The following is a 113192-nucleotide window of genomic DNA, read 5'->3' as shown; positions in this document are numbered from 1 at the left end:
AAAGCCGAGGTGGGGCCGGGGGCGGTTTCGAGAGTGGCGATTTTTCGGACTTTTTCAGCTCGATGTTCGGCGGTCGTGGAGGCAACCCGTTCGGGGGTGCCCGTCAACAACAGCGCAGTGCCGGCAGGCGAGGGCAGGATGTGGAGCTTGAACTGGCGGTATTTCTGGAAGAAACCCTGAGCAAAGAGTCCAAGCAGATCAGCTTCCAGGTACCGCAAACCAATGCCATGGGCCAGCGCACCGGGTTCACCACCAAGACCCTGAACGTGAAGATCCCGGCCGGCGTGACCGATGGCGAGCGCATTCGCCTCAAGGGCCAGGGTGCCCCGGGGGTCGGTGGCGGTGCCAATGGCGATTTGTTCCTGACCATCCGCATGGCCCCGCACCCGCTGTTCGACGTCGAAGGGCACGACCTGATCGTCACCGTGCCGCTAGCACCCTGGGAAGCGGCCCTGGGCACCAAGGTGGCGGTACCTACGCTCGAAGGCAGGATCAACCTGACCATCCGCCCCGACAGCCAGAGCGGGCAGCGCCTGCGGGTGCCAGGCAAGGGCCTGGCCGACAAGCAGGGCCAGCGCGGCAACCTCTATGCACAGCTCAAGGTCGTCATGCCGACCACCTCTGACGAATCTACCCGGGAACTGTGGGCCAAGCTTTCCGAGAAGGCCGCGTTCGACCCGAGGGCACAATGGAGTAAGTGATCATGAGCAGCACCCTGATCGTTCAACTGGACATGCATACCTTGTGTCAGGAAGCCGACCTCACGGCGGACTGTGTGATCGAGATCGTCGAGCACGGCATTGTGGAGCCAACCGGGCGCAGGCCTGAAGACTGGCTGTTCGACGATCAGGCACCGCTGCTGGCAAGGCGCGCGGCCAAGCTGCACCAGGAGCTGGAACTGGAATGGGAAGGCGTGGCGCTGGCCCTGGAATTGCTCCAGGAGGTGCAGCAGCTACGCAACGAGAACAGCATGCTGCGCCAGCGCCTGGGCAGGTTCACGCAGATGTGAGTGTCATCAGGCGCGGGCAAGGCTGGAACGCTGGCCAGTGCAGCCTTGTGTCACCCGGCAAGGCTGCGTGAGGACTGCCTGGGCCCGGTGTCATGGCTGGTCTGGATCGGCCCCTGGGCTCAGCACCCGCTGCATGAAGGTCAGGTCCAGCCAGCGCCCGAATTTCACGCCCACCTGCGGCATCTGCCCGGTAACCACGAAACCCAGGCGCTCGTGCAGGTGCACAGACGCTGCGTTGCCGCTTTCGATGGCCGCGACCATGACGTGCTTGCCGCAGCCTTGGGCGCGCTCGATCAACGCAATCATCAGCGCCGGCCCAAGCCCTTTGCCGCGCTGATCGCTGCGCACATATACCGAATGCTCGACCGTGTGGCGAAACCCCTCGAACGGGCGCCAGTCCCCGAAGGAGGCGTAGCCCAGCACGTCGGCGCCGTCCACGGCCACCAGTATCGGGTAACCCTGTTGCGCACGGGTGTCGAACCAAGCCTGGCGGTTGGCCAGGTCCACCGGTGTCTCGTTCCAGATGGCCGTGGTGTTGCGCACGGCATCGTTGTAGATGTCGAGGATGGCCGGTAGGTCGGCAGGCAGGGCGTCGCGGATTTCGTGACTCATGGCAGCGTCTCGCTAGGTCGAAGCGTGCAGGTTAAATGGTTACCAGCCCGCGTACACCTTCGGCCTGCATGTTTTCGCCCCGGCCACGCTGCACGATCTGGCCACGGGCCATGACCAGGTAGTGATCAGCCAAAGCCTCGGCAAAATCGTAGAACTGCTCGACCAGCAGGATGGCCATGTCGCCGCGCTGCGCCAGCCGCTGGATCACCGCGCCTATTTCCTTGATCACCGAAGGCTGGATACCCTCGGTGGGCTCATCGAGAATCAGCAGGCGCGGACGACTGGCCAATGCCCGGCCGATGGCCAGCTGCTGTTGCTGCCCCCCGGACAAATCCCCGCCACGGCGTTGCTTCATCTGCTCAAGCACAGGGAACAACTCGTAGATGAAGGCAGGCACTTCACGCGCCTCGCGCCCTGGAAAGCGTGACAGGCCCATCAGCAGGTTTTCCTCAACGCTCAGGCGCGGGAAAATTTCGCGGCCCTGTGGCACGTACGCAATGCCGGCCTGCACCCGGTGGTGCGGCTTGAGTGCGGTGATGGGCTTGCCTTCCCATTCCACGCTGCCTTCGCGCACGGGCACCAGGCCCATCAGGCAACGCAGCAACGTGGTCTTGCCCACGCCGTTGCGGCCCAGCAGGCAGGTGACCTCGCCCAGCCTGGCTTCGAAGGAAAGGCCGCGCAGAATATGGCTGCCGCCGTAGTACTGGTGCAGCGTATCGATCTTGAGCATGCAAGGCTCCTGAAGTAACGGGTTGGGCGTCCCCGGCAGCTCACCGGTGTACGCGAGAAGACGTGCGCCTGTTCAACGACCGAGGTACACCTCGACCACACGATCATCGGCCTGCACCTGCTCAAGCGATCCCTCAGCCAGCACCGAGCCCTGGTGCAGCACCGTCACATGGTCGGCGATGCTGCCCACGAACCCCATGTCATGCTCGACCACCATCAGCGAGTGTTTGCCTGCAAGGCCCTTGAACAGCTCGGCGGTAAAGGCGGTTTCGGCGTCGGTCATGCCGGCCACGGGTTCGTCGAGCAACAGCAGTTGAGGTTCCTGGACCAGCAGCATGGCAATTTCCAGAAACTGCTTCTGGCCGTGGGACAGCAGCCCGGCCTGACGCGAGGCCAGCCCGTTCAGCCGCACGGTGGTCAGGACGTCGTCGATCCTGTCGCGTTGCTCGCCGCTCAGGCGCGACCTCAGGCTCGCCCACACCGACTTGTCGGTCTTGAGCGCCAGCTCGAGGTTTTCATACAGGCTCAACGCCTCGAACACCGTGGGTTTCTGGAACTTGCGGCCGATGCCAGCCTGGGCAATCTGGTACTCGCTCATGCGCGTCAGGTCGAGCGTGTCACCAAAGTAGGCACTGCCTGCGCTGGGCCGTGTCTTGCCGGTGATCACGTCCATCATCGTGGTCTTGCCCGCACCGTTTGGCCCGATGATGCAGCGCAGCTCGCCCACGCCGATATACAGCGTCAGCGCATTGAGTGCCTTGAACCCATCGAAGCTGACGCTCACCTCTTCAAGGCTCAGCACGGTGCCATGCCGCGCGTCCAGGCCTGGTACGCGGGCATGGCCCAGGCCTATGGCGTCGCGGCCGATACCCTGCGGGTCGAAGGCAGGTTCGAGCATGAACTCCGGGTGTACCGGGGGCAGGCCTCTCATGACTGGCTCCTTTTGTTCCACAGGCCGACCAGGCCCTTGGGCAAGTACAGGGTCACGAGGATGAACAGCGCGCCGAGGAAAAACAGCCAGAATTCCGGGAAAGCCACCGTGAACCAGCTCTTCATGCCGTTGACCAGCCCCGCGCCCAGCAGCGGGCCGATCAGGGTGCCGCGCCCGCCCAGTGCCACCCAGACAGCAGCCTCGATGGAGTTGGTGGGCGACATTTCGCTGGGGTTGATGATGCCGACCTGAGGCACGTACAGCGCGCCTGCCAGGCCGCACAGCATGGCGCTGAGCACCCATACCAGCAGCTTGAAGCCACGCGGATCGTAGCCGCAGAACATCAACCGGTTCTCGGCATCGCGAACGGCCGTCAACAGGCGCCCGAACTTGCTGCGCGTCAACCGCCAGCACAGGTACAGGCTGGCGACCAGCAGCGCGACGGTGAGCAGGAACAGTACGGCGCGGGTTCCGGGTGCGGCGATGTCGAAGCCCAGCAGGGTGCGAAAGCTGGTGAAGCCGTTGTTCCCGCCAAAACCGGTCTCGTTGCGAAAGAACAGCAACATCCCGGCAAAGGTCAGGGCCTGGGTCATGATCGAGAAGTACACACCCTTGATCCGCGAGCGGAAGGCAAACCAGCCGAACACCAGGGCCAGCATGCCAGGCGCCAGCACCGCCAGGCACAGGGCCCAGGCAAAGTGTTGGGTGCCGGCCCAGTACCAGGGCAGCTCGCTCCAGGACAGGAACGTCATGAAGCCTGGCAGCCCCTCCCCGGCGGCCTGGCGCATCAGGTACATGCCCATGGCGTAGCCGCCCAGGGCAAAGAACAGACCATGGCCGAGCGACAGCAGCCCCGCATAGCCCCAGACCAGGTCAAGGGCTAGGGCCACGATGGCATAGCAGAGGATCTTGCCCACCAGCGTGAGCACATAGGCCGACACATGCAGGGCGTGGTCGGCGGGCAGCAGCGACAACAGCGGCAAGGCGAGCAGCAGCGCCAGGGCGGCGATACCCAGTGCCAGCGACAGGCGAAGGCCGGCTTTATGCGCAGCGGTGACAAGCAGTGGCTGGTTCATCAGTCGATCACCCGTCCCTTGAGGGCAAACAGGCCTTGCGGGCGCTTCTGGATGAACAGGATGACCAGCGCAAGGATGAGGATCTTGCCGAGCACCGCACCGATCTGCGGCTCCAGCAGTTTGTTGGCGATGCCCAGCCCGAACGCCGCCCAGAGGCTTCCGGCCAGTTGGCCGACACCCCCGAGCACCACCACCAGGAATGAATCGATGATGTAGCTTTGCCCCAGGTCCGGCCCCACGTTGCCGACCTGGCTCAAGGCCACGCCGCCCAGGCCGGCGATGCCCGAACCCAGGCCGAAGGCGAGCATGTCCACACGCCCGGTGGACACGCCGCAGCACGCCGCCATGTTGCGGTTCTGGGTTACAGCGCGCACGTTCAGGCCCAGGCGCGTGCGGTTGAGCAGCAGCCAGGTCAGCAGCACCACGGCCAGCGCGAACGCGATGATCACCAGGCGGTTGTAAGGCAGGATCAGGTTGGGCAGAACCTGGATGCCACCCGACAACCAGGCCGGGTTGCTGACCTCGACATTCTGTGCGCCGAACAGCAAACGCACGGCCTGGATCAGAATCAGGCTGATGCCCCAGGTGGCCAGCAGGGTTTCCAGAGGGCGGCCGTACAGGTGGCGGATCACCGTACGTTCCAGCGCCATGCCGACACCGGCACTGACGGCGAACGCCACGGGCAGGGCGATCAGTGGGTAGAACTCCAGGGCACCCGGTGCGTAGCGCTGCACCACTACCTGCACCATGTAGGTGCTGTAGGCGCCGAGCATCAGCATCTCGCCATGCGCCATGTTGATCACACCCAGAAGTCCGAACGTGATCGCTAGCCCCAGCGCCGCCAATAGCAGGATCGACCCCAGCGACAGGCCACTGAAGGCCTGGCCCAGTATTTCACCGACCAGCAGCTTGCGCTTGACCTGGGTCAGGCTGGTTTCGGCGGCGGTACGCACCGTGGGGTCCGTTTCCATCTCGGGTTGCAACAGCGCCTCAAGGCGCGTACGGGCCGTTGGGTCACCGGTTTCCCCTAACAGGCGTACGGCCGCCAGGCGCACCGAAGGGTCGCTGGCGCCGAGCTGCAGGTTGGCCAATGCCAGGCCCAAGGCTGCCCGCACGGTCGCATCCGGTTCGCTGGCGTAGCGCCGGTCGAGCAAGGCGACCTGGGCCGGTTGTGCGCTCTTTTGCAACTGCCTGGCGGCGGCTAGCCGGGTGGCGCTGTCGTCACTGAGTAACCGGTGGCTGGCCAGGGCATTGTCGATCAGCCCGCGCAGGCGGTTGTTCAGGCGCACCTTGCGGCTGTCGTCCTTGGCGATTCGGCCGGCCTGCAGGTTTTCCAGCAGTGCCAGTCGGCCTGGCTCGGGTTGGGCGGCCCAGGTATCGAGTAGGCGCGCCTGCTCGGCGGGCTTGGCGGCGAAGAAAAACTCGCCTTCGCTGGCGTCTACTGCCATGGGCAACAGCAGTAGCAGGGTAAGCAGGAATCTGAGCATGAGGCTCTCCTGTGAATCAGCGCTTACGCGCAGGCGTACCCGAACACCGGGCCGCCCACGGGCGGGCTGCAGCGCAGCCCAGGGCCTCAGTTGCCTTTCACGGCGTAATCAGGGCGCTTGTCATTGCCTGGGATGAAGGGGCTCCAGGGTTGGGCCCGCAGCGGTTGCTCGGTTTCCCACACCACGCTGAACTGCCCATCGTCCTGGATCTCGCCGATCATCACTGGCTTGTGCAGGTGGTGATTGGTTTTGTCCATGGTCAGGGTGTAGCCCGAAGGGGCCTTGAAGGTCTGCCCGGCCAGCGCTTCGCGCACCTTGTCCACATCGGTGGATTTGGCTTTTTCCGCCGCCTGCGCCCACATGTGAATGCCCACATAGGTGGCTTCCATTGGATCGTTAGTCACCGCCTTGTCGGCGCCAGGCAGGCCTTTGGCCTTGGCATAGGCCTTCCAATCAGCGACGAACTTCTGGTTGACCGGGTTATCCACCGACTCGAAGTAGTTCCAGGCGGCCAGATGGCCCACCAACGGCTTGGTGTCGATACCCCGCAGCTCCTCTTCGCCCACCGAGAACGCCACGACCGGCACATCGGTCGCTTTCAAGCCCTGGTTGGCCAGCTCTTTGTAGAAGGGCACATTGGAGTCGCCGTTGACCGTGGAAATTACCGCCGTCTTCGCCCCGGCCGAGAACTTCTTGATGTTGGCGACGATGGTCTGGTAGTCGGCGTGGCCGAACGGCGTGTAGACCTCCTCGATGTCCTTGTCGGCTACGCCCTTGCTGTGCAGGAACGCGCGCAGAATCTTGTTGGTGGTGCGCGGGTAGACGTAGTCGGTGCCCAGCAGGAAGAAGCGCTTGGCGCCGCCGCCGTCCTCGCTCATCAGGTATTCCACCGCCGGAATCGCCTGCTGGTTGGGCGCAGCGCCGGTGTAGAAGACGTTCGGCGACATCTCTTCGCCTTCGTATTGCACCGGGTAGAACAGCAGACCGTTGAGCTCCTCGAATACCGGCAATACCGATTTGCGCGACACCGACGTCCAGCAACCGAACACCACCGCGACCTTGTCCTGGGTCAGCAACTGGCGGCTTTTTTCGGCGAACAGCGGCCAGTTGGACGCCGGGTCCACCACCACCGGCTCCAGCATCTTGCCGTTCACCCCACCTTTGGCGTTGATCTCATCGATGGTCATCAAGGCCATGTCCTTGAGCGACGTCTCGGAGATGGCCATGGTCCCGGACAGCGAATGCAGGATGCCGACCTTGATGGTCTCGGCTGCCTGTAGGCTCCAGCTAAGGCCCATCGCCGCCATCGAGGCGCTGAGGGTGAAGGCCTTGATCAGACTGCGTCGCTTCATGTGCTCTCTCCGCTGAGTTGTTGTGGTGTGGGCAGAAAGGCGATTGCAAAGGCTGTGCCGTGGTGCGCGAGGCTACGGTCTAGAAGGGTTGTGCTTCTATGCGGGGCTTGGATAGGGGCCAGGTTGGTGCTTGCGCGACTGGCCTGCACAGGTTTGGGTCCAGGGCGGTGAACAGCTTTGACACATAAGCAGTACTTGAGTACCGTTCGGCACCGCAGTAGATTCTGCGACCGGGATTGGCGTCCCGTTATACAGAGAGATCGAGCATTGACGCTCCTTGCGACTTTGCTCTGCATGGCTGCACCCGTCATGGGCGGAGCCGTGTGTGGGAGCCTTCGGGCTCACCGGTTCTCTCTGCCGGCACGCCAACCCGCACGGCTCCGTCCACCCATATTGGCGTATGGGCTCGGAGCGTCATAAGGAGAGAGCTGCAAGGAGATGCACCATGCTCAAGAAGATCGTTCCAGATCCACCCCGCACATCTCGTTCCGTGACCGCCAGTGCCGATTTCGGCACCTGCAATCAGGCTCATGATCAATACTGTCGGTTCAGGCTGGAGTCGATAGCGAGGATGCACTTGTGTGCGCCGTTGCCGCGCTGAAAGCGGCTTATGAAACCAATGCCGCAGCACTGGAAAGGGTGGGAGAGCCGCTTCGTAGTTTACTGACCGCGACGGAAAACTCGCTAAAGAAAGGTTTGGCCCTGGCCGAGGCAGTGCTCAAGGGGATGGAGCAAGGCTGAAGCGGCCTGGCTGTTGTGCGCCCATTCGCCAGTTCTGCCTGAGAATGGGCTGCACAGTTTCCTGATCAGTTGCCCGACGACCCACGTACGGCAGTACGCGGCTGGCGCCGGCTCCGCACGAACTGGTAGGTCACCGCCAGGATCACAAACCAGATCGGCGTCACCACCAGCGCCGAGCGGGTGTCGGCCTCCAAGCTCAGAAGCACAAGGATACCGGCGAAGAACGCCAGGCACACGTAGCACATCAAACGCCCGCCAGGCATCTTGTAGATCGACTGCTCGTGCAACGCCGCGCGCTGCTTGCGGTAGCTCAGGTACGACAGCAGGATCAACGTCCAGACGAACATGAACAGCACCGCCGATACCGTGGTGACCAGGGTGAAGGCTTCGATCACGTTCGGGACCAGGTAGATCAGCACCGCGCCGAGCAGCAGGCATAGGCAGGAGAAGTACAGGCCGTTGGCCGGCACAGCGCGGCGGGACAACTTCTCGAACGCTTTCGGTGCATCGCCTTCCTGGGCCAGGCCGAACAGCATGCGGCTGGTGGAGAACACCCCGCTGTTGGCAGACGAGGCCGCCGAGGTGAGCACCACGAAATTGATGATGCTCGCCGCCGCTGGCAGGCCAGCCAGTACGAACAGCTCAACGAACGGGCTTTTGCCCGGGACCACGTCGCGCCATGGAGTCACGGCCATGATCGCGATCAGTGCCAGTACATAGAACACGATGATGCGGATCGGGATCGAGTTGATCGCCCTGGGCAGCGTGCGCTCCGGGTTTTTGGCTTCGGCTGCCGTGGTGCCGACCAGCTCTATACCCACGAAGGCGAAGACCGCGATCTGGAACCCGGCGAAAAAGCCCATCATGCCGTGGGGGAACATGCCGCCGTCATTCCACAGGTTGGCCAGTTGAGCCGTGCGTCCGCTGGGGGAGGTGAAGCCGGTGATGACCATGTACAGGCCGGTGGCCACCAGGCCCAGGATGGCAATGATCTTGATCAGGGCAAACCAGAACTCCATTTCGCCGAACAGCTTGACCGTTACCAGGTTCAGCGAAAGCAGCACGGCCACGCAGGTGAGCGCCGGTATCCACTGAGGCAGGTCGGGAAACCAGAACTGGGTATAAGCCGCAATGGCTACCACGTCGGCGATGCCGGTGACCACCCAGCAGAACCAGTAGGTCCAGCCGGTGAAGTAGCCCGCCCAGGGGCCGAGCAGGTCGGCCGAGAAGTCGATGAACGACTTGTAGTTCAGGTTCGACAGCAGCAGTTCGCCCATTGCGCGCATGACGAAGAACAGCATGAAGCCGATGATCATGTAGACGAAGATGATCGAAGGCCCAGCCAGGCTGATGGTCTTGCCCGAGCCCATGAACAGACCGGTGCCGATGGCACCGCCAATGGCGATGAGCTGGATGTGTCGGTTGGTGAGGTTGCGTTGCAGGTGTTGGTCATCGGGTGGAGTCGGCGCAGTTTGCGTCATAGGCTGCATTCCCTTGTAGAGGTCAGTCGCATTGGCTGACGTAGCCGGCTAGGCTATCACGCACTGCAAAGGTGCGGGCGTGACAGATCGACACGATATCGCGAGTGCAGGGCGCTTTAGAAATGATCGGGTTCAAGCGTCGGCGCTTTAGAGAATAATCCAGCACCTACAGGCAGGGGCCATGAAACGCTCGGCGGGCCTTTCGGCCCGCCTGGGGTTTCACGACAGCCGCCTGCCGGGCCGCTATGCCTGCGTCGCCACCCTTGCCCGCCGCATGATCAGGTTGTCGAGTACCCACATCAGCACCATCGACACCCCCACCAAGGGGAAAACGAGCCCCAATGCCAGCATCACCACCACGGCCGTCTTCCAGCGCGGCAGGTCGTGGCGCAAGGGGGGAACGCCCAGGCCGCCTTCGGGCCGACGTTTCCACCACATCACCAGGCCACTGACCGAACCCAGCAGAATCATCAGGCACACCAGCGCAATGACGATCTGGTTCAGCGGGCCGAACATCTTGCCCTCGTGCAGCATGACCCCAAGTTCCGTGGCGCGGGCCACAGGGCTGTAGTCCTGCCAGCGCACATCGGCCAGCACCTTACCGGTGTACTGGTCCACATGCAGGGTGGCGTCGTTGCGTGGGTCGTCGGCGAATACCGCGATGGTGAATACGCCGTCGGCTGTGGTTGGCCAGGTGATGCTGTAGCCCGGCTCCACCTGCCGCGCAGTGGCGATGTCTTCGACCTGTTGCACGCTCACATACGGTGCGGCCGGTTGGCTGGACATCGTGTGATGCCCGGCATGCTCGGCATGGGCGCCAGATTGAGGCATCGGCGTGTTCTCCATGGCCCAGGGCACGGTCTGGCGGTGAGCATGGTTGAGCTCGCGCGCCTGCTGGTCCGACTTCGGCACATCGTTCCACATCACTACCGGAAAGCGGTTCCACAGGTCGGCATATTGCTTGCCCCAGAACCCGGTCCAGGTCATGCCGCTGAGCAGCATCAACAACAACAGCGCCGAACCCCAGAACCCACTGACCGCATGCAGGTCGCGCCAGAACAGCCGGCCTCGGGCGGCCAGGCGCGGCCACAGCACGCCTGCGCCCAGGCGACCGCGAGGCCACCACAGGTACAGGCCCGAAATCACCAGCACGATGCCCCAGCCTGCGGCCAGTTCCACCAGGCGATCGCCCAGGGTGCCCACCATCAATTCGCCGTGCAGGGCGCGGGCGATGGCTTGCAGATTGCGCTTGCCGTCCTGCTCGCCGAGGATCTTGCCGCTGTACGGGTCGACGAACACGTTCAGCTCGCGGCCCTTTTCGTGCACCACGAACTGCGCACTGCGCTGCGCGTTCAGCGGCGGCAGGTACTGGCCCACATGGCCTTTGGGGTGCGCCTTGCGCACTTCGGCCAGCATCACATCGGCCCCTTGGCGATGATGGCCGGCCTCAACCACCATCAGGTCGCGGTACAGCCATGGATCGAGCTGCGGCTTGAATAGGTATACCAGCCCGGTAAGGGCCAGCAGGATCATGAATGGGGCCACGAACAGCCCTGCATAGAAATGCCAACGCCAGGCCAGGTTGTAGAATGAAACGCGTGTTCCTCTCATGGGAACCTCCAGGTAAACCCGCACAGGGCGCGGTCACTGCCGCGCCCGCGGTGGATGTCAGAAGCTGAAATCGACTTTGGTCCAGACGCTCCGGCCGGGCTCATTGACCGGTTGAGGATCGCTGGCCGGGTAGCCGAAACCGGCATTGCCCGCCAGGTTCAGGTGTTCGGCGTAGGTCTTGTCGAACAGATTGTCGACCCCTGCACTGAGTTTCAGATTTTTGCTCACCTTGTACGCGCCGTTGAGCGAGAACACCCCAAAACCTGCACTGGCGTCATAGTCTTTGCCAACCACATTGCCCTGGTTGCGGGCGATGCGGTTCTGCGCTGCGACCAGCCGCCAGAGCGCGCCTGCGCTCCATGCATCGCGGCTGTAGGTCAGGCCCAGGCGGCTTTCCAAGGGCGGCATCTGGGGCAGCGCCTTGCCATCGCTGCTGTTCTTGCCCCAGGCGTAGGCCAGTGTGGCATCGGCCTTCCAGGTATCGCTCAGCGAGTAGGCCGCACCCACTTCGCCACCCATGATGCGGGCGTCGATGTTCTGCGCCTTCGAAGTCGCCATGCCCATCATGCCAGTGCGGTAGTCGAACAGGATGTAGTCGCGGATCTGCCCGACATAACCCGAAGCCCAGGCTTCCAACCGTTCGCTGCGGTACTGGACACCGAAGTCGAGCTGCGTCGTCTTCTCGGGCTCGATGCCGTCGAAGGCATTGACCGACCCGATGGGCGCTGTTTTAGGCGAAAACAGCTCCCAGTAGTCCGGGAAACGCTGGGCGTGCCCAAGGCCGATGTAGGCCGTTGCCGGCAGGGCTGCCATGTCGTGTTCATAGCGCACGAAGCCGCTGGGCAGCGTGTCGGCGCGGGTGTCGTTGCGGGTCGGGCTGGCCTGGCGCAGATCCCGCGCCGACGCGCGGTCCAGGCGGGCGCCGGTGATGACCCGGTCGTCGCCGCTGAGCGACCAGGTCAGCTCGCCGAACACGCCGTAGTTGTGAAAATCGGCATCCTTGGTCCAGGCCTGGCCTTTGTGCGCATCCACGCCCATGCCGCCGCGCTGGCGATGCGCGTTGGTCTGTGCGTCGATACCGCTGATCAGCTGTACATCGGCCCAGCGCCAGGTCGCCTTGAGGCGTGCACCCATCGTGCGGCGGTCGACATTGCTGACCATCGGCATGCCCATCATGCCGCTGCCAGAGGGTGTGCGCAGGCTGTAGTTGTCCATCACATGGTCGGCATAGTTGTAATAGGCCTGGGCTTCGATCTTGTCGAGCACCTCGCCGAGGTTGGATTTTTCAAAGCGCAGGCCCAGGCTTTCACGCTTGAACTGCGAACCGTCCATGCCCCGACCGGCATAGCGCGCCTCCCCATCACCCTTGCCGGCGGTGAGTTCGAGCAACGTATCGGCATCGGGCGTCCAGCCCAGGGCGACATCGCCGTTCCATTTTTCCCAGCGCGACGGCACTGAATCGCCAGCCCCGTCATGGTAGTCACCGGCACGCGACTGATTGCCGACGAAACGGGCATAGGCCTGACTGTTGCCGACAGCAGCGTCCAGCACCTTGTCGAAGCGGCCGTTGGTGCCGGTGAGCAGGCTGGCATTGACGCGGCTGCCAAGGGTGCCGAATGCCTCGGGGTCACGCTCGAACAAGACGGTGCCTGCCGAACCGCCCGGCCCCCAGATCACGCTCTGCGGGCCCTTGATCACGGTCAGTCGGTCGTAGGTTTCCGGGGCGATGTAGGCGGTTGGGGCATCCATGCGGTTGGGGCAGGCGCCCAGCATCAGCCCACCATTGGTGAGGATGTTCAGCCGCGAGCCGAACATGCCGCGCAGTACCGGGTCGCCGTTGGTGCCGCCGGCACGAATGGCCGAAAAACCGGGAATGGTTTTCAGGTAATCGGCACCGTCACTGGCCGGCACGGGCTGGCGAGGGTCCTTGGGGTTGGTGACCACGGTCAGTGGCGAGCTGGGGGCGATGGCGGTGATGACCGTAGGGCCGAGCTCAGGTGCAGCGGATGAATGGCCAACGTGGCCTGGGTCTGCCGCCAGTGCGACAGGGGTCAGCAACGAGCCACACAGAGCGGCAATGGTCCCGCGCAGGGACAAAAGAGGGGTGCAGCCGGACATAATGATTCCAGTCGATCAGTCGTGAGAAAACGCGAAGCGTTCAGGCTTCGTGCGCTAATGGGTCAAACACTGATCGAAACGGGCGGTGCGCGGCTGCGGGCGCCGGGGAAAACGGCCTGCCTGGCATGCCCGTGGCGCGTGGCAGGCTGAAGATGGACCTGAGGCAGGGCGGCTGCCAGGTTGAGGGGGCTGAGCGCCTGGGGCAATGCAGGGCAGTTGAACAGCAGGCTGCAGTAGCCGCACTTCTCCCACATCACATGAAGCTGGCCGTCCTGGCTCGGGCCGTGATGAGCGTCGCCATGCTGATGAGCAGCCGGCATCGGCATGTCCATTGGCATGGTCATGCCGGCGCCATGGTGATCCATGGGCATCGACTGGGAAACCAGCGGCCCGATGAAAATCATCCACATGGCGAACAGGCTCAGCCATCCGCCACCGGCGCGCCTGCGATCAGGGCGGGTGGTACGGGACTGGCGGTGTGGCGACGAGCGCATCACGCCCTGTCAGCGGCAGTCAGTGCTGATGAGCCTGCGGCTGGCCAGTCGGCGGTGCTTTCTGCACAGCCACTTGCACGGTGATGGGGCCGGCTTTCTCGAAGCGAAGGGTCAGCGGGAAGCGCTGGCCATCGGTCAGCAGGCTGCGATCCTTGGGCTGCATGAGCATCACATGGTAAGCGCTGGGTGCAAACACCAAATCCTTGCCTGCGGGCACTACCACGTTTGGCACTTGCTGCATGCGCATGGCACCGGCCGCGCTCATGGCGTGCTCGTGCAACTGGGTGTCATCGCTGATGGGGGACTCGGCGCTCAGCAGGCGGTCATCGGTGTTGCCATTGTTGTGCACCACGAAATACGCGGCGACGTTGGGGGCATTGGGCGGCAGCTGCAACGACCAGGGATGGGCGATATGCAGGTCGCCCACGGTGTATTCGTGAGCATGGGCGAAAGCGGCGGGCAGCAGGAGGGCGGCCACGGCAAGGGCGTGCTTGAGCATGATGAATGTCCCGATGGAATGAGGTTCAGGCAGGCGGCGTGAGACACTCAGGCAAGCGGGGAGGCACGGGGGTTGAGCGCGGGCCTGAGCTGGCGCGGCGTAGGCGTGGGTGGCGCATCCAGCGACAGTGGGCCGGCAAGACGTGCAGGCGAGGCATGCAGCTGTAACGCTTGTCCGCCCAATGGTAGTGGCGGCGCGGCACCCAGGCAGCACCAGCAGTGCATCGTGCTGGCGCTGTCATCGCTTTGCGGGCCCAGGTCGATCTTGGCCAGGGCCTGCACATCGACCTTGGCCTTGTTGGCCATGCTGGAACAGAACGCCCCCCATAGCAGTTGCTCTGCCGGGCCTTTGGGCGCAGCAGAGGACAACGGCATGGCCAGCAGGTTGAACAGCACCGCTAGGCAGGCTATCCAGGCAATGTGCCGACGTGGGGGCATGGAGAGATCCGGTCAGGAATCGTGGTGACTATTGTACGGCCGAGTATAAGCAAATTTGGCGGGGTGCGGTGACGTGACGCAGGTGGCGTGCCTGGCCGCTGGCTTCGGGATGCCCTGGCACCGCGAAGCCGTTCAGGTTCAGGCCTTGTTACGGCCCATCAGGCCGCGTACGGTTTCCTGCAGGTCGGCCGGCAGTACCACCACCTTGGCGTTATTGCTGCTCGCCAGGTTTTCCATGGCCCCGACGTAACGCTCACCGAGCAGGTACATGGCCGGGACGGTTTCGTTGCCGACCGCGTCCTTGACCAGCGAGATGGCCCGCGCCGAGGCTTCGGCCAGGCTGATCTGCGCCTCGGCATCCAGCCGGGCGGCCTGCAGGCGCGCTTCGGCTTCGAGTACTGCCGCCTGCTTGGCGCCTTCGGCACGGGTGACGTCGGCCTTGCGCTCCCGCTCGGCGGCCGCCTGGCGTTCCATGGCCAGTTGCATGTTCTGGGACGGCTTGATGTCCTGGATTTCCACCGAGCGCACGGTCACGCCCCAGTCCTCGGTCTGCTCGGACATGGCCTCGCGCAGGCGCGCCTTGATTTGCTCGCGGCTGGAAAGGGCTTCGTCCAGGTCCATGGCGCCGACGATGGCGCGCAGGGACGTCATGGTCAGGCTGGTGACGGCAAAGGCGTAGTCCTGCACGCCATAAGACGCCTTCTGCGGGTCAACGACCTTGGCAAAGCACAGGGCGTTGGCGACGATGACGGCGTTGTCGCGGGTGATGATTTCCTGTTCCTGCACATCGAGGATGATGTCCTTGGTCGGCAGGCGATAGGCAACCACGTCCATGTAGGGGATGACGACGTTGAGGCCAGGCTTGAGGGTGGTGTGGTAGCGGCCCAGGCGCTCGACGATCCATTCCTCACCCTGGGGGACGATGCGTACCCCCTTGAACACGGTGATCAGGACGAACAGGGCGATGGCGCCGACGACGATGAGGCTGGTCATGATGGCAAATTCCTTTTTTACGGATTCAGGCCCGGATGACGCGGGCGGTATTTCCTTCGACGGCGATCAGGCGTACCCGCTCGCCGGCCGGGATGGTGGTATCGGCAATGCAGGTCCACTCCTCATTGCCCAGTACGGGCTTCTGGAAGCGCACCCGGCCTTTCTGGAATTCGGACACACCTGTGGTCAGCAAGCCGACCTCGCCGATCACGCTGGCGGCGGTCCAGCGCTCATCCGGCTGCTTACGGCGAAACACCTTGAACCACAGCAGGGTAGTCAGCGATGAAAGCACGACCCAGAGCAACCCTTGCATGTCCAGCTCCAGGCCTGGAAACGCCAGGGAGGCCAAGGCCACCAGCACGGCACCGATACCGAACCAGAGGATGAAGAACGTGGGCAAGACCAGTTCGAGCAACATCAGCGCGATGCCGAACACCAACCAGATCCACCATTGCAGTTCCATATCAGGCACGTCTTCCGAGGGGGGGCGCCCGAGTTTAAGGCAGGACTGCGACACATGGCCACTTGCAGGCGCTCGGAAAATGCCCAAAGGGGTGTAGGAGCTCAACCCCCCCTAGGCGCTATGCAAGGGGGCTTTCGTCACATAGCGAACAAAGCCGCCACCAGTTCCGGCAGGGCATGGAACGTCCGATCGGCAATCGGCAATGTCGGTCGCTTGAGAATGAACACCGGCAGGCCTAGCTCACGCGCTACTTCCAGCTTGGGTTCGGTGGCGACGCTGCCGCTGTTCTTGCTGACCAGAACGTCGATGCGCCGGTCGGTGAACAGCGCACGCTCCTGGTCCAGGTCGAAAGGCCCGCGAGCACCGATCACCTCGCAGCGCGCATTGCCAGGACAGGCCTGCAGGGCGCGCAATGTCCAGAACTGGCCATCCGGGATGGCGTCCAGGTGCTGCAGGGGTTCCCGGCCCAGGGTGAACAGCGGTCGGGCATAGGGCCCAATGCCCTGCATCAGCGCCGGCCAGTCTTCGACTTCGCGCCAGTCATCCCCCGCCTGTGCCTGCCAGGCCGGACGGTGCAGGGCCCAGCAAGGGATCCCGACACGCTGCGCGGCGCTGGCCGCGTTGGCGCTGATACGGGCGGCGTAGGGGTGGGTGGCATCGACCAGCAGCGTGATGCCGTTTTCATAAAGGTACTGGGCCAGCCCAGCGGCCCCCCCGAAGCCGCCCACGCGTACCTGGCACTGCAGGTCGTCGGGCACCCGGCCGACGCCGGCCAGGCTGTAGATGTGGTCCGGGCCCAGCAGGCGTGCGATGGCCAGCGCCTCGGTAATGCCGCCGAGCAGCAGAATGCGCGCCTTCATGGCTGGCCCGCTCGACCGACGATGCCGCCCTGGCGGTCGATGGCGACCACCTCGACGTTCACTTGGGCAGGCACGACGCTGCGGGCGAAGGCCAGGGCATGCTGGCACACGGCATCGCCCAATTGGACACCGGCGCTGTGGGCCAACGCCAGGGCCTGCTGGCTGGTGTTGGCGGCCACGATGGCAGCCTGAAGCGCCGGATCGGCCCCGCCTGCTGCGGCCCAGCCCGCCAATTGCGGCAGGTCGATGCTCGAATGACGGCTGTGCAGGTCCATGTGCCCGGCGGCCAGCTTGCTGATCTTGCCGAAGCCCCCGCACAGGGTCAGGCGTGAAACCGGCACCTTGCGCAGGTGCTTGAGCACCGCCCCAACGAAGTCGCCCATCTCGATCAGGGCGATTTCCGGCAGCCCGTAGACACGGCGCATGGTGTCCTCGCTGGCGTTGCCGGTGCACGCGGCAATGTGGGTGTAGCCGTTGGTGTGCGCCACGTCGATACCTTGATGAATGGAGGCAATGTAGGCTGCGCAGGAGAAGGGGCGCACAATACCGCTGGTGCCCAGGATCGACAGGCCGCCGAGGATGCCCAGGCGTGGGTTCATAGTCTTGAGCGCCAAGGCTTCACCGTCCCGCACGTTGAGGGTGACCTCGAACCCGCCGGTGTAGCCGCATTCGACGGCCAGGCCCTGCAGGTGGTCCGTGATCATACGCCGTGGCACCGGGTTGATGGCCGGCTCGCCCACGGCCAGTACCAGCCCAGGCCGGGTCACAGTGCCCACGCCTGTGCCTGCGACGAAGTGCACACCGGCCTGGGCACGCAGGCGCACCTGGCTGTACAGCAGTGCTCCATGGGTCACGTCCGGGTCGTCGCCAGCGTCCTTGAGCGTGCCTGCTTCGGCGTAATCGTCGACCAGGCGGCAGAACTCCAGGCGCATCTGCACCACCTTGCCCTTGGGCAGGGTGATGCTCACTGCGTCGCTGTCTGCACCGGTGAGCAGCAGACGCGCTGCCGCCAGGCTGGTCGCGGTGGCGCAACTGCCAGTGGTCAGGCCACTGCGCAGCGGGGCGGCCTGTTCGCGGGTTTCTTCACGCATCGGCCGGCTTGACCACGTCGAGCAAGGTGATGGGCAGCGCCTGGCGCCAGGTATCGAACGCACCCAAGGGCTGGGCATGGGCAACATGAATGCGCGTCAGTTCGCCACCGTGCTGCGCCTTGAAGTGGGCCAGGGCCAGTTCGCTTTGCACCGTCACGGCGTTGGCCACCAGCCGACCGCCTGGGCGCAGGCTGGACCAGCAATGCGCCAGTACCCCTGGACGGGTGACCCCGCCACCAATGAACACCGCATGCGGCGGTTCCAACCCTTCCAGTGCCATGGGGGCCTTGCCGCGCACCAGGTGCAGGCCAGGTACGCCCAAGGCATCGCGGTTGTACTCGATCAACCCCTGACGGCCCTCGTCGGCCTCGATGGCCACGGCGCGGCATGCCGGGTGTGCACGCATCCATTCGATGCCGATCGAGCCGCAGCCCGCGCCCACGTCCCAGAGCAGCTGCCCGGGCTCGGGGGCCAGCCGGCCCAGGGTGATGGCGCGCACATCGCGCTTGGTCAGTTGGCCGTCGTGCCGGTAGGCGTCATCGGGCAGGCCTGCCAGGCGGTGCAGGCGAGGCGCTTCGGGCGCTGCCACGCATTCGATGGCCACCAGGTTGAGCGCAGCCGTTTGCCCGTGCTGCCACGTGGATGCCTGCCCGTGCAACTGGCCCTGGGCCTCGCCCCCCAGGTGTTCGAAGACCCATAGGCGGCTGGGGCCGAAGCCCCGTTCGCGCAACAATGCGGCAATGGCCGCCGGGCTATCTCCATCATTGCTCAGTACCAGCAGGCGCAGGCCGCCATGCAGGTGCGCGTTGAGTGCGGCCAGGGGCCTTGCCACCAGCGACACCACCTGCACGTCTTGCAGCGCCCACCCCAGGCGCGCAGCAGCCAGGGCGCACGAGGAGGGCATCGACAGCACCTGCATTTCGTCGGCAGGCACCTGGCGCGCCAGGCTGGCGCCCACCCCATAGAACATCGGGTCGCCACTGGCCAGCACGCACACAGGCGAGCCGCGCAGCGCCAGTACTGGCGCTAGCGAGAAAGGGCTCGGCCAGTGCAGCCGTTCGCCGGTCACGCAACGTGGCAGCAGGGCCAGCTGGCGAGGGCTGCCGAAAATCCGTGTCCCACTGAGCAGCGCTCGGCGAGCCTGTTTGCCCAGACCGCTGAAACCGTCTTCGCCGATGCCTACTACTGTGAGCCAGGGTGCCATTGATACCTCTAGAGTTCGTGCGTGTGCAGCACGCCCAATTGTGCCTTTACCCGAAAGATGCTCGACCACCGGCTTTTCATGCGGGCGGCCAAAGCAGGCATAATACCGCGCCTTCTCCACTCAAGCGCAGTTTCACGGATTGCCGGATACCTCAGCGATGCCACCTCACGCTTCCTACAGTTCGCCTCGCCCCTCGGCTTGTCCGGGGTTGTGGCGTATCGTCAGCGCCCTGGATGGCGGTATTTGCCGGATCAAGCTGCCGGGTGGGGTGTTGCTGGCCCAGCAGGCCGAGGCCGTCGCCAGCGCTGCCGAGCGCTTCGCAGGGGGGGTGATCGAGGCCACCAACCGGGGCAATCTGCAAATCCGTGGCGTCGGCCCTGATCACCAGGGCCTGGTGGCGGCGCTGCTTGCAGCTGGGCTGGGCCCGCGTGAAGCAGCCGGCGACGATGTTCGTAACCTGATGCTCAGCCCACTGGCCGGGCTTGACCCGGCGATGGTGCTGGACGTCAGGCCGCTGGGGGGGCAAATCCTCGACCTGCTCGAGGGCACGCCACGCTTTCACGCGTTATCGGCCAAGTTCGCCCTTCAGCTCGATGCCGGTGAACGCCTGGCCATGCTCGATCACCCGCACGATCTGTGGCTTTCGGTGCTTGAGCTTGAGCAGCAGCCCTGGCTCGCATTCGGCCTGGCCGGCAGCCTTGGGGAGAGTGACGTACTGGGTGCGGTGCCGTTCAGCCAGGGCTTGACCTTGGTACGCGCCATGCTCGAACGCTTTCTGGACCTGGCCACCCCAACCCAGTCGCGCATGCGGCATGTGCTGCAGACCTGCACGGCTGCCGACTTCATCGATGGGCTTGGCGTGGCGTTGCGCCAAGACCCCGCCGTGCTGGGTTGGCGCCGGCCGGTTCGCCCAGTGACGTGGCTTGGGGCACTGGCTCAGCGGCGTGGGGTTGCGCTTGGCGTGGCACCGCCACTGGGGCGGCTCACCCCGGCCATGCTGCGTGAGGCGGCGCGTGTCGCGCGTGAACAGGGCGACAGCAGCCTGCGGTTGACCCCCTGGCAGAGCCTGGTGCTGCCCAACCTGGCGCCCGGCGCCATCGACCAGGCGCAGCGCAGCCTGATGACGGTCGGGCTGCTTTGCCACGCGGCCGAGCCCCTGGCGCGCATCAGCGCTTGCACCGGCGCCAGCGGCTGTGCCAAGGCCTTGAGCGAGACGAAGGCCGACGCCGTAGCGCTGGCTGCATTATTGGGGCCCGGGGCGCCTGCCAGCGTGCATCTTACGGGCTGCCCCCGGTCCTGTGCCTTGGCCCATACCGCCCCGGCCACACTGCTGGCCCGCGCGCCCGGGCACTACGATCTTTATCAGCGTGACCCCCGCCTGCCGGGGTTCGGCGCCCTGCGCGCCACTGACATTACCTTGAATGAAGCAGGCGCCATGCTCGACCTGCCGACGGAGCACCTTGATGATTGACTACATCCGCGATGGTCAGGAGATCTATCGCAATTCCTTCCGGATCATTCGTGAGGAAGCCCGACTTGAGCGGATTCCCGCAGACCTCGAAAAGCTTGCGGTACGCGTGATCCATGCCTGCGGCATGGTCGATGCGATCGATGGCCTGCAATTCTCCGAGGGCGCCGGCCAGGCCGGCCGTCAGGCCCTGCTGCGTGGCGCGCCGATCCTGTGCGATGCGCACATGGTCGCCGAAGGCATCACCCGGGCACGACTGCCAGCGAACAACCCGGTCATCTGCACCTTGCGCGACCCGAGCGTACCGGACTTGGCCAAGGCCGCTGGCAATACCCGCTCCGCCGTTGCCCTGGAGCTGTGGCGCCCCCACCTGGAAGGCAGCGTAGTGGTGATCGGCAACGCGCCGACGGCGTTGTTCTACCTGCTGGAAATGCTCGACGCCGGTGCGCCGCGCCCAGCGCTCATCCTGGGGTTCCCCGTCGGCTTCGTTGGCGCTGCCGAATCCAAGGCCATGCTGGCGGCCGACAGCCGTGGCGTGCCCTTCGTGATCATGCAGGGGCGGCTGGGCGGTAGCGCCATGGCCGCCGCGGCCGTGAACGCCCTGGCCACGGAGGTGGAATGATGGCCCCGCGCGGACGCCTGATCGGCCTTGGCGTAGGGCCGGGCGACCCTGAACTGATCACGCTCAAGGCCCTGCGCCTGCTGCGCGAGTCGCCGGTGGTCGGCTACTTTGTCGCCAAGGGCAAGCGCGGTAACGCATTCGGCATCATCGAAGCGCACCTGCAACCCGAGCAGACGCTACTACCGCTGGTCTATCCGGTGACTACCGAAGCCTTGCCCGCGCCCCTGTCCTACGAGCAGGTGATCAGCGACTTCTACGACGAAGCCAGCGTCCAGGTGGCCGAACACCTGGACGCAGGGCGTGACGTGGCGGTGATCTGCGAGGGTGACCCGTTCTTCTATGGCTCCTACATGTACCTGCACGACCGCCTGGCCCAGCGCTATGAAGCGCAGGTGATTCCTGGCGTGTGCTCCATGCTCGGTGGGGCCTCGGTGCTGGGTGCACCGCTGGTCTATCGCAACCAGAGCCTTTCGGTGCTCTCTGGCGTCTTGCCGGCCGAAGACCTCAAGCGCCGCCTGGCCGACGCCGATGCGGCCGTCATCATGAAACTGGGGCGCAATTTTCCCAAGGTGCGGCAGGTGCTCGGTGAGCTGGGCCTGCACGAGCGTGCGCTGTATGTGGAACGCGCCACCATGGCCAACCAGAAAATCGTACCGCTGGACCAGGTCGACCCGCAGTCCTCGCCTTACTTTTCGCTGATCATCGTGCCGGGGGAAAAATGGCAGGGCTGAACACGCAGGTGGCACCGGCCATCGTCATCCTGGGGCAAGGCAGTCTGACCACCGCCCGTTGCCTTCAACAGATCTACGCCCAAGCCACAATTTACGGCCTGCAAGGGCGCGTCCAGGGGGCAGACCAGGATTACAGCACTTTTGGCGATCTGCTGCGCAGCCTTTACCAGCGTGGTACGCCGATCATCGCCTTGTGCGCCGCGGGGATCGTGATCCGCAGCCTGGCCAGCCTGTTGGGCGAGAAAGGCAGCGAGCCGCCTGTGCTTGCCGTGGCAGAAGACGGCAGTGCCGTGGTGCCCCTGCTCGGTGGCCTCAGTGGCGTCAACCAGATGGCACGCGACATCGCCGCTGCGCTGGGTGTGTCAGCGGCCATCACCACCAGCGGCGAGTTGCGCTTTGGTACGTGCCTGCTCAATCCGCCTCAGGGTTACGCCTTGGCGGATCTGGAACAAGGCAAGCGTTTCGTGTCCGACCTGCTGGCTGGAGAGCCGGTTCGCATCGAGGGTCAAGCACCGTGGCTGGCGCAGGCTCAGTTGCCTGCCAGTGATGCCGCGCAGCGCACCATCCATGTGGGCCATTTGGCGCGCCCCGCCAGCCGAGACGAGCTGTTGATCCACCCCCGCTCCGTCGTGGTCGGTCTCGCCAGCGGCGATCTGCAGACGATTCGTGACGCGCTGCAGCAGGCCGGTATTGCGCAGGCATCGCTGGCCTGCGTGCTGGCCGATGAGCGGGCCATGACGGACACCCGGTTGCATGCCGCCGCGCAGGCGCTGGGTGTCGAATTGCGCTTTGCGGCAAGGCCCGACGATGTGGCTGGCATGGTGGGCGCTGCACTGCCCGAGGCGCGGTTGCAGTGCCAGGGTGAGGTGGTCATCGCCGTGGCACCTGCGCCGGTCGAGGTGACTCAGATTGGCCGTCGCCGTGGACGGCTGGCCGTCATCGGTCTGGGACCCGGTGCAGCGGAGCTGATGGTGCCAGCGGTCAAGGCTGAGCTGGCACGGGCCGAGGATGTGCTCGGCTACGAAACCTACGTACGAATGGCAGGCCCATTCCGGGACGATCAGGTGCTGCACTGCACCGACAACCGTGAGGAGATGCAGCGCGCCCGCCACGCATTCGAACTGGCCGCGCGGGGCCGTTCGGTGGTGGTGGTGTCATCGGGCGACCCAGGTGTATTCGCCATGGCCGCTGCGGTCCTTGAGGCTTTGCACGAGTCCACGAATCCTTACTGGCACGCTGTCGATCTGGAGATACTGCCTGGCGTATCGGCCTCGCTGGCAACGGCTGCACAGGCTGGCGCGCCGCTGGGGCATGACTTCTGTGTCATGTCGCTGTCGGACAATCTCAAACCCTGGTCGATCATCGAAAAACGGCTGGACCTCGCTGCCCAGGCCGATCTGGTGCTGGCCTTCTACAACCCGATTTCCAAAGCACGTCCTCACCAACTGGGGACCGCGCTGGACGTCGTGCGCCGGCACCGTGGTGCTGATACACCTGTAGTCCTTGGCCGTGACATTGGTAGGCCGGGGCAGACTTTGCGCGTCGTCTCTTTGGCCCAACTGGTGCCAGAAATGGTCGATATGCGCACCATGGTGCTGGTGGGCTCATCGACCACGTGCACCTTCAAGCGCCCGGACGGCGGGCAGTGGGTCTACACGCCGCGGTGGTATGGCGCAAAGCCCTGAAGTACGGAAGCTCGATCAGAGGGGAAGCGTTTCGAGGCAGGATGAGCAGCGTCGAGCAGTTAGGTTCACGGCCGAAACCACCTGGTTTCGACCGGACCTAACTGGAGCCTTTGACATGACCACCAACAAAGAGAACCTTGAACTGCAAGTCCTGCCTGACATGAACCTGTTCGTGTTCCCGGACACCATGAGCGAGGTTAACCGTAGCGCGGCCAAGGCCTGCCACGCCCTTGCTACCCAGGGCGCCAATAGACAGCACCACCCGATCCAGGAAACCCAAGCCTGGTTCAACCAGTACGTGTTCCTGATGTCGAAGATGGGTTGGACACCCACGCGCGTTGATGTGCAGCGTATTACCCAGAGCGACAGGCACCTGGAAATCAGCAACCTGGTTGGCAAGGGGCTGCAGGCTGCCTGTGGCGCCTTTACCGGCGACGTGGCATCGGCGCTGGAAGGGTTGGGCAAGACCGTCATTTCCGCACTGGCTGCCAGCACCAAGAATGTCGAATTGCTGGATCGCAAATCCGTGGAGGATGACCGCAACAGCCTGAGCCTGAACAAGTGTGAGCAGACCGGTGCTGGCCAGGTCGCCATGATGGTGAGCGCAGTCCAGACCGATGCCAAGCCTGATAAGAAAGCCAACTACCTGTTGGCCAAATGGGAGAGCAGCGGCACCACCAACTACGCCTGCGGTGCCGTACTGAATCTCGATCAGCGCCAGTACGAGAAAGTACGCGCCGTGGTTGAAACCAAGCTCGACGACAACGCCCTGGAAGTGTTGCTGGCCCTCGAAATCTAACCTGTCGGTCTGACTCACCGGGGCCTTGGCTTCGGTGAGCCTGGAGGGTGCATCAATGGCAAATAACTATAGCGTGTGGCGCAATGGCAACAGTCTGGTGCTCGTCGACAAGACCATCAGCGAGTCTTGCAGGCACGACATGCTCAATATCCAGCTGGCGGCCTACCTGGCCGCGTGTAATGGCGGTGACTCAGGGGCTGATGGAGACAGCTGGCTCAACGAATACATACGTGTGCAGAGCAGTTTCGGCTGCACGCTTGCCACGCTGCGGTCGCAAACCATACCCATGGTGCCGGATGCGGCGTTCAGGCCTTGGGATTTGCTTTGCGACAGTCTTCTCCAGGCTACGCCTCACCGCCTTCGCGAAGCTGTCGCGCAGTTTCTGGCAGCCTGCGCGAGCAGTGAAACACGTGATAACCGGATGGGGGAGCGCTGTGATCTTGGCGAACACCCTGGCGACACTGGCCTGAACTACGCGCATGCCGAGGTTCGGCTGGTGCTGCCTGAGTATTCCATCATCAGCACTCAACTGAACCTGGGAAGTCGAGAGCCTCTTGATCCTGACTGGCTCTGGCAACTGTTCGACCCTCAGACGGTGCAGGCGTGCTGGCAGTTCCAGGGGCAGTACTTGATCGATTCCAGGCGTATGAACCTCATCGGTCCGGGGCTGGCAAAAAAACTTCAGGGCAAGCTGGCCCATCACCGCAGCGAAATCAGCGTGCAGGAGCCCAACCATGACTAACACCGACGCATCATCTATCGCCGGCCAGCTGGTCCACAGCAGCGTGCTGGTCTTTCTGCCAGGCGTATGCCCGCAAGCACGTTCAGACATACTGTTGGCCAACGCCTTTGCGCAGCAGGTGGCATGGGGGGATTCGAAAGACGGTCTCGAACCTGACTGGTTCAGGAATTACTGGCGCAACCTCGCTGCCCTTGGCTTCGATGGCAAGCTGGCGCCAGTAGGGCGGCGGCCCGGGCCTGACCGAGGCAGCCTTGCTGCGCAGGCAGTCGAGCACATCAGCCAGGCGAGCTCTCCACGCCTGGCCGAAGCGGCCAACCAGGCGCTAGAGGCCCTACGTCGAGATGACAAGGCGCTGAGACTGTTCAGCGCACATTCGACCGTGGGCACTCAGGCGCGCGTGCAGTTGTTGCCCTGTGCTCAGCAGTCGAATGGTTTTATCGACATGGTGCTGCTGCACATGGATATCTCGATGAAGACAAGCACCAGCGATTTCCTGTTCATGGGCGCAAGCAACGGGATCAGTGTGAGAGACCTGCGACTGGAAGTGATCCATTTCAATCTGCAAGGGTTCCGTGAGGATTATCGGCGCAGGGCAGAGGCCAGTGTTGCGCGAACGGCCGAGCGTGTCATCAGGGATCTGGTGCTCTAGTTGCGCGGCCAACTGCCGTCAGGGCCCATGCCCTGATCAGCATTGGCCGGCTGTTGGCTGGACCAGTGTTGGATCAACTCTCGCAGTTGGGACAATTCGACGGGCTTGGCCATATGGCCGTCCATGCCGGCTTGCTTGGCGCGGTCCTTGTGCTCGGCGAGGATATGCGCGGTCAGTGCAACGACGGGCGTGCGCACGCGCTGGTTGGCGGCTTCCCATTCGCGCAGGCGCCTGGTTGCCGAGAAACCATCCAGAACCGGCATTTCGCAATCCATGAGTACCAGGTCATAGCGCTTGGCTTTCATCGCTTCAAGGGCTTCTTCGCCGTTGGAGGCAGTATCGGGCTGCAGGCTGAGCTTGCCGAGCATGCTGCGGATGACCTTGGTCGAAATGGTGTTGTCCTCTGCGACCAGCACGCTGAAATCTGGGGGCAGGTCGAGGGCCTGGGGCTGGCCTGGTGCAACAGCCGGCAGCGCCTGCTCGCGGCCGCGTTGAGCCAGTTCTTCGGCCAGCGTGGTCTTGAGCGTGTAGCCAGCGACCGGTTTGGCCAGTATCCGCTTGATCCCGGCATTACGGGCGATGATCTTGCTGGGGGCGTTGCTGATACCGGTCAGCATGACCACCAGGATGTCGTGATTGAGGCTGGGGTCTTCCTTGATCTTGGCGGCCAGTTGCATGCCGGTCATGCCGGGCATGTTCTGGTCCAGGAGCACCGCGTCGAAGTAATCGCGAAGGTGAGCCTTGGTACGCAGCAAAGCCAAGGCTTCCTTGCCTGAAGGCACTGCGCTGACATTCATGCCCCAGGCGCTGCACTGTTGGACCAGTACCTTGCGGCACGTGTCGTTGTCGTCCACCACCAGTACCCGCGCGTCGCGCAGCGGCCCGTCCAGGTCGGCCGGAGGTTGCTCGAGGCAGGCTGGGTCCAGCGGCAAGGTCAGCCACAAGGTATTGCCGGTGCCGGTGCTGCTCTTGATGCCAAACTCCCCATGCATCAGGCCAATCAGCTGCTTGGCGATTACCAGCCCCAGGTGGCCGCCCAGCCGATTGCTGGACAGGAAGTGCCTGCTGTGCAGTTCCGCCTGCAGCAGCGCCTCGCGATCGGCTGCCGGCAAGGGGTCGCCGCTGTCCTGTACCGCGATGCGCAAGCGGGGCACCTCGCCGCGCTGGTCCAGTGCAACGACAAGCAGAATTTCCCCCTGGTCGGTGTTTTTCAGCGCGTTTTCCATCAGGCTCGACAGCGCCTGGCGCAAGCGTGTGGGATCGCCGCTGACCACACGGGGCACCTGGGGCTGGGTGAAGCTGATCAGCTCGATGTTCTGCTGCTCGGCCTTGGCCCGAAAGATGTTCAAGCAGTCTTCGATTAGCGCGTTGAGGTCGAACTGGACATCGTCGAGTTCGATCTGACGGGATTCGAGCTTGGAGATATCGAGTATCTCGTTGATCAACGTGAGCAGCTCGTTGCCCGCGCTGTGAATGGTCTGAACGTAATCGCGCTGTTTGACGGACAACGGCGTGCCCAGCAGCAGTTCGGTCATGCCCAGCACGCCGTTCATGGGGGTACGTATTTCGTGGCTGATCTTGGCCAGAAATTCGGCCTTGGCGTTGATTTCGGCGTCACTGGCTGCCAAGGCGCGGCTGACACTGAAGCGCTCCTCATTGATGCGTCGCAGCCGGTCGCTGACAGCCAGGTTCAATAGCAGCCCGCTCGCCACTGCCAGCCCCAACAGAATGCACAGCAACCAAGGCGTGGGGGTGCGTGTAAGCCCAAGCAGGGCAGGCAGCAGCACCAGCCCGCCAACGTTGAAGATGATCATCGCCAGACCGAACAAACGGGCGGGTGCGTAACCGCGGTACCAATGGTAGCTGCTGACCACCAGCATCGTGACACTGCCCAGTGCCATCAAGGCATAGGTCATGAGATTGAGCGGCAAGGTGTCGATGAACAGCAGCACGATCCCGCTCACCCCCACCAGCAGCATCTCGCCGCTCAACAGCCGGTTAAGGCGCGGCGAGTTGCGCGGTGCGAAGAAGCGCTGGGTGAAGTACAGCCCTGCCAGCCCTGCCAGGACCAGCGTAAGGTACGCCGCTGGCGTCTGGGCGCTGTACCACACATGCCACCATGGGCCGCTGAGGTTCAGCAGGATCAGGCCGCTGAGCAACATCAAGCCATGGTAGAACGCCAGGATCAGGGCAGTGCTCGAGCGGCTGTAGATGAAGCGAATCAGGTTATGCAGGATCAGCATCACCAGGCCACCGAACAGCATGCCGAACAGCAACGGCTGGGTCTGATTGGCGGCGGCGCGCGCAGCGGGCTCAAGGCTGATGGCCGGGCGCAGCTGGTGTTCCGATACCAGGCGCAGGTAGATATCCAGGCTTTGCTTGCTGTTAGGCAATGGCAGCACGTGGTCGCTGCCGCGCAATGTGGGGTTGGCACTGCCGGTTTGGCGGCCGTGATGCAGGTGGCGTATCAGCTTGTCGCCTTGCAGGGCGTATAGGTCCAGACCAGAAAGATCAGGCGCGAAGACGCGCAGCAGTTGTTCCTGCTCACCGGGCTCTAGGCGGTAATGCAGCCACAGGGCCTGGTCGGGGGGCGCCGCATCGAGTTCTGCCAGCTCCAGCGGGCTGAACTGGTTGCGATAACGGTCCGAGCGCACGTCGCTCAGTTGCAGGTTGCCTTGTTCGTCGAGCAGCAGGGCCCAGCCACTGTCATGCTCCGCCATCGCGGGGAACATGCAGATCAGGGTCAGCAAGCTGACGATCAACGCTGAGGCAATCCGGAGCCGGCGCACTACGAAATCCCTTCTTGGCCCATGTGCGGGGTGCTAACTATGCGCGGCGTTTGGAGTTGAAGGCAAGGCCCGCGGGCACGCCAACGAGCCGGTTGCCGTGCGCCCGGCTGCACAGGTCCGGGCGCCTCGACAGTGCAGCGATAAAGCGGTTATTGCTCGCCACGTTCCCGGGCAATGGCCCGGTAGCCGATGTCGGTCCGGTAGAAGCTGCCGTCCCAGGTGATCTGCTCGGCCAGGCGATACGCTTGCTGCTGAGCGGATTCGACGGTCTCACCCATGGCCGTGGCGCACAGCACGCGCCCCCCAGCGGTAACCACGTCACCGTCCTTCAAGGCAGTGCCCGCATGGAATACCTTGCCTTCGATTTTTGCGGCCGCCTCCAGGCCTGAAATGGCTGCGCCCTTGGCGTGGTCACCAGGGTAGCCGCCTGCGGCCAGCACCACACCCAGACTAGGGCGTGGGTCCCACTGCGCCTCGACCTTGTCCAGGGCCTTGGCAAAGGCTGCTTCGATGAGCAGTACCAGGCTCGACTCCAGGCGCAGCATGATCGGCTGGGTTTCCGGGTCGCCGAAGCGGCAGTTGAATTCGATGACCTTGGGGTTGCCCGCCTTGTCGATCATCAGGCCTGCATACAGGAAGCCGGTGTAGACATTGCCTTCTTCAGCCATGCCGCGCACGGTCGGCCAGATCACCTGATCCATGACCCGCTGGTGAACCTGGTCAGTGACTACAGGGGCAGGGGAGTAGGCACCCATGCCGCCCGTGTTCGGGCCGCTGTCCTGGTTGCCGACGCGCTTGTGGTCCTGGCTGGTGGCCATGGGCAGCACGTTGTGGCCGTCGACCATGACGATGAAGCTGGCTTCTTCGCCATCGAGAAATTCCTCGATGACCACGCGCGAACCCGCTTCACCAAAGGCATTGCCCGCGAGCATGTCTCGCACGGCGGCTTCGGCTTCTGCCAAGGTCATGGCGACGATCACGCCCTTGCCAGCGGCCAGGCCATCGGCCTTGATCACGATCGGCGCGCCTTTTTCCTGCAGGTACGCCAGGGCCGGTTCGATCTCGGTGAAGTTCTGGTAGTCGGCCGTCGGGATCTTGTGGCGGGCCAGGAAGTCCTTGGTGAACGCCTTGGAACCTTCCAGTTGGGCAGCGCCCTGGGTCGGGCCGAAGCAGTCCAGGCCACGGCTGCGGAACAGGTCGACCACACCGATGACCAGTGGCGCTTCCGGGCCGACGATGGTCAGGTCGACGTTCTTCTCGGCAAAGTCAGCCAGTTGCTCCAGAGCGCAAACGTCGATGGCGACGTTCTCGCACTTGGCCTCGATGGCGGTGCCAGCGTTGCCTGGAGCCACGAAGACTTTTTCGACGCGTGGGTCCTGGGCGACTTTCCATGCCAGGGCGTGCTCACGGCCGCCGCTGCCGATGATCAAAACTTTCATGTCAAAACCTCTAGATCTGTCGAGCAAAAGGCTGTGCCTCTCGCTGTGCCAGGTCGCACCGCAGCAGTTGCCTGCCTGGGTGCGGCCGATTGCCCTGAATCAGTGGCGGAAGTGGCGCATGCCGGTGAACACCATGGCGATGCCGGCTTCGTCAGCGGCAGCGATTACCTCGGCGTCACGCATCGAGCCGCCGGGCTGAATGACCGCGCTGATGCCGACCTTGGCCGCATTGTCGATGCCATCGCGGAACGGGAAGAATGCGTCCGAGGCCATGACGGCGCCCTGCACCTGCAAGCCGGCATGTTCGGCCTTGATGGCGGCGATACGGGCGGAGTTGACGCGGCTCATCTGGCCCGCGCCAACACCGATGGTCTGGCGCTGCTTGGCATAGACGATGGCATTGGATTTGACGAACTTGGCCACTTTCCAGGCGAACACCAGGTCGTGGATCTCTTGCTCGGTGGGTGCACGCTGGGTGACGATCTTCAGGTCATCGGCGTTGATCATGCCGATGTCACGACTCTGGACCAGCAGCCCGCCGTTGACTCGCTTGAAGTCCCAGCCGGCAGCCCGCTCCGCTGGCCACTCGCCGCATTCGAGCAGGCGCACGTTCTGCTTGGCTGCAACCACCTCGCGCGCAGCCTGGGAGATCGTCGGTGCGATGATCACCTCGACGAACTGGCGCTCGACGATGGCTTTAGCGGTTTCGCCGTCCAGCTCGCGGTTAAAGGCAATAATGCCGCCGAAGGCCGATTCGGTGTCGGTGGCGTAGGCCAGGTCGTAAGCTTTGCGGATACCGCCTTCGTCTTCAGGCACTACGGCCACGCCACACGGGTTGGCATGCTTGACGATGACGCAGGCCGGCTTGACGAAGCTCTTGACGCACTCGAGCGCAGCGTCGGTGTCGGCCACGTTGTTGAAGGACAGCTCTTTGCCCTGCAGCTGCACGGCAGTGGAAATGCTGGCTTCGCCTTTCTTGGCTTCCACGTAGAACGCCGCGCGCTGGTGCGGGTTCTCGCCGTAGCGCATTTCCTGGGCCTTGACGAACTGGGTGTTGAAGGTGCGCGGAAAATCGCCGCGTGCCTCGGTGCTCAGGGTTTCCCTGGCCTGGTCCACGGTGCCCATGTAGTTGGCGATCATGCCGTCGTAGGCGGCGGTGTGTTCGAAGGCCTTGAGCATGAGGTCGAAGCGCTGGGCGTAGGTCAGACCGCCGGCCTTCAGGCCCTCGACGATGCTGGCGTAGTCACTGGCGTTGACCACGATGGCCACGTCCTTGTGGTTCTTGGCAGCCGAGCGGACCATGGTCGGGCCGCCGATATCGATGTTCTCGATGGCGGTCGGCAGGTCGCAGCCAGGCTTGGAGATGGTGGCTTCGAAGGGGTACAGGTTGACCGCCACCAGGTCGATGGGCTTGATCCCGTGCTCGTTCATGATCGCGTCGTCGGTACCGCGACGACCGAGGATGCCGCCATGGATCATCGGGTGCAGGGTCTTGACCCGGCCATCCATCATTTCGGCGAAGCCGGTGTAGTCGGCCACTTCCACCGCGTTGACACCGTTGTCCTTGAGCAGCTTGTAGGTGCCGCCGGTGGACAGTATCTCGACCCCGAGCAGTTGCAGCTCACGGGCAAATTCGAGGATACCGGTCTTGTCGGAGACGCTGATCAGGGCGCGGCGGACTGGCAGGCGGGTAGTCTGGTCGGTCATTTCGGGTTCCAATAACGCGGTGGAGTCAGCAAAAAAGGCGTCTGTGTTGAGACAGGCGCCTTTTTCGATCGGGATTCTGGCTTACAGCAAGTCGTATTGCTTGAGCTTCTTGCGCAGCGTGCCTCGGTTCAACCCGAGCATCTCGCTGGCTTTGGTCTGGTTGCCCTTCACATAGCTCATCACGCTTTCAAGCAGCGGCGCCTCGACTTCGGAGAGCACCAGGTTGTACACGTCCGTGACGGTCGCGCCTTCGAGGTGGGCGAAGTAGTTGTGCAGCGCCTTCTCGACGCTGTCGCGAAGGGTCTGGCCCTCTTCGCTTGGCGTGTTCAGGTGCTGTTTCAGGTTGGCGTTGTCGCTCACGGGCGTTGTTCCACTCACAAATGTTTCGGTCATCATCGTCATGCGGCCACCCCTTGTCCGTCCTCTGTCTCAAGGCTCTGTCGACGTTCACTGAAAAACGCGCGAACGTTGGCGCACTGCGCTTGTGTGTCTTCCAAAGCGTTGAACCGGGAGCGAAACTCCTTGCCGCCGGGTCGTGTCGCCAGGTACCAGCCCACGTGCTTGCGGGCGATTCGCACGCCCATTACATCGCCGTAGAAGGCGTGCAGGGCGGCCAGGTGCTCTAGCAGGATGCGTTCCACCTCGTCCAGCTGCGGCGCTGGCAAATGCTCGCCAGTGCGCAGGTAATGCTCGATCTCGCGAAAGATCCAGGGCCGCCCTTGAGCGGCCCGGCCGATCAGCAGGCCATCCACGCCCGTGGCGTCGAGCACTGCCTTGGCCTTTTCCGGCGAGGTGATGTCGCCGTTGGCGAAGACCGGGATGGACACCGCTTGCTTGATAGCGGCGATGGTGTCGTATTCGGCTTCACCGGTGTACAGGTCGGCGCGTGTGCGGCCATGCACCGCAAGCGCCTGGATGCCAGCCTGTTCAGCGATCTTCGCCACGTTCAGGCCATTCTTGTTGGCCCGGTCCCAGCCGGTGCGGATTTTCAGCGTCACCGGCACGTCCACGGCGCCCACGACGGCGTGCAGAATTTCGCTGACCAAGGCTTCATCTCTCAATAAAGCAGAGCCTGCCGCCTTGTTGCAGACTTTTTTTGCCGGGCAGCCCATGTTGATATCGATAATCTGGGCGCCCGCGGCGACATTGGCCTGTGCAGCCGCCGCCATCATCTGTGCATCGCCCCCGGCGATCTGGACCGAGCGGGGCTCGGGATCGCCTTCGTGAATGCGGCGCAGGCTCGACTTGCGGCTGTTCCACAGGGACAGGTCGCTGGAAACCATTTCCGACACCACCATGCCGGCGCCCATGCGCTGGCAAAGTGTTCGGAACGGCTGGTCCGTGACCCCAGCCATGGGTGCGAGGATCAGGTTATTGCGCAGTGTATAAGGGCCGATGCGTACCGCCGACATAGGTGTTCCCTGTTGTGGGGCCGAATCTTGAGGTTCGAAAAAGGGTTGGCATGATACCCGCTCTGGATGACCGGATAAAGATGGATTTGGATAAAATCTGAACAACTGCGGGTTGCCGCCCCTGCACCTTGGGCTCCGGGTCGTCAGACCCGGACAAGCGGCATCATGGCCGGCGTGCCGGCAGCGTACCGGGTAGGCCGCCTGGGTTTATTCCGGCGAGCGAAAGCTCAGGCTGTAGTTCACCGCTCGCTGTCCTGGGTCGAGAATATCCAGCGCGATGTGGATCGGGGTCTGGCTGGGCATTTCGCCGCGTCCGGCCAGCTCCCCGGACAGGTATTCGGCCGGTTTGAAGCGGCGACTGGCAATCAGTTGGCCGTTGAGGTCCGAGAAGCGCAGTTCGAGCAGTGGAAACGGTTGGGCGAAAGGTGCGCGGTTATAGATGATGGCGTCCACGATCAGCGCCCCTTTGAAGTCCGGGTGGCTGCGCACCACCAGGTTGCTGCTCTTGATCCGGTTCACATCGACGCGAGAGGGGACCTGGCAGCCCACGACCGGGCACACCTGCTCGAACAGTGGGCGATACTGGTCCTGTCGGGACAGCTCGTCGAAATGGAACCACACATACTGCAAGGCTAGCGTGGCGGCAGCGATCAGCGTCAAGCCACCCCATAACAAACGCTTGCCCCAGGCCGGGGCCGGTTTCTCCCAGCCCAGTTGCAGCGGGTCGTCCACCACATCCACCAGGGGTTCCTTGCGCCTTGGGCGTTCGACCTTGTCAGTGACTTCAGGCTCCAGACGCCCCATGGGCAACGGCGCCTCGTCGAGTTCATCGTCGGCGCGCAGGCTAGTTGCCAAAGGTTCGTCGTCGTGCGCGGTGAGGCCGGCAATCGACACATCGTCATCGTCATCGGGGCGCAGCGGCGCTCCCAGTTTCGGCTCATCTTCATTCGTAACGATGCTGCCCAGCGGCGGCTCACCTTCTGCATCGGTGTTCAGGTCAGCGGTGAAGGTCGGCTCGGTACGCGCCTCGCGCCGTGAATCTGCCTGGGGGGCGGACTTGAGCACGGGGGCGGCATCAGCCTGTTCCGGTTCAAACGGCTCGCCGGCTGCAGTGCCGAAGACCTCGTCCAGGTGTTCCTCTGTGTCCTCCTCGTGACGCCGTGCCTGCAGCACGGGCGTCTGGTCGGCCTCACGCACCTGTACAGGCGCGTGGCGGCGTTCCAGGCGCTCCAGTTCCTTGTCCAGATCGAGTTCGTCCAAGGCCTGGGCGGTCTGGGCCCAGGCCTCGTCGTCCGGGGCGATGGGGTGCCCTTGCGCGGGGGTGGGCGCGGCAGGCGACGGCGCTGCCTCGGTTGCCGGCAGCGGGTTCGCCTGAGGGGGGGCGCTGCGGTTCTGTGCCAGCAGCTGCTTGGCGGCATTGAACACTTGCAGGCACTGGCCGCAACGCACCACGCCACGGGCCACGCTCAACTGGTGGTGGGTGACACGAAAGCTGGTCTGGCAATGCGGGCACTGGGTGACGAAACTGTCGGTCATGCGGCGATCCGGAGGCTGTGCTGAGGGCTATTCTAGGTTCGACTGGCGGCGGCGACCACTGATTCGCACCCAGCCATCGCGAACGACGATGGGGTCCAGGTCGAAATCGGCAGCGTAGGCGGCAGCCACTTCTTCACCTTGTTCGGCGAGGATGCCCGACAGCGCCAACAGGCCGCCCGGGCGAACCAGGCCGCTGAGTTGCGGTGCCAGCGCCACCAATGGCCCGGCCAGGATGTTGGCCACCAGCACGTCGGCCTGCATGGCAGGCATGTGCTCGGGCAGGTAGAGCGCGAACAGCTCGTCGGCAATGCCGTTGCGCTGGGCATTGTCGCGAGAGGCCTCGATGGCCTGCACATCGATGTCCGTGCCTACCGCTTCGCGCGCGCCCAGCAGCAGTGCAGCGATGGCCAGAATGCCCGAGCCACAGCCGAAGTCCAGGACCTGGGTGCCTTGCAGTTGCTGACCGTCGAGCCATTCAAGGCACAGCGCCGTGGTGGGGTGCGTGCCCGTGCCGAACGCCAGGCCAGGATCGAGCAACAGGTTCACGGCCTCCTTTTCCGGGGCATCGTGCCAGCTGGGCACGATCCACAGCCGGCGGCCGAAGCGCATCGGCTGGAAGTTGTCCATCCAGCTGCGTTCCCAGTCCTGGTCTTCGATCACTTCGGCCTGGTGCTGAGGCAGCTCGACCCCCGTCAGCAGGCGCAGGTGCGCGAATACCTGCTCGGGGTTGGTGTCGGCCTCGAACAGGGCCAGCAGATGGGTGTGCGACCACAGCGGCGTGGTATTGAGGTCTGGCTCGAAGATGGGTTGATCTTCGGCGTCCATGAAGGTGACCGACACCGCGCCGACTTCCAGCAGCGCGTCTTCGTAGGTTTCGGCTTGTTCCGGGCTGATGGCCAGACGTACTTGCAGCCAGGGCATGGCGTGTACCTTTGATAGATCCAGAAGGGCAGCCCAAGGCTGCGCGGGAGCCTGGCAGTTTACGCGAGTGCGTGGGGTTTGTAGAGACGCCTGCGCCTGCCAGGTGCCGGTGCCTAGACAAAGCACAGGGACAGGGATTCGGCCCGGTAGGCGGGCTTGTCCTCGTCTTTTATCTCCAGTGTGGCGATAGCCTTGAGCAACCATTGGCCGGGGCGCTTTTGCTGCACATCGGCCAGCTCCACATGCAGGCGCACCTGGCTGTCGACCTTCACCGGCTGGATGAAGCGCACGCTGTCCAGGCCGTAGTTGACGACCATTTTCAACCCCTGTGGCAAGACCAGGATGTCTTCGATCAGCGCAGGTATCAGGGACAGGGTCAGAAACCCATGGGCGATGGTGCAGCCGAACACGGTCTGCGCCGCTCGCTGCGGGTCGACGTGGATGAACTGATGATCGCCAGTCGCCTCGGCGAAACGGTCGATACGCTGCTGGTCGATGGTCAGCCAGGCCGAGTGGCCGAGGGACTTGCCGATGTATTGGGTAAGCGCGGTGACCGGCACTAGCGGCATGGTGAGCCTCATGGGTATTAAATGGTACGTGCGTGCAAGATCAACACGCCCGGCCAGGCCGGTCAAGTTGCGCTCGGCGCTGGCAGCGTGCCCATGCTTATAATGAGCCGCACGCCTGAAGGAGAACGTTATGCTGTTGCGGGGTTTGACCTGGCTGGTGCTGTTCCAGCTGTTGGGGACGGCAGTCAATCATCTGTTGGTTCCCGTCTTGCCGGGGCCGATCATTGGCCTTTTGCTACTGCTGGGCTTTCTGATGGTGCGCGGCGAGGTGGGGCCCCCCCTCAATGAAGCTGCCGGCAGCCTGCTGCGCTACTTGCCGCTGTTGTTGGTGCCTCCTGCCGTGGGGGTGATGGTGTATGCCCGCGACATCGCCGCCGACTTCTGGGCCATTGTCGGCGCGCTGCTGATTTCCTGCCTGCTGACGCTGGTGGTAGTGGGCGTGCTGATGCAGAAACTCATTCATCGTCAGGCCCGGCGCGAGGACCAGCCATGATGCTCGACTGGCAAGGCGCAGTGAATGCAGTGGTCCACCACCCGTTGTTCGGCATTGGCGTGACCTTGGGGGCCTATCAGCTGGTGCTGGCCGGGTATGAGAAGACCCGTTGGATCTTCCTGCAGCCGGTGCTGGTGTCGATGGCGCTGGTCATCGGCGTACTGCTGCTATGCGGCATCGACTACGCCGAATACCGCAAGAGCACCGAAATCATGAACATCCTGCTGGGCCCTGCCACCGTGGCCTTGGCGGTGCCGCTGTTCCTGAACCTGCGCCGCATTCGTCAGTTGTTCTGGCCGACCTTGACTACGCTGGTACTCGGAGGCCTGTTCGCCACGGTGTGTTGCCTGTTGCTGGGGTGGTGGTTTGGCGCCGAGCACATGATCCTGATGACCATGGCACCCAAGTCCGTCACCTCGCCCATCGCGATGCTGGTAGCCGAGCAGATCGGTGGGGTGGCGGCGCTAGCTGCGGTCTTCGTGCTGATTACCGGGGTGATCGGGGCCATTTTCGGGCCTGCCTTGTTGAGCCGCTGCGGTGTGCTCAGCCCTGAAGCGCGGGGCATGTCCCTGGGCATCACGGCCCACGCGGTCGGCACCTCGGTGGCCTTGCAGGAAAGTGACGAATGCGGCGCCTTCGCCGCGCTGGCGATGAGCCTGATGGGCGTGGCAACGGCAGTGTTCCTGCCGCTGGCCGTCAGCCTGGTGGCTTGAGGAGTGATGATGATGCTACCGCTGTTTCCCCTCGACACCGTGCTGTTTCCAGGGTGTTTTCTCGACCTGCAGATTTTCGAAGCCCGCTACCTGGACATGATCGGGCGTTGCATGAAACAGGGCGAAGGCTTTGGTGTGGTCTGCATCGTGGAGGGCGAGCAGGTCGGCAAGGCGCCGCCCGTGGTGGCGTCCATTGGCTGCGAAGCCGTGATCCGCGATTTCGTCCAGCAGGAAAACGGCCTTTTGGGCATCCGCGTCGAAGGCGTGCGGCGTTTCGATCTGCAGGCCACCGAAGTGCTCAAGGATCAGCTGCTGGTGGGGCAGGTGCAGTGGCTGCCTGATCTTGAAGACAGCCCCTTGCAGGAATCGGACGACGATTTGCTGGCGCTGCTGCTGGCCTTGGGCGAACACCCGATGGTCGAGGCGCTCGACATGCCCCGGCCCGTGGACGGGCGTCAGGCGCTGGCCAACCAACTGGCCTACCTGCTGCCCTTCACCGAGCAAGACAAGCTGGACTTGCTGGCCCAGGACTCGCCCGAGCAGCGGCTGGGCGAGATCCACAGGTTGCTCGAGCGCATCCAGGGTGAGCTGTTTGCCTAAATAACGCCGGGCGTCAGTACTGGTACCTGAGCAGCGCGTGGGGCAGGGCGTGGGTGGCAAAGAAGGCCAGCAAGGCGATGCAGGCCGGCAACACCAGCCACCAGACCTTCAGGGGCAGGGCCGGCAAGGTCTGCCGGTACTGGGACAACGTCAGGCTGATCGCGCAGACGCAGCAGGCCAGCAGGGCACCGGCCAGGATGTCGGTGGGCCAGTGTGCACCCAGGTACACCCGCGACAGGGCGATGGCCAATGCCGGAATGCAACCCAGCATGATCCAGGTCAGGCGCATGCGCGGTGGCTGGCCGCGGCCGGCGAGCACCGCCAGCACCAGAAAGAACGCAAACGACGCCGAGCTGTGGCCGCTGGGCATGCTGTAGCTGGTCAGCGGGTCGGTCAGCACTTCCGGGCGGGCCCGGGCGAACAGCCACTTGAGCGTGCCGTTGGCGATGGCGGTGCCCATCAGCGCCCCCGCGGCGAAGAAAGCGTGCCGCCACTGACGCACCACCAGCAGCAAACCTGTCAGCAGCCCGCCCAGAAAGAATTGCGTGCGAAAATCCCCGAGCCGCGTCACCACCACCACGGCGCCGTCGATGGCCTGGCTGCGATGCTCCTGGACCAGGGTCATCACCCCGTCGTCGAAGTCGTGCAAGTAAGGCCAACCGAGAAACACCCCGACCAAGGCCAGCAGGCACAGGGCACCAATCAGCCGTGTGCCGTGCCGGCGGTCGCGGATGCTGGTGCTCAGACTAAGGCCGATGATCACCGCCAACGTGCCAAAAATGATGCCGGCCTGGGGCCAGAAGCCTTCGGGCAGGGGCAGGCGCATGGCAGCGCCCGTGGCCCAACCGGGCAGCAGGTAGGCGATCGACCATCCTGCGGCTGCCACCAGGCTAACGGCGATGAACCGCAGCAGGGGCATGTCGAACATGCCTGCGACCATTGGCAGCATGGGCCGCAACGGGCCGATGAAGCGGCCTACGAGCAGGCTGGCGATGCCATAGCGCTTGAAGTAGGTTTCGGCGCTGCCGATCCATTCCGGGTGGTGTCGCAACACCGGCAGGCGGCGAATGTTCTGGTGGAAATGCTTGCCGATCATGTAGGACAGCGCGTCACCCAGTAACCCGCCCAAAAAGCCCAGCAGCAAGGTTTCGCCAAGGCCCAGCACGCCGCTGCCTGCCAGCACTGCTACCGCGAACAGCAGCACCGTGCCGGGGACGATGATGCCGGCGATGGCCAGGCATTCGATGCACGCGACCAGGAAGATCGCGACGCCCAGCCACTGTGGGTTGGCGCCCAGCCAACCGGTCAGGCTGTCGAGCCATTGTTCCATGGTTCAGTTCTCTTGTTCGATGATGGAGAAGTCACGGCCTTCGACCTGGCCGCGCCGCAATGGGTTGCGCGTGCAGAACCGGGCGTACGCGGCATCGACGAAGCGGTACGGCAGGTGCTCGTCACGCCCGTGGGGAATGCCCAGGCGCGCTGCCTGGATCACCCGGGGCACCGGGTTGGCGCAGTCGTCCACATACAGCCGCTGCGGGTCGAAGCGCTGCGCATCCCACTGTGGCACCTTGAGGCCCAGCGCCCGGCACAACAGCGTCTGCCCTGCGCACAGGCGCTCGATGGGGCGCAGGTTGCCGCTGGCGTCGGGGTTGTTCAGGTGCATCTGCGCCAGGCTGTCTGGCCCGGACAAGGCATCCTGCCATGGGTAGGCAGACTTGATGAGCACCGCATTGCCGGGGCCCTGGGCGCTGAAGTTCAGGGAGTCCCCGCCGCGGGCGTAGTACATATAGATGTGCCCACCATCGAGAAACAGCGCCTTGCGCTTTTCGGTGTAGCCCAACGACGCATGGCTACCCTTGTCGGCGAGGTAATAGGCCTCGGTCTCGATGATGCGGGCGGCAAGCCACAGGTTGCCCTGGCGGTGGCGGATGACCTTGCCCAGCAGGGCTTTGGCCAAGGTCTGGGCGTCGCGGTCGAAAAAGCTGTCTGGCAGTGCTGGCATGCAAGGGCTTCGCAGGCTAAAGGCATGAGGGTAACAAGCGCTACCTTAACCGAATCTGAAACCTGCGAATATGCGACGGCGCACGGCAGCGATTTCCACAGAGTTCTGCGTTTTTATGGATAAGCCCGGTTACATCTTTCCTACGGATTACCCACAGCTTTTTTTACCATCCGCCACCCACCGCTGGGCGTACACCTGCGCGACAGTTATAATCAGCCGTTTCCCCACCGCCAAGACACCGAGCCCATGACTGAGTCCGTTCTTGACTACATGACCCGCCTGGGTCGCGCAGCCCGTGAAGCGTCCCGGGTAATCGGCCGTGCCAGTACCGCGCAGAAGAACCGTGCGCTGCACGCTGCCGCCGACGCGCTGGATGCAGGGCGTGACGTGCTGATCGCAGCCAACGAGCAGGACTTGGCCCACGGCCGTGCCACCGGGCTGGAAGCCGCGTTGCTCGACCGCCTGGCCCTGACCCCGGCGCGCATCGATGGCATGATCACCGGCCTGCGCCAGGTGGCCAGCCTGCCTGATCCGGTCGGCGCCATTCGCGACATGAGCTACCGCCCATCGGGCATCCAGGTCGGCAAGATGCGCACGCCGCTGGGCGTCATCGGCATCATTTACGAATCACGCCCGAACGTCACCATCGACGCGGCCAGCCTGTGCCTGAAGTCAGGCAATGCCACCATCCTGCGCGGCGGCTCCGAAGCCATCCACTCCAACCGCGCCATTGCCGCCTGCATCCAGCGCGGCCTGGCGGCGGCAGGCCTGCCCGCGGCCGTGGTCCAGGTGGTGGAAACCACCGACCGCGAGGCGGTGGGCGCGCTGATCAGCATGCCCGAGTTCGTCGATGTCATCGTGCCGCGCGGCGGCCGGGGCCTGATCGAGCGCATCAGCCGCGACGCCCGGGTACCGGTCATCAAGCACCTCGACGGTATCTGCCATGTCTATGTCAGTCAGCATGCCGACCTGGACAAGGCCTGGCGCGTGGCGTTCAACGCCAAGACCTACCGTTACGGCATCTGCGGGGCGATGGAAACACTGCTGGTGGACCAGCAGGTCGCCGAGCGCTTCCTGCCCGAGATGGCGCGCCGCTTCCAGGAAAAGGGCGTTGAGTTGCGCGGTTGCGAGCGTACCTGTGCGCTGATCGACGCGCACGCGGCCAGCGAAGATGACTGGCACACCGAGTACCTCGATGCAGTACTGTCCATCCGTGTGGTGCAAGGCCTGGATCAGGCCATCGAACATATCAACCACTATGGCTCGCACCATACCGACTCGATCATCACCGAGCATCAGGGGCAGGCGCGCCAGTTCATGGCGGAAGTCGACTCGGCCTCCGTCATGCTCAACACCCCGACCTGCTTCGCCGACGGCTTCGAATATGGCCTGGGTGCCGAGATCGGCATTTCCACCGACAAGCTTCACGCCCGTGGCCCGGTCGGCCTCGAAGGCCTGACGTGCGAGAAATACGTGGTGATCGGCGACGGTCAACTGCGCGGCCAGGAGTCCTGCTGAGTTGAATCAGGCCCAGGCAGTGCGCCGCGTCGGCATTCTTGGCGGCACCTTCGACCCGGTTCACATCGGCCACCTGCGCAGTGCGCTGGAAGTCGCCGAGTTCATGGACCTGGACGAGCTGCGCCTGCTGCCCAATGCTCGCCCGCCACACCGAGACACGCCGCAAGTGGCCGCGCACGATCGCCTGGCCATGGTGCAGGGCGCCGTCGCGGGCGTTGCAGGCCTGAGCGTGGACGCACGTGAACTGGCACGGGACAAACCGTCGTACACCATCGATACGCTGGAGTCGATCCGTGCCGAGCTTGCTGCTGACGACCAGTTGTTTTTGGTGCTGGGCTGGGATGCTTTCTGCGGACTGCCCGGTTGGCACCGCTGGGAAGAACTGCTGCAACACTGCCACATCCTGGTGCTGCAACGCCCGGATGCGGACGTAGACCCCCCCGACGAACTGCGCAACCTGCTGGCTGCCCGTTCGCAGAGCGATCCCACCGCCATGTCCGGCCCGGCGGGAAACATTTCGTTCGTCTGGCAGACACCGCTTGCGGTGTCGGCTACACAGATCCGACAGCTGCTGGCCAGCGGCAGGTCGGTGAGGTTCCTGGTGCCGGACGCCGTACTGGCCTACATCGAGGCGCACGAACTGTATCGTGCACCCAACTGACGGTGCCCCTGGCACCTCATCCTACGAGTTGAACGAGTTTTATATGACCAAGCAGAAAATTTACGGCGACGAACTGGTCGCAGTGACCACGGCAGCGCTGGAAGACGTCAAGGCCCAGGATATCCAGGTCATCGACGTGCGTGACAAGCACAGCCTGACCGACTACATGATCATCGCCACCGGTACCTCCAACCGTCAGATCAACGCCATGGCCGAGAAGGTCCGCGAGGCGGTCAAGGCCAAGGGCGCCCAGCCGCTGGGTGAGGAAGGCAAGGGTGACAGCGATTGGGTGCTGCTGGACCTCAACGATGTCATCGTGCACATGATGACCGCGGCTGCACGCCAGTTCTACGACCTCGAACGCCTGTGGCAGGGTGCCGAGCAGAGCCGCGCCGCCGATGGCAAGCACCACAGCCCGGACCATGTCCACGAGTACTCCGACAAGCTCAAAGATCGCGAATAAGGAAAGCGCCGTGCGTCTGCGCCTGATAGCGGTCGGCTCGCGCATGCCGAAGTGGGTCGAGGAGGGCTGGCATGAGTATGTCAAGCGCCTGCCGGCCGAACTGTCGCTCGAGCTGGTGGAAATACCGCTGAACACACGCGGCAAGAATGCCGACGTCGCCCGCCTGATTCGCCAGGAGGGCGACGCCATGCTCAGCAAGGTGCAACCCGGCGAGCGCGTCGTGACCCTTGAGGTTCATGGCAAGCCGTGGAGCACCGAGCAGCTGGCAGGTGAGCTGGACCGCTGGCGCCTGGATGCGCGCACGGTGAATTTGATGGTGGGCGGGCCCGAAGGGCTTGCGCCGCAAGTGTGCGCCCGCGCCGATCAGCGCTGGTCCCTGTCGCCGCTGACCTTGCCGCACCCGCTGGTCAGGATACTCATCGGCGAGCAGGTCTACCGGGCCTGGACGGTGTTGTCCGGCCATCCCTACCACAAATGAGCCTGTAAGCAGCCCGATGTCGCAGCCGATCCGCCTCAAGGACCACGAAAAAGACGCCCGTCTGGTGCGCAACCGCGTCGTGGTCGGCGCCGTGGCGGTCATGCTGCTCATCTGCGTGCTGATTGCGCGGCTGTACTACCTGCAGATCATCCAGTACGACTACCACTCCACGCTGTCGGAGAACAACCGGGTGCACGTGCAGCCGATCCCGCCGACACGCGGGCTGATCTTCGACCGCAACGGGGTAGTGATCGCCGACAACCGGCCCAGCTTCAGCCTGTCCATGACCCGGGAGCGTGCCGGAGACTGGCAGCAGGTACTGGACAGCATCGTCGAGATACTGGAACTCACCCCAGACGACCGCGCGCTGTTCGAAAAGCGCATGCGCCAGGGGCGCAGGCCGTTCGAGCCGGTACCTATCCTGTTCGAACTCAACGAGGAACAGATCGCCCGTGTGGCGGTGAACCAGTTCCGCTTGCCAGGGGTGGAAGTGGTCGCCCAGCTGGTACGTCACTACCCACAGGGGGCGCATTTCGCGCATTCGGTGGGCTACGTCGGCCGTATCAACGAGAAAGAGCTCAAAACCCTGGACCCTGTGAACTACAGCGGCACGCACCACATCGGCAAGACCGGCATCGAGCGGTTCTACGAGGCCACGCTGCACGGCCAGGTCGGCTACGAAGAAGTCGAGACCAACGCCCGCGGCCGTGTGCTCAGGGTGCTCAAGCGTACCGATCCCAAGCCTGGCAAGGACATCGTGCTGAGCCTGGACATCAAGTTGCAGGAAGCGGCCGAGGCCGCCCTGGCCGGGCGCCGTGGCGCGGTGGTTGCGCTTGACCCACGCACCGGTGAAGTGCTCGCCATGGTGAGCCAGCCTAGCTTCGACCCCAACCTGTTCGTCACTGGCATCAGCTTCAAGGCCTATGCCGAACTGCGTGATTCGATCGACAGGCCGCTGTTCAACCGCATCCTGCGCGGCCTCTACCCGCCCGGCTCGACGATCAAGCCCGCCGTGGCGATCGCCGGCCTGGACAGCGGCGCGGTGACCCCAAGCAGCCGTGTGTTCGACCCTGGGTACTACCAGCTGCCCAACTACGATCACAAATACCGTAACTGGAACCGCTCGGGTGACGGCTGGGTGGACCTGGATACCGCCATCATGCGCTCCAACGACACCTACTTCTACGACCTGGCCCACAAGATGGGCATCGACCGGTTGTCCAGCTATATGAACAAGTTCGGCATCGGCCAGCGGGTGTCGCTGGACATGTTCGAAGAGTCCGCAGGGTTGATGCCGTCGCGGGAATGGAAGCGGGCCACGCGCCGGCAGGCCTGGTTCCCGGGCGAAACCCTGATCCTGGGTATCGGCCAGGGCTACATGCAGGCCACGCCGCTGCAGCTTGCGCAGGCGACGGCGCTGATTGCCAACAAGGGTGTGTGGAATCGGCCGCACCTGGCCAAGACCATCGAAGGGGAACCGCCGGTGGACGAAAACCCAATGCCGGACATCGTGCTGCGCGACAAGGCCGATTGGGCGCGCGTGACCCATGGCATGGAGCAGGTGATGCACGGCGCGCGCGGTACTGCCCGCAAGGCCGCCATCGGCGCCCAATACCGCATCGCCGGCAAAAGTGGTACCGCCCAGGTGGTGGCCATCAAGCAGGGCGAGAAGTACGACCGCAACAAACTTCAGGAGCGTCACCGCGACCATGCCTTGTTCGTGGCCTTCGCTCCGGCAGACGACCCCAAGATCGTGGTGTCGGTCATGGTCGAGAACGGTGAGTCGGGTTCTGGGGTGGCTGCGCCAGTGGTGCGCCAGATCATGGATGCCTGGCTGCTGGACGAAAACGGCCGGCTCAAGCCTGAGCTTGCGCCGGCTACCGCTACTCAGGAGTCGCCGCTGTGATGAACAATTTCGATCGCATGCTCTCCAGCGAGGATGTGATGCGTCGGCGCGCCAGCTTCCTGCAGCGCATCCACGTCGATGGTCCTTTGCTGATCATCCTCCTGACCCTGGCCGCAGGCAGCCTGTTCGTGCTGTATTCGGCCAGCGGCAAGAACTGGGACCTGTTGCTCAAGCAGGCCACCTCGTTTGGCATCGGCCTGGTATCGATGTTCGTCATCGCCCAGCTCGAGCCACGGTTCATGGCGCGCTGGGTGCCACTGGCCTACCTCACCGGGGTGTTGCTGCTGGTGGTGGTGGACGTGATGGGCCACAACGCCATGGGTGCGACGCGCTGGATCAACATACCCGGGGTGATTCGCTTCCAGCCCTCCGAGTTCATGAAGATCATCATGCCGGCGACCATCGCCTGGTACCTGTCCAAGCGCACCCTGCCGCCGCACCTCAAGCATGTGGCCATCAGCCTGGTATTGATTGGCGTGCCGTTCATCCTGATCGTGCGCCAGCCGGACCTGGGTACGGCGTTGCTGATCCTGGCCTCCGGTGCCTTCGTCCTGTTCATGGGCGGCCTACGCTGGCGTTGGATTCTCAGCGTGCTGGCGGCCACGGTGCCGGTGGCGGTGGCCATGTGGTTCTTCGTGATGCACGACTACCAGAAGCAGCGGGTGCTGACCTTCCTCGACCCGGAGAGCGACCCGCTGGGTACGGGCTGGAACATCATCCAGTCCAAGGCAGCGATTGGTTCTGGCGGCGTGTTCGGCAAGGGGTGGCTGCTGGGCACCCAGTCGCACCTGGACTTTCTGCCTGAAAGCCACACCGACTTCATCATCGCCGTGCTGGGCGAGGAGTTCGGCCTGGTGGGCATTTGCCTGTTGCTGATCGTCTACCTGCTGCTGATCGGCCGGGGCCTGATGATCACGGCGCAGGCACAGACATTGTTCGGCAAGCTGCTGGCAGGCAGCTTGACCATGACGTTCTTTGTATACGTGTTCGTCAATATCGGGATGGTAAGTGGCCTTTTGCCCGTCGTCGGCGTGCCGTTGCCCTTCATTAGCTATGGCGGAACTTCATTGGTGACGCTGCTGTCAGCGTTTGGCGTTCTGATGTCGATCCACACGCATCGAAAGTGGATCGCACAGGTTTGAATAAGGTGAACAATTACATGCAAGCAGTGCGTAACTGGGCTACCCGTTGTGCGCCGTGGTTTGGTGCGGTGAGCCTGTTTGGCGCTGTACAGCTGGCCGAGGCTGGCGACTACGACAACTCGCCCCAGGTGGCCGAATTCGTTGGCCAGATGAGCCGCGACCATGGTTTTGCCCCAGAACAACTGATGGGCGTGTTCCGTGAAGTGCAGCGCAAGCAGTCGATCCTCGATGCGATTTCGCGGCCCGCCGAACGGGTCAAGCCCTGGAAGGAATATCGCCCCATGTTCCTCACCGACGCGCGCATCGCGCGGGGCGTGGACTTCTGGCGTCAGCACGAGGCCGTGCTGGCGCGGGCCGAGCAGGAATACGGGGTGCCGGCACAATACATCGTGTCGATCATTGGCGTTGAAACCTTTTTCGGGCGCAACACGGGCAACTTCCGGGTGCTTGACGCGTTGTCCACCCTGGGCTTCGATTATCCCCCCCGCGCCGAATTCTTCCGCAAGGAACTGCGTGAGTTCCTGCTGCTGGCCCGTGAAGAACAGCTCGATCCCCTGACTCTCAAGGGCTCCTATGCCGGGGCCATGGGGCTGCCGCAGTTCATGCCCAGCAGCTTTCGCAACTATGCCGTGGACTTCGACGGTGATGGGCACATCAACATCTGGACCAACCCCGATGATGCCATCGGCAGCGTGGCAAGCTACTTCAAGCGCCATGGCTGGATGGCCGGAGAGGAAGTGGTCAGCCGCGCAACCGTGCAGGGCGAGCGCGCCGATCAAGGCCTGACCACCGGTATCGAGCCGGCCAGCACGGTCGGACAGTTGCGTGCCCTTGGCTGGTCGGTTCATGATTCGCTGCGCGATGATCTGCCCGTCACGGCCTTCCGCCTGGAGGGTGAGAACGGCCCCGAGTACTGGGTGGGGCTCAAGAATTTCTACGCGATCACTCGCTACAACCGCAGCGTGATGTATGCCATGGCGGTGCATCAGCTTGCGCAACAGCTGGTCCAAGCACGGGGCGTCAACTAATGCGCGCAATTTTCTCTACCACTTCCTTCAAACTGATCACCTGCGCAGCCATCGGCCTGGCATTGGTCAGTTGCTCCTCCAGCCGCCCGGCGCCCAAGAGTTCCAGCGGTGCGAGCGTGGTGCGCAGCCAGCCCGGCCTGGACATCAACCGTGCCCACAAGGACGGTGCGCCGTGGTGGGATGTGGACGTCAACAAGATCCCCGATGCCACGCCCACCCTGCACACCGGCAACTACAAGGCCAACCCCTACACCGTCCTGGGCAAGACCTACTACCCGATGCAGGATGCGCGCAACTACCGCGCCGAGGGCACGGCGTCGTGGTATGGCACCAAGTTCCATGGCCAGAACACCGCCAACGGCGAGCTGTACGACCTGTACGGCATGAGTGCCGCGCACAAGACACTGCCACTGCCCGCCTATGTGAAGGTGACTAACCTGGCTAACGGTCGCAGCGTTATCCTGCGGGTGAACGATCGCGGCCCGTTCTATTCCGATCGCATCATCGACTTGTCGTACGCGGCGGCGAAGAAGCTGGGCTACGCCGAGATCGGCACTGCCCATGTACGCGTCGAAGGCATCGACCCCCAGCAGTGGTGGGCGCAACGTGGCCAGACGCCACCCATGGTGCTCAAGGAGCCCCAGGTGGCCCAGACCCAGGCGATCCCGGCCAGCTCCGGTCGGGTAGAGCAGTGGACGCCGCCGCCACAGCAGCATGCAGCACCGGTGGTGCCGGTGCAGGTGGGCGGCAACAACGTGCCTGCTGGCACTGGCGGCAGCTTCCTGCAAGTCGGCGCTTTCGCCAACCCGGATGCGGCCGAGCTGCTGCGCGCCAAGCTCAGCAGCATGGTCAGCGCACCGGTGTTCATCAGCTCGGTCGTGCGTAACCAGCAGACATTGCATCGTGTACGCCTGGGGCCGATCAACAGCCAGGGTGAAGTCCAGCAGGCGCAGAACAGCATTCGCCTGGCGAACCTAGGGCAGGCCAAGCTGGTCACAGCTGACTGACCAGGCGTCCCGGCAGGATGACCGACCCCTCGCGCACGGTATGAACAGCCTGCGTGTGGGGTTCACCTACGGGCAAGCACGGTGCAATGTGGCGGTTTTGTCATGAATTGACAGGCTCAGCCATGTACAATGCCGGTTTTGCCCGCAGCGGCACCCTGTCGCACGTTGCCGGGCCAGGCCTCAGGCCAATAACTAGACTGACCGGTGCTGGGCCGTGTGCTTGCCCAGAAAACATCTCCAGACCATTAAGCGATTTTCGAGAGACGGATGAACATCACCAACCTTGCCAAACGACTTTGCTTGCCCGTATTGCTCCTGCTCACTCCGGTAGCCTTCGCGGCCGAGCAGATGACGCCCGCGCCGCCTCAACTGGCAGCCAAGTCCTACGTACTCATGGACGCGTCCAGCGGCAACGTGCTGGTCGAGAACAACGGTGACGAGCGTCTTCCGCCAGCCAGCCTGACCAAGCTGATGACCGCCTACATCGCCACGCTGGACATCCGCCGTGGCCAGATCGGCGAAAACGACCCGGTGACCGTCAGCGAAAACGCCTGGCGCACCGGGGGCTCGCGCATGTTCATCAAGGTGGGCAGCCAGGTGACCGTCAGCGACCTGCTGCACGGCATCATCATCCAATCCGGCAACGATGCGTCCGTCGCCCTGTCCGAGCACATCGCCGGCAGCGAAGACGCGTTCGCCGACATGATGAACAAGACCGCTGCCGACCTGGGCATGACCAACAGTCACTTCATGAACCCCACCGGCCTGCCGAACCCGGAGCATTATTCTTCTGCTCACGACATGGCGATCCTGGCCCGTGCGATCATCAACGTCGATCCGGCTCACTACGCCATCTATTCGCAGAAAGAGTTCTTCTGGAACAACATCAAGCAGCCTAACCGCAACTTGCTGTTGTGGCGTGACAAGACCGTGGACGGCCTGAAGACCGGCCACACCGAAGAGGCTGGCTACTGCATGGTGGCGTCGGCCGTACGTGACGGGCAGCGCCTGATCGCCGTGGTGTTCGGTACCAATAGCGAGCAGTCCCGTGCTGCCGAAACCCAGAAGCTGCTGACCTACGGTTTCCGCTTCTTCGAAACCCAGACCTTCTATCAGAAAGGCACCGAGCTGACCAAGGCGCCGGTCTGGAAAGGCGCCACCAGCGAAGTCAAGGCAGGCCTTGCCGAAGACCTGACCATGACCATGCCCAAGGGCCAGCTTAAGCGCCTGCAGGCTTCGATGACCATGAACCCACAACTGACCGCACCTATTGCCAAGGGTGACGTGATCGGCAAGGTTGAAGTCAAATTGGACGACAAAGTGGTTCATAGCGCCGACCTGATCGCCCTTGATGGCGTCGAGGAAGGTGGTTTCTTCCGCCGTATGTGGGATAGCATCCGTCTATTCTTCTACGGGTTGTTCAACTGACACGTGACCTGCACACCCCCGCGTGATCGCGGGGGTGTTGTTGTTGCCACGGCTTGCGAGGCCGTTTCCGCCATGAGCGAACCAGACGTCAAGTCTCATAAAATCGAATTTCCCTGTGCCGACTACCCGATCAAAGTCATTGGTGACACTGGTGTCGGCTTCAAGGACACCGTGATCGAAGTGCTCAGCAAATACGCCAAGGTCGATCTTTCCACGCTGGCCGAACGCCAGAGCAAGGAAGGCAAGTACACCACCGTGCAACTGCACATCGTGGCCGAAAGCGAAAACCAGCTCCACGACATCAACAGCGCCCTGCGTGCCACCGGCATCGTGAAAATGGTGCTGTGATGCCCGGCTGCCTCGGTGTCCGCGAACTTGGCCTGCAGCCCTATGAGCCGGTGCTCGAGGCCATGCGGCGTTTCACTGAGCAGCGCACTGCCGATACCCAGGATGAAGTCTGGCTGGTCGAACACCCGCCGGTCTTCACGCAAGGGCAGGCTGGCAAGGCCGAGCACCTGCTGGTGCCGGGCGATATTCCCGTGGTGCAGACCGACCGTGGTGGCCAGGTGACCTATCATGGGCCAGGCCAGCTGGTGGCCTACCTGCTGCTGGATGTACGCCGCCTGGGCTTTGGCGTACGCGACCTGGTCAGCCGCATCGAGCGCAGCCTGATCGCTTTGCTCGATGGCTACGCGGTGCAGGCCGCTGCCAAACCCGACGCACCCGGTGTGTATGTGGACGGCGCGAAGATCGCTTCGCTTGGCCTGCGTATCCGCAACGGCCGCTCCTTTCATGGCCTTGCCCTGAACGTGGACATGGACCTGGCGCCCTTTTGCCGAATCAACCCCTGCGGTTATGCGGGGCTGGCGATGACCCAGCTGCGTGACCTGGCAGGCCCGATCGAACTCGACGAGGTCAGGACAAGGCTGCGCGAACAGCTGGTCAAGCACCTCGACTACGCAGAGCAGACGACCCTCACGGGCGGAATCGACTGAATATGACTACTGTGCAAGAAGCCGTGCCGAACCTGATCCCAACCCAGGACGCTACGCCGCGCTCCGCCCCCAAGAAGGTCGAAGCTGGGGTCAAGCTGCGAGGCGCCGACAAGGTCGCGCGCATCCCGGTCAAGATCATCCCCACTGACGAGCTGCCCAAGAAGCCTGACTGGATCCGTGTGCGTATCCCGGTCTCGCCCGAGGTAGACCGCATCAAGCAACTGCTGCGCAAGCACAAGCTGCACAGCGTCTGCGAGGAGGCCTCCTGCCCGAACCTGGGCGAGTGCTTCTCGGGCGGCACCGCCACCTTCATGATCATGGGCGACATCTGCACGCGCCGCTGCCCGTTCTGCGACGTGGGGCATGGCCGTCCCAAGCCGTTGGACGTGGACGAGCCGAAGAACCTTGCGGTGGCCATTGCCGACCTGCGCCTGAAGTACGTGGTCATCACCTCGGTTGACCGTGATGATTTGCGCGATGGCGGCGCCCAGCATTTCGCCGACTGCATCCGCGAAATCCGCGCTTTGTCGCCAGGCGTGCAGCTTGAAACCCTGGTGCCGGATTACCGGGGCCGTATGGACGTCGCGCTGGCGATCACGGCTCAGGAGCCGCCGGATGTGTTCAACCACAACCTCGAAACCGTGCCGCGTCTGTACAAGGCCGCTCGCCCGGGTTCGGACTACGACTGGTCGCTGGACCTGCTGCAGAAGTTCAAGCAGCTGGTACCGCATGTTCCTACCAAGTCTGGCCTGATGCTCGGGTTGGGCGAGACCGACGAAGAAGTGATCGAGGTCATGCACCGCATGCGCGAGCACGACATCGACATGCTCACCCTGGGTCAATACCTGCAGCCATCGCGCAGCCACTTGCCGGTACAGCGTTTCGTGCACCCTGACACCTTCGCCTGGTTCGCCGAGGAAGGCTACCGCATGGGCTTCAAGAACGTCGCTTCCGGCCCGCTGGTGCGCTCGTCCTACCATGCCGACCAGCAAGCGCACGAAGCCAAGATCAAACTCTGATCTGACCGTAAAAAGAGAAATGCCGATGCGCCGCAAGGCCGCGTCGGCATTTTTTTTCTACCAGCCAAGCCGTAAGCTGTTTGTGACAAGCCGTATGGAGTTGCCCGATGAACTGCGTAGAACCTTCTGCCTTGCCACTGCGCAAGGCCATTGAGCCCGATGCCTGCTTTGCCGTGGTTGCCCCGGCAGGCCCGGCGCGTCTGGATGTGCACAAAGCGGCCCAGTGGTTCGCCGAGCGCGGCTACCGCTGCCGGGTCTATCCAGGTGCGACTCAGTCCGAGGGCTACCTGGCAGGCGCCGACGCGCAGCGGCTACAGGATCTGCACGACGCCTTCCGGGACCCGTCCATCGACGCGGTTCTGTGCATGCGTGGCGGCTACGGCAGCATGCGCCTGCTGGACAAGCTCGATTTCGAGCTGTTGCAACACCACCCCAAGCCTTTGATTGGCTACAGCGATATCACCGCCTTGCATGCGGCGCTCTACCGTCACACGAGGATGATCAGCTTCCACGGGGCCATGCTCAACGCCGACCTGCTGGGTGGCAAGCAGGCACCGACCGAATCGTCGCTGGTGGCGCAGTTGAGCGGGCAGGTGGCAGCCGGTGACCCGATCACGCACCCGACGCAGTTCACCTTGCACACGGTCTTCCCCGGCCTTGCCAGTGGCCCGCTGCTGGGTGGGAACCTGTCGATGCTGGGTGCGACCCTTGGGACCTTGGCAGAGCTGGATACCCAGGGCTGCATCCTGTTCATCGAAGACGTGAACGAGCCGTTGTACCGAGTCGATCGCCTGCTGACGCAGTTACGGCTAGCCGGCAAGCTAGAAGGCATCAGGGGTGTGCTGGTAGGGGACTTTGCTGGCATTACCGCGGCGGCGCTGGCACCGCTGCTGCGCGACACGTTCGGCCCACTGGGCGTCCCTGTGCTGGCCGGATGGCGTAGTGGGCACTGTGACCCCAATATCTGCCTGCCGCTTGGAGCGCGCGTGACGCTGGACAGCGAGCGGCAGTGCCTGGTGCTTGAGCAGGCGCTGTTCCAGGCGTGAGCCTGGCGGCAAGGCCACCCAAGAGCACGGTTACCGTTTCTGGAGCGACCCGCTTTGTTGCCAGTAAGCGCGAGCCTGCGGCTACCGTAGGCGCTCCAGGAGCTTGTGCGTCGGATAGCCATCGGCTGGCCAGCCCAGGCCCTGCTGGGCATTACGGATGGCCTTGCGGGTGTTGGCGCCAATGATCCCATCGGCGTTGCCCGCCTCAAAGCCCTTGGCATTGAGCAAATTCTGCAACTCCATGCGCTCGCTACGGCTCAGGGGGGTGTCGTCCTTGGGCCAGCTGCCAGCGATGAAGCCCCAGCCGGTGAAGCGATCGCTCAGCAGGCTGACGGCCAGCGCGTAAGCCGATGAGTTGTTGTATTTAAGGATGGCGCGGAAATTGTCGAGAACCAGGAATGCCGGGCCTCGCGCGCCAGCGGGCAGCAACAGGGCGGCTGGCAGCTCATTGCTACCGGCTGGCAACTGCGTACCAGCAGGCAGTGTCAGGCCCATGGCCAGCCATTCGGCGATCGGCTTGCGCGAGGTCCCGTCAGCTTGCCAATAATCGAAGCCTGCCGGTACCTGCACCTCGAACCCCCAAGATTGGCCACGCTTCCAGCCTGAGCTTTGAAGGTAGTGTGCAGTGGAGGCCAAGGCATCGGGCGTGCTGTTCCAGATATCGCGGCGGCCATCGCCGTCGAAATCCACGGCATGGGTGTTGTAGGTGGTCGGGATGAATTGGGTCTGGCCCATGGCGCCGGCCCAGGAGCCGCGCATCGCATCCGGTTGAATATCACCGTGCTGGATGATCTGCAGGGCGGCAATCAGCTGGTCTTGGGCAAACTGTGGGCGTCGTCCTTCGTAGGCCAGGGTGGCCAGGGAGCGGATCACTGACTTGCTGCCCTGGAACTGGCCGAAGTTGCTTTCCATGCCCCATACCGCGACCAGGATCTGGCGATCAACGCCGTAGCGCTGTTCCAGGCGGGTCAGCAGCTCGGCGTTCTGCTCCAGCAGCCTTTTGCCGTTGCGTACGCGTACGGGGGATAAGGCACCTTCCAGGTATTCCCAGACTGGCCGGGTGAACTCTGGCTGGCTTCGGTCAGCCTTGATCACGTCCATGTCCGGCGTGACGCCGAGAAACGCCTTGTCGAAAATTTCCGGGGCAATGCCCGCTTGTAGGGCCTGCTGGCGGAAACCTGCTTGCCACTGGGCAAAGGTTTGGGACGGCTGGATATCTGGGTTGCTGTCTGGCGCCTTGCCAGGTGCATTCACGACAGGTGCCGGCTGCGCCTGGGCGAGGGGCAATGCATCGGCTGCCGTGGGTTTTTCCGCACAGGCAACGAGCAGGATGAAGCTGGAGGCCGCAACGAGCTGGCGGGTTTCCCAACGAGGAAAAAGACGGTAGAGCATGCACAGGTCCAGGTCTGCAGGTCAGGTGATGACCATATCATGCCTGCGCTACGGATGCCTTCATGCCGCCAAAAAGTAAGAAGCCTCCCAATCTCTCGATTGGAAGGCTTCGCGGCGGTAGCTGCCCTTGCCTTTCTCCGGCCGTTCCTGACGGCAACGGAACAGGGGCTGGGCGACGATGGACTTGGCCTTGTTATGGCCTTGCTTGTTTGGTTTTTTGCTCATGAAGGTGGTTCCTGCGTTGGGACGGTGCGGGCTGCACTGTGCAGGCTTGGCCGTGGGCAGGCCAATTGATTGTTTATATGGTCGTGAGTGTCATCCAGGCCTCATGAGGCGGCTTGCCGGCCATGGCCAACAAGCGCGGGCTCTATAGGCAGGGCTTCGACTATTGGGCAGGCAGCGCTAGGCGCTGGCCGGCCATCAGTAGCACCAGGCGCGCCAGGCCTGTCCAGGGAGAACCTTGCGCCTGGCCCTTGATCTGGGCGTCGATACGCTGGGCGTCCTGCAGCAGCTGCGACCAGCGCTGGGCGGGTAACCGCTGCAGGGCCTTGCTAACCAAGGGGCGGCGTTTGTCCCAGATGGGTGGGCGTGCCTGGCTGAAGGCCTTGTCCAGGGGAACGCCCTGGCTGAACTGCTGGGCCAGGCCCGCCAGTTGCCGCAGTTCACGGGCCAGGGCCCAGAGGATCACCGGGGGCTCCACGCCTTCGCCGCGCAGGCCTTCGAGCATGCGCAAGGCATGGGCGGCTTCACCCTTGAGAATGGCGTCGACCAGCCCGAAGACATCGAAGCGCGCGCTGTCCGCCACCGCGGCCTGGACCGTTTCCAGGGTGATGACGTTGCCCTCGGCCAGCAGCTTGAGCTTTTCGATTTCCTGCGCGGCCGCGAGCAAGTTGCCCTCCACGCGCGCAGCAATCAGGTCCACGGCGTCACGCTGGGCACTCAGGCCTGCCTGTTGCAACCGCTGATTGATCCATTGGGGCAACTGATGCGCGTCCACGGGCCATATCTGGATGAACTGGCAATGATCACCCTCGACCAGTGCCTTGCCCCATTTGGTCTTCTGCGCGCTGGCATCGAGCTTTGGCAAGCTGATCAGCAGCAGCGTGTCTTCGGCAGGGCGGGCGCAGTATTCCAGCAACGCGGCAGCGCCCTTGTCACCCGGCTTGCCCGAGGGCAGGCGCAGTTCCAGCAGGCGTCGCTGGGCGAAAAGCGACAGGCTCGCACCCGCTTGCAGCAGGGTGCCCCAATCGAAGTTGGCATCGGCACTGAATACCTGGCGCTCGTCGAAACCTTGCTGGCGGGCGGCGCTGCGGATGGCGTCGGCCGCTTCCTGGCACAGCAACGGGTCATCGCCGCTGACCACGTAGACGGGCGCGAGTGAGCCTTGCAGGTGTTTGGTGAGTTGAGCGGGGGCGAGTTTCATGGCATCGGGGGCAGGGCGCCAGACAGCGCCCTGCACGGGCTCAGTTGCCCGGCACTTCCAGCGGCGACTGCTGCGGTGTCTCGGCCTGCTGGCGACGCGCGGCTTCCAGCGCATCCGCTTCGGCCTTGGCACGCTCATCGGCCTTGCGCTGCAATTCATCGAGCTGGGCAGGGGTGAGGTTTTGCAGGCGCACGATCATGGCATTGACCAAGTCGCGGCGCATCTCGTCACGGGCGCGTTTGGCATCCTGCTCGGAACCGGTGATGTTCGAGGCGTCACGCACATAGACCTTGCGCACTTCGACCTTGTCGCTGGTCAGCTCCAGGTTGTTCAGGCCCTGGATGCTGTAGTCCAGCTCGGTGGTGAGCTCGAATTCCGCCGTGCGGTTGCCGCTGTTGTAGGTAACGGCGCGCTGGCGCTCCTGTTCGTTGGTCAGCACCAGGCGGTAAGGTGCGCCTGCGTGGACGTTCACGCCGCTGCGCTCGAGCACTTCGCGCAGTTGAATCACGGTCGGGCCGTAAGCGTTGCGCGCGCTGACGTCCATCTCCTTGACGCTCATTTCGCTGGTGCCCGTGCCGCGCAGCTGGAACCCGCAGGCGCTGAGCATGACCGCCAGGCCAACTACCAGCAGATTGCGTTTGATCATGTTGTTGCTCCCTCGTGAGCCTGTTCCGCCCGTGCGCAGAGCTGCGAACGGGCGTTGCCATCAGTTGGCGACGATATTGACCAGTTTGCCCGGCACTACGATGACCTTGCGGATGGCCAGGCCATCGATGAAGCGCAGGACATTCTCGTTGCTGCGCGCGGCGGCTTCGACTTCTTCGCGGCTGGCTGCGGCTGGCATCTCGATCTGGCCACGCAGCTTGCCATTGACTTGCACCACCAGGGTCACGGTGTCCTGTACCAGCGCGGCTTCATCCACTGCAGGCCAGGCGGCATCGATGACGGCCTGGTCATGGCCCAGTTGCTTCCACAGCTCGTGGGAGATGTGCGGCGTGATCGGGGCCAGCAGCAGGGTGACGGCTTCGAGGCCTTCCTGCAGCAGGGCACGGTCCTGCGCGGTGGCCTGTGGCGCTTTTTCCAGCACGTTCATCACGGTCATCACCTGGGCGATGGCGGTGTTGAACTTGTGGTGCTGGCCTACATCGGTACTGGCTTGCTTGATGGCGGCGTGGATGGCGCGGCGGATCACTTTCTGCGCGTCATCCAGGGTTGCCACCTCCAGCTTGCCAGGCAAGCCCTGGGCAACGTGGGCCTGAGCCAGGCGCCAGACGCGGCGCAGGAAGCGGCTGGCGCCCTCCACACCTGAGTCGGACCACTCCAGGCTCATGTCGGGCGGCGAGGCGAACATCATGAACAGGCGGCAGGTATCGGCGCCGTACTGTTCGATCATCGACTGGGGATCGACGCCGTTGTTCTTGGACTTGGACATCTTTTCGGTGCCGCCGATTTCAACCGGCAGGCCATCGGTCTTCAGGCGCGCGCCGACGATCTTGGCCTTGGCATCGCGCTCGACTTCGACATCGGCCGGGTTGAACCAGTCCTTGCCGCCGTTGCTGGCGACGCGGTAGTAGGTTTCGGCCACGACCATGCCCTGGGTCAGCAGGTTCTTGAACGGCTCGTTCGAGGTCACCAAGCCTTCGTCACGCATCAGCTTGTGGAAGAAGCGCGCATACAGAAGGTGCAGGATGGCGTGTTCGATGCCGCCGATGTACTGGTCGACCGGCAGCCAGTGGTTGGCCGCTTTCGGGTCTACCATGCCGCCTTCGTAGTTGGGCGAGGCGTAGCGCGCGAAGTACCACGAGGACTCGACGAAGGTGTCCATGGTGTCGGTTTCGCGCTTGGCCGCAGCGCCGCACTTGGGGCAGCTGCATTCGTAGAATTCGGGCATGCGCGCCAGCGGCGAGCCTGCACCGTCCGGTACCACGTTTTCGGGCAGGGTAACCGGCAACTGGTCTTCCGGCACCGGCACATCGCCGCAAGACGGGCAGTGGATGATCGGAATCGGGCAGCCCCAGTAACGCTGGCGGCTGATGCCCCAGTCGCGCAGGCGGAACTGGGTGCGGGACTTGCCCAGGTCCTTGCGCACCAGCGCCGCTTCGATGGCGTCGAAGGCGCCGGCGAAATCCAGGCCGTCGAATTCGCCGGAATTGATCAGCTGGCCATGCTCGCCATAGGCGGCCTGCCACTGGGCACCGACCTCGTCACCGGCACTGGTACGCACCACGGCCTTGACCGGCAGGTCGTACTTGCGGGCGAACTCGAAATCGCGTTCGTCGTGGGCTGGCACAGCCATGACTGCACCGTCGCCGTAGTGCATCAGCACGTAGTTGGCGACCCATACCGGCAGCTTCTCACCGGTGAGCGGGTGCTCGACCAGCAGGGAAGTGGCCATGCCCTTCTTTTCCTGGGTGGCCATGTCCGCTTCGGCCACGCTGCCGCCCTTGCATTCGTCGATGAAGGCTTGCAGCGCCGGGTTGCCCTGGGCCGCCTGGGTGGCCAGCGGGTGCTCGGCGGCGACTGCCACGTAGGTAGCGCCCATCAGCGTGTCCGGGCGGGTGGTGAAGACTTTCAGCGTGCCGGTGTGGCCAATGCTGGCCTGATCGTACGGGAACTGCACTTCCATGCCGCGGGACTTGCCGATCCAGTTGCGCTGCATGGTCTTGACCTGCTCAGGCCAGCCCGGCAGCTCGTCGAGGCTTTCCAGCAGCTCGTCGGCATAGTCGGTGATGCGGAAGTAGTACATCGGGATTTCGCGCTTTTCAATCAGCGCGCCGGAGCGCCAGCCGCGCCCGTCGATGACCTGTTCGTTGGCCAGCACGGTCTGGTCAGCCGGGTCCCAGTTAACGGTGCCGTTCTTGCGATAGATGATGCCCTTCTCGAACAGGCGGGTGAACAGCCACTGCTCCCAACGGTAGTAGTCGGGCTTGCAGGTGGTGACCTCGCGGGCCCAGTCGATGGCAAGGCCCAGGCTCTTGAGCTGGGTCTTCATGTAGTCGATGTTTTCGTAGGTCCACTTGGCCGGGGCGACGTTGTTCTTCATCGCCGCGTTTTCGGCAGGCATGCCGAAAGCGTCCCAGCCCATTGGCTGCAGGACGTTCTTGCCCAGCATGCGCTGGTAGCGGGCAATCACGTCGCCGATGGTGTAGTTGCGCACGTGGCCCATGTGTAGCTTGCCGCTCGGGTACGGGAACATCGACAGGCAGTAGTACGTGTCCTTGCCTGGCTGTTCGGTAACAGCGAACGATTGTTGCTCGTCCCAGAATGTCTGGGCGGCGGCTTCGATATCACGGGGCGTGTATTGTTCGTGCATGGCTACTTTTGGCTGAGAGAGAGGAGACCTTTCCAGGCAGCGAACCTCGCTGCGTCCGGCACTCCGGTGTCATCGGGAGTGAACGCCGTAGCATACAGCAGCGCCGCGCATCGTGGGAAACGTTCGTTGCGAATGGCCGCTGGTCGCAGCGTCGGGCTGCTTTTCGCAACGACGCTAAGCTCTCGGGTGGGGGAGATAATCGTTATCTTCAATGAGGTGAACGAATGGGAGAGTCGCAGCTACCTGCAGGAAAACCAGAACTCTATGAGCGCCTGATCGATAGGCTCGGGCTTGCCCTGGATACAGCCAGAACGTCCATGCGGCTTCGGGACGAGGCGCCAGCCGAGTTGGAGTTGCGTGGTTTGAGCCGCGCCGAGTTCGAGGTGATCAAAACTTATCTGGATACCTTCCAGAAACGCGCCGACGAGGCTGCAAACCTCAGGCCGCAAGCTGAACCTGCGTCGGCCAGGATCATCTGGCTCAAGGACATCAAGCGCACAGTGCGCACGCCACGCCCACGCAAGGCCTCCCGCCGCTAGGGGTTTGCGCGGCGCCTTTCAAGGGTTTGCACAGTAATCCGACCTTGATCGACGCCGGCCATGTTGTTGGCCGGCGCCGATGCTTTTAGTCTGCACACCTTCGAAGGAGGTGTGCATGCCCATTCGGTATTTCATCAAACAGTGGTTGTTACCCCCAGGCGTGCTGTTTCTCCTGCTGCTTGCAGCCTGGTGGCTGCGCAGGCGTCGCCCCCGGCTGGCCGCTGTGTGCTTTGTGGCAGGGCTAGGCGGGCTGTGGATGACCAGCTTGCCGGTGGCCGTTCAGTACCTGGCAAGAGCCCTGGAGACGGAGCCTGCGCTAGCCGGGCAGGACTGGGCTGGCCTCAAGCAGCGGGCCGATGCCATCGTCGTGCTGGGCGCAGGGCGTGAACGGGGCGACCCTGCCTGGGCGGGTGTCGACCAGCCGACGCCCACGGCCTTGGAGCGGCTGCGCTTTGCCGCTCGCCTGGCCAAGGCGTCCGGGCTACCGGTGCTGACCAGCGGCGGGCTGCACTACGGCACACCACCCAGCGAGGCGCAGCTGATGGCCGACAGCCTGCATGACGACTTCGGCATTGAGGTGAAGTGGTTGGAGCAGGCGAGCCGCACCACCTGGGAAAATGCCCAGCACTCGGCGAGTGTGCTTGAGCCGTTGGGGATACGCCGCGTCGTGGTGGTGACCCAGGCCTGGCACATGCAGCGCTCACGCTGGAGCTTCGAGCAGGCAGGTTTCGAAGTGGTACCCGCGCCAGTCGGCTTCCTCGGCCGTGATCCGGCGCGGCCATTCGGTGGTTGGCTGCCGGAAAGCCGGGCCATGTGGCAGAGCGGGCAGTTGCTCAATGAGGTGGCTGGGCTGGTGGGGTATCGGTTGTTCTACTGAAAGGGCTGAGCAACAGCCCCTTGGAACGTCAACTTCAAAGCCCCGTCACACTGCCCTGGCCACACGCCCGGCCATCAACGCCCAGACCAGCAGCAACCCACAAACGATTGCAAGCGGCCAGGAACGCCATTGCAGATAAGGCGTCAGCTGCTGCATCGGCACCACCTCGCCGTACATCACTGCCTGCTGGAACTGAGGCACTTGGGTCGTGATGCGCCCGAACGGGTCGATCAAGGCCGTCACGCCATTGTTGGTGGCCCGGATCATCCAGCGGCCGGCTTCAAGCGCACGCATCTGGGCCATCTGCAAGTGCTGCAGCGGGCCTATGGAAGTGCCGAACCAGGTGTCGTTGCTGATGGTCAGCAGCAAGTCGCTACGTGCCGCCAGGCCGGCGGCAAACTCGGGGTAGACCACCTCGTAGCAGATATAAGGCGCGATCTGATAACCCTTGGCCTGGAGCAGCGGTTGGTCCTCAGGGCCCCGGGCGAAATCCGACATGGGCAGGTTGAAGAACTCGATCAGCCCCCGCAGCATGTCCTGCAGCGGGACATATTCACCAAAGGGCACCAGCTTCTGCTTGAGGTAGGTGCCGTCGCCTTCGCCCGTGACGGTGATGCCGTTGAAGTAGCGACGCTGACGGTGCACCACCTCGCGAACCGGCACGCCGGTGATCAGGGCCGAATGCCGGTCTGCGGCGAAGCGCCCCATGATGTCGATATACCCTTGCGCCTGGTCCTTGAGCACAGGTACCGCCGTTTCCGGCCAGATCAACAAGTCCGCAGGTTTTGAACTGAAGCTCAGGTCGCGGTACAGGGCCAACTGGGCGTCGATATGCGCCGGGTCCCACTTCACGTCCTGTTCGACGTTGCCCTGAATGGCAGCGACCTTGAGTGGGTCGCCTGCCGGAGTAGTCCAGGCATGCCCTTTGAGTGCCAATCCTACCGCCCAGGGAGTGAGCAGCAGCACGCAGGCGATGGCAAGAAAGCCCGGACGGGTACGCAAACGGTTGAGGTTGCACAGCAGCGCAGCCGTCAGCGCCAACGCAAACGACACCAGCCACACCCCGCCCAGAGGCGCCAGGCCGGCCAGCGGGCCGTCCAGCTGACTGTAGCCTGCGTACAACCACGGGAAGCCGGTGAGGAACCAGCCGCGAAACGCCTCTTGCGCCACCCACAGGGCAGCAAAGCCCAGGGCATCGGCAAGCGGCGCCTCGTTGCGCCGCAACCAGCGTGCCCACAACCAGGTGGGCAGCGCAAAGAACCAGGCCAAGGCCGCAAAGAACGCAACCAGCAGCGCGATGGCCAACAGCGGCGAGGCGCCGCCGTAGTTCGTCATGCTGACGTAGATCCACCAGGTGCCGGCGCCGTAGAGGCCGAAGCCGAACCACCAGCCACGCCACAAGGCCTGGCGCGGGCTAAGCTCGCGCAGGCCCAGGTAGAGCAGGGCGATGGACAGCAGCGCCAGTGGCCACAGATCGAATGGCGCCAGGGCCAGGAGGGTAGAAGCGCCGGCCGCCAGGGCCAGCAGGTTACCGGGCCAGCCGGGGCGGGTGATCCAGCGCATGTCGTTCCTTAACGGTTGATCGGGGTCAGGCGCAGCAGGTGTATCCGGCGGCTGTCGGCGTTGAGCACGCGGAATTTGTACGCGCCGATTTCGGTGGTTTCGTTGCGCTTGGGCAGATGGCCGAAGGCACTCATCACCAAACCGCCGACGGTGTCGAACTCATCGTCCGAAAACGCACTGTCGAAGGACTCGTTGAAGTGCTCGATCGGCGTCAGTGCCTTGACCAGGAAGTCGCCGTTGGGCAGCGGCTTGATGTAGCTGTCCTCTTCGACGTCGTGTTCGTCTTCGATATCGCCGACGATCTGTTCGAGCACATCCTCGATGGTCACCAGGCCAGCCACGCCGCCGTATTCATCGATGACGATGGCCATGTGGTTGTGGTTGGCGCGAAACTCGCGCAGCAGCACGTTCAGGCGCTTGGACTCGGGCACGAAAGTGGCCGGGCGCAGCAGCGTCTTGATGTCGAAGTTGTCGCCGTTCTCCTTGAGAATCAGCGGCAGCAGGTCCTTGGCGAGCAGGACACCGAGCACATCGTCATGGCTTTCGCCGATTACCGGGTAGCGCGAGTGCGCCGCGTCGATCACCGCCGGCAGGAACTCGCGAGGCGACTGGCCAGCCTTGATGCTGTTCATCTGCGAGCGCGGCACCATGATGTCACGCACTTGAAGGTCCGCCACCTGGATGGCACCTTCGACGATGGTCAGCGCCTCGCTGTCCAGCAGCTTGTTCTGATGTGCTTCGCGCAGCAGCTCCAGGAGCTCCTGGCGGTTTTTCGGCTCATGGGCAAAAGCCTGGGTCAGTTTACCCAGCCAGGACTTCTGCCCGTTGCTCGATCGATCTTCGCTCATGGCGGTTCTCGTGATCCTTGGTCTATCAGTGTGGGGTTGATTCGGTTTCGTCATCGGCGTATGGGTCCGGGTGACCCAGTTGCGCCAGCAATTCTCGTTCCAGGCTTTCCATCTCCTCGGCTTCCTCATCCTCGATGTGGTCGTAACCGAGCAGATGCAGGCAGCCGTGAATGACCAAGTGCGCCCAGTGCGCCGCCAGCGACTTGCCTTGCTCGGCCGCCTCGCGTTCGACCACCGCGACGCAGATCACCAGGTCGCCCAGCAAGGGGATGTCGAGCAAGTCGTCTGGCACGTCGGCCGGGAAGGACAACACGTTGGTCGCGTAGTCCTTGTGCCGATACGTGTGATTGAGCTCGCGCGCTTCCGCTTCGTCCACAAGACGAATGGTCATCTCCGAGTCGGCCTTGCGTTGCTGCAAGGCCAGCTCGCACCAGCGGCGAAAGTCGGCATCGACCGGGGCGACAGCCTGTGTCGCCCGTTGTATGTCCAGTTCAAGCATTTTTGCCGGGCGCCTCGGGAGTGGCCTGGCGGGCTTCGAAGCGGTCATAGGCCTCGACGATGCGCTGCACCAAGGGATGACGTACCACGTCCTTGGGTTGGAAGTGGGTGAAACTGATGCCCGGCACATCCCGCAGCACCTCGATCACATGCGCCAGGCCCGACTTGGTGCCCCGGGGCAGGTCGACCTGGGTGATGTCGCCGGTGATCACCGCCGTGGAGCCGAAGCCGATACGGGTGAGGAACATCTTCATCTGCTCGAGCGTGGTGTTCTGGCTTTCGTCGAGAATGATGAAACTGTTGTTCAGGGTGCGACCGCGCATGTAGGCAAGCGGCGCAATTTCGATGACTTGGCGCTCGATCAGCTTGGCCACGTGCTCGAAGCCCAGCATTTCATAAAGGGCATCGTAGAGCGGGCGCAGGTAAGGGTCGATCTTCTGTGCAAGGTCGCCAGGCAGGAACCCGAGCTTCTCGCCAGCTTCAACGGCCGGGCGCACCAGCAGGATGCGGCGAACCTGTTCACGTTCCAGCGCGTCGACAGCACACGCCACGGCCAGGTACGTCTTGCCGGTACCGGCCGGGCCGATGCCGAAGTTGATGTCGTTGGCCAGGATCTCCTTGACGTAGCGCTGCTGGTTGGCGCCCCGTGGTCGGATATTGCCCTTGCGTGTGCGCAGCGAGACGCTGACCTCGTTCACCGCCGGGTTGTCGATGTGCTCGACGGCCGATTCCTGAAGGTACAGGTGCACGGTTTCCGGCGACAGCTCGGTAGCCTGGGTCTCGCGGTAGAGACGGCGCAGCAGTTGCTCGGCAGCATGGGTGGTCTTGGATTCGCCGATCAGTTCGAACTGATTGCCGCGGTTGCGGATCTCGATGGCAAGGCGTTGTTCGATCAAGCGCAGGTGCTCGTCGAACTGGCCACACAAGTTGGCGAAACGGTGGGCCTCGAAAGGTTCGAGGATGAAACGATGGGGTTCGATGGGTGCGTTCAAGGTCGTTTTTAGCCGCCCGACGGCAATGAGTGTGAGCTCAAGAATAACCCTTGAATGGCAGTGGCGAAAGTCCTGATGGGCTCAACGGCATTCTGCAAGCAAAGCCTAGGGCAGCGGGGAGAACGGCGAGCGACCCTCGGCGTTCTGCAGCTCGAGCAGGTACTTGCGGAAGATCTGGCCGAGCACCTGCGTCGCATGCTCCAGGTCGTCCCTGGGCATCTGTTCGGTGACTTCGTCCGCCATGTCCAGGGCATCTTCAGCGCCGTTGACTGCCGCCATCTTCAACAGGATGTAGGCCTGCACGTTGTTGGCCTTGACCCCTTCGCCGCGGAAAAACATCGACCCAAGGCGGTACTGGGCCTCGGCATGGCCTTGCAGGGACGCTTTCTGGTACCAGTCCAGTGCCTTGTTGAGGTTTTTCGGCGCTTGCGCATAGAAGTACTCGCCCAGCTCGTACTGTGCCTGGGCATCGCCGGCATCGGCCACCTGTTCACAGGTTTTGAGTGCGCTGGCCAGGTCCTGCGGCTGCACGTTCAAGGTGCAGCGACCCGTCGTCGGGATGAGCAACGAGTTACCGCCCTCCGCCAGGGCCAGCAGGGGCTGGAGAAGCAACAGGCAGCCCAGGGTGAGGGCGCGGCCGGTGCGGTTCATGGGGATCGACTTACCTCTGCAAAGCTGCGGCCAATGTCTCTGGTGGCACATTATGGGATAAGCAGCGCCAACCTTACAAAGTTTTACTCGAATTTATGTCGGCGTGGCGAAACAGGCTGATGGCAGGACCCCTTCGTTACCTGTATGGCCTCATTGCACATGCGCCCGTTCCCATGGGGTATGCCCCTGGCGATGGCCGGTATACCCACCGTGATAGCGGGTACTACCAGCTACCAAGGTGGGAAGGCGCCGGGTTACTTCAGGGCTGCGAAGGCCTTTTCAGCCGCATCCAGGGTGATCTGCAGCTCTTTGTCGCCATGAACGATGGAGGTGAAGCCAGCCTCGAACGCGCTCGGCGCCAGGTACACGCCACCCTCGAGCATCAGGTGGAAGAACTGCTTGAAGCGACCGGCGTCACTGGCCATTACGTCATCGAAGGTGACGATGTCGTCGGCCCCGCTGAAGTACAGGCCGAACATGCCGCCAGCCTGAGTGGTCACGAACGGCACGCCGGCAGCATCGGCGCGCTGTTGCAGGCCGTCGAGCATGCGGCTGGTGTAGTCAGTCAGCTCGGCGTGGAAGCCCGGGCGGCTGATCAGCTTGAGCGTGGTCAGGCCGGCGGCCATGGCCAGCGGGTTGCCCGACAGCGTACCCGCCTGGTAGACCGGGCCCAGCGGGGCGATGCAGCCCATGATTTCGCGTTTGCCGCCGAAGCAGCCGACCGGCATGCCGCCGCCGACGATCTTGCCGAAGGTCGACAGGTCGGGGGTAATGCCGTAGTGCGCCTGCGCACCACCCAGCGAAACCCGGAAACCGGTCATCACTTCATCGAAGATCAACACCACCCCATGCTTGTCGCACTGCTCGCGCAGGCCTTCGAGGAAGCCCGGCGCCGGCGGTACGCAGTTCATGTTGCCGGCAACCGGCTCGACGATAATGCAGGCTACGGTTTGGCCCACTTCAGCCAGCGTCTTCTCGACGGCGGCGATGTCGTTGAAGGGCAGCGTCAGGGTGTGCTTGGCGAAGTCGGCGGGCACGCCGGCCGAGCTGGGCACGCCTTGGGTCAGCAGACCGGAACCGGCCTTGACCAACAGGCTGTCGGAGTGGCCATGGTAGCAGCCTTCGAACTTGATGATCGCGTCACGGCCGGTGTAGCCACGGGCCAGGCGGATGGCGCTCATGGTCGCTTCGGTACCCGAGCTGACCATGCGCACCATTTCCATGGAAGGCACCAGCGAGCACACCAGGTCTGCCATTTCGGTTTCCATGGCGGTCGGGGCGCCATAGGACAGCCCGTGTTCCAGCTGGCGACGTACCGAGTCCAGCACGTCAGGGTGGCCATGGCCCAGGATCATCGGGCCCCAGGAGCCCACGTAGTCGACGTAGCGCTTGTCATCTTCGTCGACGACGTAGGCGCCCTCGGCATGCTTGAAGAACAATGGGGTGCCGCCCACGCTCTTGAACGCGCGCACGGGCGAGTTCACACCACCGGGGATGTGTTTCTGGGCTTGGGCGAAAAGTGCTTCGGAACGGGACATGGAAAGTTCTCTCGAATCAGGATGCGAACAAGGCATTGAAGGCGCGGGCGCGGCGGGTGACTTCCTGCGCACTGTCGGCACCGAACAAGCCGTGGATCACCGCCAGCAGGTCGGCACCGTGGTGCACCAGTGCGGCGGCATTGTCGAGGGTGACCCCGCCGATGGCGGCGATCGGCAGGTTCACCTGGGCGCGAGCCTGCGCCAGAAGACGGACGTCGGCAGCCGGAGCGCCGGGTTTGGTGCTGGAGGTGAAAAAGCGGCCGAAGGCGACGTAGCTGGCGCCTTCGCGGGCTGCCTGGTCGGCCAGGTCGAGGCTGGCATGGCAGGTCGAGCCGATGATCGCCGCGCTGCCCAGCAGGGCGCGTGCAGGGGTCAGCGGCCCATCGGTTTGCCCCAGGTGTACGCCCACGCCAAGGTGCCTGGCCAGTTGGGCATCGTCGTTGATGAGCAGCTGAGTGCCATAGCGCTCGCACAATTGCTGGAGTGCCTGCGCTTCACGCAAGCGCCGCGCGGCGTCATCGCTTTTGTCCCGGTACTGCAGAAGGCATACACCCCCTTCGAGCGCTGCCTCCACATGAGACAGGAATCGGCCGGCCAGCAGTTGGCTGTCGGTGATGGCATACAGGCCGCGTAGGGTCATCGAGCACCTCGAGTCAGGAGCAGAAATCCAGAGGCAGGCGCCGAGGCACGAACTGGCCCCGTCCCAACTGCTCCGCATCGCGCAGGGTGCGCCAGGTGTAGTCCAGGGCGGTGCGCACGGCGCTTTCCAGGTGCTCGCCCAAGGCCAGTCGACCCGCCAGGGCGCTGGCCAGGGTGCAGCCCGAACCGTGGTAGCTGCCCGGCAGGCGTTGGCAGGTCGAGGTGCTGCGGTGACCGTCGCGGCTGTACAGACGGTTGTGGATTTCGACCTCGTCGCCGTGTCCGCCGGTGATCAGCACGTGCGGGCAGAACTCCAGCAGCCTGGCAGCGCACTCGTCGGCGCTGCCTTCGGGCAACTCGGCAAGAATGCGGGCTTCGGGCAGGTTTGGCGTGGTGATGGTCGCCAGCGGCAACAGGCGTTCACGCAGGGCATAGCCTACTTCATCCTTGCCCAGGCGCCCGCCGCCGCCTGCGCGCAGCACCGGATCGCACACCAACGGCAGGTGCGGGTGCGCAGCCAGCAGCTCGGCCACGGTATCGACCATGTCGATCGAGCCGAGCATGCCCAGCTTGACCGCAGCCACCGTGGAGTCGGTGAGCACGGCATTGGCCTGGGCCAGCACCCACTCACGGTCGAGCACGCGGAAGTCGGAGACATTGACGGTATCCTGCACGGTCAGGGCGGTCACCGCGGGCGCGGCATGACAACCTTGTGCAAGCAGGGCTTCGATATCTGCCTGCAAGCCGGCGCCGCCACTGGGGTCGTGGCCGGAGAGACAGAGGACAACGGGGCGGGAGGCGTAGGTATTCATGGTCGGCGAGCTTACCACCAAACCTGTTTGTGCGGACCTTGCCCGTGCAGGTCGGTGGATTTTTTGGTGCGAGATGGGCAACGCTCAACGCCGCTTATGCCCGTGCCAGAGCGGTCCTGTGGGTTTTGTGCCGCCGCTCGATGCACCTAGAAGCTGTGCTAGAGTGCGCAGATAAATCGATAAACAGGTTCTGCAGGATTTCGTCGTCTCAAACGGAAAGGGGGCAACCGCGACGCGACCGGACAGGCCATGCTGGGGCTGTATGCGCTATTTGCTGATTATGCTCATGGGTTTGCTGCCCGCATTCGCCGAGGCGGTGGACATCACCGCGGCCACCCGTCACCTGCCTCTGGGCAAGGTCATGCAGGTCTACGAAGACCCGGACGGCAGCGCCAGCATCACGGAGGTCAGTGCGCCCGACTTCGCACAGCATTTTCTTTCCCACCCTGAAGACGTGCTCAATGCCGGGTTTTCCAAGTCGGTGTTCTGGCTCAAGCTCGAGCTGCACCCTGACGCGGAGCCGGGCATGCCCCGGCACTGGTTGCTGGAACTGGCCTACCCACCCCTCGACCACCTCGAGCTTTACCTGAAGGGCCCGGACGGGCGCTTTCACCTGGCCCAGCGCACCGGTGACGCACTGCCTTACTCAAGTCGGGAGGTTCGGCAGGACAATTACCTGTTCAACCTGCAATTGCCGCCTGGGCAGGTCACCACCGTCTTCCTGCGGCTGCATAGCCAGGGCTCGGTGCAGGCGCCGCTGGCCCTCTGGTCGCCCCAGGCCTACCTGGAAGCCCAGGCCACGCGCCTGTATGTGCTGGGGATGATCTACGGGGTGCTGTTGGTGATGCTGGTGTACAACCTGTTCCTGTACCTGAGCGTGCGGGACGTCAGCTACCTGTACTACATCCTCTACATCGCCTCCTTCGGTCTTTACCAGGTCTCGGTCAATGGCGCCGGCATCGCTTACCTGTGGCCCGACAGCCCATGGTGGGCCAATGCCTGCACACCGTTGTTCGTCGGCGCAGCTGCGCTGTTCGGCTCCCAGTTCGCCCGGCATTTTCTGCAACTTCGCCATCAAAGCCGCGGCTTCGACCGGTTGCTGCAGGCGCTGATGCTGGGCGGTGCCGTGGTGATGGTGCTGGCCGTGAGCGTACCCTATGGCGTGGCCATGCGCCTTGCCACCGCCTTGGCGCTCGTGTTCAGCCTGGGCGTTTTGTGTGCAGGGCTCAACGCCTGGCGGCGCGGGCTGCGCGTGGCGCGCTGGTTCATCATCGCCTGGACCGCGTTCCTGCTCGGGGGGCTGGTCAACACGCTGATGGTGCTGGGCTACCTGCCGAACATGTTCCTGACCATGTATGCCAGTCAATTGGGTGCTGCGCTGGAAGTGGCGTTGCTATCGCTGGCCCTGGCCGACCGCATCAAGACGCTGCGCGATGAGCAGGCCCGTACCCTGCGTGAAACGGGGCAGCAACTGGAGCTACTCAACCAGCAACTGGCCAACAGCAACCGGCTCAAAGACGAGTTTCTGGCCTGCGCCACCCATGAACTGCGCACCCCAATGAATGGCGTGATCGGTTCCCTGGAGTTGATGCATACCCTGCCGATGGACGCGGAAATGGCCCGCTTTCATCAGACAGCGGTGGGTTCGGCCCAGGGCATGATGAACATGGTCGACGCCATCCTGACCTTGTCCGAACTCCAGGCAGGGCGGCTGCGTGCGCAGCCAGCACCTTTCGACCTGCGGGCACTGCTGCACGGCGTGCGCGCTGGCTATGCCGGCCAGGCACTGGGCAAGGGCCTGTATTTAAGTGTGGACATCCCGGCGGACCTGCCCGACCGACTGGTGGGCGATGGGCCGAAACTTGCCCGCTGCCTGGGATGTCTGGTGGACAATGGCCTGAAATTCACCCATCAGGGTGGTGTGATGATCCAGGTTCGCGGACAGCGCAGGGGGCCTAATCAACTGGCCTTGACGTTTACCGTGAGCGACACGGGTATCGGTTTCGAAGACCTTGACCAGTCGATTCTTTACCAGCGGTTTTTCCAGGTGGATGGGTCCATGACCCGGCGCTACGGCGGGTTGGGCATTGGCCTTGCCATCTGCCGGCAGATGAGCGAATTGCTGGGGGCACGGCTGTCACATCAATCGGCGCCTGGGGTGGGCAGTCGGTTCGAGATGAGTGTGGAGTTGGCGATTTCGCAGGGGCAGGTGGCTGTGCAGGGGAGTGAGGGGCGGCGTTGGCGGTAAGCATCGGTAGGTTAGGACGATTTGCTGTTAGCTAAATGGGCAGTGCGATAACGTGGGCGTGCGACTCGGGGTATCAAAGAAAGTAAGAACCTATGATTAACCAGCCGAAGGCGACTGTGTTCAGCCATGAGGCGGCCACAATCCGCTTTCTCACGGATGGTGGAAATTGCTCATAGTCTTGTGCGTCAAGCATGCCTTGTCGAATACTTGATTTTGGATACTTTATGACCCCGGCGACCATGAATGTCACAAACATTCTCGCACGCAAAGTCTTTTCACCACAAAGGGTGACAATAAAGGGTAGGCACGCACTGCGCTGCAGGGCCTCGATCATGATTTTGTATTCTTTGGAGCCTGCGATACGCAGATCCATGGCGAGGCCGGTCAGTCCGAGAATAAAGGGAGTGGCAAGAAAAAGTAATTGAAGCTTGATGTCAAGGCTCTTAATCATCTTCCAAAGCCTCGAAAATTATGTCACCGAAATCTTCACCGAATTGCATACCTTCGAGGCTCCCCGCCAAAGCCCCTGCTCCGGTAATTGCAATGACGCATATCAACGCCTTCGGGCCAGCCCTCCAGCAAATTTTAGGGGACAGCTCCCTAGCTATCTTGGCACCCAACCAACTACCGCCTAGTCCACCCGAAAAATTACCAGCCTCAGTAAAGCGGATCCTTCTACACGCTTTCGTATTCCCCACCCGGCACGCATCGGCAATATTCATCGCTGATCCAATACCCCCGAGCGCAATACCCACTGCCCCTCCAGCCTTCAAATACTTGGCCATCCTTGCCAGTTTGTCCAAGTGAGTGGAATACCCCGGTATGTCCGTGGGCCCGCCTGCTTTGCTCCAGTGGTGCACCAGGCTTTTGGAAGAGATACCCAAGTCTCGGCGCAGTGTTGAGTAATCCCCAAGATTAAGCCGCTTATTGAGAAGGGTGGCCTTCAAACCGGCACTCAACTGATTGAACAGCTGCTGGCGCTGGGCGAAGAATTCCGGGTGGCGAAGGTGCCCGTGCTTGGCAAATTGCGCTTTGTGCAGGTCTTCGATTTTGCGCAAAAGGCTGGTGATCTCATCCAGTGACTTACCCGCCACTGTCTCGGCTACGCCCATGGCCAGACTGGTATCACCAAACAGCGCGGCTATCTCGGCCTGATGCTGCATCATGAAGCCGGCTTCCTCCTCTGTGAGGCCGGCCAATGCAGCGCGCGCCTGCTCCGCTGCACTCATAACCGACATCTCCTGCCGGGTACACATCGGGTACCTCGATTCTTCACCCACGACGAATATCTCGCCCGGTTTGAATCCGTTCCGGAAGGTTGGATTAAGCCGTTCCAATGCTGACCGAGACAGGTGCGCGTGGGGCGAACCGAGTTCTACCAGCACCTCTTCATACGACATGCTGCGCGGCACGATGTAGAAACCAGGTTCATTGCTGTGCTGAGCCGCTGAAGGCGCCGCGTCCCGGAACCGCTCCGGACTGATCGCCCTATTGCGTGCTTGAGGATGTCGCAGCGCGTCACTGACCGGTTCAGATGCAGGTGCCCTGAACGTTGCAGGTACTGCAGATCCGCCTGCAATTACGCGGTTGCTGCCTGTAGGGCACCCACACGCCACCAATGCGCCGTCAAGGACCGTAGGTATGCCGTCCTGCTTCCAACGGGGCTCGCCCTCCACCAGCGTGCCAGGTTGCCCGCAGCGGGGGCAGGGCGTGGTCTTGTCGCCTTGCAGCAGCCAGTTACGGCCATAGACGCGACCTCTGGATTGCCCGGCAATGCAAATGGCGCCGGTGGTGGTTTCATCGCTGTCCAGGCCTTGGTACCGACCCAGGATGCTGATGCGCATACTCATGGCTTGCCTGCTGTTCATGAAAGAACCCGCAACCTAGCAGGCGGTATCCACTTATGTGCGCTTGATTCAGCTTCTAGGAAGACTCCCACGGACTATTGGGAACCGGATTACAAGTTCTTGACGGCCTCATCTGTTCGGGCGCCGCACGAACACGCCGCTGGCGACCCTGATAATGCAGGTCTCAAAAGCGCCGCTCATCACGCACCCCTGCCTTTAGTCAGGAATGCCCCTTTGTCCACCGACCAGACAGTGCTTCACTGGGTATCTCACGCCTGCCCGGATTCAGGAGCGCCTCCATGAACCTGCACCAGTACGCTGAAACCCACGAGGTCACCAACCAGCCGCCACCGCTGGACGGAGTCAACCTGTACCGCCTGGACCTGCCGTTACAGGAGTGGTCCAGGCGCTTTGGTGCCGACTGGGCGCAGTCTCGGATCGATGCGTACGGCGCGCTGGCCGGTGGGCCGTTGATGCAGGCAGGCTTTCTGGCCAATGCGCACAAGCCGGTGTTCAGCAGCCATGATCGATACGGCCATCGCATCGATCTGGTCGAATTTCACCCCGCTTATCACCAATTAATGCGCACCGCCGTCGAGCATGGGCTGCCGTCGCTGCCCTGGGCCGAGCCGCGCCCGGGCGCCCATGTGGCCCGCGCGGCGATGACCTACCTGCACAGCCAGGCCGAGGCCGGGACGGGCTGCCCATTGACCATGACCTTCGCTGCGGTGCCGGCCCTGCGCCTGCAACCGGAGATCGCCCACTACTGGCTGCCCAAGGCGCTGTCGCGTGAATACGACCCGCGAAACGTCGGCGACCGGCACAAGGCCGGCGTCACGTTGGGCATGGCCATGACAGAGAAGCAGGGCGGCACGGACGTGCGCGCCAATACCACCCGTGCTTACCCCGTGGGCGCGACGGGGCCCGGCCAGGCCTACGAGCTGGTGGGTCACAAGTGGTTCTGCTCGGCGCCCATGTGCGATGCCTTCCTGGTCCTGGCCCAGACCGAGCGCGGCCTGAGCTGCTTCCTGCTGCCCCGCCACCGCCCGGACGACAGCCGCAACCAGTTCTACATCCAGCGCCTGAAGGACAAGTTGGGCAATGTCTCCAACGCTTCCAGCGAAGTGGAGTTTCGCGGTGCGCTGGCCTGGATGATCGGTGAGGAGGGCCGAGGCGTGCCGACCATCATCGAAATGGTGGCCATGACCCGTTTCGACTGCATGGTCGGCTCCAGTGCCCTGATGCGTCAGGCGCTGACCCAGGCCCTGCACCACTGTGCGCATCGGCAGGTGGCGGGCCGCCTGTTGTCCGAGCAGCCGCTGATGCAGAACGTGCTCGCCGATCTGGCGCTGGAAAGCGAAGCGGCATTGGCCCTGAGCCTGCGCATGGGCCACGCCCTCGAACAGCTCGACGACCCCCAGCAGGCGCATTTCGCGCGCTTGGTCACGGCGGTGGGCAAGTACTGGATCTGCAAGCGTGCCCCGGCCATGATCAACGAAGCGGCCGAGTGCCTGGGCGGGGCAGGGTATGTGGAGGACAGCATCCTGCCGCGGCTTTACCGCGAGGCGCCCGTTAACTCGACCTGGGAGGGTTCGGGCAATGTGCAGTGCCTGGATGTGCTGCGCGCCTTGTCCAAGGAGCCGGGTGTGCTGGAGGCGTTGTTCGCCGAACTGGGGGACGGGCACGGCGACAAGCGCCTGGCCACCTGCATCGTCAACCTGAAGGATGCGTTTCTCGATACCGGCGATATCCAGTACCGGGCGCGACAACTGACCGAGGCCATCGCCTTGGCCTTGCAGGCCAAGTTGCTGCTGGAGGCTGGTCATTCTGCGGTCAGCGATGCGTTCATCGCCAGTCGCCTCACAGGGACGGGGCGCACTTATGGCACGTTGCCGCGCGGTGTGGACGTACAGGCCGTGATGGCGCGGGCCATGGCCATCTGACAGGCCGGCCCTGTACGCCCCAGCTGCGCCTCCCTGCATCATCAAGGGGATGAATTTACCCAAGAAGGCAGGCAAGATGGTTCGCATGCATGTCCAGACAGGAAGCACAGTGTGAGCCACGCGTTTGAAGTCGTTGATACTCCCGAACAGGCCGTCGATCGTCTGGCGGCCTTGCATGAGCAGGCCACCGGTGCCCTGAGCCAGGCCCTCAAGCGTTACCTCAAGGACCGCACCGAGCCCGACGCCCAGGAGCGTGACCTGTTCCGCTACCCGGCGCTGCGCCTGACCTACCACAGCAATGGCGAGGTCGCTGCCACCACGCGGGCCTATGCCAAGGTCCAGGTGGCTGGCACCTACAGCGTCACCATCACCCAGCCGGCTGCTTTTCGCGGCTACCTGCTGGAGCAGTTGCGCCCGCTGATGCACGACTACACCGTCACCGTTGAAGTGGGGGTCAGCGAGCAGCCCATCCCGTATCCGTACGTGGTCGACCAGGGCGACGAGCTGGCCGGCAGCGGCATCACCGCCGCGCAGCTGGCGCGGGTGTTCCCCAGCACCGACCTGTCCTCGGCCACCGACAACATCGCCGATGGGCTCTACGACTGGGACAGCACCGATACCTTGCCCCTTGCCCTGTTCGATGCCGCGCGCGTGGACTTCTCGCTGCGGCGCCTGGTGCACTACACCGGCAGCGACTGGCGCCACGTGCAGCCCTGGATCCTGCTGACCAACTATCACCGTTACGTGGACCAGTTCATCAGCCATGGCCTTGAGCAGTTGCGCGATGATCCGCGTTTCGTGCGCATGGTGCTGCCGGGCAACGTCGTGATCGAAAAGAGCATGGACCACGGCGAGGCCCAGGCGCTGGTCGCCGGTGTGGTCTGGCACCGCTACCAGATGCCGGCCTACCACCTGATTGCAGGGGACGGCGACGGCATCACGCTGGTCAACATCGGCGTCGGCCCGTCCAATGCCAAGAACATCACCGACCACCTAGCAGTGCTGCGCCCGCATTGCTGGCTGATGATCGGGCACTGCGGCGGGCTGCGCCAGTCGCAGACCATTGGTGACTACGTGCTGGCCCACGCCTACATGCGCCGCGACGGCATCCTCGACCGCGTGGTGCCGCCGAACATTCCAATCCCGGCGCTGGCGGAGGTGCAACTGGCCCTGCAGGAAGCCGCCGCCCAGGTCACCGGCGAGCGGGGCGAGCAGCTCAAGAAGCGCCTGCGCACCGGTACCGTGCTGACCTACGACGACCGCAACTGGGAGCTGCGCTGGGCTCAGGAACGGCCCTTGATCAACTTGTCCCGCGCCGTTGCCGTGGACATGGAAAGCGGCACCATCGCAGCCCAGGGCTATCGCCTGCGGGTGCCGTACGGCACCTTGCTGTGCGTGTCCGACAAACCGCTGCACAGCGAGATCAAGCTGCCGGGCTCGGCCAACGCGTTCTACAACCGCGCGGTCAGCCAGCACCTGAAGATCGGTATTGCGGCGCTGGATCTGTTGCGCACCGAGCTCAATTCGCTGCACTCGCGTAAACTGCGCAGCTTCGACGAGCCGCCGTTCCGCTGAGGATCCATGTCACTGCCACCCCGTTCCAAGCCGCGCCGCCCCCAAGGGCGGCCTGCGCCTGGTGCTCATCGCCAGCCCAAGGCGCCACCCGCCGAGCCGCGGTTGATCCTGTTCAACAAACCCTTCGACGTGCTGACGCAGTTCAGCGACGGCGAGGGGCGGGCCACGCTCAAGGATTTCATCGACATCCCGGGCGTCTACCCCGCCGGCCGGCTGGACCGGGACAGTGAAGGCCTGCTGCTGTTGACCAACGACGGCGCCCTGCAGGCGCGTATTGCCGACCCCAAACACAAACTACCCAAGACCTACTGGGTGCAGGTCGAGGGCGAGCCCACCGAGGAGCAGCTGCGCCAGCTGCGCGAAGGCGTGCAGCTCAATGACGGGCCAACGCTGCCCGCCGAGGCCCGCAGCCTGGAAGAGCCCACGCTGTGGCCGCGCAACCCGCCGGTACGCTTTCGTAAAAGCGTCCCGACCCGTTGGCTTGAATTGGTGATTCGCGAGGGCCGCAATCGCCAGGTACGGCGCATGACCGCCGCTGTGGGCCTGCCCACCTTGCGCCTGGTGCGCGTGCGCATTGGCGATTGGGCACTCGATGGGCTGGAGCAGGGCTGCTGGCGCGAGGTGGCGCCGACCCTGCGGCGCTAGGCGTCATGGCCGGCGCGGACGTGAAGACCGCGCCGGCTACACCCCCTCGATGAACCCCACCACCACGCTCTTGATGATGAACGCCAGCACACCCAGGCCGAGCACGAAGAACAGGATCAGGGTGCCGAAACGCCCCGCCTGGGATTTTTTCGCCAGGTCCCAGACGATGAAGCCCATGAAGCCGATCAAGGCGGTCACCAAGATGATCATCATCCACTCTTCGAATACGGCAGGATCCATTGCAGTGCTCCAGGCGGGTTGAGGGGGGCAAGTATACGCGTGAGGTGGCAACCGATCAGCGAAGGTGGGTCAATGGAAGCTCGGTGCTGGCCAATACCTGGTTGAGCACGAAGCTTGAACGCACGCTGGTGACGCCCTCGATGCGCGTGAGGCTACCGAGCAGCAGCTTCTGGTAATGGTCCATGTCGGGCACGACGACCTTGAGCTGATAGTCGGCGTCCATCCCGGTCACCAGACTGCACTCCAGCACCTGGGGCAGATTGCGAATGGTGGCCTCGAAGGTTTCGAAGCGCTCGGGGGTGTGCCGGTCCATGCCGATGAGCACGTAGGCGGTCAGGCTCAAACCCAGCTTCTTGCGATCGAGCAAGGCCACCTGGCGGGAAATGTAGCCGTCGTCTTCGAGTTGCTTGACGCGGCGCGAGCAGGGTGAGGGTGAAAGGCCGATGCGTTCGGCCAGCTCCTGGTTGGAGATGCGCGCGTCGCGCTGCAATTCAGCCAGAATGCTCAGGTCGTATCGGTCCAGCTTGCTCATGAATCATGCCTTTTCTGTTCGGATTGCGGCGAATTATCAATCCAGGGTTAAAAATTGCGCAAGTGCTATTTATCTGAGCAATCTTCGCAATCCCGTGCCGGTGCGCGCCCGGTATCTTTATCACCAGAATCACTGCCCGGACATCAGTCCACGGCGATGCGCCCCAGACGGGCGCTCGCGGCCAAGCCATCCAACAGGATGGGCCAGGCCCCCGGGCTACGCACCTTCCAGAAGACGGTGTGAGGTGAGCCGGGGCCACAAGCGCCGAGCACGGACGACAATTGCTGAAGGGAGGCCCACATGGCCTCCCTTTTTTCATGGCTGAAATTTAATGGGCGGCGCGGTGGGGCGCGGTAGACTGGCGCAGTCAGCCGTTTTCCCGTCGAGAGGACTACCATGAAGTCGCACATCTGGCAGTGGGCAGGTGTTGGTTTGCTGGGCATGGGCATCAGCGTGGCAGCCCTGGCGGCCGGGCCCAACGACGGCCCAGGCGCGCTGCCCCCCGCCGCTACAGGGCCAGGTATCGAGGCAGGGCCTGCGCCTGGGCGTGCGCTCAAATCACGGGACGAAGTCGGGCAGACGCAGCCCCCACGGCCAGGGTTCTACCAGGATATTCCCCGCCGCCCCGGTGATGGCCCGCGGTGGCAGGGCCGCCCTGGTGGCCACGGTGAAGGCTGGGGCCCCGGCCCGCACTACCGGCCTGGCCAGACCGTGGACCGGTTCCCTGACCGCTTCTGGAAGGTGCCCTACCAAGGGCAGGACTATTTCTACTCGGGCGGGTACTGGTATCGCCCCTGGGAACGGGGTTACCAGGTCGTGGTGCCGCCCCCAGGTGCGCGAGTCAGCTACCTGCCGCCCTATGCGCACAAGTTCCGCGTGGACGGTGCGATGATGTACCTGGTCGCCGACACCTACTATCGGTACCTGGAAAACAGTCGCGAGTACGTGGTGGTCAATCCCCCAGAACCTGCGCTAGCAGCGGCGCCGGGGTATGACGTGGTGGCTTATCCGCGTTATGGGCAAGGGCAGGAACAGCAGGATCAGGATCGCTACCAGTGCCACCGCTGGGCGGTCAGCCAGTCGGGGTTCGATCCTGCCATGGCTGCCTATGCGCCGGCGCCTGCGGTTGCAAGTACCTACCAACGGGCGCTTGGCGCGTGCTTGTCCGGGCGGGGCTACAGCATCAACTGAAGGGCTACACCGGGTCGGCGTGCACCATTACATCGGCTTTGGGGTACTGATCGCGGATCACCTCCGAGGCCTGCACGCACAGGCCATGGGCGTGATGCAGCGGCAGTTGCCCAGGCAGCTCGATGTGCAACTGCACGAACCACTGGTTGCCCGATACCCGGGTGCGCAGGTCGTGCACGCCCAGCACGCCATCGATAGCCAGCACGCGGTTGGCCATGTCTTCACTGACATCCACGGGCAGCTCCTTGTCCATGAGAATCGCCGTGCTTTCGCGTGCGATCTGCAGGGCGCTCCACAGGATGTACAACGCGATGCCCAACCCGAACAGCGCATCGAGTTGCGGCCAGCCGAAGCGCGCCAGCAGCAATGCCAGCAAGATGCTGCCGTTGAGCAACAGGTCGGAGCGGTAGTGCAGGGAATCGGCGCGTACCGCCGTGGAGCCTGTGGCGCGGATGACCTTGCGTTGCAGGGCCAGCAGCGCGACGGTCAGCACCAACGACAACAGCATTACCCCGATACCGATGGCGGTATCGCCCAACGGCTGCGGGTTGCGCAGACGCTCCAACGCCTGCAAGGCGATCAGCACGGCACTGCCGCCGATGAACAGCGCCTGGGCGATACCGGCCAGGGCTTCTGCCTTGCCGTGCCCGAAGCGGTGGTCGTCATCGGCCGGGCGCAGGGCGTAGTGCACGGCCAGCAGGTTGAGGAAGGACGCCACGGCGTCCAGGGCCGAATCGGTCAACCCGGCCAGCAGGCTCACCGAGCCGCTCAACCACCACGCCAGCGCCTTGCTGACCACCAGGATGCTGGCCACCGCCAGGGAGGCGCGCGTGGCCAGGCGAAGCAACCGTTTGTGTTCGGCCGAGGTAGTCATGTCAGGCGGTTGTCCTTGGCATCAGGCGGCAGGCACCAGCCCTAGGCTGGCCAGTTGTTCAGCACTGCCGCGGTGCTGGATCAGGCGTGGGTCGTCCAGCGGCAGGCGTTGCCCCAGTTCGCTCTCCAGAATGGCCTGCAGCTTGAGGTTGTCCACGGTGCCATCGGCATTGACGGCGTCTTTCAGCTTGGCAGGGTCCACCTGCGCGGTTTGCCCTGGCGGGTAGTAGATGGCGCCGGTGGCGAAGTCGATACCGAAGGCGATCAGCCCGGGGATGATGTAGAACAACAGGCCAACGGCGTCCAGCACGGCGATCGCCGGGTCGACCTTGCCGTCGATCTGGCCGCGACGGTCTGGATAGAAGATAGAGCCGCAAGCCGTCAGTTGCGTCAGCAAGGTGCCCACGAGGGCAGCACCGATCAGGCGGGAAGCAATGCGCATGTAAATCTCCGGGCGTGGCGTTCGGCAGGCCAGGCAAGGCGCCTGAGCCCGCAGTTAAGACCATGATAGGACAACGTCGGTTCGCCGTTATACTCGCCTGCTTGTTCGAGGGCCACCATGATTTCATTACCTATAGACCTTGTACTGGCAGATCTGCGACAGGCCCTGGCCCGTCGCAATGAAGTGATCCTCGAAGCGCCCCCAGGTGCTGGCAAGACCACTCGGGTGCCCCTGGCGTTGTTGCATGAACCCTGGCTGGCCGGGCAAAAGATCCTGATGCTCGAACCTCGCCGACTGGCTGCGCGGGCGGCGGCGGAGCGTTTGGCCAGTGAGCTGGGTGAGCAGGTGGGTGAGACGGTCGGTTACCGCATTCGCCTTGAAAGCAAGGTAGGGCCGCGTACGCAGATCGAAGTGGTCACCGAAGGCATCCTGGCTCGCCGGCTTCAGGATGACCCGGCGCTGGAGGGTGTGGGGGTAGTCATCTTCGATGAGTACCACCTGCGCAACCTCGATTCTGACCTGGCGCTGGCGCTGTGCCTGAGCGCCCGTGAACTGCTGCGCGATGAACCCCCGCTCAAGCTGCTGCTGATGTCTGCAACGCTGGAGGGTGCTCGCCTTTCGAAGGTGCTGAACGATGCACCCGTGGTCACCAGCGAAGGCCGGATGTATCCCGTCTCGACGGTATGGGGCAGCCCCTATCAGCCGGGCGAGCGAATCGATGCGCGCATCACGGATACGTGCCTGGCTGCCATCGATGAACAACCTGGCAGCCTTCTGGTTTTCCTGCCGGGGCAGGCAGAGATTCGGCGGGTGGCAGAGGACCTCAAGGCGCTGCTCGGCAGCCGTCCAGAGGTGATCGTGTGCCCACTGTACGGTGACCTCGACCTGCAGGCGCAGCGTGCGGCGATAGACCCCGCACCCAAGGGGTCGCGCAAGATCGTATTGGCCACGAACATCGCCGAGACCAGCCTGACCATCGAAGGGGTGAGGGTGGTGGTGGACAGCGGCCTTGAACGAGTGCCCAGGTTCGACCCCCGCAGCGGCATGACCCGACTCGACACACAGCGCATTTCCAAAGCCAGCGCTACCCAGCGTGCGGGGCGGGCTGGGCGCCTGGAGCCCGGCGTCTGCTATCGGCTGTGGTCGCAGTCCCAGCACGAACAGATGGCCGGCTACAGCACCCCTGAAATCCTGCAGGCAGACTTGGCAGCCTTGGCGCTCCAGTTGGCCCGATGGGGTATGAAGCCGCAAGAGATGACCTGGCTCGACCAACCGCCAGCAGCGCCATTCGCTCAAGCCAGAGACTTGCTCAAGCGCCTGGGCGCCCTCGACGATGCTGGGCAGCTCACCCCACACGGTGCGGCCATGAGCGCGCTGCCAGCCCACCCCCGGATCGCCCACATGCTCATCAAGGGCAATGCGATGGGCCTGGATGACCTGGCATGCAACATCGCGGCACTGCTGGGCGAAAAGGACATTCTGCGTGGGGCCGGTGCTGACCTTCACACCCGGCTGAGTGCCCTGTCAGGGGAGCAACATTCACGTCGTAGCGGCGGTTCTCTCCAGCGGGTGAAGCAGTCGGCTCGGCAGTACCGATCCCTACTGCGTGGGAAGGCCTTCAGCCCTGTCAGCGAGCCCGATCACCCACGGTGGGTAGGGTGCCTTCTGGCGTTTGCCTACCCTGACCGAATCGGCCAGCAGAGGCATGCAAGTGCATCCGAATACCGTCTCTCCAACGGTCGTGCTGCGGTGTTCTCAGAGCCCGATGCGCTAACCAAGCATGAGTGGCTGGTGGTTGCCGACCTGGGTAGCCGGCAAGGGCAGCGTGAGGAGCGGATCTACCTGGCGAGTGACCTCGAGCCTGCTCTGTTCGATGACGAGCTGGCTGACCTTGTGAAGTCTGTCGATGAGGTTGACTGGGACGAAAGGGAAGGGGTGCTGAAGGCTGAGCGGCAGTTGAAGGTGGGGCAGCTGATCTTGTCGACGAAAGCGCTGCCGAGTCTTGATGAGCACACCCGTTCGCTTGCCCTGGTCAACCTGGTAAGGCGCAAGGGCATCGAGCTTCTGCCCTGGAACCCTGAACTGCGGCAGTGGCAGGCCCGAGTGGGTCTGTTGCGCCAGCTGGATATCGAGGGTGGGCAGGCACACAGCAAGTGGCCTGACCTGAGCGATGCCAACCTGCTGGACACGCTGGACCAGTGGCTCACGCCCTACCTGGGTAAAGTCACAAGGCTCAGCCACTTCAGCCAGCTGGACCTGCCCTCGATCATCAGAAACCTTCTGCCCTGGCCACTTCCACAGGAGCTGGACACCCAGGCACCCCAGGCGATCCAGGTGCCGTCCGGCTCGAATATCCGTATCGACTACTCGCAGCATCCGCCCATCTTGGCCGTGCGGCTTCAGGAGCTGTTTGGCCTGGCAGAAACCCCTCGTATTGCTCAGGGCAGGCAGCCGCTGGTGCTGCACTTGCTGTCGCCGGCTCGCAGGCCTGTGCAGGTCACCCAGGATCTGGCGAACTTCTGGCGCAGCACTTACGTGGAGGTGAAGAAGGATCTGAAGGGGCGATACCCGAAGCACTACTGGCCTGAAGACCCATTGGTGGCCGAAGCCACGGCTCGTGCCAAGCCAAGAGGGACGTAGGGGCGTGGGCGATTCAACCACGCTCCCAGCCTTTTACGTTCACCTCTTTTGCAAGCCTGGCTTTGCGTCGGAATTAACCGGCCATATTTGAAGTGCGTAGGCTTTGCCCTCTGCGTTAGAGAGACGACTTCTAGCAGACAGCCTTTTGAGGTTAACTGCCCCACTCAAGCACGCCGAGGCCATCTCCCTATGTCAATTATTGACAACCTGATTGCGTTCACTTTCGCAGCAACACTGTTAACCCTGACCCCCGGCCTCGACACAACTCTGATATTGAGAACGGCTACTGTAGAAGGAAAGCAGCAGGCCTTTCGCGCCGCGCTAGGCATCAACACAGGTTGCTTGCTGTGGGGCGCCGCTGTGGCGTTTGGGCTAGGCGCACTGATTGCTGTATCAGCGTTGGCGTTCAACGTTTTGAAATACTGTGGCGCCGCCTATCTAGCCTGGCTTGGGCTGAATATGCTTCTACGTCCGCGTCAATCATTGTCGCCTGTCGAGGCGGCAGTAAAGCCAAGCCATAACTGGTTCTTGAAGGGAATGACGGGAAATATCCTGAATCCCAAGATTGGTATTTTCTACGTATCCTTCTTGCCCCAATTCATCCCCCAAGGTCAGCCATTGGTTGCTTGGACGTTCGGTTTGGTCAGCATTCACGTGGCCATTGGGCTGCTATGGTCGATTATTCTGATCGCCGCCACCCAGCCATTGGCCGGGCTACTGCGTCGTGAGAAGGTCGTTGCCTGGATGGATCGTGCAACAGGTATGATCTTCGTTCTTTTTGCGGCGCGTCTCGCCTTTAGCAAACGTTGATGCCCTTGAGTAAGGCGCGGTCTATTGCCCGCAGGCTTACCATAAGACCCTAGTCATCCAATCCCAACATACCCAAGCCCGCGGGGCATACCTCCAAGCCCCGCCAGCCACACTGCCCGCCCATACTCAAGCTTCCTCGAAATGCATCTCTGGCGGCTGTTGGCGCAACCCACGAGTGATGACCAGCAGGTACAGACACCCCATGGCCAGCCAGGCCAAACCAAGGTAGATGGCCATGTGGTCCAGGCTTGCCATCAGCCACAGGTCCGCCACCAGCCCAATCAAGGGGAAGGCCAGGTACACCGTTGCAGCCTTGAGCCCGCGCTCGCCCTGGGCGATCCAGTAGTGAAAGACCACCGACAGGTTGACCAGGCTGAACGCCAGGAAAGCGCCGAAGTTGATGAACGAGGTGGAGGTCGTCACGTCCATGCGCAAGGCCAGCAGCGCGACTACGCCACACAGGACGATGCTGATGACCGGTGTGCCGAACCGTGCACTCAGTCGCCCGAACCAACGCTTGGGCAATACACCGTCGCGGCCCATGGCGAACAGCAGGCGCGAGGCGCTGGCTTGTGCCGAAAGCCCTGAGGTGAATTGCCCCACGATCAGGCCGATCAGGAAGAAACTGACGAAAATGTCCCCACCAATGGCCTTCGCGATTTCGTAGGCAGCCGAGTCCGGGTTGCTGAAGGTCGCACCAGGGTGGGCGAGTTGGACGAAGTAGCTGGCCACGATGAAGATGAAGCCGCCCAGCAGGGTGATCAGGAGGATGGCGCGAGGGATGGTCTTGCGCGGTTCATGGGTTTCTTCGGTCAAGGTGCTGACCGCATCGAAGCCCAGGAACGAATAACAGGCGATTGCGGCGCCACTCATGATCAAAGGCAGTTGGAAACCGTCCTGATGAAAGGGTGCCAGCGACCACAACGGCTGGTTCAGCTCGCCGGTGGCGTAGTGCACGGCCAGGCCCACGAAGGCTGCTAGTACCAGGAACTGCAGCAGCATCAGTACGCCATTGACGGTCTTGGCCAGTTGCAGGCCGATGATGTTGATGGCCGTGGTGACGGCAATGAAGGCCAGCACCCACACTGGCTGCGGCACCGCCGGGAAGGCCGAATGCAGGTAGGCCGCGCCGATCAGCCAGATCGCCATGGGCAGGAACAGGTAGTCCAGCAGCACCGCCCAACCGGCCAGAAAACCCAGCTTGGGGCTGATGGACTTGCGCACGTAGGTGTAGGCCGAGCAGGCGACGGGGAAGGCCTTGGCCATCTTGCCGTAGCTCAGGGCGGTGAACAGCATGGCGATGGAGGCGGCCAGGTAAGCCGAGGGCACAGCGCCCTGGGTGGTGTCGGCAAGGATGCCGAAGGTGCCCAGCACAATGATGGGGGTCATGTAGGCGATGCCGAACAGCGTCACCGCACCCAGCGACAGGGTACGTTTCAAGTGGGCCATGGTGTTACTCCGGATTGTGTTTTTTATGGAGTTCAGTGTCAGGGCCCGGCCAGGGCACTGGGCGCCAGCCGTGGCGCAAGGGTTCAGACGGTGGTCAGGATCAGTTCTCGCAAGCCGCCTGGGTGCTCGACCTGCTGGCCTGGCAGCTCGAAACGGCGCTCGGCCAGGTAGCTGTAGTCCTGGCGCGCTTGCCCGATCAGCGCCATGTCGAGGTCCAACTGCAGCCGGCAGGCGCTGCGCCCTGCCTCGCACAACAGTTGGCCGTAAGGGTCGACCACCGCGCTGCCGCCTGCAAACACCAGGTTGCCATCGCCCTGGCCGACGCGATTGACCATCACCGCATAGGCCTGGTTTTCCATGGCGCGGGCGCTGATAGCGGTGCGGTGCGTGGGGCCATACGGGTCCATGTTGCCGTTGGTCACCAGGATCAGCTCGGCCCCCAGCTGGCCCAGGGCGCGGGCGCTTTCGGGGAATTCGATGTCGAAGCAGATCAACAGCCCTACGCGCACCCCTTTGTACAGCGCCGTGGCGTAGCGATCGCCCGCCGTGAAGATGCCCTTGTCGGAGGCCCACAGGTGGGTCTTGCGGTACTTCAACGCGACACCGTCCGGGGTGATCAGCACGGTGGTGTTGTAGAAATGCCCGTCTTCGCCCGCTTCGGCAAGGCCGACCACGGCTGCCACACCCTTGTCGGTCACCGCTTGGGCGACGGCGGCAAGCGTCGGGCCGGTCAGGGGCTCGGCGATGGCCGCGATGTTGTCCTGCGTCGGAAAGCCCATCAGCTGGGTTTCCGGGAACACGATCAGGTCCACATCCGCTGCGGCGCGGTGGATCGCCTCCAGGGTGCGTTCCAGGTTGTAGGCGGTGTCGCCGTCGCGACCGGCCAGCTGGACGAGTTCTACTTTCATTGCAACTCCTGACTGCGCAGCCAAACGGCTGCCAGGTAATCGGCGCGGCGTAAAGCCAGCGCACTGCACCGGCTGAGATTACGTGCCTGCCACTTGCTGCGGCGGACGGTGATTGCCCGAGTATGCCGATGCCATCGGCGGCGGGGTAATTACGCCCTTGAGGTAACCCATAGGGGTTAGCCCTGTACAAATTCCTTCGATACTGGCTAGCGCTGCGCCGAAAACAGCACCGCAATGCCCATGCACTCCAGTACACTTTGCCTGCTCGGTTGTATTCACCCTGACCTGCATCTCACCTTTTGGTACAGAGCCCGGACATGAACCTTACACTTCAGGACATTGCCTGGCATCGGTCGGTCGGCCAGGTGATCGATGCGCTGGACCACCCCGGTTTCTGGCTGCGCCTGGTGCGGTTGCTGGAGCAATACGTGGCGTTCGACAGTTGGGTCGCGTTTCTTTTCAGCGAGCATCGCCCGCTGGTGTATGCCGAATCCCCCGGCAGTGATGGTGGGCTGGACCCGTTATTTCAGGATTACCTCAAGGGCCTTTACCTGCTGGACCCCTTCTACATCGCCAGCCGGGAGACGCCGGCAAGCGGCCTGGTGCAGCTGGCCGACGTGGCCCCTGAATGCTTCGAGCGCACCGACTATTACCAGCGTTATTTCCGCCTTAACGTTGTGGCCGATGAGGTGCAGTACAACGTGGCCCTGGATGCAGGGCGCACACTTTGCTTGTCGCTCGGTAGCCGCTCTCGCTTTGCGGGCGAGCAGATTGCGCTGCTGCACCTTCTGCAACCCTGGGTGCTGGCCACCATGCGCCAGCGCTTTCGGTTCGAGCACGATGTCGACGAAGTCACCCCGGCGCCTGCGTGGCAGAACCACCTGGCCGAGGGCTTTGGCCACCTTGAAACGCCGCTCACCGCCCGCGAACTGGAGGTGGGCCGCATGCTGCTCAGCGGCTGTTCCAGCAAGGAGATTGGCCGCAAACTCGCCATCTCCTCGGAAACTGTGCGGGTCCATCGCAAGCACATCTACCGCAAGCTGGGCATCAAGTCCCAGTCAGAGCTGTTTGCCTTGTTTCTCAAGGCTCAGCGCTAGCAGCTGGTAGCTGCGTTCACGTGCGCTGCTCAACCTCTAGCAGCATGAACAGCCGATACATGACCACCGTGCCGAACAATTGCAGGAAGCCTGCCAGGCTGTCCACGAGCAGTTGCACGCCAGGGGAAGGGTCGGGGATGGCCATCAGGATCAGGCCTTCGATCAGCCAGATCGACGCCAGCACGGCCAGCAGGCACACCAGAATGCGCAGGAAATGGCCAGTGGTCATGCGGGCGCTTTCACGCATCGCCTGCACCACGGGCAAGCCGCGCAGCACCAACAGGTATTCGCCGAACACCAGGTTGACCATGATCCACACCCCAGGGAACACGAACAAGGCCATGCCGGCCATGATCAGCAACGAGCTGATCAGCACCAGCAGCGTCAGCGCCGGCCAGAGCTGCACCGCACGGGCAAACAGGTCGCGCTTGGCGATGGCCTGGCCATTGCTGCGGGTATCGAGGTACAGGATCAGTGCTGCGCTGTACAGCGGGTAGCACAGCACGTAGATCAGCATGCCGTAGGCCGGCGAGGCCTGCTCGCCCAGCTGGCGATACAGCACCTGGGTCAGCACGGCTTCGAGCACCACCAGCGGCAGGCACAGTTGGGCAATACCGGCCAGGTGGCGGGTGAAGAAGTGGAAGGAGTCGCGCAAAACGCTCAGCGGATTCATGGGCTCAACATCGCATGGCAGTTGAAACAGGGGGTCTAACTCTAGCCCAAAGCGACCCTTGATCCGTTACTTGCTGAAAAAAGTTTCACCCCGCCGGTGATTGAATCAGCCGCGTCGACGCCCCATCTTTGAGCCTGTCCGTAGTCCCGCTACCCACGAGGTCGCCCCATGAATACCGAAGAACAATCCCTGATCGATGGCCTGTTCAGCCGCATCAAGCAGGCCGAAGACCCAAGCCAGCCCCGTGATGCGCAGGCCCAGGCCTGCATCGAGGCGCATGTGCGCCAGCAGCCGGCGGCCCCTTACTACATGGCCCAGGCGATCCTGGTGCAGGAAGCGGCCATCAAGCGCCTGGACGAACAGAACAAACAACTCGAAGCGGAACTCAAGCAGGCACGCGCCGAGGCCGAGGCTGCGCAGACCGGCGCCTCGCAGAACACAGGCGGCGGCGGTTTTCTGTCCAGCCTCTTCGGCGCTGGCGGGCGTAGCTCGGCGCCGGCACCTGCCTCTCAGCCCCAGCGTTCGGCCGCACCGTCCGCACCCGCCGGTGGCGGCTGGCGCGAACCCGCGGCACCTGGCTTCTCGCAGCCGCCGGCCCAGCAGCCGGGCTTTGGCGCAGCGCCCGCGCGCGGCGGCGCCAGCAGCTTCCTGGGCGGCGCCATGCAGACGGCTGCCGGTGTAGCCGGTGGTGTCTTGCTGGCCCAGGGCATCAGCAGCCTGTTCAACCACAACTCCCAGCCCGAAGAGGTGGTCGAGGTGATCAAGGAAGCGCCTGCGCAGGCCAGTGACAGCGGCGGCTGGAACGACCAGAACGAGCAGCAGCACGTGGCCGACAACGGCGGCTGGGGCAGCGACCAGGCCGGTTACAGTGACGCCGATTACGGCAGCGATGACGGGGGATTATTCTCCGACGACGATTCCTACGTCTGACGGCTCTGGCATACTGCTGGCCTTCGCGGGGCGCTGAACCCGCCCCCGATTCGGCCAGACGAGGTGCCAAGGTGAAAAAGATCGCGCTGTTCGCCGACGTGCAGAACCTCTATTACACCGTGCGCCAGGCCCACGGTTGCCATTTCAACTACACCGCCTTGTGGAACCAGGTCAGCCGCGAAGGCCAGATCGTCGAGGCGGTGGCCTATGCCATCGATCGGGGCGACAGCAAGCAGCAGCAGTTTCAGCAGATACTGCGCAACCTGGGTTTCGATGTGCGCCTCAAGCCCTTCATCCAGCGCAGCGATGGCTCGGCCAAGGGCGATTGGGATGTCGGCATCACCCTGGATGTGATCGATGCGGCCAGCCGCGTGGACCAGGTGGTATTGGCATCGGGTGACGGGGACTTCGACCTGCTGCTCGACCGCGTGATCCAGCGCCACGGCACCGAAGCGGTGGTCTATGGCGTACCTGGGCTGACGGCGATGTCGTTGATCCGCGCCGCCACCCGCTATGTGCCCATCGAGGGCCCGTTGTTGCTCAAGCACTAAGGTTTTTATGGAACGTATCGCTGTCATCGACTTTGAAACCACCGGCATTTCCCCAGGCACCGGTTGCCGCGCCACCGAGGTGGCCGTGGTGATGCTCGAGCGCGGGCAAATCGTCGAGCGTTATCAGAGCCTGATGAACGCGGGTGTGTCGGTGCCTGCTTTCGTGTCGGGCTTGACCGGCATCACCACCGCCATGGTGCGCAAGGCACCCCCGGTGGAGCAGGTGATGAACGAGGTGGCCGAGTTCGTGGGGGCAACGCCGCTGCTGGCCCACAACGCCGCTTTCGACCAGAAGTTCTGGGACTTCGAGCTGGGCCGCATCGGCCGCAGCCGCAGCCAGCCCTTCGCCTGCTCGCTGTTGCTGTCCCGGCGCCTGCTGCCGGCAGCCCCCAACCACAAGCTGGGCACACTGACCCGCTGGGCCGGGCTGCCCAACACTGGCACGGCCCACCGGGCCATGGCCGACGCGGAAATGGCCGCCAACCTGGTCCAGCACCTGGCCGGCGTACTGCGCCAGGACCATGGGGTGCAGCAGCCTTCCCACGACTTGTTCTGCCGCCTGCAGAAGACCCCCGCCGCCAAGGTGCGCGACGCGCTGGCAATCTATCGCTGAAGCGGGCAGCGCCTGGCGTCGCACGCCCCAGGTTGCAAGTGTGCTGCTGATCCAGCGCCCCACTGTAGGGTTGCCGCTGCGCTTCACGCCGTTAGACTGCGTCACCCGCAAAAGGATTTTCGACTCGACCATGTCCAGCACCCGCCGCTTCCCGCTTCTGCTAATCGGGGCCTTCGTGGCCCTGTATTTCGTATGGGGTTCAACCTACCTGTTTATCCGCATCGGTGTGGAAAGCTGGCCGCCCATGCTCATGGCCGGGGTCCGCTTTCTGATTGCCGGAGGGCTGTTGTACGGCTTCATGCGCTGGCGAGGGGCGCCATCGCCGTCCTGGCCGCAGTGGCGGGCAGCGGGGCTGGTGGGCTTCTTGCTGCTCAGCTGTGGCAACGGGGGCGTGACCATCGCCGAACATGCGGGCGTGGCGTCCGGCGTGGCAGCGCTGGCGGTGGCGACCGTGCCCTTGTTCACCCTGGTGTTTGGGCTGATGTTCGGTTACCGCAACTCGGCGCTCGAATGGGCGGGCATCGTCCTGGGCCTGACTGGCATCGGCCTGCTCAACCTGGGCTCCAACCTGCAGGCGAGCCCGCTTGGCGCGGCGCTGCTGATCTTCGCCGCCGCCTCGTGGGCGTTTGGGTCGGTGTGGAGCAAGCGCCTGCCCATGCCACCGGGCCCCATGGCCAGCGCCGCACAGATGCTGGTCGGCGGCACGGCATTGCTGCTGGGCAGCCTGCTGTCGGGTGAACGCATGACGCAGATGCCCACCGCTGCCGGCTGGGGCGCGCTGGCCTACCTGGTGTTCTTCGGCTCGATCCTGGCGTTCAGCGCCTACATGTACCTGCTCAAGCACGTTCGCCCGGCGGCCGCCACCAGCTATGCCTACGTCAACCCGGCCGTGGCGGTGCTGTTGGGCATCGTGTTCGCCGGCGAGCAGATCGGTGCCGAGGAGTGCGTTGCCATGGCCGTGATCATCGGCGCGGTAGTCCTGATCGGCCTGCCGCAGTGGCGCAAGGCGCGACCCGTCGCGTAGCCGCTCGACCGGGAAACCTGCAAGTGCACAGGGGGGATGCGGTAGACTTGCCGGCTTCGCTGAACCCCTGATGGTATTGCCATGAATTTCGCCAAACTCGGCCTGATCGAACCCTTGCTGCGCACCCTTGAGCAGCGCGATTACACCACCCCGACCCCGGTACAGGCCCAGGCCATCCCCGCCGTGCTGGCCGGCCGCGACCTGATGGCCGCCGCCCAGACCGGCACCGGCAAGACCGCAGGTTTTGCCCTGCCCGTGTTGCAACGCCTGGCGCTCGAAGGCGAGAAGGTCGCGGCCAACTCGATTCGTGCCCTGGTCCTGGTGCCCACCCGTGAACTGGCCGAGCAGGTGCATACCAACGTGCGCGAATACGCCGAGCACCTGCCGCTGAGTACCTATGCGGTGTATGGCGGGGTCAGCATCAACCCGCAGATGATGCGCCTGCGCCGCGGTGTGGACCTGCTGGTGGCGACCCCGGGCCGGCTGCTGGACCTGTATCGCCAGAACGCGATCAAGTTCAACCAGGTGCAGATTCTGGTGCTCGATGAAGCCGACCGCATGCTCGACCTGGGGTTTGCCGAGGAGCTGCAATCGGTCTATGCCGCGCTGCCCCGCAAACGCCAGACGCTGTTGTTCTCGGCGACGTTCTCGGACCAGATCCGCATGCTCGCAGGGCTCGCGCTCAACGACCCGCTCAGCATCGAAGTCAGCCCGCGCAATGCCACGGCCGCGAGCGTCAAGCAATGGCTGGTGACGGTGGACAAGAAGCGCAAGGTCGACCTGTTCTGCCACCTGTTGCGCAAGCAGCGCTGGAAACAGGTGCTGGTCTTCGCCAAGACCCGCAATGGCGTCGATCAGCTGGTCGAGCGTTTGCTGGCCGAAGGGGTCAAGGCCGACGGCATCCATGGTGACCGCCCGCAAGCGACGCGGCAACGGGCGCTGGACAGCTTCAAGGCACGCGAAGTGCAGGTGCTGGTGGCCACCGACGTGGCTGCGCGCGGGCTGGACATCGACGACCTGCCGCTGGTGGTCAACCTGGACCTGCCGATCGTGGCCGAAGACTATGTGCACCGTATCGGTCGCACCGGCCGTGCGGGCAACACGGGCGAGGCGATTTCGCTGGTGTGCGCCGACGAGGTGCAATTGCTGGCGGCCATCGAGGTACTGACCCGCCAGACGCTGGCGCGTCATGAAGAGCCTGATTTCATTCCTGATCACCGGGTACCGCTGACCGATGCCGGTGGTCAAGTGATAAAAAAGCCCAAGAAACCGAAGAAGCCCAAGGAAAACAGTGCCAAGCGCGGGCTGGGGCGGTGGATGGACAGTGACGAGGCAGGTACCGCGCCACCTGCGGTGAAGGCGGTGCGCAAGGTGCCTAGCTTCAATGGGGGGCCGCGCAAGCGCAAGCCTTGAGCGGGTTTGGACAGGTCTAGGGCAGGGCCCTGGTTGTTTGCGGGTGTCGTGCAGGGTTGCACAGCCGGCCCGGCGATTTGTCATACGGGGCTGAAACTCTGGGGCCACGCAGCGGCCCCCAACGGGCTTGAATACAGAACAGAAGACCTTCAGACCACAACGCAACCCCTCACCCCACCCAACCCCGCGATCAGCCCGGCGTCTTCCCCCGCCGCCCCACCCAAGCCGCCGCCGCCCGCCCGGCGCGCAGCCCGCTGGCGAAGCAGGCAGTCAGCAGGTACCCGCCTGTTGGCGCTTCCCAGTCCAGCATTTCGCCTGCACAGAACACCCCTGGCATGTGCTTTATCATCAGCCCCTCATCCAGGCTTTCGAAGCGGACCCCGCCGGCACTGCTGATCGCTTCGTCCAGGGGGCGAGTGCGCACCAGCGTGATCGGCAGGGCCTTGATCGCCCGAGCAAGGGAGGACGGGTCGGCGAAGGTTGCCGGGTCGGTCAGTTCACGCAGCAGCGCTGCCTTGACTCCGTCCAGGCCCAATTGCCCTTGCAAGTGCTTGGCCATGGACCGCGAGCCCCTCGGCCGTGCCAGCGCCTGGGCAATTTTGTCCACAGGCTTGTCCGGTAGCAGGTCCAGTACCAGCACACCGCTGCCACGCTGCTCGATGGCCGTGCGCACCTGCGCCGACCAGGCGTAGACCAGGCTGCCTTCCACACCCTGGGCGGTCAGGATGAATTCGCCTTTGCGCGGTGTGCTGCCGGGTACGCTCAACGCAATGTTCTTGACCGGCGCCCCTGCGAACTTGTCGGTGAGCACTGCGCTCCAGCCCGCCACCTCGAACCCGCAATTGCTCGGTCGTAGGGGTGAGATATCCACAGCCCGGTCGGCCAGGGTTGCTTGCCAGCGCCCATCAGACCCCAACCGCGCCCAACTGCCGCCACCCAGCGCCAGTACTACCACCGCAGGCCGGACCAGCCGCTCGCCCTGTGGATAAGCAATCCGCAGCGCGCCGTCCTCGCTCCAGCCCAGCCAGCGATGACGGTTGTGGATAACCACGCCGCTTTCACGCAGGCGCTTGAGCCACGCGCGCAAAAGCGGGGCGGCTTTCATGTCGGCGGGGAACACGCGGCCCGAGCTGCCTATGAACGTGGCAATGCCCAGCGCGTGAATCCACTGGCGCAAGGCGTTGGCATCAAAATCGCGCAGCAGCCCGTCAACCTCGCCCTGGCGCTCGGCATACCGCGCCGCAAAGGCAGGGTAGGGCTCGGAATGGGTGATGTTCATGCCACCCACGCCCGCCAGCAGAAACTTGCGACCTACTGAAGGCATGGCGTCGAACACTTCCACCGCAAGCCCGGCCTGTGCCAGGGCTTCAGCCGCCATCAGGCCGGCAGGGCCGCCCCCGATGACAGCGGCGACAGGAAGGGCGGGGTGACTTACTTCGGACATGATCGGCTGCAGGCTGTGGAAAAGACGCGCATTCTAACGCAGCACGCCTCCCACAAGCACTGATCAAAAAATGATCAATATCGCGCAAACAGCGCCATCAAAGGGCTACAGCCTGTTTCGCTCAGGTTATCCACAAGCGGTTCCACAGTCATTGTGCACAACGCAAGACTTTGGCTGCCGTGTGATGAAGCACACCGTGACGCTTGGCCAGTGCTTTGCGGTCCTTGCTGTAGCCGCCCCCGATCACACCCATGACCGGAATATCGCGCCCCAGGCACTGGCCGAGCACGCGCTCGTCACGTGCGGCCAGCCCTGCATCGGTGATTTGCAGATAACCCAGGGCATCGTCCTTGTGAACATCGACTCCGGCGTCGTACAGCACCAGGTCAGGCTGATAGAGCGGCAGCAGGTAATTGAGCGCCTCATCCACCACTTGCAGGTAAGCGTCGTCCCCCATGCCGCGTGGCAGGGGAATGTCCCAATCGCTTTGTGCCTTGCGGGCCGGGAAGTTCTGCTCGCAATGCAGGGAGACGGTAATGGCGTCGGGTGTGTCCTCAAGCATGCGCGCAGTCCCGTCTCCTTGATGGACATCGCAATCGAAAATCAGCACCCGATGCACGCGACCGGCTTCAAGCAGGTACCGGCTGATCACGGCCAGGTCATTGAAGATGCAGAAGCCGGCCGGGTGGTCGTAGTGGGCATGGTGAGTGCCCCCGGCCAGGTGGCAGGCCACCCCGTGTTGCAGGGCCATCTCGGCCGTCAACAACGACCCCCCGACCGCGCGTACGGTGCGCCGCGCCAGCGCTTCGCTCCACGGCAGGCCCAGGCGGCGCTGGTCCTCGCGCGACAGCTCGCCGTGCATGTAGCGCTCGATGTAATGGCGATCGTGGGCCAGCGCGAGAATGTCATTGGGGCAGATGTCGGGCCGCAGCAACGCCTGGTCAGTGGTCAACCCGCTGTCGATCAGGTGATCGTGCAGCAGACGAAACTTGTCCATCGGAAAACGATGGTCCGGCGGAAACTCAGGGCTGTAGTCTTCGTGGTAGATCAGCGGCAGCGACATGGGTTATCCACAGCAGGGAACAGCCTCGATCTTGCCATGAGTGGCCTACGGCTGTGGAAAACTTTGCTGGCGCCAACTCGAAGCCGGTGGCGGCCCATGCAGTGGGCACTTTCAACGTGCGGCACTGGCCAGCACGCGCTGCCATGCGGGCTCGTTCAAGCGCCCCAGAATGCGTGCCTTACCGTTGTCGTCCACGGAAACGAACAGGGCGCTGGCATAACCGCTGTCCCGTTCGCCGCCGGCAACGTTCTGCTGACGAGCGAACTGATCGACGCAGCCGCTATGGGTTACCAGCACCAAGTTGTGTTCGGTGCGTTTGGCGGCCAGCGCCTGGGCCGGGAAGCTGCCGTCGCACTGCCCGATCCATTCCCGCGTGGCGACCGGCTGCCCCAGAATGAAATGCGCCGTCTGCTGGGTGCGTACCTTCGGGCTGCTCAACAGGTCGGCATCGGCCAGCCCCAGATGCTTGAGACCTTCGCCCACGCGCCCGGCAGCCTGGCTGCCGGCCACCGTGATGCCCGCTGGGTCGTCCAGGCAAGGGCCTGGTGCGCTGTCGCAGCGCTCGGCATGGCGGATCATGACGATCACCGCACCGTTGGCCCAGGCCTGGAGCAGGCCGCTTTTGCTGAGTTGTTGCTGGCTACCAAGGTCCACGATGGAGGTTCTCGTCATAAACCAGGAGGTCGATGCCGCCACGGCCAGGCTCAGGCTCAAGGCGACGGTCACGGCGCGGCGCGGCAGCCATCGCTTGCGCGGTGAATGCAAGGCGTAGGGCGGCAGGGTGTTGCTCGACAGCATGGGTGGCTCCGACAAGAAAACCGCGCGCTGGGCGCGGCAGGGATGGCGGCATTTTGCTAACCCACGTGTTGCCAGCCGGTGAAGCGCATGTGAAAAATGCATTCGGCTACCCGTCACCCGGTGCCCCGCCGTGGCTGCGCCTACGCTGTACACTGCATCACGCCAAAACGGAGCGAACCCCATGACCCCCATTCTGGAACTGGAAAGCGCGCGGCTGATCCTGCGCCAATGGCAGGACGAGGATCTGCGCGAGTTCGCTGCCCTGTGCGCCGACCCCCAGGTCATGCGGTATTTCCCCGCGCCGCTCACACGTCTGGAAGCGGCTGCCTTGATCGGCCGCATCCGCGGGCATTTTCATGAGTACGGGTTTGGCCTGTGGGCGCTTGAGCGCAAGGACAGTGGCGCGTTCATCGGCATGACGGGCCTGCTCAACGTCAATTTCGACGCGCCCTTCGCCCCGGCGATCGAGATCGGCTGGCGCCTGGCACGCCGGCACTGGGGCCTGGGGTTTGCCAGTGAGGCGGCCTGGACGTGCTTGCGCTGTGCGTTCGCCCAGCTGCAGGTCGAGCAGGTGGTGTCCTTCACCAGTACCCTCAACCTGCCCTCGCAGAAGGTCATGCAAGCCATCGGCATGGAGCAGGACCTGGCAGGCAGCTTCGACCACCCGCGTGTCGCCCTCGGCCATTCCCTGCGCCCGCATGTGCTGTACCGGATCGATCGCTCGCGGTGGGAGCAGACCTTGCGGGCCGAGTGAACCGCCAGGGGGGCCAGCGGTGTCAAACCCTGTATCATTTGCGCTATTGGACGGTGCGGCTCATGCGTGGGCTGCGCCGGTTGAATCGAGCGCCGGCCCACGGCGCCTTGTGAGCACGCCTTGCGTCTACGGAGAACCCCGATGAGTCATGTGTTGGACGACCTGGTCGACCTGTTGAGCCTCGAAGCCATTGAAGAAAACCTGTTCCGCGGCCGCAGCCAGGACCTGGGTTTTCGCCAGCTGTATGGCGGCCAGGTGCTGGGCCAGTCCTTGTCGGCCGCCAGCCAGACGGTAGAGGATGCCCGCCATGTGCACTCGCTGCACGGCTACTTCCTGCGCCCGGGCGATGCCAGCCTGCCGGTGGTGTATTCGGTGGACCGCGTGCGCGACGGTGGCAGTTTCAGTACCCGCCGTGTCACGGCGATTCAGAAGGGCAAGACGATCTTTACCTGCAGCGCGTCGTTCCAATACGACGAAGAAGGGTTCACCCACCAGGCGCAGATGCCCGATGTAGTCGGCCCTGAAAACCTGCCCACCGAAGTGGAACTGGCCAGCGCCATGGCCGATCAGCTGCCTGAGCGCATCCGCGACAAGGTGCTGTGCGCCAAGCCCATCGAGATTCGCCCGGTGACCGAACGTGATCCGTTCAACCCCAAGCCCGGCGACCCGGTGAAATACGCCTGGTTCCGCGCCGATGGCAACCTGCCGGCCGTCCCTGCGCTGCACAAGTACATCCTGGCCTACGCCTCTGATTTCGGGCTGTTGACCACCTCGATGCTGCCCCATGGCAAGTCGGTCTGGCAGCGCGACATGCAGATCGCAAGCCTGGACCACTCCTTATGGTTCCACGGCAATCTGCGCGCCGATCAATGGCTGCTGTATGCCACCGACAGCCCTTGGGCAGGCAATGCCCGTGGCTTCTGCCGGGGCAGTATCTTCAACCAGGCCGGCCAGCTGGTTGCCTCGTCCAGCCAGGAAGGCCTGATTCGTCATCGCAAGGACTGGGCATGAACCTCGGCCAGGTGCGCCATTGGGTGTTCGACATGGACGGCACCCTGACCGTCGCCGCGCATGATTTTGCCGCTATCCGCGTGAAGCTGGGCATCCCGCCCAAGGACGACATCCTGGCGCACCTGGCGGCCTTGCCCGCCGACGAAGCCGCCGCCAAGCATGCCTGGCTGCTGGAGCACGAGCGTCATCTGGCGTTTGCCTCCAGAGCCGCCCAAGGGGCGGTGGAGTTGGTCCGTGAGCTGGCCAGCCGCGGTTGCCAGCTGGGCATCCTTACCCGCAATGCCCGCGAGCTGGCGCACATCACGCTCGAGGCCATTGGCCTTGCCGACTGTTTTCCGGTGGCGCACATTCTTGGGCGTGATGAAGCGCAGCCCAAGCCCAGCCCCGATGGGCTGCTCAAGATCGCCGGTGCCTGGGGCGTCGCGCCGCAGGCGATGGTGATGGTCGGCGACCACCGCTTCGACCTGGACTGCGGGCGAGCCGCCGGTGCGGGCACGGTACTCGTGAACCAGCCGCACGACGCCTGGCCGGGCCTTGCCGATCGACATGCGCCCGACTGCCATGCTTTGAAGCGTATGCTGGGCTGAACCGACGCTCGCCGGCCACTTTCCTTTTTACAGATGGAGCACTCGACCATGAGCAGCAAGGCGATTTACGTTCAACCCGGCGGCGGCTACGACAAGGTCGAGGTCGGCACCTGTGAAGCCACTGCCCCAGGCGTGGGTGAAATCACCGTGCGCTTGCATGCCAGCTCCCTCAATTACCATGACTTTGCCGTGGTCAGCGGCATGTGGGGCCCGGCCGAACGCCGCATCCCGATGGCCGACGGTGCTGGCGAGGTGGTAGCCGTGGGCAGCGGTGTCAGCGACTTTAAGGTCGGTGACAGCGTGGTCAGCACCTTCTTCCCTGACTGGCTGGATGGGCAGGCCAATGTCGAGGGCTTTGCCCGGGTGCCGGGCGATGGCCTGGACGGTTATGCCCGTGGCCATGTGACCGCGCTGGCCACGGCGTTCACTCTCGCGCCCAAGGGCTTCAGCCACGCCGAGGCGGCGACCTTGACCACTGCCGGGCTGACGGCCTGGCGCGCGCTGATGAGCGACGATCACCTCAAGCCCGGTGACACGGTGCTGGTGCAGGGCACCGGCGGGGTTTCGATCTTCGCCCTGCAGTTCGCCAAGCTGGCCGGCGCGTCGGTGATCGCCACTTCTTCCAGCGATGCCAAGCTCGAGCGGCTCAAAGCCTCGGGCGCCGACCACGTGATCAACTACACGCGCACGCCGGCCTGGGGCGAAAAGGTGCGTGAACTGACCGACAACCGTGGGGTGGACCATGTGATCGAAGTGGGCGGGCCCGCCACTTTGGAGCAGTCGATGATTGCCGCGCGCATTGGGGGCCATGTGTCGCTGATCGGTATTCTGACCGGTGTGGCGGGGCAACTGCCGCTGGTGCAGGCACTGGTGCGGCAGATCCGCTTGCAGGGTGTCCTGGTGGGCAGCCGTGCTCAGCAGCAAGCCATGGTCCGGGCCATCGAGGCTAACGGCCTGCGCCCGGTGGTGGATAAGCACTTCGAACTCGAACAGATCGTCGAGGCGTTTCGCTATCAGGAAAGCAACCGCCATTTCGGCAAGATCTGCCTGACCTGGTAACGCCTTGGGGTAACGGGATGTAATGGCTAGCGAGCAGGCCAATACATTCGCGCACATCGGGCGCACAGGTGGCTGGCTAGAATGCCCGGCTCCGTTGCGACTGATTCTCTCTTCAAGAGGACGCCCCGATGTGCCTGTTCCCCCGTTTGCGGCAGCGCCTGCTGCCGGCCTTGTTGCTGTTGGCGTCCTGCCTCGGCTTTACCCATACCGCCCACGCCCTGCAAGTCACCGATGTGCTGGGGCGTACCGTCGAGCTTGACCACGCCCCGCAGAGGATCGTGCTGGGCGAGGGGCGTTTGTTCTTCGCCCTGGCGCTGCTCGACCGGGACAACCCGTTCCAGCGCGTGGTGGGCTGGCAGAACGACATGCGCTTGCTGGACCCGCACACCTACGAGGTCTACGCCCAGCACTACCCGCAGATCGCCAAGCTGCCCTTGATCGGGCAGGCCTCCGAGCAGAGCGTGAGCGCCGAGCAGATCCTGTCGCTCAAGCCGGACCTGGCCATTTTCAGCATCGCCGGTGAAGGCCCGACCCAGCACAGCCCGGTGGCCGACTTGCTGGCCAAGGCCGGCGTGCCGGTGTTGTTCATCGATTTTCGCGTGCACCCCATGCGCAACACCCATGTCAGCATGCAGGCGCTGGGCACGCTGCTGGGCCGTGAACCGCAGGCGCAGCAGTACCTTGACCTGTACGACCGTCACCTGGAGCGGGTGCAAGCGGGCGTGGCCGGCATCAAGGACAGCGAGCGGCCCAAGGTGTTTCTGGAACTGCTGGCCGGGGTATGGCAAGCGCCCGGCCATACCACTGGCAAAAGCGGTTTGGGCAGTGTGGTCCAGGCGGTGGGTGGCCATAACATTGGCGCCGACGTGGTGCCCGGTGCGCTGGGCGATGTCAGCGTCGAGTACGTGCTGCAAGCCGACCCGGACGTCTACATCGCCACCGGCAACCGTGCCCCCGGCGTGCTGCTGGGTGCCGGGGTGTCCGAAAAAACGGCCCGGGACAGTTTGGCGAAGATCACGGCCCGCCCGGAATTCGCCCCCTTGCGCCCCATCCAGGCCGGCCAGGCCCATGGCTTGTGGCATGACTTCTACAACTCGCCGTTCAACATCCTGGCAATTGAAGCGATGGCGCGCTGGGTGCATCCAGAGCGGTTCAAGGCCATTGACCCGCAAGCGACCATGGCCGAGATCAACCGCATGCTCAAGGTAGGGCTGGACGGTCAGTACTGGGTCGACGCCCAGTGACCGCACAGGCGCTGCCAGGCGTGCAGCAGGCCGCCTGGCATTACCGTCGGCTGCTGTGGCGGCGTACCGGGCTGGTGGCCGGGCTGGCCGTGCTGTTGCTGGTTTCGGTCTTGAGCGACCTGGCCAGCGGTGCATCGGGCATGAGCTTGGGGCGACTGGTGCAAGGCCTGTTCGACCCGACCACCCTCAGCGCCACGGAGCGGGTGATTATCTGGAACGTTCGCCTGCCGTACGCGCTGATGGCCGTGCTGGTGGGCACGGCACTGTCGCTGGCAGGGGCCGAGATGCAGGCGATCCTCGACAACCCGCTGGCCAGCCCCTTCACCTTGGGAGTGTCCTCGTCAGCGGCACTGGGGGCTTCGCTTGCCATCGCCTACCCGCTCAGCGTCGCCTGGATGACGGCGGGTGTGCAGGTGACGGTGATGGCCTTCGTCTTCGCCTGCCTGTCGGTGGTGCTGTTGCAGGCCATGTCGCGGCTTCGCGGGGCGGGCGTGGAGAGCCTGGTGCTGTTCGGCATCGCCCTAGTGTTCAGCTGCAATGCCCTGGTGTCGCTGTTGCAACTGCTGGCCACCGAGGACGTGCTGCAGCAACTGGTGTTCTGGACCATGGGCAGCCTGGCCCGGGCCGATTGGAACAAGCTCGGCATGCTGGCGCTGGTCTTGGCGCTGGTGTTGCCGTTTTCGCTGCGCGCAGCACCTGCGATGACGCTGCTGCGCATGGGCGAGGACCGGGCGCGCAGCTTCGGCGTGGACACCCGGCGGCTGCGCTTTGCCTCGCTGCTGCGCATCAGCCTGTTGTCGGCAACCGCCGTGGCATTCGTCGGCACCATCGGCTTCGTCGGCCTGGTCGGGCCGCACATTGCGCGCCTGCTGGTCGGTGAAGACCAGCGGTTCCTGCTGCCGGCCAGCGCCCTGGTGGGCGCCCTGATGCTGTCGCTGTCCTCCATTGCCAGCAAGCTGATCATGCCAGGCGTGATTGTGCCGGTCGGCATCGTCACCGCCCTGGTGGGGGTGCCGATTTTCGTGACGCTGGTGTTCCGGCGGGGGAGAAAGCTGTGAGCCTGGTGATCGACAAGGTTTCGGTCGCCTACGGTGCGCGGCAGATCCTGCACGAGGTCAGCCTGCCGGCCTTGCCCGAAGGCAGCCTGGTGGCGCTGGTGGGGCCCAATGGAGCAGGCAAGTCCACGCTGCTCAGGGCCCTGGCAGGGCTCGAGCGCATGCGCGGCGGCCTGCGCCTGGATGGCCAGGACGTGACCCGGCTGGCCTTTGCCGACCGTTCGCGACGGCTGGCCTACATGCCCCAGCAGTTGCCCCCCGGCATTGCCCTCAGTGTGCTGGAAAGCATCATGGCGGCACTTCGCGTAGGCAGTGCGGACGATCTGCTGGGCCAGGCCTTTGCGGCCCTGCGCCAGCTGGGTATCGAGCATCTGGCCCAGTGCTCGCTGGACAGCTTGTCCGGCGGGCAGCGGCAATTGGTGGCGCTGGCCCAGTTGCTGGCGCGCAACCCGCAAGTGCTGCTGCTCGACGAGCCCACCAGCGCGCTGGACCTGCATTATCAATTGCGGGTCATGGACGCCGTGCGTGAGCGGGTGCAGGTGCATCGCCTGTTGGCGGTGGCGGTGCTGCACGACATCAACCTGGCCGCCAGCCATGCCGACTGGCTGGTGGTGCTGCGCGAGGGCAGGGTGGTGGCCAGTGGTACGCCGCAGGATGTATTGGTGCCTGACCTGCTAGCGCAGGTGTATGGCGTCCAGGCGCGGGTCGAGCGCTGCTCCCAGGGGCGGCTGCAGGTGCTGGTCGACCACGCACTGGCCTGATGCCCGCGCTGCCTGCTGGACAGGCAGCGGGTGCAACACACTCGAATGAAAAACCCAAGCGCCATTGGCGTGCATGGCGCGTTCGGATATGCCAATCGCGACATTTGTCGCTTGCACAAAAGCGCTGTCGTGATCGAACAGTTCCGGGGCGTTCTCGTGTAATTTCCCTCCCCCCTGCGGGGCTTAAATGAAGCCCGACCCCCACCGGCACGTTGCCTTGTGATGCGCTGCAAAGATCAACAACAGAGCGCAAGCAACCTGTCGACCTGAACCCTTCAAGGAGCTATTTTCGCCTACGCCTGCCCGTCCATCCTTGTGTCAGCAAAAAGAGAACAACATCCATGAACACCGTGGGATCTGATGGCAACCTTGCACAAGGTTTCAAGCCACGTCATGTAACGATGCTGTCCATCGCCGGCATCATCGGCGCCGGACTTTTCGTCGGCTCGGGCCACGCCATTGCGGCAGCCGGCCCGGCTACCATAATCTCCTATTTCGTGGCCGGGACCTTGGTCGTCCTGGTCATGCGCATGCTCGGCGAAATGGCCGTCGCGCACCCCGATACCGGTTCCTTCTCCACCTACGCCGACCAGGCCATCGGTCGCTGGGCCGGCTACACCATCGGCTGGTTGTACTGGTGGTTCTGGGTGCTGGTCATCCCCATCGAAGCCCTCGCGGCAGGGCATGTGCTCAATGCCTGGTTCCCGCAGATAGACAGCTGGATATTCGCCCTGGCGTCGGTGTTGCTGCTGGCAGGTACCAACCTGTTCAGCGTGGCCAAGTACGGTGAGTTCGAGTTCTGGTTCGCCATCCTCAAGGTGACCGCGATCCTTGCCTTCATCAGCCTCGGGTTCGCGGCGCTGATGGGGTGGCTGCCCAACCGCGAAGTCAGCGGCCTGAGTGGGTTGATGGCCGACCACGGTGGTTTCGCGCCCAAGGGCTGGGCCGCGGTGGTGGGGGCGTTCATCACTGTGATGTTCAGCTTCATCGGCACTGAGGCGGTGACCATCGCAGCGTCGGAGTCCAGCGACCCGTCGCGCAACATCGCCAAGGCCACCCGCTCGGTGATCTGGCGCATCAGCACCTTCTACATCCTCTCCATCTTCGTGATCATTTCCGTGGTGCCGTGGAATGACCCGCAGCTGGCTGTGGTGGGCTCGTACCAGCGTGCACTGGAAATCATGAACATCCCCAACGCGGCCTTGCTGGTCGACCTGGTGGTGCTGGTGGCGGTCACCAGCTGCATGAACTCCTCGATCTACATCGCCTCGCGCATGATGTACTCGCTGGCCAAGCGCGGCGATGCGCCGGCAATGCTCAAGCACACGTCCAAAGTCGGCGTACCACGCGCTGCGGTGTTCGGCAGCACCCTGATCGGTGCGTTCATCGCCGTGCTCAACTACTTTGCACCCAAGGGCGTGTTCGAGTTCCTGCTGGCAAGCTCAGGCGCCATCGCGCTGCTGGTGTACATGGTCATCGCCATCTCCCAGCTGCGCATGCGCCGCCGTCTTGAGCGGGAGAATACCGAGCTCAAGTTCCGCATGTGGCTGTTCCCCTGGTTGACCTGGGCGGTGATCATCTTCATTGCCCTGGCCTTGGCGGTGATGATGTACACGCCCGAGCACCGGGCGGAGGTGAGCGCCACGCTGGGGCTTGCGATCATGATTTCCTTCCTGGGCATTGTGACGACACGCGGTCATGCGCAGCCGATGGGGGCGCGGTCGTTGGGTTGAGATGAGCTTTGCTGGAACCTTCGGGCTGCGAAGCGGCTCTAGGGTTTCAGCTTCGCAACTCATGGTGCTGGGGCCGCTTTGCGGCCCATCGCGGCACGAGGGCCGCTCCCACAAATACCGTGCAACCTTTCGCTACGCAGCAACCGGCTCGCGCCAGCCCGAAGGCAGACACCCATCCAAGTAGGAGCGGTCCTTGTGCCGCGATGGGCTGCAAAGCAGCCCCGGCAATATGCGCCGCGCCGCCAATATCCTCGGCCGAGCGTGTGCACTCACCGAGCGTATACCTGGCCAGTGGAGCCTTCTTGCTGACAGTGGGTCGTAGCGCACCCCCCCCCCGCGCATTCAATGGCCCGGCCAAGCTGGCCGAGCACACACCCGCTGGCCTACCCCTCCACCGAATGATGGAAATTCCCCAGGTCATCCTTGCCGATGCCGCCCACTTGCCCTTGATCCAACCTGTCAAATTTCTTTGCGCAATGGGCTACCATCCGATGGCCTAATGCAATTAAATGCGCCACCCGGACAACTATTCCGGCCAGTAACTGTCACTCAAAAAAACCCGGTCATAGTGTGAAAGTGCCCGCTTTCACCACAGGAGCTCAGATACATGGCAGCACTGCAGAGCAGTACGTTGGACGCGGTCGAAAACAACCAGGAACAGCTGTTGACCCAATGGATAGCAGGCCTGGAAGCCAACGGTGCCACGCGCAATGTCAAGGAGCAGGTGCTGGCCCAGGAAACCCGCGAGTTTCTGCAACTGCTGGTGCAAGGCTTCAAGGGCCCAGGCGGCGCCAACCTGGCAGCCGCCGATTGGGAGGCCGTGCGCCGGTTCCTCGAAAAGCTGTCGTTATCGCGCGCGCAGATGGGCCATGACTCCCACCAGACCGTGTACTTCATCTACGCCCTCAAGCGTCCGTTGTTCGCCTTGCTGCAATCGCTCTACAGCGCCGACCCGGCCACGCTTGCCGAGGAACTCTGGCGCGTGTCCGAGCTGCTCGACAGCATGGGCATGCACACCATGCGCACGTACCAGGCGAGCCGTGAAAACGTCATCCGCCGCCAGCAGGAAGAACTGCTGGAGCTGTCCACGCCCGTGGTCAAGCTGTGGGACGGTGTGCTGGCATTGCCACTGATCGGCACCCTGGACTCCCAGCGCAGCCAGACTGTCATGGAGTCGCTGCTGCAGCGCATCGTCGACACTGGTTCGGAAATCGCCATCATCGACATTACGGGCGTGCCCACCGTGGACACCCTGGTGGCGCAGCACCTGCTCAAGACCGTGACGGCCATTCGCCTGATGGGCGCCGATTGCATCATCAGCGGCATTCGTCCGCAGATCGCCCAGACCATCGTGCACCTGGGCCTGGACCTTGGCACCCTGACCACCAAGGCCAACCTGGCCGACGCCCTGAAGCTGGCCCTGACCCGTGTGGGCAGCGACCTCGGCCAGCGAGCCTGAGCCATGGAGCGTATCCCGATCCTGCAGATGGGGGAATTTCTGCTGGTGACCATCCAGGTGGACATGCATGACCAACTGGCCCTCACCCTGCAGGAAGACCTGACCGACCGCATCAGCAGCACCTCCGCCCGTGGCGTACTCATCGACATCTCGGCGCTGGACATGGTCGACTCGTTCATCGGACGGATGATCGCCAGCATCTCGGGCCTGTCGCGCATCATGGACGCCGAAACCATGGTGGTCGGCATGCAGCCGGCCGTGGCCATCACCCTGGTGGAGCTGGGGTTGACGTTGCCTGGCGTGAGTACGGCCTTGAATGTGGAGCGCGGTATGCACGTGCTGCGTCAGCGTGTGGCCCGCAAATGAACGTGCGCGACAGCGGTAGCCTGCCGGTGCGCATCGAGCAGGATGTGGTGCTTGCCCGCCAACTGGCCCGCAAGCTGGCGGGCGAGTGCGGTATGCGCCTGGTCGACCTGACCAAGCTGGTCACCGCCGTCAGCGAGCTGGCCCGCAACACCGTGGTCTATGGCCGTGGCGGCGACATGGATTGGCAGGTGCTGGAGGACTTCGGTCGGGTGGGCCTGCGCCTGCATTTTCGTGACGAAGGCCCTGGCATTCCCGATATCGGCCTGGCGTTGACCGACGGCTGGACCTCGGGCGGTGGCATGGGCCTGGGCTTGACCGGGGCACGGCGCCTGGTGGATGAGTTCGAGTTGGACACCGCGCCTGGCCAGGGTACTCGCGTGACGATCACTCGATGGGCGTGAGCATCGCCGCGAGCCAGACCTGCGTCGTACCGTTGGCTGATGCCAGTGACGTTGGCCACGCTCGACGGATCGCGCAAAAGCTCGCACAGGCCCACGGGCATGACGAGACGGACGCCGGACGTGTCGCGCTGGTGGTGACCGAGCTGTGCACCAATGTGCTCAAGCATGCCGGGCACGGCGAGCTTCATCTGCGCGCGCTGCCGCGCGGTGACGGCAGGTTTGGTATCGAAGTGCTCACCCTCGATCGCGCCCAAGGGTTCGATGCCCAAGCCTGCCTGGCCGACGGCTATTCGTCGGCGGGCACCCAAGGTATCGGCATGGGCGCCATCGCCCGCCAGGCTCAAGTCTTCGACGTTTATGCCGATACTCGGGGAGCTGTGGTCCTGGCGCGGTTGTATGCCCAGGGTGACCCAGGCACTGACCTGCGCTTCGGCGTCAGCCAGCATGCCCTCAATGGCGACCCGGCCTGCGGCGACACCTGGCACCTGGCTTTCGACGGGCGGCACGTGAGCGCCCTGGTGATCGACGGGCTGGGGCACGGCAGCGAAGCCGAAGCGGCAGCCCAGGCGGGTGCGGCCGTGTTTGCACAGGCACCGTTCGCCCACCCGCAACAACAACTTTTGGCCATGCACCAGGCGATGGCGGGCACGCGCGGTGGCGCCGTGGCCCTGGCGTACTACGATGGCTGCAATGCACGGCTGAGCTTCACCGGCATTGGCAACATCGGCGCGAGCCTGGTCAATGGCAGCCAATCGCGAGGCCTGGCGTCGATGCCCGGCATCGTCGGCGGCCAATTCAGAAAAACCCAAGTGTTCGACTACGCTGATCTGAACGGAAATGTGTTGATCATGTACAGCGATGGCCTGCAGTCCCGGTGGAACCTCAAGGATTACCCTGGCCTGGTGCACCGCCATCCGGCCGTGATCGCTGCCGTGCTGCATCGCGACTTTTGCCGAGGCCGGGACGATGTCACCGTGCTTGTCATCGACCTGGAGTTGCCCAATGTCTGATGCTGCCATGATTGCCCGCCTGCAAGCCGAGAACGACGCCTTGCGCGCCGAGCTGGATGAAACCAACCAGGGCGTGCTGGCGCTGTATGCCGAGCTCGATACCCAGGCCGAGCACCTGCGCCAGGCCTCGGACCTCAAGAGCCGCTTCCTGTCCTACATGAGCCATGAATTTCGCACGCCGCTGGGCTCGATCTTGAGCATCACCGGCCTGCTGACCGACGAGCTCGACGGGCCGTTGTCGGCCGAACAGCACCGTCAGGTCACGTTCATCAGCACCGCTACCCGCGAGCTGTCCGACATGGTCGACGACCTGCTGGACCTTGCCAAGATCGAAGCCGGCCGCATCACCATTTCGCCGGCCTGGTTCGACATGTTCGACCTGTTCGCCGCCCTGCGAGGCATGTTCAGGCCCATTGTCGATGCCTCGGCCGTGGACCTCATCTTCGAAGAGCATGCCGGCCTGCCGCGGCTGTACACCGATGACAAGAAGCTGGCGCAGATCCTGCGCAACTTCATTTCCAATGCCCTGAAGTTCACCTCCCAGGGCGAAGTGCGTATTTCCGCCTGCCTGGAAGGCGATGACAGTATCCGGTTTGCCGTGAGCGATACGGGTATCGGCATCGCACCGGAGCTGCTGGGCACCCTGTTCGAGGACTTTGCCCAGGTGGACTCGCCGCTGCAAAAGCGCCTGCGCGGTACGGGCCTGGGCCTGTCGCTGTGCAAACGCTTTGCCGAGCTGCTGGGTGGTCATGTGGGTGTGGAGAGCGAGCCGGGCGTCGGCTCCTGCTTCTTCGTGGTGATCCCCCTTGCCCTCGCTCCGGAGAGCGCTGAATGAATGCCGATGTGCGCTTGCTGATCGTCGATGACAACGTTGCCACCCGCTATGCCATGCGCAGGCGGTTGGCGGTGCACGGGTACCAGGTACTGGAGGCCGGCACGGGCGGCGAGGGCCTGGCGCTGATCCGCGACAGCCAGATCGACGCCTTGATCCTGGACGTGAACCTGCCGGACATGAGCGGCTTCGACATTGTCCGGCTGCTGCGTCAGGACCCACGCACGGCCCTGCTGCCGGTGATTCATGTGTCGGCCGCTTCGATCCAGAGTGGCGACATCATTACCGGGCTGAACGCCGGTGCCGACGCCTACCTGATTCACCCCGTCGACCCGGACGTGCTGCTGGCCACCCTGCGCACCTTGCTGCGCGTGCGCGACACCGAGCGCGCACTGCGCCAGAGCGAGGCAAGCTTTCGCGAGATATTCACCAGCGTGTCGGCGCCGATTGCCGTGATGGACGCCCAGCTGAAGGTGCACGAATGCAACCAGGCATTCAGCTACCTGATCCAGGACAACCTCCACCCCGAGCAGCTGCACGAATGCTTTGCCGATGGGCAGGAAGCGGCACTGGCCAGCCTGCGCGAGCACCTGATGGCCGGCGAGCGCTGGCAGGGCACCTTGAGCATGCAGGTGCATGGCCATGTACGCGAGACCGAGTGGCAGCTTTCGCCGTATCAGGCGCCGGGTTTGTGCCTGGTGTTCGTCGAGGACATCACCGAGCACCGTCACCGCGAACGCTCGCACCTAGCCCGGCTGGACGACGCCACCAGCCAGCTGGCCCACGAAGTGGCCGTGCGCGAACGCACCGAGGCGCAGCTGGTGCAACTGCAAAAAATGGAGGCACTGGGCAGCTTGACCGGCGGCATCGCCCACGACTTCAACAACCTGCTGACTGGCATCATCACCAGCCTCGAACTGATCTGCAAACGGGTGGCCGAGCACCGCATCGACAAAGTGCCGCGCTATGCCGAAGCTGCGCTCAGCTCGGCCAATAGCGCGGCATCGCTGACCCATCGGTTGCTGGCCTTCGCTCGCCAGCAACCCCTGGATACCCGGCCGGTGGACGTCAACCGTCACGTGCGCTCGCTCGAAGAACTGCTGACCCGCACCATTGGCGAGCGCATCACGCTGACCCTGAACCTGTCCACGCAACCAGTCATTGCCCTGGTCGACCCGGTGCAACTGGAAAGCGCGGTGCTCAACCTGGTGATCAACGCCCGTGACGCGCTGCCCAAGGGCGGGCGGATCTGGCTGGACACGGCTGCCATCTGGTCCCAGGAAAACCCCAACCTGGCCGACGGCCCCTATGTGGTGGTCAGCGTGCGCGACAACGGCACCGGCATCGAACCTGAGTTGCTGGACAAGGTATTCGACCCGTTCTTCACCACCAAACCCGTCGGCCAGGGCACCGGCCTTGGGCTGTCGACCATCTACGGCTTCGCCCGCCAGTCCAGCGGCCACGTGATGCTCAGCAGCGTGATGGGGCAGGGCACTGAAGTGGCGCTGATGCTGCCGGCCAGCGCACAGGCAGCCGTGCCCGTGGTGCGCGAGCGTGGGCTCGACCTGCAAGGAAACGGCGAGCATGTGCTGATCGTCGAGGACATGGCGTCGGTGCGGCTGTCGGTGGCCGAAGCGCTGGCCGATGCCGGCTACCACTGCACACTGGCCTCGACCACCGACCAGGCGCTGGAATACCTGCGCGACGACCCGAGCCTGGACCTGATGCTGACCGACGTTGGTCTACCCACGCTCAGCGGCCGGGAGCTGGCTGACCTTGCCCGTGGTTACAGGCCCGACCTGCCCGTGCTGTTCATGACCGGGTATGCCGATGCCGCGCTGGACCGGCAGGCGTTTCTCGGCGATGGCATGGACATGCTGATCAAGCCCTTCCGCATGGGTGAGCTGCTGCGCAAAGTGAAGCAAGCTATCCGTAAGGCGTAGGAAGCAACCTACAATCGAAGTTAATTAATCTGAAAATAAATGAGGTGTTTTCTCATTCTCGTTCGGCAGGTAGGGAAGGCCGGAATACAGGCCGCCCGCCGACACGCTACGGAGCGAGAGAATGAGTTCTACCCCGGTTTCACCGCGCCACCCCCTGAACCGAGCCCTGCGTGGCGCCCTGCTCGGGCTGGTAGTAGGCAGCCATGTTCTGCCAGCCCTGGCCCAGCCTGCGGCTACCGACAGCAGCAGCCCGCTCAAGCAGTGGAACATTCCGGCAGGCCCGCTGGCGCCAGCGCTCGATCGTTTTGCCCGGGAAGCCGGCATCAGCCTGTCGTACGACGCACAAAGCGTGGCCAACCAGACGACGCCGGGCGTGCAGGGCTCACTGGGTACCGCGGCGGCCTTGTCTTCGCTGTTGCAGGGCAGTGATCTGCAATCGGAACAGCAAGGCCCCAACGCCTACCTGCTGCTGCCCCAGCCCAAGCCCACCGGCCCCTTGGAGCTGGGTGCCACCGAGGACTATCGCCTGGCCCCGGTGATCGTCAATGCCAAGGTCAAGGCCAGCGCCGACGACGACATCAACTCGGTCGTGGCCAAGGAGCTGTGGGTAGGGGGCAAGGTCGCCACCAGCATCCTCAATACGCCGGCGTCGGTGTCGGTGGTGACCCGCAAGGAGATGGAACAGCGCAGCGTCAGCACCACCGAAGAGGCGCTGCAGTACACCCCTGGGGTGATCAGCGACTTCTATGGGTCGGACGACCGTAACGACTACTTCCAGATCCGCGGCTTCCAGGCCACCACCTACCGCGACGGCCTGACGCTCAGCTCCATGCGTGGCGTGCGCGAAGACCCTTACGCCTACGAGCGTATCGAGATCATTCGCGGCGCCAACTCCACCCTGTTCGGCCCTGCCGACCCGGGCGGCTCGGTCAACTTCGTGACCAAGCAGCCGCGGTTCGAACGCTTCGGCCAGGGCTATGTGACCTACGGTTCGTACGACCATGCCGAGACCGGCATTGACGTGGGCGATGTGCTCAACGAAGGCGGTACAGTGGCAGGGCGCTTCACGGCCAAGCTGCAGGACAGCGACCGTGAGTACGACCACTCCCGCGACGACAGCCGCCTGGTGATGGGCGGGCTGACCTGGGCACCAAGCGACTTCACCTCGGCCACCGTGGTGCTGGACTACCTGAAGACCAACAGCTCGCCCAACAGCGGTGGCTACCCGCTGGACAAGGAGTACGACCGCAGCAAGTTCTTCGGCGAGCCTGGCTACAACTTCCACGATGTGGAGCGCACCAGCTTGTCCGGCAACATCACCCACGACTTCGACAACGGCTTCGTATTGCGCGGCAACCTGCGCTACAGCGAACTGACCGACGATTTCGGCTACGCCTACTTGAGCGACAGCCCTTCGCGCGTTGGCACGACCATCCCGCGCTATGTGTTCGGCACCGACAGCGACGTCGACCAGCTCAACGGCAACCTGATGCTGCAATACGATGCGCAGTTCGAGCACATCGACAGCAGCACCCTGGTGGGGGTGGAGTACCTCGACTCCTCGACCAAGCAGCGCTCGGTCTACAGCCTGGCCACCCCGATCGACATCGCCAACCCGGTGTTCACCGGCGTGCCGCGTGGCATCGAGCCCTACAGCCGCAAGAAGCAGGACGTGACCACCAAGGCCGTGTTCATGCAGCAGAACCTGTCGTTCTACGACCGCGTCATCGCCACTGCTGGCGTGCGCAACGACTCCATGGACTTGTCCAGCACCGAGTACGTGGGCGGGGCGGCCAAGCAGAGCGACGACTTGTCGGAGACCTCATATCGCGCTGCGCTCACCTACATCGTCAACGACGAAGTGTCGACGTACGTGAGCATGGTGGAGTCGGTGTCCCCACCCCAAGTGGGCGTGACCCCGCAAACCGGCAAGCAGTACGAAGTGGGCGTGAAGTACTCGCCCATCGGCATGGACGCGATGTTCTCCGCTGCGGTGTATGACCTGACCCAGGAAAACGTCACCATTGCCGTGGTGCTGCCCAGCGGCATCATCGAACAGCAAACCGTCGGTGAGTCTCACGCACGCGGCCTGGACCTGGAAGCCAAAGCCCAGGTGACGGCTGATATCAGCGTGATTGGCGCTTATTCGTACATGGACACCGATGTGAAACGCGGGTCGCTGTATGACGGCTCCTCGCTCAAGGGCAACGCCTTCGCCACCGCGCCCAGGCATTCGGCTTCGCTGTGGACGTACTACGACATTCCGGCGACCGACGTGAGTGTCGGGCTGGGTGCGCGGTACGTGGGGGCTTACTACATGGATGCGGCCAACACCAAGAAGACCGATGGCACCACGTTGTTCGACGCGGCCTTCAAGTACCAGATCGCCAAGGGCACTGACCTTGCGGTGAACGTGAGCAACCTGTTCGATGAACAGCACGTGGTGGGCTCGGGGACGGCCGATTATTACAACCCTGGGCGTGAGGTGACGGCGCGGGTGAGTTATAGCTGGTAAGCGATTATTGGGGGAATTGCGGTGGCTTTGGGGGCTGCAATGGATAGCCTGTGCGCGTTAGCCGTTATGGGCAGCGCGGTAGGCCTTGGGATCTGATACTGGGCTGCAATCATGGGGCCGCTGCGCGGCCCATCGCGGCACGAGGCCGCTCCCACACTGCGCTATTTTTAGCTGCGCGCCGAACCTGCAGAGCAACCAGCTTGTGCTGGCTCTGGGGGCTTGCCTCAATCCCCTGTGGGAGCGGCCTTGTGCCGCGATGGGCCGCGCAGCGGCCCCATGATTGCAAATGGGCGAGCCTATTTTGTGCCCATCGCGTCCGGTCCGGCGCCCCGGCAAGGCCGCTCCCCTTAAAGGCTCGCTTGAACCTGAGCCACTGCTTCCTGCAAGCGTTCGGTGAACCCGGAGTGGGTCTGATGGGTCATCACCAGCCTGTCCACGGCGCGGGTCATGGCTACATACAGCAAGCGCATCTCATCGGCCTCGTCCTCGCCTTGCACCGGCATCTCGTGCAAGCGCGGAATCACCACGAAGCCGAATTCCAGCCCCTTGCTCGAATGCATGCTCACGATCTTCACCGTGTTCTCGCCATACAGCGCGCTGCGTTTGGAAACGGTCTTGGCGCTGGTGTACGGAATGTCCGCGGCCTTGAGTGTGTCCTCGATCCAGGTGGCCTGGGAACCTTCTCGGTAGATCACGGCCATGTCTTGCCAGGCCCGGCCGTTTGCCTGCTCATGCTCAAGCCGGGCGACAAGGCATTGGGCTTCCTGCGCAAGCCCGGGGTGGCTGAGCAGTTGCGGCAAGTCGCCACGGCGGCCTGCGCTTTGCGGGGCCAGTACAGGGATGTGGTCGTCCTCGGCATCGCGTGCGCTGAGCAAGTCCTTGGAAAACGCATGCGCGACCGACAACACTTCCAGCGTATTGCGGTAGTTGACGCGCAAGATGGTGGTCCGGCCTGACGCCTTGATCCCTACACTGGCGAAGCTGAAGGTCATCTTCGAGGCAAGGGTGGCCTTGCCGCGGTAGATGGCCTGGGCATCGTCGTAGAGCACCAGCAGGTTTTCCTGATCCTGGTCGAGTTGGTGAACGACAAGGCGGAACCACTCCGGTTTGAAGTCGTGGCCCTCATCGATCAGGATCGCGGCATAACGATCAGCGGCCAGCTTGCCGTCAGCCATGTGCTTGAGCACGTCGTCTTCGAGCGCCTGAAAGAACTTCTGCCCCTTGAGTTGGGGGATGGGCAGTTGCGCATCCGTCAGCAGCTTGTGACACCAGGCATGAAAGCTCATGGCTACTACTTGGACGTCTTGCTGGTGCGCCTTGAGCACCTGATTCAAGCGCGCTGCGAGGGTTTTGTTGTAGCACAACACCAGCACTGGCTTGCTGGAGGTGCGCGCCAGGTAGAGGCTGCGGTACACCAGGACCATGGTCTTGCCGCTGCCCGCCACGCCGTGAATCACCCGGTGCCCACTGCCCATGGAACGCGCCAGTTGCTCCTGCTGAAGGTCCATGACCTTGATCAGGCTGGGCATGGGTGCCTCCTGCTCACCGAACAGCCCGAACTGGGCACGTGCCGGGTTCAGGCGGATTTCCGGGAACAGGTGGTAACGCACGCGGTCAAGTTGCTCGTCTGACAGCGCCACTGGAAAGTGCTGCACGAACATGGCCTTGAAGC

The 113192-nt window shown here is 63.7% G+C and carries 109 protein-coding genes (2 of these 109 cut by a window edge); 56 read left to right on the top strand and 53 right to left on the bottom strand.

Annotated elements, in window-relative coordinates:
* Positions 1–701, top strand: partial view of a curved DNA-binding protein gene (gene cbpA, locus FS777_RS01045; protein WP_145253646.1) — the 3' portion only. The gene continues 256 nt to the left of window position 1, outside the view; 701 of the gene's 957 nt are visible here — the last part of the coding sequence; the start codon falls outside the window, past its left edge; the stop codon is at positions 699–701.
* Between the two features lie 2 nt (positions 702–703).
* Positions 704–1009 carry a chaperone modulator CbpM gene (locus FS777_RS01040; RefSeq protein ID WP_023534557.1) on the top strand — a complete coding sequence of 102 codons (306 nt, stop codon included), beginning with the start codon at positions 704–706 and terminating at the stop codon, positions 1007–1009.
* Between the two features lie 90 nt (positions 1010–1099).
* On the opposite strand, the gene FS777_RS01035 is transcribed toward FS777_RS01040, so the two are convergent.
* The 6 genes from FS777_RS01035 to urtA all read right to left on the bottom strand — a co-directional run bounded on the left by FS777_RS01035 (position 1100) and on the right by urtA (position 7196).
* On the bottom strand, positions 1100–1621 hold the full coding sequence (locus tag FS777_RS01035) for a GNAT family N-acetyltransferase (protein WP_058638234.1): 522 nt from the start codon (positions 1619–1621) through the stop codon (positions 1100–1102).
* 31 nt (positions 1622–1652) lie between these two features.
* Entirely contained in the window at positions 1653–2351 is a 699-nt protein-coding gene (gene urtE / locus FS777_RS01030) for an urea ABC transporter ATP-binding subunit UrtE (protein WP_027915298.1), read from the bottom strand.
* Between the two features lie 72 nt (positions 2352–2423).
* A complete protein-coding gene (gene urtD, locus FS777_RS01025) occupies positions 2424–3281 on the bottom strand; it encodes an urea ABC transporter ATP-binding protein UrtD (protein WP_058603499.1) in 858 nt (285 codons plus the stop codon).
* Positions 3278–4357, bottom strand: a complete 1080-nt coding sequence (gene urtC, locus FS777_RS01020) for an urea ABC transporter permease subunit UrtC (protein ID WP_078477920.1) — start codon at positions 4355–4357, stop codon at positions 3278–3280. Before urtC ends, urtD begins: the two co-directional genes overlap by 4 nt.
* Positions 4357–5844 (bottom strand): urea ABC transporter permease subunit UrtB, encoded by a 1488-nt coding sequence (gene urtB, locus FS777_RS01015; RefSeq protein WP_145253643.1) that lies wholly within the window; start codon positions 5842–5844, stop codon positions 4357–4359. Before urtB ends, urtC begins: the two co-directional genes overlap by 1 nt.
* 86 nt (positions 5845–5930) lie before the next feature.
* Positions 5931–7196, bottom strand: a complete 1266-nt coding sequence (gene urtA / locus FS777_RS01010; protein WP_027915294.1) for an urea ABC transporter substrate-binding protein — start codon at positions 7194–7196, stop codon at positions 5931–5933.
* 579 nt (positions 7197–7775) lie between these two features.
* On the opposite strand from urtA, the gene FS777_RS21585 reads away from it, so the two are divergent.
* Positions 7776–7937: a hypothetical protein gene (locus tag FS777_RS21585; protein ID WP_230376768.1), complete on the top strand. Its 162-nt coding sequence runs from the start codon at positions 7776–7778 to the stop codon at positions 7935–7937.
* A gap of 65 nt (positions 7938–8002) precedes the next feature.
* On the opposite strand, the gene cycA is transcribed toward FS777_RS21585, so the two are convergent.
* The 11 genes from cycA to FS777_RS00950 form a co-directional block, all read right to left on the bottom strand.
* Positions 8003–9418, bottom strand: coding sequence for a D-serine/D-alanine/glycine transporter (gene cycA / locus FS777_RS01000; protein WP_058638231.1), 1416 nt, complete (start codon positions 9416–9418; stop codon positions 8003–8005).
* 243 nt (positions 9419–9661) lie between these two features.
* A complete protein-coding gene (locus tag FS777_RS00995) occupies positions 9662–11029 on the bottom strand; it encodes a PepSY domain-containing protein (RefSeq protein WP_145253639.1) in 1368 nt (455 codons plus the stop codon).
* 57 nt (positions 11030–11086) lie between these two features.
* Entirely contained in the window at positions 11087–13147 is a 2061-nt protein-coding gene (locus FS777_RS00990) for a TonB-dependent copper receptor (protein ID WP_145253636.1), read from the bottom strand.
* Between the two features lie 62 nt (positions 13148–13209).
* Positions 13210–13641 carry a DUF2946 domain-containing protein gene (locus tag FS777_RS00985; RefSeq protein WP_058638229.1) on the bottom strand — a complete coding sequence of 144 codons (432 nt, stop codon included), beginning with the start codon at positions 13639–13641 and terminating at the stop codon, positions 13210–13212.
* 19 nt (positions 13642–13660) lie between these two features.
* A complete protein-coding gene (locus FS777_RS00980; RefSeq protein ID WP_058603508.1) occupies positions 13661–14140 on the bottom strand; it encodes a copper chaperone PCu(A)C in 480 nt (159 codons plus the stop codon).
* Positions 14141–14187: 47 nt separating this feature from the next.
* Positions 14188–14577, bottom strand: coding sequence for a DUF2946 domain-containing protein (locus tag FS777_RS00975; RefSeq protein ID WP_058603509.1), 390 nt, complete (start codon positions 14575–14577; stop codon positions 14188–14190).
* A gap of 138 nt (positions 14578–14715) precedes the next feature.
* Positions 14716–15570, bottom strand: a complete 855-nt coding sequence (locus FS777_RS00970; protein WP_058638228.1) for an SPFH domain-containing protein — start codon at positions 15568–15570, stop codon at positions 14716–14718.
* 25 nt (positions 15571–15595) lie between these two features.
* A complete protein-coding gene (locus tag FS777_RS00965) occupies positions 15596–16033 on the bottom strand; it encodes an NfeD family protein (RefSeq protein WP_058638227.1) in 438 nt (145 codons plus the stop codon).
* A 137-nt stretch (positions 16034–16170) separates the two neighbouring features.
* A complete protein-coding gene (locus FS777_RS00960) occupies positions 16171–16893 on the bottom strand; it encodes a cobalt-precorrin-6A reductase (protein ID WP_078477925.1) in 723 nt (240 codons plus the stop codon).
* Positions 16890–17984: a cobalt-precorrin-5B (C(1))-methyltransferase gene (locus tag FS777_RS00955; RefSeq protein ID WP_058638225.1), complete on the bottom strand. Its 1095-nt coding sequence runs from the start codon at positions 17982–17984 to the stop codon at positions 16890–16892. Before FS777_RS00955 ends, FS777_RS00960 begins: the two co-directional genes overlap by 4 nt.
* On the bottom strand, positions 17977–19188 hold the full coding sequence (locus FS777_RS00950; protein ID WP_058638224.1) for a bifunctional cobalt-precorrin-7 (C(5))-methyltransferase/cobalt-precorrin-6B (C(15))-methyltransferase: 1212 nt from the start codon (positions 19186–19188) through the stop codon (positions 17977–17979). Before FS777_RS00950 ends, FS777_RS00955 begins: the two co-directional genes overlap by 8 nt.
* A gap of 157 nt (positions 19189–19345) precedes the next feature.
* Here FS777_RS00950 and cobG point away from each other — a divergent pair, with 157 nt between their 5' ends.
* From cobG to FS777_RS00915, 7 genes are all read left to right on the top strand, one after another.
* Positions 19346–20659: a precorrin-3B synthase gene (cobG, locus tag FS777_RS00945; protein WP_145253633.1), complete on the top strand. Its 1314-nt coding sequence runs from the start codon at positions 19346–19348 to the stop codon at positions 20657–20659.
* A complete protein-coding gene (locus tag FS777_RS00940; protein WP_027915280.1) occupies positions 20652–21278 on the top strand; it encodes a precorrin-8X methylmutase in 627 nt (208 codons plus the stop codon). Before cobG ends, FS777_RS00940 begins: the two co-directional genes overlap by 8 nt.
* Positions 21278–22009 (top strand): precorrin-2 C(20)-methyltransferase, encoded by a 732-nt coding sequence (locus tag FS777_RS00935; RefSeq protein ID WP_058603631.1) that lies wholly within the window; start codon positions 21278–21280, stop codon positions 22007–22009. Before FS777_RS00940 ends, FS777_RS00935 begins: the two co-directional genes overlap by 1 nt.
* Positions 21997–23694, top strand: a complete 1698-nt coding sequence (gene cobJ / locus FS777_RS00930; RefSeq protein ID WP_145253630.1) for a precorrin-3B C(17)-methyltransferase — start codon at positions 21997–21999, stop codon at positions 23692–23694. The genes FS777_RS00935 and cobJ overlap by 13 nt, the downstream gene beginning before the upstream one ends.
* Before the next feature lie 115 nt (positions 23695–23809).
* Complete coding sequence (locus FS777_RS00925) at positions 23810–24493, top strand: hypothetical protein (protein WP_058638221.1); 684 nt, start codon at positions 23810–23812, stop codon at positions 24491–24493.
* 55 nt (positions 24494–24548) lie between these two features.
* Positions 24549–25235, top strand: coding sequence for a hypothetical protein (locus FS777_RS00920; protein ID WP_058638220.1), 687 nt, complete (start codon positions 24549–24551; stop codon positions 25233–25235).
* The gene (locus tag FS777_RS00915; RefSeq protein WP_145253628.1) at positions 25228–25884 is read left to right on the top strand and encodes a hypothetical protein; all 657 of its coding nucleotides are present in this window, start codon (positions 25228–25230) and stop codon (positions 25882–25884) included. The genes FS777_RS00920 and FS777_RS00915 overlap by 8 nt, the downstream gene beginning before the upstream one ends.
* Here FS777_RS00915 and FS777_RS00910 read toward each other — a convergent pair.
* The 8 genes from FS777_RS00910 to FS777_RS00875 all read right to left on the bottom strand — a co-directional run bounded on the left by FS777_RS00910 (position 25881) and on the right by FS777_RS00875 (position 36257).
* Complete coding sequence (locus tag FS777_RS00910; RefSeq protein ID WP_058638218.1) at positions 25881–28673, bottom strand: hybrid sensor histidine kinase/response regulator; 2793 nt, start codon at positions 28671–28673, stop codon at positions 25881–25883. The two genes, FS777_RS00915 and FS777_RS00910, sit on opposite strands and share 4 nt — an antisense overlap.
* Before the next feature lie 149 nt (positions 28674–28822).
* Positions 28823–30112 (bottom strand): phosphoribosylamine--glycine ligase, encoded by a 1290-nt coding sequence (gene purD / locus FS777_RS00905; protein WP_145253625.1) that lies wholly within the window; start codon positions 30110–30112, stop codon positions 28823–28825.
* A 99-nt stretch (positions 30113–30211) separates the two neighbouring features.
* Positions 30212–31819, bottom strand: a complete 1608-nt coding sequence (gene purH, locus FS777_RS00900; RefSeq protein WP_058638216.1) for a bifunctional phosphoribosylaminoimidazolecarboxamide formyltransferase/IMP cyclohydrolase — start codon at positions 31817–31819, stop codon at positions 30212–30214.
* 81 nt (positions 31820–31900) lie between these two features.
* On the bottom strand, positions 31901–32221 hold the full coding sequence (gene fis / locus FS777_RS00895; protein ID WP_023534526.1) for a DNA-binding transcriptional regulator Fis: 321 nt from the start codon (positions 32219–32221) through the stop codon (positions 31901–31903).
* Entirely contained in the window at positions 32218–33231 is a 1014-nt protein-coding gene (dusB, locus tag FS777_RS00890) for a tRNA dihydrouridine synthase DusB (protein WP_058603523.1), read from the bottom strand. The genes fis and dusB overlap by 4 nt, the downstream gene beginning before the upstream one ends.
* A gap of 207 nt (positions 33232–33438) precedes the next feature.
* Positions 33439–34767: a DUF3426 domain-containing protein gene (locus tag FS777_RS00885; RefSeq protein WP_145253622.1), complete on the bottom strand. Its 1329-nt coding sequence runs from the start codon at positions 34765–34767 to the stop codon at positions 33439–33441.
* A 27-nt stretch (positions 34768–34794) separates the two neighbouring features.
* A complete protein-coding gene (prmA, locus tag FS777_RS00880) occupies positions 34795–35688 on the bottom strand; it encodes a 50S ribosomal protein L11 methyltransferase (protein ID WP_058638943.1) in 894 nt (297 codons plus the stop codon).
* 113 nt (positions 35689–35801) lie between these two features.
* Positions 35802–36257 (bottom strand): MaoC family dehydratase, encoded by a 456-nt coding sequence (locus FS777_RS00875; RefSeq protein WP_058603526.1) that lies wholly within the window; start codon positions 36255–36257, stop codon positions 35802–35804.
* Between the two features lie 130 nt (positions 36258–36387).
* On the opposite strand from FS777_RS00875, the gene FS777_RS00870 reads away from it, so the two are divergent.
* Genes FS777_RS00870 through FS777_RS00860 form a run of 3 tightly spaced genes read left to right on the top strand, consistent with a single transcriptional unit; the run spans position 36388 to position 38063 of the window.
* Positions 36388–36750: a CidA/LrgA family protein gene (locus FS777_RS00870; protein ID WP_058638944.1), complete on the top strand. Its 363-nt coding sequence runs from the start codon at positions 36388–36390 to the stop codon at positions 36748–36750.
* Positions 36747–37463: an LrgB family protein gene (locus FS777_RS00865; RefSeq protein ID WP_058603527.1), complete on the top strand. Its 717-nt coding sequence runs from the start codon at positions 36747–36749 to the stop codon at positions 37461–37463. The genes FS777_RS00870 and FS777_RS00865 overlap by 4 nt, the downstream gene beginning before the upstream one ends.
* A gap of 9 nt (positions 37464–37472) precedes the next feature.
* The gene (locus FS777_RS00860; protein ID WP_145253619.1) at positions 37473–38063 is read left to right on the top strand and encodes an LON peptidase substrate-binding domain-containing protein; all 591 of its coding nucleotides are present in this window, start codon (positions 37473–37475) and stop codon (positions 38061–38063) included.
* A gap of 13 nt (positions 38064–38076) precedes the next feature.
* Here the strand turns inward: FS777_RS00860 and FS777_RS00855 are convergent, their stop codons facing one another.
* Together FS777_RS00855 and FS777_RS00850 are read right to left on the bottom strand one after the other, a co-directional pair.
* Positions 38077–39393 carry a bifunctional DedA family/phosphatase PAP2 family protein gene (locus FS777_RS00855; protein WP_145253617.1) on the bottom strand — a complete coding sequence of 439 codons (1317 nt, stop codon included), beginning with the start codon at positions 39391–39393 and terminating at the stop codon, positions 38077–38079.
* A 3-nt stretch (positions 39394–39396) separates the two neighbouring features.
* Positions 39397–40065, bottom strand: coding sequence for a DNA-3-methyladenine glycosylase (locus tag FS777_RS00850; protein ID WP_078477932.1), 669 nt, complete (start codon positions 40063–40065; stop codon positions 39397–39399).
* Between the two features lie 246 nt (positions 40066–40311).
* On the opposite strand from FS777_RS00850, the gene FS777_RS00845 reads away from it, so the two are divergent.
* From FS777_RS00845 to FS777_RS00785, 13 genes are all read left to right on the top strand, one after another.
* Complete coding sequence (locus FS777_RS00845) at positions 40312–41583, top strand: glutamate-5-semialdehyde dehydrogenase (RefSeq protein ID WP_058638946.1); 1272 nt, start codon at positions 40312–40314, stop codon at positions 41581–41583.
* Between the two features lies 1 nt (position 41584).
* Positions 41585–42244, top strand: a complete 660-nt coding sequence (gene nadD / locus FS777_RS00840) for a nicotinate-nucleotide adenylyltransferase (protein WP_058638947.1) — start codon at positions 41585–41587, stop codon at positions 42242–42244.
* A 43-nt stretch (positions 42245–42287) separates the two neighbouring features.
* Positions 42288–42707: a ribosome silencing factor gene (gene rsfS / locus FS777_RS00835; protein WP_027915263.1), complete on the top strand. Its 420-nt coding sequence runs from the start codon at positions 42288–42290 to the stop codon at positions 42705–42707.
* A gap of 10 nt (positions 42708–42717) precedes the next feature.
* A complete protein-coding gene (gene rlmH / locus FS777_RS00830; RefSeq protein WP_023534514.1) occupies positions 42718–43185 on the top strand; it encodes a 23S rRNA (pseudouridine(1915)-N(3))-methyltransferase RlmH in 468 nt (155 codons plus the stop codon).
* A 16-nt stretch (positions 43186–43201) separates the two neighbouring features.
* Complete coding sequence (gene mrdA, locus FS777_RS00825) at positions 43202–45091, top strand: penicillin-binding protein 2 (protein WP_058603532.1); 1890 nt, start codon at positions 43202–43204, stop codon at positions 45089–45091.
* 38 nt (positions 45092–45129) lie between these two features.
* Positions 45130–46233 (top strand): rod shape-determining protein RodA, encoded by a 1104-nt coding sequence (rodA, locus tag FS777_RS00820; protein WP_042139378.1) that lies wholly within the window; start codon positions 45130–45132, stop codon positions 46231–46233.
* 17 nt (positions 46234–46250) lie between these two features.
* Positions 46251–47261, top strand: a complete 1011-nt coding sequence (gene mltB, locus FS777_RS00815; protein ID WP_058638948.1) for a lytic murein transglycosylase B — start codon at positions 46251–46253, stop codon at positions 47259–47261.
* The gene (locus tag FS777_RS00810; protein WP_058603534.1) at positions 47261–48268 is read left to right on the top strand and encodes a septal ring lytic transglycosylase RlpA family protein; all 1008 of its coding nucleotides are present in this window, start codon (positions 47261–47263) and stop codon (positions 48266–48268) included. Before mltB ends, FS777_RS00810 begins: the two co-directional genes overlap by 1 nt.
* Before the next feature lie 267 nt (positions 48269–48535).
* Positions 48536–49696, top strand: a complete 1161-nt coding sequence (locus FS777_RS00805) for a D-alanyl-D-alanine carboxypeptidase family protein (protein ID WP_023534573.1) — start codon at positions 48536–48538, stop codon at positions 49694–49696.
* A 72-nt stretch (positions 49697–49768) separates the two neighbouring features.
* Positions 49769–50044: a DUF493 domain-containing protein gene (locus FS777_RS00800; RefSeq protein ID WP_058603535.1), complete on the top strand. Its 276-nt coding sequence runs from the start codon at positions 49769–49771 to the stop codon at positions 50042–50044.
* Entirely contained in the window at positions 50044–50691 is a 648-nt protein-coding gene (lipB, locus tag FS777_RS00795) for a lipoyl(octanoyl) transferase LipB (RefSeq protein WP_027915256.1), read from the top strand. The genes FS777_RS00800 and lipB overlap by 1 nt, the downstream gene beginning before the upstream one ends.
* A 2-nt stretch (positions 50692–50693) precedes the next feature.
* A complete protein-coding gene (gene lipA, locus FS777_RS00790) occupies positions 50694–51710 on the top strand; it encodes a lipoyl synthase (RefSeq protein WP_058603537.1) in 1017 nt (338 codons plus the stop codon).
* A 107-nt stretch (positions 51711–51817) separates the two neighbouring features.
* A complete protein-coding gene (locus FS777_RS00785; protein WP_145253614.1) occupies positions 51818–52756 on the top strand; it encodes an LD-carboxypeptidase in 939 nt (312 codons plus the stop codon).
* An 81-nt stretch (positions 52757–52837) separates the two neighbouring features.
* On the opposite strand, the gene FS777_RS00780 is transcribed toward FS777_RS00785, so the two are convergent.
* From FS777_RS00780 to leuS, 5 genes are all read right to left on the bottom strand, one after another.
* Positions 52838–54148, bottom strand: coding sequence for a lytic murein transglycosylase (locus FS777_RS00780; protein WP_145253612.1), 1311 nt, complete (start codon positions 54146–54148; stop codon positions 52838–52840).
* A gap of 60 nt (positions 54149–54208) precedes the next feature.
* On the bottom strand, positions 54209–54373 hold the full coding sequence (gene arfA, locus FS777_RS00775; RefSeq protein WP_027915252.1) for an alternative ribosome rescue factor ArfA: 165 nt from the start codon (positions 54371–54373) through the stop codon (positions 54209–54211).
* Between the two features lie 160 nt (positions 54374–54533).
* Complete coding sequence (gene holA, locus FS777_RS00770) at positions 54534–55571, bottom strand: DNA polymerase III subunit delta (protein ID WP_058603540.1); 1038 nt, start codon at positions 55569–55571, stop codon at positions 54534–54536.
* A 40-nt stretch (positions 55572–55611) separates the two neighbouring features.
* On the bottom strand, positions 55612–56217 hold the full coding sequence (gene lptE / locus FS777_RS00765) for an LPS assembly lipoprotein LptE (protein ID WP_145253609.1): 606 nt from the start codon (positions 56215–56217) through the stop codon (positions 55612–55614).
* Positions 56218–56277: 60 nt separating this feature from the next.
* Complete coding sequence (gene leuS, locus FS777_RS00760) at positions 56278–58884, bottom strand: leucine--tRNA ligase (protein ID WP_145253606.1); 2607 nt, start codon at positions 58882–58884, stop codon at positions 56278–56280.
* Positions 58885–59108: 224 nt separating this feature from the next.
* Here leuS and FS777_RS00755 point away from each other — a divergent pair, with 224 nt between their 5' ends.
* The gene (locus FS777_RS00755) at positions 59109–59423 is read left to right on the top strand and encodes a hypothetical protein (RefSeq protein ID WP_078477937.1); all 315 of its coding nucleotides are present in this window, start codon (positions 59109–59111) and stop codon (positions 59421–59423) included.
* 115 nt (positions 59424–59538) lie between these two features.
* A complete protein-coding gene (locus tag FS777_RS00750; protein WP_058638958.1) occupies positions 59539–60300 on the top strand; it encodes a YdcF family protein in 762 nt (253 codons plus the stop codon).
* A 45-nt stretch (positions 60301–60345) separates the two neighbouring features.
* On the opposite strand, the gene lnt is transcribed toward FS777_RS00750, so the two are convergent.
* The 8 genes from lnt to FS777_RS00710 form a co-directional block, all read right to left on the bottom strand.
* On the bottom strand, positions 60346–61863 hold the full coding sequence (gene lnt / locus FS777_RS00745; RefSeq protein ID WP_078477939.1) for an apolipoprotein N-acyltransferase: 1518 nt from the start codon (positions 61861–61863) through the stop codon (positions 60346–60348).
* 8 nt (positions 61864–61871) lie between these two features.
* Positions 61872–62711: an HlyC/CorC family transporter gene (locus tag FS777_RS00740; protein ID WP_023534628.1), complete on the bottom strand. Its 840-nt coding sequence runs from the start codon at positions 62709–62711 to the stop codon at positions 61872–61874.
* Positions 62712–62736: 25 nt separating this feature from the next.
* Entirely contained in the window at positions 62737–63210 is a 474-nt protein-coding gene (ybeY, locus tag FS777_RS00735; RefSeq protein ID WP_058603546.1) for an rRNA maturation RNase YbeY, read from the bottom strand.
* Positions 63203–64201, bottom strand: coding sequence for a PhoH family protein (locus FS777_RS00730; RefSeq protein ID WP_028687151.1), 999 nt, complete (start codon positions 64199–64201; stop codon positions 63203–63205). The genes ybeY and FS777_RS00730 overlap by 8 nt, the downstream gene beginning before the upstream one ends.
* A gap of 105 nt (positions 64202–64306) precedes the next feature.
* Positions 64307–64852 carry a tetratricopeptide repeat protein gene (locus FS777_RS00725; protein WP_058603547.1) on the bottom strand — a complete coding sequence of 182 codons (546 nt, stop codon included), beginning with the start codon at positions 64850–64852 and terminating at the stop codon, positions 64307–64309.
* A 254-nt stretch (positions 64853–65106) separates the two neighbouring features.
* The gene (gene hemL, locus FS777_RS00720) at positions 65107–66390 is read right to left on the bottom strand and encodes a glutamate-1-semialdehyde 2,1-aminomutase (RefSeq protein ID WP_058638961.1); all 1284 of its coding nucleotides are present in this window, start codon (positions 66388–66390) and stop codon (positions 65107–65109) included.
* A gap of 16 nt (positions 66391–66406) precedes the next feature.
* Complete coding sequence (gene thiE, locus FS777_RS00715; RefSeq protein ID WP_058638962.1) at positions 66407–67030, bottom strand: thiamine phosphate synthase; 624 nt, start codon at positions 67028–67030, stop codon at positions 66407–66409.
* A gap of 13 nt (positions 67031–67043) precedes the next feature.
* Positions 67044–67841, bottom strand: a complete 798-nt coding sequence (locus FS777_RS00710) for a hydroxymethylpyrimidine/phosphomethylpyrimidine kinase (protein ID WP_058638963.1) — start codon at positions 67839–67841, stop codon at positions 67044–67046.
* A gap of 262 nt (positions 67842–68103) precedes the next feature.
* On the opposite strand from FS777_RS00710, the gene FS777_RS00705 reads away from it, so the two are divergent.
* Positions 68104–70089: a hybrid sensor histidine kinase/response regulator gene (locus tag FS777_RS00705; RefSeq protein ID WP_145253603.1), complete on the top strand. Its 1986-nt coding sequence runs from the start codon at positions 68104–68106 to the stop codon at positions 70087–70089.
* 73 nt (positions 70090–70162) lie between these two features.
* Here FS777_RS00705 and FS777_RS00700 read toward each other — a convergent pair whose 3' ends face one another.
* Positions 70163–70540 (bottom strand): hypothetical protein, encoded by a 378-nt coding sequence (locus FS777_RS00700; RefSeq protein WP_058638965.1) that lies wholly within the window; start codon positions 70538–70540, stop codon positions 70163–70165.
* On the bottom strand, positions 70533–71939 hold the full coding sequence (locus FS777_RS00695) for a PAAR domain-containing protein (protein ID WP_145253600.1): 1407 nt from the start codon (positions 71937–71939) through the stop codon (positions 70533–70535). Before FS777_RS00695 ends, FS777_RS00700 begins: the two co-directional genes overlap by 8 nt.
* 296 nt (positions 71940–72235) lie before the next feature.
* Here FS777_RS00695 and FS777_RS00690 point away from each other — a divergent pair, with 296 nt between their 5' ends.
* The 3 genes from FS777_RS00690 (at position 72236) to FS777_RS00680 (ending at position 76099) form a co-directional block, all read left to right on the top strand.
* A complete protein-coding gene (locus FS777_RS00690; protein ID WP_145253597.1) occupies positions 72236–73879 on the top strand; it encodes an acyl-CoA dehydrogenase family protein in 1644 nt (547 codons plus the stop codon).
* A gap of 111 nt (positions 73880–73990) precedes the next feature.
* Positions 73991–75454, top strand: coding sequence for an AMP nucleosidase (gene amn, locus FS777_RS00685; RefSeq protein ID WP_023534634.1), 1464 nt, complete (start codon positions 73991–73993; stop codon positions 75452–75454).
* A gap of 6 nt (positions 75455–75460) precedes the next feature.
* Positions 75461–76099, top strand: a complete 639-nt coding sequence (locus FS777_RS00680) for a pseudouridine synthase (protein WP_078477943.1) — start codon at positions 75461–75463, stop codon at positions 76097–76099.
* 36 nt (positions 76100–76135) lie between these two features.
* On the opposite strand, the gene FS777_RS00675 is transcribed toward FS777_RS00680, so the two are convergent.
* Both FS777_RS00675 and FS777_RS00670 read right to left on the bottom strand, forming a co-directional pair.
* Positions 76136–76339 carry a DUF2788 domain-containing protein gene (locus tag FS777_RS00675; RefSeq protein ID WP_023534618.1) on the bottom strand — a complete coding sequence of 68 codons (204 nt, stop codon included), beginning with the start codon at positions 76337–76339 and terminating at the stop codon, positions 76136–76138.
* A gap of 55 nt (positions 76340–76394) precedes the next feature.
* Entirely contained in the window at positions 76395–76871 is a 477-nt protein-coding gene (locus tag FS777_RS00670; protein WP_023534579.1) for an Lrp/AsnC family transcriptional regulator, read from the bottom strand.
* A 396-nt stretch (positions 76872–77267) separates the two neighbouring features.
* Here FS777_RS00670 and FS777_RS00665 point away from each other — a divergent pair, with 396 nt between their 5' ends.
* On the top strand, positions 77268–78062 hold the full coding sequence (locus tag FS777_RS00665; protein ID WP_145253594.1) for a DUF6515 family protein: 795 nt from the start codon (positions 77268–77270) through the stop codon (positions 78060–78062).
* Between the two features lie 4 nt (positions 78063–78066).
* Here the strand turns inward: FS777_RS00665 and FS777_RS00660 are convergent, their stop codons facing one another.
* Both FS777_RS00660 and FS777_RS00655 read right to left on the bottom strand, forming a co-directional pair.
* Positions 78067–78936 carry a cation diffusion facilitator family transporter gene (locus tag FS777_RS00660; protein ID WP_058603559.1) on the bottom strand — a complete coding sequence of 290 codons (870 nt, stop codon included), beginning with the start codon at positions 78934–78936 and terminating at the stop codon, positions 78067–78069.
* A gap of 21 nt (positions 78937–78957) precedes the next feature.
* Positions 78958–79377 carry a polyribonucleotide nucleotidyltransferase gene (locus FS777_RS00655; RefSeq protein ID WP_078477945.1) on the bottom strand — a complete coding sequence of 140 codons (420 nt, stop codon included), beginning with the start codon at positions 79375–79377 and terminating at the stop codon, positions 78958–78960.
* 117 nt (positions 79378–79494) lie between these two features.
* Between FS777_RS00655 and hrpB the strand changes: the two genes are divergently transcribed.
* Both hrpB and FS777_RS00645 read left to right on the top strand, forming a co-directional pair.
* On the top strand, positions 79495–82017 hold the full coding sequence (hrpB, locus tag FS777_RS00650; RefSeq protein ID WP_145253591.1) for an ATP-dependent helicase HrpB: 2523 nt from the start codon (positions 79495–79497) through the stop codon (positions 82015–82017).
* Positions 82018–82206: 189 nt separating this feature from the next.
* A complete protein-coding gene (locus tag FS777_RS00645) occupies positions 82207–82827 on the top strand; it encodes a LysE family translocator (RefSeq protein WP_058638973.1) in 621 nt (206 codons plus the stop codon).
* Positions 82828–82953: 126 nt separating this feature from the next.
* Here FS777_RS00645 and FS777_RS00640 read toward each other — a convergent pair whose 3' ends face one another.
* Positions 82954–84276, bottom strand: coding sequence for an APC family permease (locus FS777_RS00640; protein WP_145253588.1), 1323 nt, complete (start codon positions 84274–84276; stop codon positions 82954–82956).
* 83 nt (positions 84277–84359) lie between these two features.
* The gene (locus FS777_RS00635; RefSeq protein WP_145253586.1) at positions 84360–85184 is read right to left on the bottom strand and encodes a carbon-nitrogen hydrolase family protein; all 825 of its coding nucleotides are present in this window, start codon (positions 85182–85184) and stop codon (positions 84360–84362) included.
* Positions 85185–85501: 317 nt separating this feature from the next.
* Between FS777_RS00635 and FS777_RS00630 the strand changes: the two genes are divergently transcribed.
* Positions 85502–86281, top strand: coding sequence for a helix-turn-helix transcriptional regulator (locus tag FS777_RS00630; protein WP_145253583.1), 780 nt, complete (start codon positions 85502–85504; stop codon positions 86279–86281).
* Positions 86282–86297: 16 nt separating this feature from the next.
* Here the strand turns inward: FS777_RS00630 and FS777_RS00625 are convergent, their stop codons facing one another.
* A complete protein-coding gene (locus tag FS777_RS00625) occupies positions 86298–86954 on the bottom strand; it encodes a hypothetical protein (RefSeq protein ID WP_145253580.1) in 657 nt (218 codons plus the stop codon).
* A gap of 168 nt (positions 86955–87122) precedes the next feature.
* Between FS777_RS00625 and FS777_RS00620 the strand changes: the two genes are divergently transcribed.
* From FS777_RS00620 to FS777_RS00600, 5 genes are all read left to right on the top strand, one after another.
* Positions 87123–87884 carry a DUF2076 domain-containing protein gene (locus FS777_RS00620; RefSeq protein WP_145253577.1) on the top strand — a complete coding sequence of 254 codons (762 nt, stop codon included), beginning with the start codon at positions 87123–87125 and terminating at the stop codon, positions 87882–87884.
* Positions 87885–87955: 71 nt separating this feature from the next.
* Positions 87956–88435: an NYN domain-containing protein gene (locus tag FS777_RS00615; protein ID WP_023534583.1), complete on the top strand. Its 480-nt coding sequence runs from the start codon at positions 87956–87958 to the stop codon at positions 88433–88435.
* 7 nt (positions 88436–88442) lie between these two features.
* The gene (locus FS777_RS00610) at positions 88443–89048 is read left to right on the top strand and encodes a PolC-type DNA polymerase III (protein ID WP_058603609.1); all 606 of its coding nucleotides are present in this window, start codon (positions 88443–88445) and stop codon (positions 89046–89048) included.
* Positions 89049–89178: 130 nt separating this feature from the next.
* Entirely contained in the window at positions 89179–90072 is an 894-nt protein-coding gene (gene yedA / locus FS777_RS00605; RefSeq protein ID WP_100852575.1) for a drug/metabolite exporter YedA, read from the top strand.
* 81 nt (positions 90073–90153) lie between these two features.
* Positions 90154–91485: a DEAD/DEAH box helicase gene (locus tag FS777_RS00600; protein ID WP_145253574.1), complete on the top strand. Its 1332-nt coding sequence runs from the start codon at positions 90154–90156 to the stop codon at positions 91483–91485.
* Positions 91486–91675: 190 nt separating this feature from the next.
* On the opposite strand, the gene FS777_RS00595 is transcribed toward FS777_RS00600, so the two are convergent.
* The 3 genes from FS777_RS00595 to FS777_RS00585 all read right to left on the bottom strand — a co-directional run bounded on the left by FS777_RS00595 (position 91676) and on the right by FS777_RS00585 (position 94790).
* The gene (locus FS777_RS00595; RefSeq protein WP_145253571.1) at positions 91676–92929 is read right to left on the bottom strand and encodes a TIGR03862 family flavoprotein; all 1254 of its coding nucleotides are present in this window, start codon (positions 92927–92929) and stop codon (positions 91676–91678) included.
* Between the two features lie 148 nt (positions 92930–93077).
* Entirely contained in the window at positions 93078–93992 is a 915-nt protein-coding gene (locus FS777_RS00590) for a histone deacetylase (protein WP_058638431.1), read from the bottom strand.
* Between the two features lie 111 nt (positions 93993–94103).
* Positions 94104–94790, bottom strand: coding sequence for a histidine phosphatase family protein (locus tag FS777_RS00585; protein ID WP_058638430.1), 687 nt, complete (start codon positions 94788–94790; stop codon positions 94104–94106).
* Between the two features lie 181 nt (positions 94791–94971).
* On the opposite strand from FS777_RS00585, the gene FS777_RS00580 reads away from it, so the two are divergent.
* From FS777_RS00580 to FS777_RS00510, 15 genes are all read left to right on the top strand, one after another.
* Positions 94972–95544, top strand: a complete 573-nt coding sequence (locus FS777_RS00580; RefSeq protein WP_145253569.1) for a GNAT family N-acetyltransferase — start codon at positions 94972–94974, stop codon at positions 95542–95544.
* A 141-nt stretch (positions 95545–95685) separates the two neighbouring features.
* Complete coding sequence (gene tesB / locus FS777_RS00575) at positions 95686–96555, top strand: acyl-CoA thioesterase II (RefSeq protein WP_100850760.1); 870 nt, start codon at positions 95686–95688, stop codon at positions 96553–96555.
* A complete protein-coding gene (locus FS777_RS00570; RefSeq protein WP_058638427.1) occupies positions 96552–97142 on the top strand; it encodes an HAD family hydrolase in 591 nt (196 codons plus the stop codon). Before tesB ends, FS777_RS00570 begins: the two co-directional genes overlap by 4 nt.
* A 48-nt stretch (positions 97143–97190) precedes the next feature.
* Positions 97191–98201: an NAD(P)-dependent alcohol dehydrogenase gene (locus FS777_RS00565; protein ID WP_145253566.1), complete on the top strand. Its 1011-nt coding sequence runs from the start codon at positions 97191–97193 to the stop codon at positions 98199–98201.
* Between the two features lie 128 nt (positions 98202–98329).
* Positions 98330–99445: an ABC transporter substrate-binding protein gene (locus tag FS777_RS00560; protein ID WP_058638425.1), complete on the top strand. Its 1116-nt coding sequence runs from the start codon at positions 98330–98332 to the stop codon at positions 99443–99445.
* Positions 99442–100503: an iron ABC transporter permease gene (locus FS777_RS00555; protein ID WP_078477955.1), complete on the top strand. Its 1062-nt coding sequence runs from the start codon at positions 99442–99444 to the stop codon at positions 100501–100503. Before FS777_RS00560 ends, FS777_RS00555 begins: the two co-directional genes overlap by 4 nt.
* A complete protein-coding gene (locus FS777_RS00550) occupies positions 100500–101261 on the top strand; it encodes an ABC transporter ATP-binding protein (protein WP_058638423.1) in 762 nt (253 codons plus the stop codon). The genes FS777_RS00555 and FS777_RS00550 overlap by 4 nt, the downstream gene beginning before the upstream one ends.
* 341 nt (positions 101262–101602) lie before the next feature.
* Complete coding sequence (gabP, locus tag FS777_RS00545) at positions 101603–102994, top strand: GABA permease (protein ID WP_058638422.1); 1392 nt, start codon at positions 101603–101605, stop codon at positions 102992–102994.
* Positions 102995–103601: 607 nt separating this feature from the next.
* A complete protein-coding gene (locus tag FS777_RS00540) occupies positions 103602–104453 on the top strand; it encodes an STAS domain-containing protein (protein ID WP_078477956.1) in 852 nt (283 codons plus the stop codon).
* A 3-nt stretch (positions 104454–104456) separates the two neighbouring features.
* Positions 104457–104819, top strand: coding sequence for an STAS domain-containing protein (locus FS777_RS00535; protein WP_058638419.1), 363 nt, complete (start codon positions 104457–104459; stop codon positions 104817–104819).
* On the top strand, positions 104816–105220 hold the full coding sequence (locus tag FS777_RS00530) for an anti-sigma regulatory factor (protein ID WP_058603627.1): 405 nt from the start codon (positions 104816–104818) through the stop codon (positions 105218–105220). The genes FS777_RS00535 and FS777_RS00530 overlap by 4 nt, the downstream gene beginning before the upstream one ends.
* On the top strand, positions 105217–106230 hold the full coding sequence (locus FS777_RS00525) for an ATP-binding protein (protein ID WP_058638434.1): 1014 nt from the start codon (positions 105217–105219) through the stop codon (positions 106228–106230). Before FS777_RS00530 ends, FS777_RS00525 begins: the two co-directional genes overlap by 4 nt.
* Positions 106223–107065 carry a sensor histidine kinase KdpD gene (locus FS777_RS00520; RefSeq protein ID WP_078477957.1) on the top strand — a complete coding sequence of 281 codons (843 nt, stop codon included), beginning with the start codon at positions 106223–106225 and terminating at the stop codon, positions 107063–107065. Before FS777_RS00525 ends, FS777_RS00520 begins: the two co-directional genes overlap by 8 nt.
* Positions 107062–109005, top strand: coding sequence for a response regulator (locus FS777_RS00515; protein ID WP_078477958.1), 1944 nt, complete (start codon positions 107062–107064; stop codon positions 109003–109005). The genes FS777_RS00520 and FS777_RS00515 overlap by 4 nt, the downstream gene beginning before the upstream one ends.
* Positions 109006–109126: 121 nt before the next feature.
* A complete protein-coding gene (locus FS777_RS00510) occupies positions 109127–111520 on the top strand; it encodes a TonB-dependent siderophore receptor (RefSeq protein WP_145253563.1) in 2394 nt (797 codons plus the stop codon).
* A gap of 347 nt (positions 111521–111867) precedes the next feature.
* On the opposite strand, the gene FS777_RS00505 is transcribed toward FS777_RS00510, so the two are convergent.
* Positions 111868–113192 carry the 3' portion of an NERD domain-containing protein/DEAD/DEAH box helicase gene (locus FS777_RS00505; protein ID WP_058638416.1) on the bottom strand. Its footprint extends 529 nt past the window's final position, so only the last 1325 of its 1854 coding nucleotides appear in the window; its start codon lies beyond the right edge, outside the window — the gene reads right to left on this strand; the stop codon is at positions 111868–111870.

This window comes from Pseudomonas sp. DE0157, from assembly GCF_007678615.1.
In the GTDB taxonomy this organism is placed as follows: Bacteria; Pseudomonadota; Gammaproteobacteria; order Pseudomonadales; family Pseudomonadaceae; genus Aquipseudomonas; species Aquipseudomonas parafulva_B.
The sequence above is the reverse complement of the archived record's forward strand: the minus strand, read 5'-3'. Positions and strand labels throughout refer to the sequence as shown.

Bases quoted from the DNA above. Each gene is read 5' to 3' on its own strand.
- FS777_RS00585 (WP_058638430.1), bottom strand. From the start codon at position 94,790: ATGCTGTCGAGCAACACCCTGCCGCCCTACGCCTTGCATTCACCGCGC.
- urtD (WP_058603499.1), bottom strand. From the start codon at position 3,281: ATGAGAGGCCTGCCCCCGGTACACCCGGAGTTCATGCTCGAACCTGCC.
- thiE (WP_058638962.1), bottom strand. From the start codon at position 67,030: ATGACCCTACGCGGCCTGTATGCCATCACCGACAGCCAACTGCTGGCC.
- FS777_RS00595 (WP_145253571.1), bottom strand. From the start codon at position 92,929: ATGTCCGAAGTAAGTCACCCCGCCCTTCCTGTCGCCGCTGTCATCGGG.
- FS777_RS00635 (WP_145253586.1), bottom strand. From the start codon at position 85,184: ATGAAAGTAGAACTCGTCCAGCTGGCCGGTCGCGACGGCGACACCGCC.
- FS777_RS00865 (WP_058603527.1), top strand. From the start codon at position 36,747: ATGATGCTCGACTGGCAAGGCGCAGTGAATGCAGTGGTCCACCACCCG.
- FS777_RS00980 (WP_058603508.1), bottom strand. From the start codon at position 14,140: ATGCTCAAGCACGCCCTTGCCGTGGCCGCCCTCCTGCTGCCCGCCGCT.
- FS777_RS00965 (WP_058638227.1), bottom strand. From the start codon at position 16,033: ATGGAACTGCAATGGTGGATCTGGTTGGTGTTCGGCATCGCGCTGATG.
- dusB (WP_058603523.1), bottom strand. From the start codon at position 33,231: ATGTCGGCGGTACGCATCGGCCCTTATACACTGCGCAATAACCTGATC.
- FS777_RS00925 (WP_058638221.1), top strand. From the start codon at position 23,810: ATGACCACCAACAAAGAGAACCTTGAACTGCAAGTCCTGCCTGACATG.
- FS777_RS00610 (WP_058603609.1), top strand. From the start codon at position 88,443: ATGGAACGTATCGCTGTCATCGACTTTGAAACCACCGGCATTTCCCCA.
- FS777_RS00875 (WP_058603526.1), bottom strand. From the start codon at position 36,257: ATGCCGCTAGTGCCGGTCACCGCGCTTACCCAATACATCGGCAAGTCC.
- FS777_RS00530 (WP_058603627.1), top strand. From the start codon at position 104,816: ATGAACGTGCGCGACAGCGGTAGCCTGCCGGTGCGCATCGAGCAGGAT.
- FS777_RS00920 (WP_058638220.1), top strand. From the start codon at position 24,549: ATGGCAAATAACTATAGCGTGTGGCGCAATGGCAACAGTCTGGTGCTC.
- FS777_RS00990 (WP_145253636.1), bottom strand. From the start codon at position 13,147: ATGTCCGGCTGCACCCCTCTTTTGTCCCTGCGCGGGACCATTGCCGCT.
- hrpB (WP_145253591.1), top strand. From the start codon at position 79,495: ATGATTTCATTACCTATAGACCTTGTACTGGCAGATCTGCGACAGGCC.
- fis (WP_023534526.1), bottom strand. From the start codon at position 32,221: ATGACGATGATGACCGAAACATTTGTGAGTGGAACAACGCCCGTGAGC.
- FS777_RS00705 (WP_145253603.1), top strand. From the start codon at position 68,104: ATGCGCTATTTGCTGATTATGCTCATGGGTTTGCTGCCCGCATTCGCC.
- FS777_RS00940 (WP_027915280.1), top strand. From the start codon at position 20,652: ATGATTGACTACATCCGCGATGGTCAGGAGATCTATCGCAATTCCTTC.
- FS777_RS00845 (WP_058638946.1), top strand. From the start codon at position 40,312: ATGACTGAGTCCGTTCTTGACTACATGACCCGCCTGGGTCGCGCAGCC.
- urtB (WP_145253643.1), bottom strand. From the start codon at position 5,844: ATGCTCAGATTCCTGCTTACCCTGCTACTGCTGTTGCCCATGGCAGTA.
- FS777_RS00570 (WP_058638427.1), top strand. From the start codon at position 96,552: ATGAACCTCGGCCAGGTGCGCCATTGGGTGTTCGACATGGACGGCACC.
- hemL (WP_058638961.1), bottom strand. From the start codon at position 66,390: ATGTCCCGTTCCGAAGCACTTTTCGCCCAAGCCCAGAAACACATCCCC.
- holA (WP_058603540.1), bottom strand. From the start codon at position 55,571: ATGAAACTCGCCCCCGCTCAACTCACCAAACACCTGCAAGGCTCACTC.
- FS777_RS00690 (WP_145253597.1), top strand. From the start codon at position 72,236: ATGAACCTGCACCAGTACGCTGAAACCCACGAGGTCACCAACCAGCCG.
- ybeY (WP_058603546.1), bottom strand. From the start codon at position 63,210: ATGCTTGAACTGGACATACAACGGGCGACACAGGCTGTCGCCCCGGTC.
- FS777_RS00510 (WP_145253563.1), top strand. From the start codon at position 109,127: ATGAGTTCTACCCCGGTTTCACCGCGCCACCCCCTGAACCGAGCCCTG.
- FS777_RS00565 (WP_145253566.1), top strand. From the start codon at position 97,191: ATGAGCAGCAAGGCGATTTACGTTCAACCCGGCGGCGGCTACGACAAG.
- FS777_RS00645 (WP_058638973.1), top strand. From the start codon at position 82,207: ATGTCAATTATTGACAACCTGATTGCGTTCACTTTCGCAGCAACACTG.
- FS777_RS00540 (WP_078477956.1), top strand. From the start codon at position 103,602: ATGGCAGCACTGCAGAGCAGTACGTTGGACGCGGTCGAAAACAACCAG.
- gabP (WP_058638422.1), top strand. From the start codon at position 101,603: ATGAACACCGTGGGATCTGATGGCAACCTTGCACAAGGTTTCAAGCCA.
- FS777_RS01040 (WP_023534557.1), top strand. From the start codon at position 704: ATGAGCAGCACCCTGATCGTTCAACTGGACATGCATACCTTGTGTCAG.
- purD (WP_145253625.1), bottom strand. From the start codon at position 30,112: ATGAAAGTTTTGATCATCGGCAGCGGCGGCCGTGAGCACGCCCTGGCA.
- urtA (WP_027915294.1), bottom strand. From the start codon at position 7,196: ATGAAGCGACGCAGTCTGATCAAGGCCTTCACCCTCAGCGCCTCGATG.
- FS777_RS00950 (WP_058638224.1), bottom strand. From the start codon at position 19,188: ATGGCACCCTGGCTCACAGTAGTAGGCATCGGCGAAGACGGTTTCAGC.
- lptE (WP_145253609.1), bottom strand. From the start codon at position 56,217: ATGATCAAACGCAATCTGCTGGTAGTTGGCCTGGCGGTCATGCTCAGC.
- FS777_RS00700 (WP_058638965.1), bottom strand. From the start codon at position 70,540: ATGATTAAGAGCCTTGACATCAAGCTTCAATTACTTTTTCTTGCCACT.
- rsfS (WP_027915263.1), top strand. From the start codon at position 42,288: ATGACCAAGCAGAAAATTTACGGCGACGAACTGGTCGCAGTGACCACG.
- purH (WP_058638216.1), bottom strand. From the start codon at position 31,819: ATGACCGACCAGACTACCCGCCTGCCAGTCCGCCGCGCCCTGATCAGC.
- FS777_RS00625 (WP_145253580.1), bottom strand. From the start codon at position 86,954: ATGAATCCGCTGAGCGTTTTGCGCGACTCCTTCCACTTCTTCACCCGC.
- FS777_RS00630 (WP_145253583.1), top strand. From the start codon at position 85,502: ATGAACCTTACACTTCAGGACATTGCCTGGCATCGGTCGGTCGGCCAG.
- FS777_RS00915 (WP_145253628.1), top strand. From the start codon at position 25,228: ATGACTAACACCGACGCATCATCTATCGCCGGCCAGCTGGTCCACAGC.
- FS777_RS00655 (WP_078477945.1), bottom strand. From the start codon at position 79,377: ATGCGCATTGCTTCCCGCCTGATCGGTGCTGCCCTCGTGGGCACCTTG.
- FS777_RS00750 (WP_058638958.1), top strand. From the start codon at position 59,539: ATGCCCATTCGGTATTTCATCAAACAGTGGTTGTTACCCCCAGGCGTG.
- tesB (WP_100850760.1), top strand. From the start codon at position 95,686: ATGAGTCATGTGTTGGACGACCTGGTCGACCTGTTGAGCCTCGAAGCC.
- FS777_RS00680 (WP_078477943.1), top strand. From the start codon at position 75,461: ATGTCACTGCCACCCCGTTCCAAGCCGCGCCGCCCCCAAGGGCGGCCT.
- FS777_RS00740 (WP_023534628.1), bottom strand. From the start codon at position 62,711: ATGAGCGAAGATCGATCGAGCAACGGGCAGAAGTCCTGGCTGGGTAAA.
- mltB (WP_058638948.1), top strand. From the start codon at position 46,251: ATGCAAGCAGTGCGTAACTGGGCTACCCGTTGTGCGCCGTGGTTTGGT.
- FS777_RS00695 (WP_145253600.1), bottom strand. From the start codon at position 71,939: ATGAGTATGCGCATCAGCATCCTGGGTCGGTACCAAGGCCTGGACAGC.
- FS777_RS00710 (WP_058638963.1), bottom strand. From the start codon at position 67,841: ATGAATACCTACGCCTCCCGCCCCGTTGTCCTCTGTCTCTCCGGCCAC.
- cycA (WP_058638231.1), bottom strand. From the start codon at position 9,418: ATGACGCAAACTGCGCCGACTCCACCCGATGACCAACACCTGCAACGC.
- FS777_RS00960 (WP_078477925.1), bottom strand. From the start codon at position 16,893: ATGAAGGCGCGCATTCTGCTGCTCGGCGGCATTACCGAGGCGCTGGCC.
- urtE (WP_027915298.1), bottom strand. From the start codon at position 2,351: ATGCTCAAGATCGATACGCTGCACCAGTACTACGGCGGCAGCCATATT.
- leuS (WP_145253606.1), bottom strand. From the start codon at position 58,884: ATGCACGAACAATACACGCCCCGTGATATCGAAGCCGCCGCCCAGACA.
- FS777_RS00725 (WP_058603547.1), bottom strand. From the start codon at position 64,852: ATGAACCGCACCGGCCGCGCCCTCACCCTGGGCTGCCTGTTGCTTCTC.
- FS777_RS00785 (WP_145253614.1), top strand. From the start codon at position 51,818: ATGAACTGCGTAGAACCTTCTGCCTTGCCACTGCGCAAGGCCATTGAG.
- FS777_RS00590 (WP_058638431.1), bottom strand. From the start codon at position 93,992: ATGTCGCTGCCGCTGATCTACCACGAAGACTACAGCCCTGAGTTTCCG.
- FS777_RS00560 (WP_058638425.1), top strand. From the start codon at position 98,330: ATGTGCCTGTTCCCCCGTTTGCGGCAGCGCCTGCTGCCGGCCTTGTTG.
- FS777_RS00515 (WP_078477958.1), top strand. From the start codon at position 107,062: ATGAATGCCGATGTGCGCTTGCTGATCGTCGATGACAACGTTGCCACC.
- urtC (WP_078477920.1), bottom strand. From the start codon at position 4,357: ATGAACCAGCCACTGCTTGTCACCGCTGCGCATAAAGCCGGCCTTCGC.
- rodA (WP_042139378.1), top strand. From the start codon at position 45,130: ATGCGTCGGCGCGCCAGCTTCCTGCAGCGCATCCACGTCGATGGTCCT.
- FS777_RS00660 (WP_058603559.1), bottom strand. From the start codon at position 78,936: ATGACTACCTCGGCCGAACACAAACGGTTGCTTCGCCTGGCCACGCGC.
- FS777_RS00935 (WP_058603631.1), top strand. From the start codon at position 21,278: ATGGCCCCGCGCGGACGCCTGATCGGCCTTGGCGTAGGGCCGGGCGAC.
- FS777_RS00885 (WP_145253622.1), bottom strand. From the start codon at position 34,767: ATGACCGACAGTTTCGTCACCCAGTGCCCGCATTGCCAGACCAGCTTT.
- FS777_RS00665 (WP_145253594.1), top strand. From the start codon at position 77,268: ATGAAGTCGCACATCTGGCAGTGGGCAGGTGTTGGTTTGCTGGGCATG.
- FS777_RS00600 (WP_145253574.1), top strand. From the start codon at position 90,154: ATGAATTTCGCCAAACTCGGCCTGATCGAACCCTTGCTGCGCACCCTT.
- FS777_RS00780 (WP_145253612.1), bottom strand. From the start codon at position 54,148: ATGCTCTACCGTCTTTTTCCTCGTTGGGAAACCCGCCAGCTCGTTGCG.
- FS777_RS00535 (WP_058638419.1), top strand. From the start codon at position 104,457: ATGGAGCGTATCCCGATCCTGCAGATGGGGGAATTTCTGCTGGTGACC.
- FS777_RS00805 (WP_023534573.1), top strand. From the start codon at position 48,536: ATGAACATCACCAACCTTGCCAAACGACTTTGCTTGCCCGTATTGCTC.
- FS777_RS00855 (WP_145253617.1), bottom strand. From the start codon at position 39,393: ATGGAACAATGGCTCGACAGCCTGACCGGTTGGCTGGGCGCCAACCCA.
- FS777_RS00755 (WP_078477937.1), top strand. From the start codon at position 59,109: ATGGGAGAGTCGCAGCTACCTGCAGGAAAACCAGAACTCTATGAGCGC.
- FS777_RS00975 (WP_058603509.1), bottom strand. From the start codon at position 14,577: ATGCCCCCACGTCGGCACATTGCCTGGATAGCCTGCCTAGCGGTGCTG.
- FS777_RS00870 (WP_058638944.1), top strand. From the start codon at position 36,388: ATGCTGTTGCGGGGTTTGACCTGGCTGGTGCTGTTCCAGCTGTTGGGG.
- lipB (WP_027915256.1), top strand. From the start codon at position 50,044: ATGCCCGGCTGCCTCGGTGTCCGCGAACTTGGCCTGCAGCCCTATGAG.
- FS777_RS00640 (WP_145253588.1), bottom strand. From the start codon at position 84,276: ATGGCCCACTTGAAACGTACCCTGTCGCTGGGTGCGGTGACGCTGTTC.
- mrdA (WP_058603532.1), top strand. From the start codon at position 43,202: ATGTCGCAGCCGATCCGCCTCAAGGACCACGAAAAAGACGCCCGTCTG.
- FS777_RS00670 (WP_023534579.1), bottom strand. From the start codon at position 76,871: ATGAGCAAGCTGGACCGATACGACCTGAGCATTCTGGCTGAATTGCAG.
- cobG (WP_145253633.1), top strand. From the start codon at position 19,346: ATGCCACCTCACGCTTCCTACAGTTCGCCTCGCCCCTCGGCTTGTCCG.
- FS777_RS00955 (WP_058638225.1), bottom strand. From the start codon at position 17,984: ATGCGTGAAGAAACCCGCGAACAGGCCGCCCCGCTGCGCAGTGGCCTG.
- FS777_RS01035 (WP_058638234.1), bottom strand. From the start codon at position 1,621: ATGAGTCACGAAATCCGCGACGCCCTGCCTGCCGACCTACCGGCCATC.
- yedA (WP_100852575.1), top strand. From the start codon at position 89,179: ATGTCCAGCACCCGCCGCTTCCCGCTTCTGCTAATCGGGGCCTTCGTG.
- FS777_RS00970 (WP_058638228.1), bottom strand. From the start codon at position 15,570: ATGACCAGCCTCATCGTCGTCGGCGCCATCGCCCTGTTCGTCCTGATC.
- FS777_RS00810 (WP_058603534.1), top strand. From the start codon at position 47,261: ATGCGCGCAATTTTCTCTACCACTTCCTTCAAACTGATCACCTGCGCA.
- FS777_RS00995 (WP_145253639.1), bottom strand. From the start codon at position 11,029: ATGAGAGGAACACGCGTTTCATTCTACAACCTGGCCTGGCGTTGGCAT.
- prmA (WP_058638943.1), bottom strand. From the start codon at position 35,688: ATGCCCTGGCTGCAAGTACGTCTGGCCATCAGCCCGGAACAAGCCGAA.
- FS777_RS00675 (WP_023534618.1), bottom strand. From the start codon at position 76,339: ATGGATCCTGCCGTATTCGAAGAGTGGATGATGATCATCTTGGTGACC.
- FS777_RS00850 (WP_078477932.1), bottom strand. From the start codon at position 40,065: ATGCCAGCACTGCCAGACAGCTTTTTCGACCGCGACGCCCAGACCTTG.
- cobJ (WP_145253630.1), top strand. From the start codon at position 21,997: ATGGCAGGGCTGAACACGCAGGTGGCACCGGCCATCGTCATCCTGGGG.
- FS777_RS00860 (WP_145253619.1), top strand. From the start codon at position 37,473: ATGATGCTACCGCTGTTTCCCCTCGACACCGTGCTGTTTCCAGGGTGT.
- FS777_RS00520 (WP_078477957.1), top strand. From the start codon at position 106,223: ATGTCTGATGCTGCCATGATTGCCCGCCTGCAAGCCGAGAACGACGCC.
- arfA (WP_027915252.1), bottom strand. From the start codon at position 54,373: ATGAGCAAAAAACCAAACAAGCAAGGCCATAACAAGGCCAAGTCCATC.
- FS777_RS00620 (WP_145253577.1), top strand. From the start codon at position 87,123: ATGAATACCGAAGAACAATCCCTGATCGATGGCCTGTTCAGCCGCATC.
- lipA (WP_058603537.1), top strand. From the start codon at position 50,694: ATGACTACTGTGCAAGAAGCCGTGCCGAACCTGATCCCAACCCAGGAC.
- lnt (WP_078477939.1), bottom strand. From the start codon at position 61,863: ATGCGCTGGATCACCCGCCCCGGCTGGCCCGGTAACCTGCTGGCCCTG.
- FS777_RS00580 (WP_145253569.1), top strand. From the start codon at position 94,972: ATGACCCCCATTCTGGAACTGGAAAGCGCGCGGCTGATCCTGCGCCAA.
- FS777_RS00800 (WP_058603535.1), top strand. From the start codon at position 49,769: ATGAGCGAACCAGACGTCAAGTCTCATAAAATCGAATTTCCCTGTGCC.
- FS777_RS00985 (WP_058638229.1), bottom strand. From the start codon at position 13,641: ATGCGCTCGTCGCCACACCGCCAGTCCCGTACCACCCGCCCTGATCGC.